The organism is Exiguobacterium sp. SL-9, from assembly GCF_004336985.1.
GTDB lineage: Bacteria > Bacillota > Bacilli > Exiguobacteriales > Exiguobacteriaceae > Exiguobacterium.
Genome location: NZ_SJUO01000004.1, coordinates 169,011 through 284,353, shown reverse-complemented (window position 1 = coordinate 284,353; position 115,343 = coordinate 169,011). Strand labels below are relative to the sequence as shown.

The following is a 115,343-nucleotide window of genomic DNA, read 5'->3' as shown; positions in this document are numbered from 1 at the left end:
CTTCGCCTTCCTCGCGCTGAACATCTATCTGTTGTTCCAGCTCTTGACGGAAACGTGGGCGACCGAGGTCGTGACGAACGACAATACGTCGATCGCGCAAATCTTGGACCAACGGAACGTCGACGCCTCGAAGTTGCCACGGATGGGCCGCGACATCGGTTATTTGACCGGGTCGTCCGAACAGATGTCGGCCTCGATGATTACGCAGAATCGAGAAGCCCAACTGGCGACGACGCTCGACAATTTGCAGCTCGAAGTCGAGCTCAAGCAACCGGTCCCGCTCGACAAAGAAGATTTACGGACGACCGCCTCGACGTTCGTCTCGGAGTACGTCCCCTTCGGTTCGGAGTATGCGTACTGGCGCTATGACGCCGGGACACGTCAAGTCGCCTTCGTGCAGACGTATGAGAATAATAAAATTTTCTCAAATCCTGAAATCGATGGGGAGACCGAGCAGTATATCGGTCCGTCGCTCCTGCTACTTCAATTGAATGAATCACTCGAGGTAACCGACTATAAACAACGTCATTTGACGAACTTATCCTCAAAGTCGCAAGACGATCTCGTCTTGACGGCGAGCGAGGCCATCTCGCAACTCGCGGCCCGGAAGTACTTCCAACCGAACCAAGAGATGCGAGCCATCAACACAGGTTTCTATAGCCTGCCGCTCGACAGTTCCGGCAGCTTGATCATCATGCCGCCGCTCTGGTCGATCACAATCGACGGGGACGTGTACTTCGTCAATGCGATCGACGGGACCGTCGAACGGGTCGAATTTGACTCAGAAGAATGAAAGGAGTGATCGAGTGACTTTACGCTATAGTGTGCTTGCGAGCGGTTCGACCGGGAACGCCCTCTACATTGAGACGGAACGGGCGAAATTGCTCGTCGATGCCGGATTGACCGGGAAGGCGATGCAACAACGCATCACCGAGATCGGCCGGTCGTTTGACGGGATCGATGCACTGCTCGTCACGCATGAGCACTCCGACCATATTAAAGGTGTCGGGATTCTCGCTCGAAAATACAATTTACCGATTTACGCGAACGCGAAGACGTGGGATGCGATGGAATCCTTGATCGGGAAAGTCGATCCGGCCTTGAAGTTTCACTTCGAGGTGGGAGAGATTAAACAGTTCGGTGATATCGAAATCGAATCGTTCAACGTCAGCCATGACGCGGCCGACCCGATGTTTTACCAGTTCGCCCATGACGGCAGACGCCTCGCCCATATCACCGACACGGGCTATGTGTCCGACCGGATGAAAGGCGTCATCCGCGGGGCTGATGATTTTATTTTCGAATCGAACCATGACGTCTCGATGCTTCAAATGGGACGTTATCCGTGGAGCGTCAAGCGTCGTATTCTTGGGGATTACGGCCACGTCTCGAACGAAGACGCGGCCATCGCGATGAGCGAGGTCATCGGAGACCAGACGAAACGCATCTATTTGGCGCACCTCAGTAAAGATAACAACATGAAAGAGCTCGCCCAAATGAGCGTCTCGCAAACACTCGGGATGCGCGATGTCGACCTTGGTCGCATCAAATTGTGCGATACCGACCCATCCACCCCCACTTCGCTCGTTTCTTTATAAGCGAACTTGGGAAAAGACAGATAACACACTGTCTTGAAGGGGGGACGCGTCGTGAACGAAGAGAGACACCATGAGTATGAACCTCAAGACGTCGAACCTTTAGAGCACGAAGCAGATACAATGAACGATGAAAAACCGACGTACCCATCTCGCAGCGAGTGGCGCCCGAAACAAGAAGAACATGTGCGCCACAAGCCGCGAATGAACTTAAAACCGTTGTTACTCGGAGGGGTTGGCGGATTCTTAGGAGCGGCTTTGTTCTTTTTGGCGATGATGCTCTGGGATTCGCCAACCTCTCGTTTTGTGACAAATGAACTCATTCGGACGGAACAAGCCGTCACTGTTACAGAATCCGATATTACGGGCGCTGTAACGGGCGCTAAGACGTCCGTCGTCAGCATTACGAACATCCAGCGGGCCTTCACCTCAGAATCGCAGTGGGAGGCTGGAGCAGGTTCTGGTGTCATCTATAAAGTCGAGGGGGATACGGCGTATATCGTCACGAACTTCCACGTCATCGAAGAAGCGGACGAAATCAACGTGGCGTTTTCAGACGGACAAGTTGCTTCGGCGACGATTCTCGGAGAAGACCCACTCAATGATTTGGCCGTCGCATCGGTCGAACTGCCGGCCAATATTGATGTTGCCCCGATCACGCTCGGGGACTCGACCGTGCTGCAGGCAGGCGAGACCGTCATGGCGATCGGCAATCCGCTCGGCGTCTTTTCAAACTCGGTCACCCGTGGTATCGTCAGTGGTGTCGAACGCACCGTACCGGTCGACACGAACAGTGACGGACTCATGGATTATAACGCTGAGGTCATTCAGACCGATGCTGCCATCAACCCAGGGAACTCGGGTGGGGCACTGATCAACATCCGCGGCGAGCTCGTCGGCATCAATTCGATGAAAATCGCTGAGGCGAGTGTCGAAGGGGTCGGCTTCTCGATTCCCGTCAATGTCGCGCTGCCGGTCATCGACATGCTTGAACGCGATGGGAAAGTGACGCGGCCTCAACTCGGCGTCACGATTCAAGAAGTCATCGCCGTACCAGGTAACGTCCGGGAAGAGTATGGGATTAGTTTTGACAATGAGGACGGCGTATTCGTCGAGGCGATCACCCCCGGCAGTCCAGCCGAAGAGGCGGGTCTTCGTGTCGGTGACGTCATCATCAAAATCGGTGACCGCGACATCAAACGCTACGTCGATTTAAGGGACGCGCTGTACCGAGACGCCACGGTTGGGGATAACATCACGATCGAATATACGCGACGCGGCAAGGCAGGCGAGACCGAAGCCACATTAACTGAAGCAACCTAAAGGAGCGGCGACGCTTCTTTTTTAAGGAGGAAATATTGTGGAAAAAAAAGTATGCAAGGAACATGTTGAAATCGCTTTAGATATCATTGTCGATGAGACCGGAGAATACCCGTTGCTCGAAGAACTATCCACAAGTGGACAAGTGACATGTGAGTTCTGCGATGCCGACGCAACATATGTTGTGTCAAGCAAAAAATGATTATCAACATGTGGATTTGTGGATAACTCTGTGGATAACCCTATGGATAACTCCAAAAAAACTGTGGAAAAAGGAAGAATTGGATGAATATTTCAATTATCACGGTCGGCAAACTAAAAGAGAAGTATTTGAAACTAGGGATTGCCGAGTATACAAAACGCCTGTCGGCCTATGCAAAAGTGCAGGAAATCGAGGTCGCGGACGAGAAAGCGCCCGAGCATTTGAGTGAAGCGGACATGATTCTAGTAAAACAAAAAGAAGGCGAGCGAATTTTGGCGAAAATCAGTCCGGACACGCATGTGATTGCTTTGGCCATCGACGCCAAACAACGGACGAGCGAAGAGTTCGCCCGAGAACTCGATAATTTGGCAACGTACGGCAAGAGCAAAATCGCGTTCGTCATCGGTGGCTCGCTCGGCTTATCGGATGATGTCATGAAGCGTTCGGACGACACGATCTCATTCTCAAAAATGACGTTTCCGCATCAGTTAATGAAGCTCGTCTTGTGTGAGCAGATTTATCGGGCGTATCGGATTAACCGGAATGAACCGTATCATAAGTAACCGCGTATACATTCTTTTAGCGTCAGAGGCAGCTCACTGTCTTTGACGCTTTTTTTTGCAGGTAAATGTTTTTAACTACCGAATGCTAATCATATTGAAAAGATTTTATAGCGTTGAAAATCAAGCACTTATTTTAATTAAAATTCACAGAGATTGAATATTTGAAAGGAGGCTTCACTTTGAAAAAAACAGTTTTAATCAATGCATCTTTTTTGGTGGAAGTAGAGGAAATTGAAGTGCACAAAGATTTTGGAATGATTGATCAAGTCACAAACGAGTTGTGTCAGGACCAAACAATCCAAATTGGTACGAATGCAGTGAATGTGGAATGGGAAAGTTGCTCCACGGTTGTCTTAGACCCAGGTTCAATGAATTGTGGACTATGTTCAACTTGTGGACGATGGACAAAAGACAGAGAAAAAAGGGATCCATTGTTACAGTTGTGTAATGGAGCAACTTTTGAAGGGAAACTGCTGTGTGATGACTGTTTACCAGAAGATCACAGGTGGTCTTTTTAACAACATCATTAGACCCTTGAATATTTATTGGTCCTCAAAAATACGAATGTTTTTGAGTTGTTCAATCAAGTGTTCTTTCGTTACCGCACCATCGAGTTGGAATTGCTTTGGATAATATTCAGGCATGAAGATCGGAGTCCCTTTTGCAATCCATGCTTGGCGATACATGGCGTGGGTCTCTTCTCGTTGCATAAATAAACCTTCTTCAATTTCGACGTCATCATCATCTCCGAATTGGAATCGACAACACGAACAAATTTCAAATGAAGGATCATTAAATTCGTTGTAAGCAGGTTCGTCTAATTCATCAAATCCACAGACAGGGCAGGTATAGGTCATTGACTCATCTCCATCTCCATTTCTATTTCCATTATAATCATACATAGATAAACAACTAACGTCTAAATTACAAAGGAGATCTCTTTAATGCATGCAATGATCCAGCAAAAACTAATAGAAATTGAAGCGAAGTACGGTGTAAAAATTCTATATGCGGTTGAGTCTGGCAGCCGAGCCTGGGGATTCCCTTCAAAAGATAGCGATTATGATGTTAGATTTATCTACATTCATCTTCCTGAGTGGTATTTAGCCATCGATCCCCAAGGCATTGGACAAAAGCGTGATGTAATTGAAGAGCCAATTAACGATTTATTAGACATCAGTGGTTGGGAAGTCACGAAAGCATTGCGTCTATTTAGAAAGAACAATCCCCCTCTCTTGGAATGGCTCAGAAGTGAGATTGTTTACTATCAACAGTATACGCTTATAGATAATATGCGAGCGCTAGAATCAGAGGTGTTTTATCCGAACTCGATGTTACATCATTACTTAAATATGGCTAAAAACAACTACCGTGAATATTTGCAAGGACGAGAAGTCCGCATCAAAAAATATTTTTACGTGCTTCGTCCGATTTTGGCTTGCCAGTGGATTGAAAAATATAATACGGCACCACCGATTAGTTTTCATGTCCTTTTAGAGGATTCATTAAAAGATGGTGAATTAAAGCATTCGATTGATCGATTATTAGAGCGAAAGTTGGCCGGAGATGAGTTTGATTTAGAACCTCGGATTACCGTCATTAACAAATTTGTAGAACGAGAAATTCAACGTTTTGAAGTATATGTGGAATCGCTGGACGTTGAAGTAAATGATCCAACGGCACAACTGAATGATTTATTTCGATATACGTTGAAAGAAGTTTGGGGATGAGTAATCTATTCCATGTAGGACGAGACATGTAAATTATAGGTTAAATCTATTCAGCATGATTCTTCGAATATGAAGGTTTGGATATGTAGATGACTCGAAATCCTAAAATATATGGGTGGATGATATTGCGTAGCCGACTAACATTTACTTGGATCATCAAGCTGGTCTCGACCAACGTGAAAACAGTTCGAGTGCAAGAGCAAGAAAATACATGACACTTGGCCCCTTGGTCCATTGATACTGATCTAGAGAGTTTATATAAAGACTGGCTATCGAATAACGATAGCCGGTTTTTCTCGATGATCTGCGCCAATTATCTGATGCTGTATTGCCGTCAAAAATCCGATGTGATAAAATCACTTAGCAAATGATTATCATTATCAATTATAGGCATATAAACGTTACACATAAAACGGGGGAGAATTTAAACCAATGAACAATATCGAATTATATAAAACCGCATTTATCAACGGACTGGATGTCGAGCCAGACGCGTCATTCGAAGAAATGAAGCTCGGTGTCACGAAAGAATGGGATTCGATCGGCCACATGACGTTGATTGCTGAGCTTGAAGATGCGTTTGACGTCGATCTCGATTCCGATGTGATCACGGACTTCAACACGTATCAATCCGGCATCGACCTGTTGAAGCGATTAGGTGTGGACTTCGGTTAATGAAGCGCTTCGATACGATCGAGCGGTATGGAGAACGTAGCGCCATCTACGCGGATCGCGCGTATTCCTACGACGAGATGATCGAGACGGCCGACGCGATTGGGGATGAGATCGGTCATCGAACACTCGTCTTTATTTTGTGCGCCAACAACAAAGAGTCACTGTTTGGCTACGTCGGATGTCTCCGCGGACGCATCGTGCCGCTCCTGTTGGATGCAGCGATTCATTCGGAACAGCTGCAGCACTTAATTGACCGCTACCGACCGACGCACATTTGGGCGAATCGGGAGCATCATCAATTAGCGCAGGAGATGGACACGACTTATGAATATGGGGACTATGCGTTATTTGAATGTCCTCATGCAATCGAACATGAACTGCATGACGAGCTCGCGCTCTTGTTGACGACGTCCGGCAGCACGGGCAGTCCGAAGCTGGTACGGCTTAGCTATGACAACTTGTTCCGCAACGCGGCATCGATCGTGTCTTATCTAGACATCAGCGAAGACGATCGTCCGATCACGACGCTGCCGATGAACTACTCATATGGCTTATCCATCATCAACAGCCACCTCGTGTCTGGGGCGACGATCGTGATGACGGAGTCATCGATCATGCAGAAGGACTTTTGGCAGTTGTGTCGCGACCAACACGTCACGACGTTCGGTGGCGTCCCATTCATCTACGAGATGCTCAATCGGCTCAAATTCGAGAAGATGGAGCTACCGAGTTTGACGAAACTGACCCAAGCCGGAGGGAAATTGAATCTGGATTTAGCGAGTACGTTTACCGACATCTGCGAACGAAAAGGGATTCAGTTTTTCACGATGTATGGGCAAACGGAAGCGACGGCACGCATGTCGTATTTGCCTCCTGACCAGAGTCGTGAGAAGGCAGGCAGCATCGGTATCGCCATCCCAGGCGGTGAATTGACGTTACGCAATGAAACGGGCGAACTCATCACCGCGCCAAACGTCGTCGGCGAATTGATATATCGTGGCGCAAACGTGTCGCTCGGTTATGCCGAGGCATTGTCCGATCTCGCAAACGGAGATGAGAACGAGGGCGTCCTGCAGACAGGCGATTTGGCGTATATGGACGAAGACGGCTATTTCTTTATCGTCGGCCGCATCAAGCGCATGATCAAGATGCACGGGAACCGGATCAGCCTCGATGAAGTGGAACATCTGTTACGAGCACACGGACATGAGTGTGTCTGTACAGGGACGGATGACGAGCTGTACGTCTACACGTTGCACGACGACCGTGTCGCTATCAAACAAGTCATCAAAGACATGATGCATACGAGAGGGGTTACGATTCTACAAATCGATGCCATTCCCCGGAACGAATCCGGAAAAATTCTGTATGGCGCGTTACCGAAACGAGAGCTCGTCACCAACTGAAAACGTAAACTGGTGCAAGTGAAGCCTTTGTTGAAAGCAATATAAGTTTAGAATAATCAGGTGAAGCTATGACGTTTATTTCAATCGAGTTTTTACTCTTTCTCGCCATTTTAGTGGCGATGTATTATACGGTGCCGCATCGCTTCCGATGGGTGCTGTTACTGACGGCGAGCTATTTGTTTTATGCGACGGTCAGTATCCAATTTATTCCATTGTTGCTCGTGAGCACGGCCTTTACGTTTGTCACGGGGCTCCTCATTGAACGACAAGATGAGAAGCAACAGAAAAAGCGGCTGATGCTTCTTGGTGTCTTCGTCTTGGTGTTGTTCCTCGGCTGGTTCAAATACTTTAACTTCGTGAACGACTCGTTACACACGCTGGCGACATCGATGGGGTGGAACTATGACATCCCATATCGCGACATCGTCTTGCCACTGGCGATTTCGTTTTATACGTTCCAGGCCATCAGCTATCTCGTCGACCTGTATCGCGGGAAACTGAAGGCCGAGCGCCATTATGGATACTTCTCGATTTACTTCGCTTTCTTCCCGCAACTAGTGGCGGGTCCAATCGAGCGGGCCAAGAAGTTGCTGCCTCAATTCAAGGCGGAACAACGGTTCGACTATGAGCATGTCAGCTATGGGATGAAGCGGATTGCTTGGGGCTTCTTTAAGAAGACGCTCATCGCTGACCGATTGGCCCCGATGGTCGCGAGCGTGTTCAGTCAGCCAAACCCGACCGGTTCTGAAATCGTGCTCGGCACGATGTTGTTCTCGATTCAATTGTACGCCGACTTTTCAGCCTGCAGTGACATCGCCATCGGGACAGCGAGACTATTCGGCATCAAGTTGACGGAGAATTTCCGACAGCCTCATTTCGCGGTATCGATCGCCGACTTTTGGAACCGGTGGCACATCTCGCTGTCGACGTGGCTCCGGGATTATATCTTTATCCCGCTCTGCAAAGGGAAAAAGAAGCGGCATCAGATCTATGTCGCTATCGTCATCACATTTTTGGTGAGCGGCATCTGGCATGGGGCCGCCTGGAGTTTCGTCTTGTGGGGTCTGATTCATGGTCTGTACCGTGTGTTCGGGGATGCGACGAAACATCAGCGGGAACAGATGGCGTCCTTCGTTCGACTCGACCGGACGCCCGAGCTTCATAAATGGCTGAAAATCGCCATCACGTTCCAGTTGGTCTGTTTCTCACGTGTCTTCTTCGTTTCCGACTCGGTCGCACAAGCGTTTCACCATGCCCGGTTGTATGTGACACCTTCGTCATGGGCACCGGTCGACATGCTGCAGGCACTTGAATTATTCTCGTTACTCGATTTACTTGTGTTCCTCTTCTTCTTTACGACCGTCCACGTGTTTCAGTACATCGAACGGACGAAAGGTTCGGCCTGGGACTGGTTGGCTGAGCGCTCCGCCTTCACGAACGTGGCGATTCAACTGTTCGTGATCGTATCGGTCTTGGTTTTCGGTGTTTCGAGTGAAGGGTTCATTTATGGTGGGTTCTAAGTGAAAGGAATGGCTATGAGAAGTGTATGGATGAAAATAGCGGTGGTCATCGGGATTGTTGTCATCTTGTTGATTCCGCTCAACAATTTTGTCAAAGAGTCGTGGGCGTACAATAACAACCGCGGTGTGTTAGCGTTTCGAGAAGACCCGGCTCCTTTGGATATTATCAACCTGGGGACATCGCACGCGATGTTCGGCTATGCGTTCAAACCGCTTGGCCTGTCGCATCTCGATTTGGCGTTGCCGAGCCAAACGATTGAGTACGACTTGAAGATGTTGAAGCAGTACGACGAGCATCTGCGTCCGGGAGGCGTCGTCATCGTCTCGCTCTCGCAAATCACGTTCAGTAACGCGGAGATTGGCCGGAAAGAAAACTATTATCAGGTGTTGGACCGGGAAGACATCGAACCGGTCAGTACGTTTGATTACTATACGTACACGTCGATTCCTGCATTGAACAGTGGGAGCGTCTATACGGCGCTATCGCGAGAGATCCGGGATTTCAGATGGGAGTCGCACAAACCGTGGGTGAACAACGGCAAGAATTATTCGGAACGAAAATACGAGATGGTCGAAGCGCAATATAAACAGGCTGTGAAGAATCGTGACATCGAGCAGAATATGGAACGATTGAAAGACATCGTCGAGTATTGTCAGGCAAAAGGTTATCGTGTCGTGTTGGCGATGGAGCCGGTCCATGAATCATACCTGGCCTACTTTAATGAGACAGCGATGGATCGACTTGTCCATCAACATCTGGAACCACTCGATTTAGATGTCCCGTTCCTGGATTATATGGAAGACGAACGGTTCATCCATCAGCGTGAGTACTTTCATAATCCAGACCATTTGAACGGGAAAGGGAGAACGCTCCTATCTTCTCTCGTCTATGAGGATTTGAAACGACTCGGCTATCTATAAGACAAGGAAATCTACAGCGCGTAGATTTCCTTTTTCAGTCTGTCGCCTGCTGGCTTTGCGAAAGTTTTTCTTCCATTTCCGTATGTAATTTGGTCACGATCCCATCCGGATGCGGAGAAATCGCGAGTTGAACATGGACCGGGAACAGGGTCCATAGGTCGGTCGGATAATACGAACCATCACGAGGTGAGCGATGGCCTTGAACGGTACATGATTCATCATCTTCATCAATGTATAATACAAGGGGGACCGACATGCCGGATCCCTGCTCGAAGCGGTCACCTTCTTGCACATACTCTTGAATGAGCGCCCAGACGTACACCTCGTTCTTCGTCGTATTCGTGTCGAGGATTTGATACGTGGTCCATACATCGCCGCCGAAGTTCGGTTCCATCACTTCGGTCGTCAAATAGCGTTCAATCTCCTTGTGATCAACGGAAACGGACTGGCTCATTGAGACGAATGATTCTCCTGTCGCCGTCTGATAGGCGCCTGAGACGAGCGTGATGGTACAAAATGTGGTTAACATGAGTTTTTTCAAAGTAAGTCCCCCGTCTCTGTTCACCGATAAAAGATTTGATTGTATCGTAGCGTATTTATTCCGAATTGTGGGATTGATTGACTAAAATTTTAAGGAGGTCATTGCATGCAGACTGTATATTTAGCGGGAGGTTGCCTCTGGGGCGTTCAAGCGTTCATTAAGACGTTACCAGGCGTCGTCGAGACAGAAGCTGGACGTGCGAACGGGACGACGGATACACTTGACGGAAACTATGACGGCTACACGGAATGCGTCAAAACGACGTTCGATCCGAGCGTCGTCACGATGGAGGATTTGATGGATTACTTGTTCGAAATCATCGATCCGTACAGCGTCAATCGTCAAGGCGAGGACGTCGGCGAAAAGTATCGGACCGGCGTCTATAGTACAGACCCACGCCATTTGGAAACTGCACGCACATTTATCGACAGTCGAAGCGACGCGGACCGGATTGCGGTCGAAGTGCTGCCGCTCACGAACTACGTCCGAAGCGCGGACGAGCATCAAGACCGGCTCGCGCGATGCCCGGACGATTATTGCCATATCCCGAAAGCATTATTAGAGAAATACAAACAATGAGCCGACACGATGCCGTGTCGGCTCATTTGTTACGCCCGCTCGAGGACATTCACGAGCAAGCAGTGCACGACCTCGTGGTCACGCACGTCATGCAGCTTGTAGTCTTTCCCGGGCAATGTATACCACTCGGCCGCCCCGACGTATGTGATGGCGAGCTCGAGCGATCCGTCTTCCTGACACATCGTCCGTAATTCAAGTTCTCCACTGATGACGCCGACTTCCTCGGTCATGACACCATGGGAGGCTTTAAAGATAGAAGATAGCTGACTCATAGCGAACTCCTTTCAAAATCAATAGATGCAGGCGTTGATGGCTGTTTGCAGGGCTGTCTTCTCTGACGATTGGAGGCTGAGTCCCCAACGGCTCTTCGTCTCGACCCACATCTTCGCGTAGGCACAGCGCGCTCCGGTGCGTGGCGGCTGCCATGTCGAGGGATCTTGGTCACCCTTTGAGCGGTTCGAGCTGGCTGAGACGGCGATGAGTTGCGGACCAGTCAAATCATTGGCGAAACTTTGGCGCTTTGTCGTCGTCCAGCTGCTTGCGCCTGAACGCCATGCTTCAGCCAATGGGACGACATGGTCGACATCGAGGCTAGATGGCGACGTGAATGTGACTCCATCATAGTAACTGTACCATGACCCTGATGTGACCGGGCAGTCGCCGACGTATGAGTCCGCGTCGCGTTTCAAGACGATTTGACGTGTGTCACAACCGTTGCCTTGACTGCTCCAATGCGGGAATAAGTCACGGCTATAGCCGGTCATCGTTCCTTCAGTCTTGACCGTTAATGCGTTCAACTTTGTGAGGGCGCTTGACTTCGATGGGATGCCTGGCGGGAGCGCCGAGGCGGTCAGTGTGGTCAAGTGGAGAGACGTGACGATTAAGACGATGGCAAACAACGAACTGATGCATTTTTTGAACATGTTTGTGCCTCCTATTATGTATGACGGTTGAATGATGCACATCGAATATACATGGCCAAAGTGTGGGAAATACGCAAATTTACCAAAAATGAATCGAAAGATTATAAAACTTGAGGTCAGGGACATGATACATGACATCAGACGTCCCGGCTTTAGCACTACTGACATACGCGCAAGCAACAACTATTGGTATAATGAAGGCGGTTTGTAGTAAAGGACGAAGGAGTGGGAATGAATGAATCAAAAAGACATCGCGGCGATCCGCAAGCATTTCAAGTTGAATGCGGAAGCGGTCAAAATCGCTGACATTTATAATATTTATATTCGCCAAGACAGCAACGAGATTTTCCACGAGGAATTGCGCTCGTTCCCGTTCGTCGAGCAGGAACATCAAGAGCTGTTCCTCGCCAACTTCAAGAAAGTGCTAGGCGGCAAGATTGACGAGAAGCTATTCGAAGTGAAGTTTCAACATCCAGAAGCCGGTCAGACCGATCATACACAGACGTTGTTGTATGAGGCACTCCGGACCGATGACATTGAAGAATGGGCCGGCATGATGCAGCGGGTTGCGTTGAAGATGGTTCAGGACGCGCCGTTCGAGAAAGACATGGTGATCACGTTCATCCGCTTCAAATACAATAAGCCGACGCGTCGCCATTCTGAGGAGACAGAAATCGATATGCGCGACGAAGTGTGGACATCACGGTTCATTCTCGGCAGCATCAACCAGACCGAGCTCCCAAAACAGTCGCTCGTGTTCGACTATATCGAGCGAGAGTTCAAATCGAATATCTTTATCAACCCGGTCATCAAGCTTGACGCGCCAATCGGCGGTTTCTTGTTCCCGTGCTTCACGGATAACGCGGCTGACGTCAACCATATCTTGTATGCGGCCCAGAAGGCACATCAACCGGACTTTGGATTTATCGAGAACGTCTTGAACGGGACCGAGATCGTGACGGCGGTCGAGGAGAAGGCGATGTTCGAGGAAGTCGTCAAGACCGTCATCGGCGAAGAAGTGAACGTCGGGACGCTCGCAACCGTCTATGACGAGATCAACCAGATGATCCTCGCCGAAGCGGAGCGTGAGGACGAGGACGAGAGCGTACCGATGATTGATGCCCGCACCGTGGAAATCGTATTGAAGGCGAGTGGGGTCGAGGACGTGACGACGGAGAAGGTGGAGCAGGCGTTCCAACAAGTCGTCGACGACCGTCAATATGAGATGAAGGCGAGCAGTGTCGTCCCAAAATATACATCGAAGTCGATTAAAATCAATACGAAAGTCGCGAATATCTCAATCAGTCCGCAAGACTTGAAGTACGTGAGACAAGTGAATGTGAAAGGAAAGCGGTGCCTGTTGATCGAATTAGAAGAGGATACGGAAATCGAAGGGTTCAAATTGATCTCGGAAGAACTGCTCGACTAATCTATTCCGACTGGAGGACATCGAGTGCATCCGATAGAGCTGATTGAACATTTGCTGGTAGCTGTTGTCGTATTTCTGATGTTTGCTGCGTCTTATGGATTTCGTGGGAAATGGCGCAAGATGATTCGTCTGTTGGCTGTACTCTGCATCATCGCGTATGCGGTGTTCTATGCAATCCGTCCGTCTTTAATCGAGGAACGGGTTGCTGCGGACGTCGTCATCCTCGAAGACGAACTCGAAGAACGATATCCGAATGAAACGTTCACCGTCACGACGATTCCATTTCGGACAGAGGGGTACGAGAGTACGGATCCATACACGATATATGTGACGTTTTCGAGTGAGCCGGACGCGGAGTATTACTATCAGGTGACAGACCAAGGCGAAATCGAGCAACGAGGATTCAGTTCGACGATTGAAGGGAAAATGGACTTTCAACATTTCGGAAAGTGAGCTCAGGCGCAACGCCTGAGCTATTTTTATGACAATCCGGTGAGGAAGGTTGAATTCATGACGTGTTATCGGTATGATGCTCTTGAAAGCGTTCTCTCGGTAAGTCTTATTTTTTTGACGTTTATCGAAAGCGCTTTCGATAATGGCTGAGAAGACAAAAAACCTCAACCCTTCTCCGCATGGAGAGGCATTGAGGTTGGAAGGATGTTTATTTTTTAGCCTTGCTCACTTTCAACTTCTTCCCTTTGATCGGTGTCGATTCCATCGCCTGAAGGACGAGTGAGCCTTTGCCGTTCAAAATGTCGACGTACGTCATCTGGTCGTTGATGGTGATGATGCCGATGTCGTCTGCCGTCACACCAGGGATTTTGGCGATCGTACCGACGAAGTCGACGGCGCGGAGTTTTTTCTTCTTCCCGCCGCTGAAGTGAAGCTTCATGATGTCTTGGTTGATGCGGGCCGTCTTGTTGTTGCGAACGACGCGTCGTCCGCTCAACTTTTCTTCGAATGCGGCTTGGTTGCGCGCGACTTGTGTTTCGGTCGGGGCATCCATCTCCGGGATATCGAACTTGATGAACGCTTCGATGGCGCGAACGAACTTGCCTTCATGAGGCGTCGCGAGCGTGATCGCTTTCCCGGCGTTGCCGGCACGGCCTGTGCGCCCGGTCCGGTGCACGTAGCTCTCTTTTTCCATCGGCACGTCATAGTTGATGACGAGGTTGACGTTATCGACGTCAATCCCACGTGCCGCGACATCGGTCGCGACGAGATAACGGAAGTTACCCATCTTGAAGCCTTCCATGACGGCGAAGCGGTCTTCTTGCTCGAGGCCACCGTGGAGTCGTTCGCACGAGTAACCGGCTTGATCGAGTTCGCTGTACACCGTGTCGACGTGTTCTTTCGTCCGGCAGAAGATGAGACAGCTGTCCGGATTTTCAACGACCGTCACATCTTGAAGCACGGCGAGCTTGTCTTCGCGGCGCACTTCAATCAAGCCGTGTTCGATCGTCGAGGCGGTAACCCCACTCGATTCGATCGCGACACGGACTGGTTCGTTCATGTGCTTTTGACACAAACGCTCGATGTCGTTCGGGAACGTCGCCGAGAATACCATCGTCACGCGGTCGCGCGGCAATTCTTGAAGAATCGCCTCAACGTCAGCGAGGAAGCCGCGGTTCAACATCTCGTCGGCCTCATCGATAATCAAGTAATCGATTTTATCGAGGACGAGCGTCTCCCGTTCGATGTGGTCCATGACGCGTCCCGGTGTCCCGACGACGACGTGCGTCTTCTGTTTCAATTCATCACGTTGCTTCGAGAAAGGCTCTTTACCGTAAACGGCAGTCGCCTTGATACGCTTGAAACGACCGATGTTCGTCATATCCTCACGGACTTGGACGGCGAGTTCGCGCGTCGGTGTGAGAATCAACACTTGTGGCTTGTTCTCTTCCCATTCGATGAGTTCCGTGACAGGGATGCCGAACGCAGCCGTCTTCCCGCTCCCGGTTTGAGCTTTGACGACCAAGTCTTGACGCTCGAGTGCGAGCGGGATGACTTTCTGTTGGACTTCGGTCGGTGATTCGTATTTCATGATGCCGAGTGCGCGTTGGATATCTTCGCTTAGGCGATAGTCTGAAAATCTTGGTTGATTCATAGGTTTACCTCATTTTCGTGTAAGAAACTTCTATTCGAGAAATTTTCATTAGCAATTTGGATTACGCTTCATTATACACGAAACGAAGCGGTTCGTCGTTCATGCCGAAAATCGGTCGAGTGCGAAGCGGGACAAGTCGTACGGACTCTTCGTAGCTAACGTTCGTTCAGCAGGAGCTTGTGCATGTCATGCCTCATGGAGCAACCGTTGCATATACGATTCAAGTTTGAACTGCGGATGGTCTTCCAAACAAGTTGCAAACAATGCGTGAAGTGATTGTTTGGCGCGTCGGATTGACACCGGGTCGACGGAAGCGGGATACGTCTGTAAATAGTCCTCGATGAACGAATGGTTCAACGTATGATACGCCTTGAATTGATGGACCTTTCTTCCTTCTTTCAGCGCCTGAGCCGTCAACGTTAACTCGCGCAACGTCTCGAGCATTTTCAAGGCATAAATAGGATTGTTTCGCTTCAACTCTTTCTCAAGCGCCAGCGAAGCATAGATGAACTCGAAGGGAACGTCGCTAGTCTCGTACCGGATTGAGCTGGCGATGAACCTTTCATGTTCGGTTTTCATGTGTTGGAGAAGTTGCCCGTCCCGATCGACCACCACGTTCCAAAGCGTGGAACGAACCGGGAGTATTTCAAGCGGCGCGATGGAGACGTTAAACTCTAAGCGGTTCTCAAGCAGGACAATCAATAAATAGATATCTGGTCCGAACTGCTTTTCTTTAATGAAAACCGGGGATAACTGTAGAAAGTAGTCGGCCAAACGTCGCTTGATTGATTGGGGGTCAACGTCAGTGCGGGCAGCCACCATTAAATCGATATCGGAATAACGGTCCTGATATCCTGCGACACCGGAGCCGAGCTGAACAACACCTTGAACGCCTGTGTTGGTTTGTAGGTGATTAAGAACGTGCTGGAAGTGTGTATCTCTTTCAACTGTACTGTACATAGAATGACCTCGTTTTCGTAGATGATAAATCCTTATTCTACCAATCGAGGGCAAACCCTTTAATCACATAAGGAGGATGCCGTGATGAAACAAACTTATGCACAACTGGTGAGGCTCTTGAGCCAGTCTCAAAACATGAATCATGAGGACGGTGTCGAAACAATCATCAAACCGATTCCAGACGCTGATGTGACCGGAGACCTCGACCCGCGGGTGTTAGCCGTCATCAAAGGGTATGCCGCATCCGAGCCAGAAATGTCATTCGACTTGGCGTCCGCCCGTGCCAGTATGGGTTGGCCGAACCGTGACGTGACGACGATGGACATCGCGACAGACCACGTTATGATTCCGAGCACTGACGGCGACATCCCGGTGCGCCTGTATCGGCCGCGAACGGAAGAGATGTTACCGGCCATTCTGTTCTTTCACGGGGGTGGCTTCTTCGGAGGGACGCTCGATACGGTCGAGAACCCGTGTAAACTGCTCGCCGAGAAAGTGAACGCCCTCGTCGTCTCGGTTGATTACCGGCTCGCGCCGGAGCATCCGTTTCCAGCCGGACTGAACGACTGTTACCGAGCGCTCGAATGGGTGCACGAGCGTGCCGATGCGCTCGGGGTGTCACGGGATGACATCGCGGTCGCCGGCGACAGTGCCGGCGGCAACTTGGCGACCGCTTGTTGCTTACTCGACCGATCGAACGAGACGAACATGATTCGTTTCCAGGCGCTCATTTATCCGGTCGTCAATCTGGGATCGATTCCGACAGACGATTACGAATGGACGCTCGACCGCTATGAAATCAAACATCATCACGACTTGATCCGTGGCGTCGTGATGGCACTCGGAGATTCAGAAGACCTCTTGAACCAACTCTATCTACAAGGCAAGGCCGAGCTGACCGACCCGCTCGTGTCGCCATTGTTCGCGGATGATGTGAACGGTTTGCCGCCCGCTTTGATCATCACGGCCGAATACGATTACCTTCGTCTCGAAGGCGAGGCGTACGCGCGTAAACTCGCACGCGACGGCGTACCGACGCGACTGATTCAATACCGCGGGATGGACCACGCCTTTATGGACAAGCTCGGGGACTATCCGCAAGCCGAAGACTGTTTGATTGAAATCGCAAATGGAATGAAGGAGATGACACGATGAAGACTTACACATTGAACTGGGATACATATAAACAATTGGCGCGGACAGCCGTCGCCGAAGGGGCCGTCCTCTTGAAGAACGAGGACGCGACGCTTCCGATTCAAGCGGGGACGACCGTTTCCGTGTTCGGGCGCAGTCAATTCAACTACTACAAGAGCGGTACAGGGTCAGGTGGGATGGTCAACGTCTCGCATGTGACGAGTCCGCTCGAGGCGCTTCAGTCGACCGAAGGAATCCAATTGAATACATCGCTTCTTGAGACGTATGAGACGTGGGTCGAGGCGAACCCGTTCGACCAGGGTGTCGGCTGGGCCGGTGAGCCGTGGTCGCAGCCAGAGATGGCCGTGACGAACGAACTCGTCGCGGCAGCGGCCGAAGCTTCAGACATGGCGCTCATCTTCATCGGACGCACGGCCGGTGAGGACCGGGATAACACGGCCGATGCGGGCAGCTATTTGTTGACGGACATCGAGCAGGCGTTGATTGAGAAGGTGTCAAAAACATTCGCGAAGACGGCCGTCGTCTTGAACGTCGGCAATATCATCGACATGGACTGGGCGCATCAACCGAGCGCGATCCTTTACACGTGGCAGGGTGGCATGGAAGGTGGGACCGGACTCGTCGACGTCTTGACGGGTGCTGTCACGCCATCGGGTAAGCTGACCGATACGATCGCTAAATCGATTGAGGACTACCCATCGACGAAAAACTTCGGACACGCGGACAAAGGCATCTATCAAGAAGACATCTACGTCGGGTACCGCTATTTCGAGACGTTCGCCAAGGACTCAGTGCTCTATCCGTTCGGGTTCGGGTTGTCGTATACGACGTTCACGACGGATGTTGTGAGCGCGATCGAACAGGATGGCGTGATCACGGTGACCGTCGATGTGACGAACACAGGCATGGTCGACGGAAAAGAAGTCGTCCAGCTGTACGTCGAGAAGCCACAAGGTGTGCTCGGGAATCCGGCGCGTTCGCTCGTCGCCTTCGGTAAGACGGACACACTCGCGCCGGATGAACGGACGACGCTTACACTCAGTGTCCCGGTCATGGACTTCGCGAGCTATGACGATAACGGCGCGACAGGGCACGCCTCAAGCTTCGTTCTCGAGGCCGGGACATACGAGCTTCACCTTGGGACCGACGTTCGCTCGGCGCAACCGGTGTTCACGTATGAAGTGGCATCTCTTCAAGTCGTCGAGACGCTCAGCGAGAACATGGCCCCGGTCACCCCGTTCGACCGCATCAAACCGGTCGCGGGTGAGAACGGCTATCTCGTCGAATACGTGCCGACGCCGCTCCGTTCGGTCGATGTCGAGGCACGTTACATCGCCGAACGTCCGGTCTCGCGCGACTACGCCGGTGACCACGGTTTGAAGTTGTCGGATGTGTATGCAGGCAAAGCCGAACTCGAAACGTTCCTCAATCAATTGACGGATGAGGATCTCGCCTGCATCGTCCGTGGGCAAGGGATGAACTCGCCGCGCGTGACGCCGGGGACGGCCGCCGCGTTCGGTGGGGTGTCGGACCGCTTGAACGAACTCGGTATCCCAGCGGCATGTTGCGCGGACGGTCCGTCCGGCATCCGGATGGATATCGGAACGAAGGCGTTCGCCCTTCCGAACGGGACGCTGCTCGCCTCGACATTCAACGTCCAATTAGTGGAAGACCTGTTCGAGATGACCGGACTTGAGATGCGGAAAAATCGCGTCGATACGCTCCTCGGACCGGGGATGAATATCCACCGCAACCCGCTGAACGGCCGGAACTTCGAGTACTTCTCGGAAGACCCGCACGTGACCGGCAAGATGGCAATCGCTCAATTGAACGGGATGCATCGCGTCGGTGTGACAGGAACGCTCAAACACTTCAGCGCCAACAACCAGGAGGCGCACCGTCACGATATCGATTCGATCGTCTCGGAGCGGGCGTTACGTGAGATTTACTTGAAAGGGTTCGAGATGGCCGTCAAAGAAGGCAAAGCGACATCGATTATGACGACGTACGGCGCCGTCAACGGGGTGTGGACGGCCGGGCTCTATGATCAGAACACACGTATCCTCCGTGACGAGTGGGGCTTTGACGGCATCGTCATGACCGACTGGTGGGCGAAAGTGAACCATCATGAAGACGAGTCGGCGAACCGTCAGAACACGGCGGCGATGGTCCAGTCGCAAAACGACTTGTATATGGTCGTCGACCGTCCGGACACGAACTCGTTCGATGACAACACGGGCGCGGCGCTCGCTGATGGGACGTTGACGCGCGGGGAACTGCTCCGGAGTGCGGCGAACATCTGCCGCTTCGTCTTGCAGTCTCCGGCGATGGAACGCGAGCTTGGCATTCATGACGGCACGGTCGAGGTGATCGGGCTCGACGAGGAAGCCGGACAAGCGATCGATTTCGATGTGATGTATCGCCACCTTGAAAACGGGGAGAGCGTCAGCTTAAGTGACGCCGACACGTCGACGGGGAACACGCACGTCTTCGCCGTCTCGGTCGATGAGACGGGCACATACGACGTGACGATCACGGCAAAATCGGACGCGGGCGAACTCGCCCAGATGCCGGTCACGCTGTTCGCCAACAACATCCCGGGCCCGACGTTCACGTTCAACGGCACGGACGGAGAATGGGTGACGCAGACGAAGCAAGTGTTCTTCTTGAACCAACACAACTATTTGCAGCTCTACTTTGCACTTGGCGGTCTCGACGTGAAAGACATCACGTTCACGCTCGTCGACTCGTTCAGCATGAAAAATGGATAATGAAAGAGCCGCCTCGTTTTCGAGGCGGCGTTTTAGTATGTCTGAAGCGTTTTGACGGCGTGACGGAGCTGTTCAATCTCCTCGTTTTGCCACCCGTTTCGGTCCACGGCGTTGATTAACTGATGACTGGCTTGGATGAGTGCATGTTTCAGTGCCTCAAGCGATACAGTCCCCATAGACGTCTTTGGATGACCATCTTCTACAAATGTGAGCTCGACGTCTGTGGCGGTCACTTTTTTAGCGGCTATCTGGATTGGGCCGTCCATGAACTGAAACGAGTATGTCTCCTGCAACGGGGCGAATAAGAGGGCACGGCAATTGTCGATCCACCAGTTCAAGACGACGGCGACAAAATCAGACCAATTTTGTCCCGAGAAATAATCATGGAAATCGATGACGAAGGCAAGATTGCCGATGATATGGGTCTCGTAAGTTAAAGAGTCGAGATCTACCTCGATTGAAAGATGATTCTTCATAAAGACTCCTCCCGATGATTAAATCAGAAAAATATAGTGAACTGAATCATAGTTGGGTAAATACTCGTATACAGAGTATCACAACTAAATCGGAGGGATGACGATGAACACGCTCTACATGAAACAAAAGGTTTTAAGCTTACGCGGACGTTTCACGATTAAGGATGCGGATGAGAACGATCAGTATTTCGTCGAAGGGAGCTTCATGAAGCTGCCGAAGTCGTTCACCATCTCAGACAAAGAAGGCCATGAGATTACGACCATCACGAAAAAGACGTTTAGTTTCTTGCCGAAGTTCTATGTCGATGTCGAAGGCCAGGATACAGTCACAATCTCGAAAGAGTTTACGTTGTTCAAACCGCGTTATACGATTGATTCGGCCGGAATCGATGTGCAAGGCAACTGGTGGGACATGGACTTCCAAGTGACGCAGAACGGTCAAGTCATCGGCAGTGTCCAAAAGAAATGGCTGTCATGGGGCGATAGTTACGAGATTCAAGTGGTGGATGAGACGATGGAGCACATGCTCATCTCGATCGTCGTCGCCATCGATTGTGCGAAGGCAGACCAAGCCGCAGGTGCGAGTGCGGCGACATAAAGGGGATGGAACGATGGAGTTTTGGGATGTGTATGATGTGGACCGCAAGAAGACAGGGCGGACGTGGCAACGGGGCAACCGTCTCGAGAACGGCGATTATCATCTCGTCATCCACGTCTGCATTTTCAACAAAGATGGACAGATGTTAATTCAGCAGCGCCAACCGTTCAAAGACGGTTGGTCGAACATGTGGGACATCACGGTCGGTGGCAGCGCAACGGTCGGCGATACGAGCCAACAAGCGGCGATGCGCGAGCTCGAAGAAGAAATTGGGCTGAAACTCGATTTATCGAACACGCGACCGCATTTGACGGTTAACTTTGACGAGGGGTTCGACGACATCTACCTCGTCGAGACAGAGGTAGACCTCGACAGTTTGACGCTCCAAGAATCAGAAGTTCAGGCCGTGCAGTGGGCGGATGAGGCGATGATTCTCAGCTTGATCCGTTCAGGTGAATTCATTCCGTATCACGAACCGATGATTCCATTGTTGTTCGCGATGCGAGGACAGTGGGGAGGAATCAATCATGTGGCAGCAGTACACGTGGATCAATAAACCTAATGAAGTGAGCGCAGGTGAGCACCTGACGTTCCAGACGGCACCAGACACCGACTTTTGGCGGAACACCCATTACGGCTTTAACCGGATGACGGCGCACGCTTTGGTGAAGGACGTGGCGGCCAAGCGGTTTACGTGCCGGGCGACGATCGAGATGGAGCCGAGCCATACATACGATCAGGCCGGCATCCTGCTATACGTTAACGACGAGCATTGGCTCAAGACGTCCGTCGAGTATATCCCAGATGGACCTTCACACCTCGGGGCCGTCGTCACATCCTTTGGTTATTCGGATTGGTCGACGCGGGATTTCCCGAACGACTCCATCCGCGGACGGTTGACGTTCGAACTCGTCTATACCGATGGCGATATTGAGGTGTTCTTCGAATACGAGGATGGTACGCGTGAACAGTTACGGATTGCTCATCTCCATGACGTCTCGACGTTGCGCGTCGGACCGTACGCCTGTAGTCCAGATACGGAGGCGCCTGGATTCAAAGTCACAATTTCAGATTGGACAGTTACGGAAGCATCGGTTACGGAAGCATCGACTTGAGTCATTGGTCGATGCTTTTTATATATCATTTTCATTTCACTTCAAGAAAATGGTTGAATCGAAGCATGGAAAAAATTTATAATGCAATTAACGAAAGCGCTTTCGGAAAGCGTTTTCAATCTGTACGTCACTAGAAAAGGCAAGGTCGATTGCGTCGTCCCTGCCTTCATTCATGCCAAGGGAGGAAATGTAATGAAGAAATGGGTCGCACTTGCACTCGGGACTGGTCTTGTCTTATCTGCCGCACAAGGCGCATCTGCCGAAAAGTCGGAGAAAAAAGACAACACGAAATGGAAGCTCGTCTGGTCGGATGAGTTCAACAAATCAAAGATTGACCAAACGAAATGGAATTTTGACACGGGTAACTGGTTGAAAGACGCCGAAGGCACGCCGGTCACACCGGGGTGGGGAAACAATGAGAAGCAGTTTTACACGGACAAAAACGAAAACGCTTTCGTAAAAAACGGGAACCTCGTCATCCGTGCGAAAAAAGAGCAAGTGACAGACGAACTCGGGTCATACGATTTCACGTCGGCGAAGTTGACGACGAAAGGAAAATTTAGTCAAACATACGGCCGCTATGAGATGCGGGCGAAGCTCCCGACCGGCAAAGGGCTATGGCCGGCGTTCTGGATGTTGCCGGAACAGGACCGCTACGGTGCCTGGGCCGCGTCTGGTGAAATCGACATCATGGAATCATGGGGCAGCCAGCCTGACAAGGTCGCCGGAACAATCCATTACGGCGAGAACTGGCCGAACAATAAATATACCGGCAAAGACTATCACTTCGAAGAAGGCAACGGCATCGACAAATGGCATACATATGCGGTCGAGTGGGAGCCAGGCGAGTTGCGTTGGTACGTTGACGGGAAATTGTATCAGACTCAAAACGATTGGTACTCGAAAGGGTTGAACCAAGCGACGAAATACAGCTATCCAGCACCGTTCGATCAAAATTTCTATTTGATTATGAACTTGGCCGTCGGCGGCTGGTTTGACGGGGACGTCGATGCGACGACGCCATTCCCGGCCGAGATGAAAGTCGATTACGTCCGCGTCTTCGATTTGAAAAACCGCGACTATCGCGAAGCGGTCGAACCGGTCTACACAGATGAAGAAATCGTGCTTCCGGACGGAGCGAAACAACCGTCTGAAGACGGCAACCTCGTCTACGATCAAGGCTACACAGAGCCGATCACGACCGTGACGAACGGTTCGCAGGCGCTCGACCCGGTGAATTGGAACTATGTGGCGCTCCCAGACTTCGGTGGGGCCGGATCGATCGACGTGATTGAACAGGCAGGCTCACGCTTCGCGGATATCTCGATCACGCAAGCCGGCAGCCAGCCTTACTCGCACCAATTGATTCAAAACGTATCACTCGGCAAAGGCGGTCACTACAAAGTGACGTTCGACGCGAGTGCTGACTCTGCCCGTTCGATTGCTGTCAAAGTCGGCGGCGGACCAGATCGCGGTTACGCCAAGTATTCGGATGAAGGCTCGTTCGATTTGACGACCGATGTCCAAACGTATTCGATGACGTTCGACATGACGGAAGACACAGACCTCGCGGCACGCCTCGAGTTCAACGTTGGTCTCAGCACGGCAGGTGTTCAAATCGGGAACGTCCGCGTCGAACAGACACCGCGTGAAGCGCTTGACCCGAACGCGACGAAACCGGCGCTCGGAGACGGGAACCACATCTATAACGGCACGTTCGATCAAGGGTCGATGGACCGCTTGACATACTGGCAGTTCGACCCAGGCGCGACGAAAGGGACAGGCACGGTTGATGAGGAAGCTCGTCATTTCGAGTTCGTGACGAACGCGAAGAAAGGGCAACCGGCAACGCTCGTCCAAAACGGCATTCAATTGACAGAAGGCCGTGAGTACGTGCTTCGCTTCAACGCGAAATCGGAACGCATCAAATCGCTTCAAGTCGGCCTGAACGGATTGGACGGACAAGCGTATCTCCCGCTCCAAGACGTGGCGTTGACGCGCGACTTCCAATCAATTGAAATCCCGTTCACGATGGAGCAAGAGTCGGACTTGTTGAGCCAACTCCAATTCGTGCTTGGTTCGGCCAAAGGCAAAATCACACTCGATGATGTGCAATTATTCGATGTGACACCGGTCGAGGTTGATCCATCGCCACTCAAGAACGGTTCGTTCACTGAAGGATTGACGCATTGGGGCTCATACGTCCACTTTGACGCCCAAGCGGCGGTCGAAGCGGTGAATGAGGCTGCTCAGTTGTCAATCACGCAAGAAGGACAAGAGCCGTGGAGCGTTCTCATGGAACAAGGCGGCCTCGAGTTGCATGCAGGCCAAACGTACGTCGTCCGCTTTGACGCCAAATCGACGGTGGCACGCAACATGGAAGTGACAATCGAGAACGCGGCGTACACGCGTTACTTGAGCGAAATCGTCCAAGTTACTCCTGAGACGAGCACGTATGAATTCGAGTTTGTCATGGGCCAGACAGACATGACAGCGATGAAATTCTTGCTCGGCCGCACGGACGGCTCGCCGCTCGGCGCGCACGATGTGACGATTGATAACGTCAGCGTGACAACGAAATAACGGAACAAAAGGAGCGCCTCGATTATGTGGAGACGCTCCTTTCTTATATCATTGTCCTTTTTTCCGGCTGATCAACCGCGCCGTCCGAAGCAAGGACGGGAGCAGTTTCCGACGCTTGCGGATGGCCAAATATCTAGCTTCCCACGTCGGTGTGAACTTACGTTTGAATTGACGGAGCCCGCTGAACGGATAGATGTAACTGATGTTCTCGAAGATGTCGGCCGCAATCCGTTCCGGCCAGTACGCGAACGTGTGCTCACCGACCGAGGCGAGCGGTGCCATGCCGAGGCCGACATGGGCGTAGTCATTTGACCGTGCCCACTCAATCACGTACAGAATCAGCACCTCGATCGATCCGGGCGGAGCCTCACCATGGGAACGCATCAAATCGATGGAGACGGTATCATTGCCGCGGAGCAACGTGATGAAGGCGACGACTTGTCCGGTCTCGTCACGAAGGAGGGCGACCGGATAGTGGGCCAAAGCCTGCTCAGTGAAAAAGCCGAGCGAGAAGCCTTTCTCGCTTCGATTGCCAAGCCAGTCGTCCGAGATGCCGCGCAGCGACGCCATCAACTCGGATGACGGGTTCATGACGATGTCGGTCGTATAGCCCCGCTTCGTGAATTGGTTATGGAGCGAGCGCATGTTGGCGCGCTTTTTTCCGGTGAGCGAGAACGTGGAGACGTCGACCGTCGCCTCTTCACCGAGCTTGAAGAATGTGAACCCGGCATCGTGCAGGCGCGGCATCCAGTCCGGGGTGACTTGATAAAAGAGCGGGATATAGCCGAGCCGGTCCGTCTCTTCGATAAAGGCGAGCAACAGCTGTGACGCGGCGTCTCTCACTCCTTGCACGTCACCGAGGACGATGGCGTGATTGCCGGATAAGGCGAACAACAGACACGCCTCGTCATCTGCTCCATAATAGATAAATTTGTCGTTCATATAGGCCAAATCGAACGCGCTCGTCGTCGCATGCGTGGCTTGAAACGCCGCGAAGCGGGACGGTTCGAACGACGAGCCGAGCTTCGGACGTTTCAACCGGTTGAACAGCGTGAATATGCCGATCAACAGCAGCCCGGACAAGACGACGGCGGTGAGGCTCAATGCAAAGGCCGCGTCCGGGTCAAAGAAAATCGTGTCGGTCTGACTGAACGACTGCAGCAAGAACGCATGCGTGCCGACGTATAGACTGACATAGGCGACGTTCCGGACGAAGCGGCTGACAGTCACGATCGAGCGATAGCGTTTATGCTGGGTCCGGGTCAACCAGACGAACAAGGCGAACGCGCCGACGACGAACGCTTCAAATAGATTGAAACCGCGCGCGATGACACCGATACTGGCAATGAAAACTGCGACGCCGACGAGCCAGAGTACGCGTTTCGTCCGGATATACATGCCGAACGTGGTCAGTAGCGTCAATAGACCAGCCGTGAACAGCGCGAGTGAGCCGATCCACTGCAACCAAAGGGCAGTCGAATAGAGCGGTGACACGCTCGGTAACAGTGTTTGGAACCAAAGGACGAGACTCGTCATCAACGCGATTAAGCTACCAGCAAGCCGTCCGGTCTTGGCGAGTGTGCGCGACACAATGCGCCAGACGACGGTCCCGATTTCATAGGACGACCCGATAATCGGTTTATATTCGATCTGTTTGACGACCTGGTCCCCGAAGACGAGCGCCGCCAAGAACAGGCCAATCATGAATGGGACGATGAAGTAGACGAAGCGATAGACGATCAAGGAAGACAAGACAATCTCTTGATCGATCCCAATCTGGGTCATCCCGACGAGGTATAATAAATCAAACGAACCGACACCTCCCGGGACGAGCGAGACGACTCCAACGATGGTCGCGACGATGAAGACACCCATCATGGCTGCGAGCGGTGCTTCGCCTCCAAGTAAATGCAGGGCATACAAGGCGACGAGTCCGGCCGTCACCCATTCGGCGAGCGACGTCGCGATATAGCCGAGCAATGTCGGCCAATCCAAGTTCGACCGCTTCCGCGTCACATATATGTAGAGCGGCAAGAGGGCGAGTGTCGCGAAGAGAACCGGCCAAATCCACTGTTTCGTTTCGGTGAGCGCATCGGCCGGGAAGAGCCCGAGCAGCACCCCTGCAGCAAGCAGAGACAAGCCGCTGATGAGCGTCGGGGTCATCCAACCGATGGCTCGGAGCAACCGCTTCGTATCCGTATACGGACGATACAACGATGTCCGGAGCGCGATGCCGATGACGCCGCCGAACCCGATCATGCCGTTCATCGCGTTGGTGATCCATGCCGCGCGAAGCAGCTTCGCGAGCGGGATACGGATGTCGAGCGAGCGCAATAAAAAGTAGTCGTAGCCGGTCATCGTCAACACGGCCACGAGGCCGAGGCTGATCAAGGCGATCTGTTCGAAGCCCGTCAACGCCTCTAACGTTTGAAACGCCGCGGCGAGCGACAAGTTTTGGAGCTCTTGTCCGCTCTGATAAAGAATCAATCCAATCAATAGGAATGGAAGCAACCATTTCAGTTGTTTCCAGGAAAATCGCTTTTGCATCGTATGTGCTCCTTCTGACAAACTATCGAAATCTTGATTAGCTAAAGTGTACTCAATCGAGTCGTGTAATCATAGTACGAGTCAGACGGGAAGACGGATTCAAAATCAATGAGATTCGTGAACCAAGGGAATATAGATTGTAAGCGCAAGAAACAGGACGAGTGAACGAAAATCAATCTGATACAGTAAAACAAAAGGGGGGACTGAGATGCTGACGTTTGAAGAGAAGTGGGAGAAAGTGCTCGCGTGTGACGCGGCGTATGACGGACAATTCTATACCGCGGTCAAGACGACCGGGATTTACTGTCGGCCCTCGTGCCGCTCACGGAAACCGAAACGGGAGAACGTCGATTTTTATGAGACGAAAGCGGAAGCGGAGTCGTTCGGTTTTCGGCCGTGCAAGCGATGTCAGCCCGAGGTTGACCGTAGTCCGGCGAGTGCGCTCGTCCATGACGTGACGGCGTTCGTGCTCACGCATTACAAACGGCCGCTCAAGCTCGAGGAAATTGCCGAGCATGTCAACTTGAGCCCGTTCTACGTCGAGCGGACGTTCACGCAAGCGACGGGCGAGACGCCGCGCCGTCTGCTCGAAAAGGTTCGCATCGACAAGGCGGCCCATTTGTTGCGGACGACGGACATGAGCAATCTCGCCATCTGTTATGAGGTCGGATTTCAAACCCCATCCAACTTTTATCGCGTCTTCCGACAGCTAAAGGGATGTTCACCGAGCCTATATCGAAAGGGGGGAGCCAATGAGTCGCGCATCATTCCAGATTCACGTCACCGCTCCGTTTGACTTTCAACAATGTCTGCAGTTTTTACGACGCTCAAACGACGAAGTGATGCATGTCGCCCGCGAAACGTCCGTCTTAAAGCTGTTCGATGTAGACGGACGATTGCTGCTAGGGGACATCAGGGAGACGTCCCAAGGGCTCGTCATCGTGTTCCCGGAAGACATCATCACGAGCGCGGAACAAGAACATGTGGAGCGATACGTCCGTGACTGGTTCGACCTCGACCAAGACGTCGCCGCGTTCGTGCGAATGGCTGAGACGGATGAACTGTTGCGTCCGCTCGTCCGAGAGTACGAGGGGCTACGCCTGATCGGGTTCCCTGACTTGTTCGAGGCGCTCGCGTGGGCCGTCATTGGCCAACAGATCACACTGTCGTTCGCCTATACGCTGAAACGACGGTTCGTCGAGCAATATGGACCATCCCGTAAGGTGGACGGCGTGACGTACTGGGCTTTCCCCAATCCTGAGACGATTGCGCTCCTCGATCCGAGTGAACTGAGACCACTTCAATTCAGCACCCGGAAAGCAGAATATATCATCGGCATCGCCCAGGAGATGACGGACGGACGATTGTCGAAACAGCAGTTACGGAACAAGTCATCCGACGTGATGCATGAACGGTTGCTGAGCTTGCGCGGTGTCGGGGAGTGGACGGCCGCGTATGTAAGGATGAAGTGTTTTCAAGATCCGACGGCGTTCCCGGCTGCTGACGCTGGTCTGCATCAGGCGTTAAAGCATCATCTCGGGCGAAGCGACAAGTTGACGGCAGACGAAGTGAGGCAGTACGGGGAACGCTTTGCGGGGTGGGAAGCGTACGCCACATTCTATTTATGGAGGTCATTGTATGGAGACGTATAGACTGGACTATGTGAGTCCGATTGGAATTCTGGAGATTGTCGGGACAGAGACGGCCATCCGCTCCATCCTGTTCGTCGAACGTACTGACGTCTGCTTTGAAGCGGAGGAGATGACGCCGGACGTGTTGAATACGTGCTACCGAGAAATCGAGGAGTATTTCAGCGGACGTCGCCGCGCGTTCACATTCCCGTATGAGGTGCAGGGGACGGTGTTTCAACAGGACGTGTGGCAGGCGCTGGTCATGATTCCATACGCCGAGACGACCTCGTATCGCGAACTGGCCGTGACACTCGGACGGGCCCGTGCCGTGCGGGCCGTCGGCAGCGCCAACGGACGCAACCGATTGAGCATCGTCATCCCGTGCCATCGCGTCATCGGATCGAACGGGACGTTGACGGGTTATGCGGGCGGCCTCTGGCGGAAGGAATGGCTGCTTCGACACGAGCAAACAAGCGCATATTCGGGCCTGGCAAAAAAACATCTCCCCCTCCATATCTGATACAATGGAGAAGTCCTATCGTGACGTCTGAATCGACGTAGTGGTCTAGGACGATTCTCGTCACTCAGGGCGATTATTTGGAGGGTACCATGATAAAATTACTAGCAGATTCAACTTGTGATTTATCCGATGACATTTTAGCAAAATATGAGATTGGCGTCGCGCCGCTCATCATCACGATTGACAATAAATCGTATGAGGACCGTGTCGACATCCAACCCGATGAGTTTTACGGAATGTTGGAAGCGCTACCGGAATTCCCGACGACGGGGATGCCGAGCCCGGCGACATTTATGAAGTTGATGGAAGAGGCCGTCGAGAGCGGACATGATGAGATTCTATGTATCTGTATGTCGAGCGGGACGAGCGGGTCGTATCAATCGGCCGTGCTCGGAAAAGAATACTTCGAAGAGGCGCATCCCGATTCGACGGTGAAGATTCATATCGTCGACTCACGTTCGATGAGTCACGGGAGCGGCTGGCTCTTGATGAAGAGCGCCCAGATGCGTGAAGCTGGGGCGACGTTCGAGGAACTTGTCGATTTCAACGAAAAGTACAAAATGAAAGTGAAGCACTTCTTGTCGGTCGACGACTTGGATCACTTGATCAAAAGCGGCCGCATCTCGAACGCGAGCGCAATCATCGGCAAGCTGTTGATGGTCAAACCGATCATGAGCATGAAGAACGGAAAAGGGGCCATCGTCGCCAAAGAACGGGGAACGCGTAAAGTGCTCAAGCACTATACGGACGAGTTCATCAAACGTTGCGACAACGACATTACCAACTTCGTCATCATCGGCTATACGTCAGATCAAAAGATTGCCGAGAACTTGAAGGCGAAGATTCAAGCCGAATCCGACTTCAAAGGCGAGATTTATCTCATGCAGATGGGCGTCTCGGTCGGGACGCACGTCGGCCTCGGAGCCATCTCGATGTTCTTTGTGGAAAAATAAAACGAAAGCCGTCTCATTCACGAGGCGGCTTTTTCTGTGGATAACGTTATCCACAGGCAGGGACAGACCAGACACGATTCACGGACCAAGAGTTATCCACAATCTCGAGGCGATAGACATCAGGATTGCTGAGATTACGCCACGTGTCGAAGTCATAGCGGTTATCCACATGTTGAAGAAGCAACGCGAGCAGGTTGCCGTGCGTCACGAGGACGGTCGCGCCTTTTACGTCGTCGAGTGGATCGATGACGCTCAAGATCCGGTCCGTCGCGTCTTGTCCCGACTCTGCGCCCGGTAAGCTGAACGAGGCGTCGGAGAACGAGTGACGCAACAGCTCGAACCAATCGTCGCGCGGTTCGAGCGAGAGGATGCGCTCGCGCAACTTCGGCTCTGTCTCAATGGTCAGCTGCTTGGATACGGCGAGCGGTGTAATCGAGGCGATGGCTCGCGTATAGTCGCTCGAGATGATGCGATTGACGGGAATGTCTTGAAAAAATTCAGCGAGGGCGAGTGCTTGCTGTTCGCCGGCCACGGTGAGCGGGGCGTCCGGCTCTTGGCCAGTGGCCGAGCAATGACGGATGAGATAGAACGTAGACATGAAGTTCCTCCTTGATCATTTTTATGCAGAAGCTAATAATGAAATATATGTAAAATAAAATCTTAGTATTGGAATTATTTGAATTTAGTATAAATCATGTTGGAGGTACGTATGACCCATTTTATAGAACAACTCAAAAATTCGTTAGAAAAGGGTTTCATTGATAAGCATCATCATCACGTGAGTCCATTTAAACCTGAGTTATTAATGAATGAAAAGCATAAGCGACAAGATGTACTCACTTCGCTTCTAGATGAACTGAAGGGATGCCAATCTTTCTTATTCTCTGTTGCGTTTATTACGGAGGCGGGCTTAGCTACGTTAAAATCTACGCTTTCCGACTTACATAACAAAGGTATCCGGGGAAAAATCATGACTTCGACGTACCAATACTTTAATCAACCTAAAGTCTTCAAAGAACTATTAAAACTGAAAAATGTAGATATTCGCATTTCAGAAGTTGAGGCATTCCACTCTAAGGGATACATTTTTCAACACAAAGAGTATTACTCATTAATTGTTGGAAGTTCTAATTTGACGTCTGGAGCGTTAAAGACAAATTACGAGTGGAATCTGAAGTTGACCTCTCACGAGAATGGCGAAATTGTCGGACACTTCCTCAATCAATTTGAAGAAATGTGGAATGTTGCAGTCCCGTTGACACCTGAATGGATATCAGCTTACGAACGTTCGTATCGTCCTGTCTTCGGAGAACGTGTAGCTGAGTTTCCCGACTCGTACGGAGTAAATCGATTAAAAGAAGCGTTACAAGTAGAACCTAATTCGATGCAATTAGCAGCTTTAAATGGAATTGAGGCCGTTCGTGCAAATGGAAATACAAGAGCGCTCGTCGTGTCAGCGACTGGTACGGGTAAAACATATTTAGCCGCTTTTGATGTTCGTCGCTATCGACCGAAGCGAATGCTATTTATCGTTCATCGGGAGCAAATTCTGCAAAAGGCAAAACAGGATTTTCAGCGAGTAATCGGGGGGAAAGAAGAAGATTTTGGAGTTCTTTCTGGAACGAGTAGAGCTATACATGCTAAATATGTGTTTGCGACCATTCAAACGATTTCTAAACATGAAACCCTAAATCAGTTTGACCGAAACGCATTCGATTATATCCTAATTGATGAAAGTCATCGGGCAGGAGCGACTACGTATCAACGAATTATTGAGCACTTTACGCCAGAATTTTTACTAGGAATGACGGCAACTCCTGAACGCTCAGATGGATATGATTTATTTAAGCTGTTTGATTACAACATTGCATATGAGATTCGATTGCAAGAAGCGCTTGAAGAAGATATGTTATGCCCGTTTCACTACTTTGGGGTGACAGACCTTGAGGTGAGTGGAGATCAAGTAGAGATTGATGTATTCAATCAGCTCGTGTCAGAGGAACGAGTGACAAGAATTATAGACAAGATTGATTACTATGGTTTTTCGGGGGAGCGTTTGTGTGGTTTGATGTTCTGTAGTTCAAAACGAGAAGCGAAACGACTTTCTGAAGAATTGAATCGTCGAGGTTTTAGAACATGTGCTTTAACCGGAGATGATTCGCAAGAAAAAAGACAAGTAGAAGTGACTAACTTGGAAGAAGGTCGCTTAGATTACATTTTAACAGTTGATATATTCAACGAAGGAATTGATATTCCGAGCATCAATCAAGTTGTCATGTTACGTCAGACTGAATCTAGTATTATTTTTATTCAACAACTAGGACGAGGATTACGAAAGCATAGTTCAAAACAATACGTGACAGTTGTTGATTTTATTGCGAACTATAAGAATAACTATTTGATTCCAGTCGCCTTATCTGGAGACCGGTCTCAAAATAAAGATTCGATTCGGAGAAAAGTGATCGATCGTAGCTATATTTCTGGCACGTCAACTATTAATTTTGAAGCCATCGCAAAAGAGCGCATTTACGAATCGATAAATCAAGCAAAACTAACTGACTTAAAAGTGTTAAAAGAGGCTTATCACAATCTGAAAAATCGTTTAGGCAGATCTCCGATGCTAAGCGATTTTGTTGAACATTATTCAATGGATCCAATTGTTATTGGAACAAAGAAGGGTCATTACGGTGCATTTTTGAATATAGTGGAGCATGATCTCCCTGATCTTCCCTCCGTTCACTCTAAAATTCTGTTGATGGTGAGCCAAGAGTTATTATCAGGAAAACGAGTACATGAGACATTGTTAATGCAACTTCTATTGGAGCAGGAGAGCTTGAATAAAGAAGACTTTATTCATCATTTGCGTAAACATGAAATACGGAATGACAAAGCTACCATTCACTCTTTAGAGAACGTATTGTCATTAAACTTTTTTAAAGATGCTGATCGCTTAAAGTATGGTGGAGAAACTCTAATTTCATGGGAGAATGAAATATATAAATTTTCATCTCATATGCAATTTTTATTAAAAAATGAGTGGTTTACTCAGCTGTTTAAAGATGTATTAACCGCCTCCTTAGCTAGAGGTCAACGATACGACCAAACAAAACCATTAACCCGACTTGAAAAGTACACGAGGAAAGATGCTTGCCGCTTGTTGAATTGGGATAAAGAAGAACAATCAACGATTTATGGCTATAAAATAAAACATCAAACTTGTCCAATTTTTGTCACGTACCATAAGGGTGAAGACATTGAAGCTAGCGTCAATTACGGAGACTCCTTTATTAATCCAGAGGTATTTCATTGGTATACGAGAAGTAGAAGAACGACAAAATCGGAAGAAGTACGTAAAATCATTGAGGCACAGGAAAGAGAGATCGATATTCATCTCTTTGTGAAAAAGGATGATGATGAAGGCGGAGATTTCTACTATTTGGGTGAAGTCAAACCGGATCGCGAATCTGTTCAAGATACGACAATGCTGAATCAAGACGGACAAGAGTTATCGGTTGTCACGATGAACCTACTTCTTCAAGAAAGCGTTGACCAACAAATTTATGACTACTTACATGAACAAACGCATTAATAAAAGCCGAGACGTGAGGGGATTACACGTTCTCGGCTTTTGTCGTTTGCTTGATGACGTCGTTGACAGCGGGAATATCTGCCGGGGCCCAAACGAGGGAATGTAAGTTATCGCGTTTTAACCAAATTAACGCATCGTGTTCTGTCGCGGTAGGCGTTCCTGATTTTAACTCAGCACGCAATGAAATCAATTGAATGATGAACGTTTCATATTCATGTACATGTTCATTAATCACTTCGTGCGCAGTGATTTCACAAGCTAACTCTTCAGAAATCTCACGTTCGAGTGCTTCTTGCAAATTCTCACCGTCTTCAACTTTTCCACCAGGGAACTCCCACATATTTGGAATCAACATATTCGTTGAGCGAAGAGCGCAGAGAATTTCTTGATTTTCGTTTTCGATCACTGCTGCAACTACTTTAACTTTCTTTTTCATCATAGCTACCTCATTCTCTTTCATATTCATAGTTTTCATCATAACATCCCTAGTTAAGTAGAGCTGACTATACAAGAATCTCTAAAAAAGTTTTTCCGTACTTAACCCTTATCAAACATCACAAAAGCGTTATAATCAATATAACAATTATAAACGGGGCGAGTCGGCGAATGGGGATTTACCGAATCGTCTCATACACAAATCCAGGGGAGAAGGATGGGGTTTTCATGAGCAGTGTTCAAAAGAAAACAGACGTCATTTTGATTGGGGCAGGGATCATGAGTGCGACGCTCGGGTCGCTCTTTAAAGAGCTCGTACCAGAGTGGGAAGTCAAAGTGTTTGAAAAGCTCGAAAGTGCAGGGGAAGAGAGTTCGAACGAATGGAACAACGCCGGGACGGGGCATGCTGCCCTCTGCGAGTTAAACTATACGACCGAGAAGGCGGATGGCACGCTCGATATCTCGAAAGCGATCAACGTCAATGAGCAGTTCCAAATCTCGCGTCAGTTTTGGGCGCATCTCGTCAATAAAGGTTTGATTCAAAATCCGGAAGCGTTCATCCGTTCGATTCCACATATGAGTATGGTCCAAGGCGAGAACGATGTCCGCTTCTTGAAAAAACGTTTGGAAGCGCTAACAAATAATCCGTTGTTCGAAGGGATGGTTTTATCGGATGACCCGGAACAGCTCCGTGACTGGATGCCGATCGTCATGGAAGGGCGTTCCGTCGATGAGCCGATCGCGGCGACGAAAATCGACTCAGGCACCGACGTCAATTTCGGCGCGCTCACACGGATGCTGTTCGATCATTTGACCGGCCAAGGCGTCGAGGTCAATTACAAGCATAGTGTCGAGGACGTCAAACGGTTGGACAACGGACTATGGGAAGTGAAAGTAAAGGATATTCAGGCGAACACGATTGAAACGCACACAGCACCATTCCTGTTTATCGGTGGCGGTGGCGGCAGCCTGCCGCTCCTTCAGAAGACGGGCATCCCCGAATCGAAGCATATCGGTGGCTTCCCGGTGAGCGGTTTGTTCCTCGTCTGTAAGAACCGTGACGTCATCGAACAACACAACGCGAAAGTATATGGCAAAGCGAAAGTCGGCGCACCGCCGATGTCGGTGCCGCACCTCGACACGCGTTTCATCGAAGGGCGCAAAGAGTTGTTGTTCGGGCCGTTTGCCGGCTTTACGCCGAAGTTCTTGAAGACGGGCTCAAACCTCGACCTCATCCAATCGGTCAAACCATACAACGTCGTGACGATGCTCGCGGCCGGGGCGAAAGAGATGCCGCTCACGAAATATTTGATTGAGCAGGTGCTGTTGTCGCATGACAAACGAATGGACGAGCTCCGTGAGTTCATCCCGACTGCGAAGAACGAGGACTGGGAAATCGTCGTCGCCGGACAACGGGTCCAAGTCATTAAAGACACGCCAGACGGCAAAGGGACGCTCCAGTTCGGAACGGAAGTCGTCAGCGCGGAAGATGGATCGGTCGCCGCACTTCTCGGTGCGTCACCGGGCGCCTCAACGGCCGTGCACGTCATGTTAAAAGTACTCGAGCAGTGCTTCCCAAGCCGGATGCCGGAATGGGAACCGAAAATCAAAGAGATGGTGCCGTCTTATGGCGTCTCGCTCTCGGATCACCCGGAACTATTCAAGACGATTCATGAATCGACAGCGATGGCGCTCGGTCTGAAAGAGAAAGGCGTCGTCCATAATTAAGCGAGTACAGGCGAGGATATGTTTATATTCTCGCTTTTTCTTTGTGATTTTTGCATAAAAAAAGACCTCTTCGCACGGAAGGGGCCAATCAAGTAGTGGCGACAGGTTCTTCGCTCAAATAAGCAACAATTTGTTGATCGATGATTTCTTCCGATAATTCAAGCGCGAGCGAAAGTTCTTTCACGAGGATCGTTTTAGCGTTCTCTAAAATCTTACGGTCCTGTTCATACAACTTCTTATTCAACAAGAGAGCTTCGCTTTGGCGGCGGGCAAGCGTGTTGATGACTTGAGCGATGTCGTGGCGGTTACCCGAGTGCACGACGTTCAAGAATTCGCGATTGCGGTTGTTCGGATGGGGATTCCATTCGACACCTGGCGAGCGGAACGATTCGAGGATCTCTTTTGCTTCTTTCGCTTCGAGGAGCGTCAACATCATCACTTTGTCACTATCGACAGGGATACTGATTTGCAACTTCTGTGCGTTGTTGATGGGATGGAGCGTGTAGTACGACTTCGTCTCACCCGCGACCGTCATGTCGGAAATGTCGTCAATGCGGCAAACTCCGTGGGTCGAATAGATGATTAAATCACCAGTTTTGAACAAATCGATCACCTCTTCCTTTCATCAAGTATAGTAGTTCATGACACGAAATGTCAACTCGGTTGACATTTGAGGTGAGATATGACACAAAAAAATCCCTCCCGATCGTTAGGAGAGATTACAGATTCCAGTCGGCTTTCAACAACATTTTCAACTGTCGGAACGCGTCGTCACCGAGTGAATCGGCTATTTTTTGTTCGAGTTCGGCTTTCAACGCCTCGTTCTGTTCATAACAACGAACACCGAGTTCGGTCAAGGCGATACATTTATCTTTCCGGCTCGTCGGGTGATCGGTCACCGTGACGAGTTCTTTCGCTTTCAAGTTCTTGATGAGCTTATGGATCGCTTGACGGGAGATGTGGACGTTGCGCGTCACTTCGGCAATGGTCGGCTTCGTTTGATAAATCCGGGCGAGCACGTACCATTCGGAGTTGGAGATGTAGATATCGTGTTGCTCGTTCCAAGCCCGTTCACTGATACGGCGGATTTGGTCGTGTCGCTCACTGAGGAGGTCGAGGAGTCGTGTCGTCGGTTCTGTTGGAGTCAAAGTGGTCACTCCTATTCGTTTTTGTCGTTCCTAACTATACAAAAGCGGATGTGTCGCGTCAATGCGCGAGATGAGTTCGTGAAGCTTCGATAAGATCGACCGATTTAGGGAACAGAAAAACAGAGGAGGGACTTGCATGCCGACACGCACCGATTTGTTTCAACGCTATAAACAACATATTCTCGATCTACCCGATTTGGAAGAGGCGACACTGAAGAGTGAACCGTTGCTGCTCGAGGAGGACCAGAACAAGCAACTTACGATTTATTATGCGCCGTTCGAATACATCAACCCGAATGCCAAAGTCGTCATCGCCGGAATCACGCCGGGACTGTACCAAATGCGGCAATCGTTCGAGGCGATTCGTGATTTAGCGGACGCGCCCGACGAGGAGGCGCTCCGAGCCGTCAAACAACGAGGCAGCTTCTCCGGACCGATTCGTAAGAACTTGGTGACGATGCTTGACGACTTGGAGTTGCATCACCACCTCGGTCTCCCGACGACGCTTGACCTGTTCGGCGAGGCGAACCATCTTGTGCAGAACACAGCGGTGTTGCCGTATCCGGTCTTCTATAAAGGGAAGAACTATAACGGATCGAGCCCAGACATGTTGAAGACGAACTTGTTCCGATCTTATGTCGAAGGTAGCTTCGCTGACGAAATGGCTGTCCTCGAGGACGCCCTTATCTTACCGATGGGGATTAACGTACGCCGGGCCGTCGAGACGCTCGTCGACAAGCGGATTATCGCGCCGGAACGTGTCGTGAGCGGATTTCCCCATCCATCCGGAGGGAATGGACATCGGCATCGCATCTTTGCCGAAAATCGTGAATCGATGCGACGCCATATCGCCGAACATTTCAAACAGCACCCGCTGAAGTGAACCGCCCCGTGCGGTTCTTTTTTGTGAAGCACCTCAACTGACAAGTTTGCTTTAGTTCGCTAAAATGGAAAACGGTTATCATCCACTTTTTCATCACGAAAGAAAGGAACCGTCTATGATCACGTTAACGAATGTCAGCAAGCAGTTCGGACGCGACGCAGCCGTCCGTGACGTCTCGCTTCAGATCGAGCGGGGCGAGGTGTATGGCATCATCGGTGCGAGTGGGGCCGGCAAGTCGACGTTGCTCCGGTTGATGAACCTGCTCGAGACACCGGATACCGGGGAAGTCACGGTCGATGGGGACGAATTGACGGGCTTAACGAGTCGACAGTTACGCGAGAAGCGACACGTCATCGGGATGATCTTTCAACAGTTCAATCTCGTCGCGAACAAGACCGTCTATGACAACGTGGCCGCCTCACTGAAGCTGGCCGGCCGCCCGCGCTCGACGCATGAGGCCCGTGTACTCGAGTGCCTACGTTTCGTCGGCCTCGAGTCGTTCAAAGACAAGTATCCGGCGCAACTAAGCGGTGGTCAAAAGCAGCGCGTCGCCATCGCGCGGGCGCTCGCGAACGAACCGCACGTCTTGTTATGCGATGAGCCGACGTCATCGCTCGACCCGAACACGACGGGCGAAGTGCTCGGCGTGTTGAAGTCGATTAACGAGCGGCTCGGCGTCACCATCGTCATCGTGACGCATGAGATGGACGCCATCAAACAAGTATGTGACCGCGTGACCGTCATGACGGACGGTGCGGTGTATGAGACGATTGACGTCATTCCGAGCGGGGTCGCCGACATCGACGACAATCCGGCCTGGTTCGTCAATCAACTGAAGAAGGCGGGTGAACCACATGCCTGAGGTGCTCCTGCAATATCAGACCGAGATTTGGCAATCGATCGGGGAGACGTTCATCATGGTCGGCGTCTCGATTCTCGCGGCCGTCCTCCTCGGTCTGCCGCTCGGGACGTGGCTCTACTTGTCACGAAAAGGACAACTGTTAGAGAATCGGGCCGTCTTCTCCGTGCTCAACTTGATCGTCAATATTGTCCGCTCGTTCCCGTTCCTGTTACTCGTCGTGTTTTTGATTCCATTTACGCGGCTCATCATCGGAACGGCCATCGGGACGGCGGCGGCGACCGTGCCGCTCGCCATCATCGCCATCGCCCATTACTCGCGTCTCGTCGAGCAGTCACTCCTTGACGTACCGCGTGGCGTCGTCGAGGCGGCCGTGTCGATGGGGGCGTCCATCAAAGACGTCATCTTCAAGTTCCTATACGTCGAGGCCCGTTCCGGTCTCGTCCTCGGGCTCACGACGTCAATCATCAGCTTCATCTCGTACTCGACCATCATGGGGGTGGTCGGGGGCGGTGGCATCGGTGACTTTGCCATCCGCTACGGCTATCAACAGTTCAAGACGGAGCTGATGATGTACATGATTTTGATCATGCTCGTCTTCGTCCAGATGATTCAGTTCACCGGTACGACGGTGGCCCGACTCATCGACAAACGCTAATCATCTACAGAAAGAAGGAAACCACATGAAAAAATTAATGACGCTCTTCGCCTCACTCACACTCGTCCTCGCGGCATGCGGGAACGACTCGGAAACATCTACGACGGAAGCCCCGTCAAATGAGCCGCAGACGCTCAAAGTCGCATCGCTCATTCCACCGATGACGGATATGCTTGAAATCGCGAAAGAGCAGCTCGCAGAAGACAACATCGAGCTCGAAATCGTCGTCCTCGGCGATAACGTCCAACCGAACACGGCGCTCGCAGCGAAAGAAGTCGACGCGAACTTCTTCCAACACGTCCCGTACATGGAAGAGTTCAACCGCAGCAATGACGCCAACCTCGTCCCGATCGAACCGATTTACTTCGCCAACTACGGCGTCTACTCGAAAGAGTATGACAATATGGACGACATCCCGGAAGGCGCGACGCTCGCCATCGCCAATGACGTCTCAAACATCGACCGCTCGCTCTCGTTGCTCGCCCAACATGATGTGATTGAGCTCGGTGAGAAGAACGGTTCGTATTACACGCAAGCCGATATCACGGAAAACCCGAAGAACCTCAAGTTCGAGGAAGTCGATTTGCTCATGCTCGCGCGTGCGTATGACGACGTCGATGCGGTCCTCATGACGCCGGCCTACGCGGCTCCACTCGGCTTGACGCCGAAGAGCGATGCTCTCTTGACGGAAGGTGTCGAGAACGACTTCGCGATCACGCTCGTGGCCCGTGAAGACAACAAAGATGAAGAAGCGATCCAGAAACTCGGCGAAGCACTCACAAGTGACGAAGTCCGAGCGTTCTTGGAAGAGAATTACGAAGAAACGGCGATTCCGGCGTTTTAACGAAAAAAGATTGAGCCCAGGTGGCTCAATCTTTTTTTAGTATTCCTCGTATTCTCTCGGGTCTTGGTTGTCGATGCGACCGTCTGGTTTCGTGAGTGCGTTGAGCGTCTCCATCTCGTCCTCGGTCAGTTCGAAGTTGAAGACGTCGAGATTCTCCTTTTGGTGCAACTCGCTCGATGAACGCGGGAGCGGGATGACACCGAGTTGGACGTGCCAACGCAAGATGACTTGGGACACGGTTTTGCCTTTTTGTCGCGCTAACTCGGCGATCGTCTCGTCATGCGTGACGGTCCGAGCACGACTCAACGGGCTCCACGCTTCGGTGATGATCCCGCGCTCTTTGTCGGCCTGACGCTGCTCCACTTGTGAGAAATAGGGGTGAAGCTCGATTTGGTTGATGACCGGTGTCTCACCCGTCTCCTCGATCAAACGGTCGAGGTGCTCGGGCATGAAGTTCGAGACGCCGATGGAACGAATCCATCCGTTCTCTTTCGCTTGGATGAGTGCGCGCCATGCCTCGACATATTTGTCTTGTTTCGGGTTTGGCCAGTGCAACAGGAACAAGTCCCAATAGTCGAGATTCGCCCGATAGAGCGACTCGCGAATCATTTCCAGCGCGGCATCGTAGTCGAAGTATTGCGCGCGGAGCTTCGACGTCAAGAACAGTTGCTCTCGTGGGATGCCGGATTGACGGACAGCCTCGCCGACTGCCCCTTCATTGTCGTAACGAATCGCTGAGTCGATGAGCCGATAGCCGTTTCGAATGGCGCTCGTGATGGCGTCGACGCCCGGTTCGCCTCGTAAATAGACGGTGCCGAGCCCGATGGCGGGAATCTCGTAGCCGTCATGCAGTTTGATGGTTGGGATATTCATAAAATGCCTCCTCATTCAAAATCCGTTCTCTTGTCCGCTATTCCACTTTCCGGGGAAATGAAACGTTTGAAGCGGTTGGTTTGGATTAAAATGAAGTTGCCTATTTTCCTGTTTTTGGGATAATTGAAGTGAGGTGATAGGGATGAAGTGGTGGTGGATGAGTGGGTTGATTGTGGCGATTGCTTTGTTTTATGTGAATGACAGGTGGTACGGACAGGCAGCGACGTTTTGGGTGCCGATTAGTTGGATGGTTTCAATATTGATCTTAGTGAGAATCACGTATCCGAAACGCAAATGGTGGTCTGGTTTTGTTGCGATATTTTTAGTCGGTGCGTCGATTGTCCTTTCAATTCCGACTTACTCAGTCGCTGCAGCGGAACAAGAACTATTTACAACGTATGGGAACGTTACTTATACGGAAAGTGTACGCACAAGCGGAGATGAATGGAATCCGTTTATTCCAAGTGTGGCTTATGTATTTAAAACTGAAACCGGTCAATCGATTTTGTTCATCCCGGACTCCGGAAAAACATTCGAAATCTAAAAAACGCGTCCTCCAATGTGAGGACGCGTTTCTGATTAGTTGCGAATCATATAATCGAAAGCACCGAGTGCGGCAGTCGCACCAGATCCCATCGAGATGATGATTTGTTTGTAGGCGCTGTTCGTGCAGTCGCCTGCTGCGAATACACCTGGAAGGTTCGTCGCGCCGTGACGGTCGACGACGACCTCACCGAAGTTGTTGCGTTCGACCGAGTCGAGCCAGTCCGTGTTCGGGACGAGACCGATCTGGACGAAGACGCCTTCGAGTTCGACGTGATGTGTTTCGTTCGTCTCACGCGACAAGTACGAGATGCCGTTCACTTTGTCCGTACCCGTGATTTCTGTCGTCTGAGCGTTCGTGACGACGGTCACGTTCGGGAGGCTGTGGAGACGGTCTTGAAGCACTTGGTCGGCTTTGAGTTCAGAAGCGAACTCAAGCACCGTCACGTGTTTGACGATCCCAGCGAGGTCGATCGCTGCTTCAATCCCAGAGTTGCCGCCACCGATGACTGCGACGCGCTTGCCTTCGAAGAGAGGGCCATCACAGTGCGGGCAGTAGGCGACACCTTTGTTTTTGAACTCGGCTTCACCTGGTACGTTGACGTTGCGCCAGCGTGCACCAGTCGAGAGGATGACGCTCTTACTCTTCAAGACGGCACCGTTCTCAAGTTCGACTTCGACGAGGTCTTTCTTCTCGAGGCGCTTCGCGCGTTGGAGGTTCATGACGTCGATGCCGTACTCTTTCACGTGCTCTTCCAAGCTCGCGACGAGTTTTGGGCCTTCCGTGTAAGATGTGCCGATGAAGTTCTCAATCCCCATCGTGTCCATCACTTGACCACCGAAGCGTTCTGCGACGATGCCGGTCCGGATGCCTTTACGAGCCGCGTAAACCGCTGCGCTTGAACCGGCCGGGCCACCACCGATGACAAGGACGTCATACGGCTCTTTGTTTTCAAACGCCGAAGCGTCCGGGCCAGTACCGAGTTTCGCCAAAATCTCTTCAAGTGACATGCGTCCGTTGCCGAACGCCTCACCGTTCAAGAAGACGGTCGGAACAGCCATGATTTCTTTCGCTTCGACTTCTGCTTTGAACGCGCCACCGTCGATCATCGTGTGTGAGATGTTCGGGTTGAGAACGCTCATGACGTTGAGTGCTTGGACGACGTCCGGGCAGTTGTGGCAGCTGAGGCTGATATACGATTCGAAGTGGTACGTGCCTTGAATGTTTTGAATCTGTTTGATCGCATCCGCGTCCACTTTCGGCGCCCGGCCGCTCACTTGGAGCAACGCGAGGACGAGTGAGGTGAACTCATGACCGAGCGGAATCCCTGCGAAGACGATCCCAGTTTCTTCAGACGGACGGCTCACGCTGAAGCTCGGTGTGCGTTCGAGCGTGACGTTCTCGACCGAGATGCGTGACGACATGCTCGCGAGTTCGTTCACGAGGTCGAGCATCTCTTTAGAGACCGCGTCGTCTCCAGCGCTGACACGGAGGACGACATCGCCCTCCATGAGCTGGAGATATTGATCCAACTGTTGCTTAATATCTGCTTCTAACATGTAATCCGCTCCTTACAACTTGCCGACGAGGTCGAGGCTCGGGCGAAGTGTTTCAGAACCTTCTTCCCATTTCGCCGGGCAAACTTCGCCTGGGTTGTTGCGGACGTATTGTGCCGCTTTGACTTTGTTGACGAGTGTGCTCGCGTCACGGCCGATGCCGCCTGCGTTGATTTCAACAGTTTGGATGACGCCGTCTGGGTCGATGATGAACGTACCGCGGTCAGCAAGGCCATCTTCTTCGTTCAAGACGTCGAAGTTACGTGAGATTGTGTGTGATGGGTCACCAATCATGATGTACTCGATTTTGCCGATTTTCTCTGATGTTTCGTGCCATGCTTTGTGCGTGAAGTGTGTGTCCGTCGATACAGAGTAGACTTCAACACCGAGATTTTTCAATGTAGCGTATTCGTTTTGAAGGTCTTCAAGTTCAGTCGGGCAGACGAATGTGAAGTCAGCTGGGTAGAAGCAAACGACGCTCCATTGACCTTTGAAGTCGTTGTCTGATACTTCGAGGAATTCACCTGTTTGGAATGCTTGTGCTTTGAAAGGTAAGATTTCTTTGCCGATTAATGACATGGGATATGTCCTCCTTGGTTTTTTACTCTAGTGGACTTTCGTCTCTACTAGAATAATTATAATGTAATACTAACTTCATATAACCCGCCAAAAATGTCAAGGCGTTTGCATGTCTGGTAAAATGTTGATATATCAACGTTAAATGGGTAAATCGCTTGATGAAAGGAAAGAAAACGATTACAAAAAAATGTGTTTTTGTTTTCAATAACCTATGCGAAAAAAATAAAACCTAATTCATCGGCATGGGTTTGATGAAAAAATGAATCTATGATTCTCGTCATAAATCACTAGATTATCAATTACAAATAAAAAAACCTCGATCTGAAGTAGATCAAGGTTGCTGACTTGTATTTATAATGTGTTGATTAAATTCTGCTCGGTCTTTTCCTTTATGAAGGCGAGCGTGGCAGTTTGGACAAACCGCTACAACTTGATCAGGTCGTGACAAACCGTCATCTGATTCTTTATAAAGTGAGTGGAGTTCGAGGTAGGGACCTTCTTCTGTTTCAAAAGGAGCCGGTTGCCCACAGGCTTCACAGCAATCATTGGCACGAGCTAGCACATAATAATGAAGTGCCGCTGTTTGTTCGCGAACTTGTAACTTTCGTGCCGACATACTTAAACCAGTAGCTCGTTTTGGATCACGAGAAGCGATTTCTTCTAAGTCTTCAATCGTTTTATAGCGCATCGTCGATGAGAATTGATGAGCTTCTTCCTGAATCACGTGTAATGGTTCAAAAGCAAAGACGATGACTTCGCGCTGGTTATGATGTTTATCGATTCCAAATTGAATATCGTAGCCAATTAAAATGAGTTGATCGACAAAGCGGTAGGTCCCTCGTCCGAGCGATTCGAATAAATAAACGTCTTCGCCATTCTCTATATGATTGAGGAGTGCTTTATTCCCAAACGAAAACGATTGATTTCCTTCCTGTCCCTCACCACTGTAATAGTAGAGACCGTCATCTTCGTTCCAACCATTTTTATATCCAAACTCTTCATCCATCCCACTATCGAACATAAAAATGAGTTTATGTTTATTTGGGGTACTAATCCCTCGTTGTCGACTTCCGCCGTAACGATCGTGAAGTTCAGATCGTTTATACAACTTATTTTTTTCGAACAGCATACGACACCTCATTCCTAAGAATTTCATCTACATAAATTGTATCACGTCTCTCACTGAATAAATGAAAAAGACAGAGGTCGCCCTCTGCCTTTCCATCATTCCGCCATCAACGCACACACCGCATTCGAATAAGCGACCGGGTCTTCAATCGGTAGCCCTTCGATGAGGAGCGCTTGCTGATAGAGCAAATCGGTATACTGTTTCGCTTTCGCTTCATCTTCCTTATAGGTGCGCTGTAACGTCTGGAAGATGGCGTGATCGGCGTTCACTTCAAGCACTTTCTCGGCTTTCATGCCGCCGCCATTCGGCATAGTGTTCAAAATCTTCTCCATCTCGATCGAGACGTCGCCGGCGACCGTCAAGCAAACCGGATGTGACTTGAGGCGTGTCGACGCGCGCACTTCTTTGACGCGGTCCCCGAGTTCATCCTTCATGAAGGCGAACAAGTCCTTGTTTTCCTCGTTGAGCGACTTGGCCGCCTCGTCATCAAGCCCGAGGTCACCGCTCGCGATCGACTTGAACTCTTTGTCGTCATACGACTGGAGCATCTTGATCGCGAACTCATCGATTTCTTCAGTGAAGTAGAGAATCTCAAATCCTTCTTCTTTCAAGCGCTCCGCCTGTGGCAACAGGTCGATTCGATGAATCGATTCGCCCGTCGCGTAATAGATGTACTTCTGGTCGTCTTTCATGCGCTCGACGTACTCTTTGAGCGTGACGAGCTTGTTCTCGTTCGATGAGTGGAACAAGAGCAAGTCTTTCAACTCGTCCTTGGCGGCGCCGAATTGGTCGTAGACGCCGAACTTGATTTGACGGCCGAATGACTCGAAGAACTTCTCGTAATTCTCACGCTCGTTTTGGAGCATCTTCTCGAGCATGCCTTTAATTTTCGACTTCACGTTCTTCGCGATGACGCGAAGTTGGCGGTCTTGTTGCAACATTTCCCGGGAAATGTTAAGCGATAGGTCTTCCGAGTCGACCATTCCTTTGACGAAACCGAAATAGTCCGGAAGCAGGTCAGGCGACTTCTCCATGATCAAGACGCCGTTCGAATACAGCTCGAGTCCTTTCTCGAACTCTTTCGTGTAATAGTCGAACGGGACCGTTGATGGGATGTAGAGGATCGACTGATACCGGATCGTGCCGTCGACGTTCAAGTGGAGGTGCTTGAGCGGCTCGTCGAAGCCGTAGCGTTTCTCATGATAGAACGCCTTGTAGTCTTCGTCCGAGAGCTCGCTCTTCCGTTTGCGCCAAATCGGCACCATGCTGTTGACCGTCTCTTCTTCGATATAGTCCTCATACTCTTCTGAGTCGTCTTTTTGACGGTGCTTCGTCACGTCGAGCTTGATCGGATAGCGGATGAAATCCGAGTGCTTCTTGATGAGCGAGCGAATCTCGTACTCTTCGAGGAATGATGAGTACGTCTCGTCGTCCGTATCGGCTTTCACGTGCAACGTGATCTCGGTCCCGATGTCGGTCTTGTCCGTCGGCTCGATTGTATAGCCGTCCGTGCCTTCTGATTCCCACAAGTAACCTTGTTCGCTGTCGACCGAGCGGGTACGGACCGTCACGCGGTCGGCGACCATGAACGCCGAGTAGAACCCGACACCGAACTGACCGATGAGGCTGTGATCTTCTTCCATCTTCGTCGCCTGCTTCATCGCGAGCGAGCCACTCTTGGCGATGATCCCAAGGTTCGATTCGAGCTCGTCGGCCGTCATCCCGATTCCAGTGTCGCGGATGGTGATCGTGCGAGCGTCCTTGTCGAGCTCGACTTTGACGAAGTAATCATCTTTGTGGAAGTCAATTGCCTCGTCCGACAGGGCCCGGTAATACATCTTGTCGATGGCGTCACTCGCGTTCGAGATGAGCTCACGGAGGAAGATGTCCTTATGCGTATAGATTGAGTGGACCATCAACTCTAAAATTCGTTTCGATTCGGCTTGAAACTGTTTCTTTGTCATGATCGTTCTCCTTTTTGTTTGTTCATTTTTGGCACTCTGATTATAAGAGTGCTAACACTATTGATTATCCTAATTTTTAGGAAGATGTCAACCCGATTCAAACAAAAGATTGACGCGAGGTCCGGATTCGCCTATAGTTGAATACATGCGATGAGCTGGTCTATGTAAGACGGCGGACATTCCTTCGGGAGCACGTTGTGGAGCGTGGTTCGACGCGGTAGACTTTTCGAGAGCACCTCTAGTGAGAGGTGCTCATTTTTTTGTATATGGGGGATTTTTATGGAATTACATACAATCCATCACGTGGCGATTATCGCCTCGAACTATGACCAGGCAAAGCGGTTCTACATCGACATCCTCGGTTTCGACGTCATCCGCGAGCATCATCGTCCGGACAAGGGCGACCACAAGATCGACCTGCGGCTCGGCGCGTACGAGCTCGAGCTGTTCATCAAACCGGATAGCCCGAAACGGCCGAGCTTCCCGGAGGCGTGCGGATTGCGTCATCTCGCCTTCAAAGTCGACGACATCGAGTCAGTCGTCGCCGAACTGAATACGCATGGTGTCACGACAGAACCGATCCGGATTGATACATTCACGGGCGAGAAGATGACGTTCTTCTTCGACCCGGACGGTCTGCCGCTCGAACTTCATGAATAAATTCACATAAGCGCATTAATGAGGCTATACTATACACAGAGAAAGCTTGAGATGTGAGGTGTAGAAAATGCCGACAATGAAAGATGTGGCCCAAAAAGCAAACGTAGGGGTAGGAACAGTCTCTCGTTATATCAATCAACCCGATTCATTGAAAGAGAGCACTCGTTTGAAAGTTGAAAGGGCCATTCAGGAATTACAATATGAGCCGAACGAAGCGGCCCGCAACTTTAAAAAACGGCAGTCTCAGTCGATTGCATTGATTATACCTACAGTATGGCACCCATTCTATTCAGAGTTCGCTTATCATGTGGAGAGAGAGTTGTTTCGTCGTCAGTTTAAACTGATTTTATGCAACTCCCGAAATGAAGTTGAGCGAGAAATCGAATATATCGACATGCTTAAAAAGAACCAAATCGATGGAATCATTGCGATTACGTATAGCGAGGAAATTGATTCGTATGTGACGAGTAATTTACCTATTGTCAGCATCGATCGTCATTTCCGTGAAGACGTTGTGTATGTGTCCAGCGACCATTTCAAAGGTGGACAGATTGCAATCGAAGAATTATTGAAACGTGGTTGCCAGTCGGTTGCCTATATAGGTAGTAAATCTAAAATTGAGAACGAATCGATGTTACGAAAAGTTGGATTCGAACAATATGCGATTGACCATCAAGTTGAATACAAAATTGTGGAAGAGTCAGAACCGATTGTAGAGAAGCATCGTGTGATTCGAGATTTTCTTATACAACATCCATCTATCGACGGTCTGTTTTGTATGAATGATACATGGGCCATTGCTGCCATCGCTGTTTGTAACGAGCTAGGCAGAGGTATACCGAACGATATTCAAATTATCGGATTTGATGGAGCACGTAAAAGCGCAGAGGATTTCCTGACACACTCTACCATTAAGCAGCCTATTGAGAAACTGGCGTTTAAAGCAGTGGATGCGTTGCTACTACAAATCAACCAAGTCGGAAATGTAAGAAAACACATCCTTCCTGTAGAATTTTATGAAGGGAATACAACGAAACCTGTTGACAAGTGAATGAAAGCGGTTTATTTTTAACTTAACGGATCCGCTTTCTTTTTTATTTAAGACAAAACGGAAACGTTTCCATTTTAAATAATTTTGGAAACGTTTCAATTAATTACTTGTTTGACAGGAGGATATTCACATGAGCAAGAATGTCGAAGTGGTGTCTACAAGGATTTTAAATGCCTTAGGCGGTAAAGATAATATTCAATCAATGACACATTGTGCAACGAGATTAAGAGTAGTTGTAAAAGATAGTGAGAAGGTTGAAACAGAACAGCTTCAAGAAATTGATGGCGTAAGTGGTTATTTCTATCAGTCGGGTCAGCATCAGGTAATTCTTGGTACGGGCTTTGTTAACAAAGTTTATCAGCAGTTGCTTGATACAGGGGTCGATGAAGGGAATTACAAAGAAGCAGCAAATGAAAAATTGTCAAAACCACAGCGGTTTGTCAAAACATTAGCAGATATCTTCATCCCAATCATTCCCGTTTTGATTGCGACCGGTCTATTGATGGGTCTTCGTGGGTTGATTGTAGATGGCTTCGGTGTTGAACTTTCTCCTGAACTGTTGATCCTCTCTCAAGTACTGACAGACACGGCATTTATTTTTATTCCGGTTCTTGTCACTTGGTCCGCCATGAAGAATTTTGGGGGGACGCCAGTCATTGGGGTCGTGCTTGGACTCATGTTGGTCGCCCCGCAGTTACCTGATAAGTGGGCGGTTGCGTTTGGTGAAGCAGAACCTTTAATCATCTCGATTTTTGGTCTGGATTTGTCGATCACTGGTATGCAAAGCTCGATTTTGCCTGCAGTGTTCATTGGATGGTTGGCTGCACGTTTAGAAAAAGCATTTAGAAAAGTTGTGCCAAATGTGCTTGATTTAATTCTCACACCGTTCCTAACATTGCTCACTTCATTGGTGTTAGGTCTTGTATTGGTCGGCCCATTCATTTTGTTGATTGAAAATTTACTCACGGATGCCATCATGTTCTTCTTCGAACTACCATTTGGAATCGGCGGCGTAATCTATGGAGGGTTGATTCAGTTCTTAGCAGTAACCGGCATGCATCACACCATCGTTCCGGTTACCGTGAAGATGGTAGCTGAGACTGGCTATGACATTATCAACCCAATTGGTACAGCGGCGATTGCGGGTCAAGCTGGTGCTGCCTTAGCAATCGTGATGGCCATCAAAGATAAAGTGAAACGTTCGACGATGTTCACGTCTGTCATTCCTGCTTTCTTTGGAATCACGGAACCTGTTATGTTTGCCATTAACCTTCCGAAAGGGTCTCCATTCTTGTTTGGATGTATTGGTGGAGCTGTTGGTGGGGGTCTTGCTTCAGTTCTAGGTCTTGCTGCAGCCGGTACTGGCTCAACGATGATTCCTGGGATGCTACTCTACATCGGGGACGGTCTGTTGTTATACGTTTTGGTGATCCTAGTAGCTTTGGCAACTTCATTTACAATCACAAAGTTTGCTTATAGAGAGAAGGAGACGAAGTCGGAAAAGAAGGTAGCATAAACAATTGGTGAGAGAAGGGATAGGATCCTTTCTTTCACCTTCTGCAGTTAAAGGAGAGTTAACGAATGGTCATTGATTTTTCTAACAGAGAGAACCGATTCATCACATTAGATGACATTTCAGAAGAGTATGTATTAGATATCCGTAATAAATCAAAAAATGATTTATATTATCCGACGTATCATATCGCACCACCACATGGACTGCTAAATGATCCGAACGGATTAGTTTATCATGAAGGAATACATCATATATTCTATCAATGGTTTCCTTTAGGTCCGGTCCATGGATTGAAGCATTGGTATCATTTGTCTACGAAAGATTTTATTCACTATACGGACCATGGGGTGGCATTGAAACCTGACACATTGTACGATCAACACGGTTGTTTTTCGGGTGGTGCCCTTTCACAAGAGGATTACCTTGTTATTTACTACACGGGAAATGTCAAAGATGAGGAAGGGAAATTTGTACAAGTCCAATGTATAGCACAGTGTGATTCACATGGTGTCATTCATAAAAAAGGACCGATTATTTATCCTGACTTTAATTTGACGACTTATAATTTTCGAGATCCGGTCCCGTATCGAAAAGATGATGAGATTTATTTATTTGTAGGTGCGGAAAATGTGGACCATGAAGGAACAATCCTATTATATAAGCAGGAATTAGAAGATGTGTCTTTGGTTCGTCCTTTGCAGCTTGATGTATCAAACTTTGGATACATGTGGGAATGTCCTTCTTATTTTGAGTTGGAAGGTAGAGGCATCCTCTTATTTGCGCCTCAAGGAGCAACCTCGGAAGATCCTAATGAATTTAATAATGTGTTCTCTGTTGTTTACTTGATTGGTGATCATCTTAACTTTGATACAGGTGACTTTAAACATCAACGTTATGTGGAGATGGATAAGGGATTTGATTTTTATGCCCCCCAAGTCTATCAAGATGAACAAGGTCGTCAAATTATGTATGGCTGGTTAGGAAATTCCAAGAGTGCATATCCAACGGACCGAAATATGTGGGCACATATGCTGACAATTCCTCGTGAATTATCTATCAAGGGAAGATATCTTTTACAGTCACCGCTTGCTGAATTAAAAGATCTTCGCCATTCTTCACGGCGACTACAATCAAAGTCAGAAATTCATCGAAGAGGGTTTGAAATCGAAGGTACACTCCAAGAAACATTCCGGTTTAGTATCGTGAATGCTGAAGGAGATGCGATTGAGTTTTATTCAGATCGTGAGATGTATACGTTAGATCGTTCGAATATGACTGAACTATATGCAACCGAATACGGCACAGTACGGCAAGCACATCGGCATTATGACATGGTACAAAGCATTAGAATTTTTGTAGACGCTTCAAGTATTGAGATTTTTGTTGATGAAGGGATGACAGTTTTCACAAGTCGATTTTTTTTAACAGGTGAATGGACAATCGAGACAGAAGGAATCACCGGATTCATCCACGACTTGTCTCCAATCCAAGTAAAGGAAGTAACGGAGTAAATAAGTGAAGCCCCTTCACGCGAAGGGGCTTTCGTTATGGGCGCACATACGACAAGAGCATCTCTCGCAACACCCGTTGTTGGATCAATGGCTCGATATCGTCTTCTAAATAACTGATGTGGGACTTCAAAATGATATTGTTGCCGAACGTCCCGAACGCGTTGATGATGGTGACGACGGTCGTTTTCACGTCGATGTCGCCTCGAAGCGAGCCGTCCGTCTTCCCGGCTTCGATGAGCGGTTCGAGCGTCTCCATGATCTCGCGTTGTAACTCGATGTAATCGTCAATCCCTGGTAGGGGAGTTGGAACGAACGACGCGTAACTCTCGAACGCTTCACGGAAACGAGAATGGCTCGTCCGTTTCATTTGTTGGTCGAGCAAATAGTCTACGATCGCCTTGAGTCGCGAGTAGGCGTCTCCCGACTGACTCGTTAGCTCCTTGAATGCGTCGAGCGTCGGTGTCAAGTTGCGGACAGCCGCGGCGACGATCAATTGGTCTTTTTTCGGGAAATAGCGAAACAGTGTCGCGACACCGATTTCGGCGGCATCAGCGATGTCCTGCATTTGGACGCGCTCGAACCCGTCTTTCAGAAACAGGATTTCAGCTTGGCTGATAATGCGATTTAACCGTTCTTCTTTGTTTTGTTGACGTTTACTCATGTCATCACCTCTTTGTTCTCTTGTCATTATAACGCGTTGAAGCAGTTTCGTTGAGAATCGAATGTGCATCGACTATTATTATGATAGTTAGACTATCATAATATAAGATTGGAGCTGGAACAATGCGGTTAACGGGGAAAGTAGCGGTCATTACGGGGGCAGGCAGTGGTATGGGTGAGGAGACAGCCAAGCTGTTCGCACGCGAAGGGGCGACTGTTGTCGCGACCGACATTAATTTACAGGCCGTGACGAACGTCGTCGAAACGATTCGGTCAAGCGGGGGCGAGGCGCTCGCGCTTCAGCACGACGTCACCTCGCGTGGTGACTGGGAAAGAATTTACGATGAAGTCCGATCGGTGTGCGGCAAACTCGATGTGCTCGTCAACAACGCAGGGATTGCGCTTGCGAAACCATTTTTGGAACAGACTGAGGACGACTGGGCACGGACGTACCGAATCAATATCGATGGCGTCATGCTCGGTACGCAATATGCGATCCCGCTCATGGAACAAAATGGTGGGGGTTCAATCGTCAACATCTCGTCAATCTCGGCATTAACCGGTATGGCAGGTGCCGGTGCCTATACAGCCTCAAAAGGAGCCGTGCGTTCACTTACGAAGGCGGCGGCCGTCGACTATGGGAAACACAACATTCGCGTCAACTCGGTTCATCCGGGCTATATCGTGACGCCGATGAGCGCGCCACACATGGAGCATCCGGACTATAAACAGCATTTTTTGAATCAAATTGCCCTGCCACATCTCGGTCAGGCGGGGGAAGTGGCGGCAGCCGTCCTCTTCCTCGCATCGGACGAGGCGAATCACATCACGGGAATCGAACTCCCCGTCGATGGGGGCGTCACAGCAAAATAAACGTAAATGTACATCTAGGTCAGAGGACGATCCTCTGGCCTTTTTAAATTTTTTTTCAAAAAAAATAGATTAGAGATAGACAAAATACTCATTTCCTAAAATAATGAAATTAAGTGATTTTTTGTAGTTAATTGTTGGAACCTTCAAGCCATTATCACGTATACATGAATTGACGGATCCGTCGGTTGAAGCTTTGGACATATAGAAATGAGGAAAACAGATGAAAGCAACATGGAAACAAATTTTATCGGTTGTCACGGTGCTTATGCTTGTCTTGGCCTTGATTCCACCCCACGTGAGTGCGGACGCCGGAGCGGGCATGCAAGAGGCGAAGACGCTCAGCCCAGGAGTGGAAGTCACGTTTGAAACGGGGACAGACGCCACGAATACATACTGGTTCAAAATGGAACGGGGCGCCCCGTCATCGATGACACATATGGAAATCCAGTTTGAGTCAACAAAACTCGCGAACATCTCGGTCTATCCGAGCGCCGATCTGGCAGCGAAAGATGAGACGTTCGAGCCGTATCGAGCGAGTGCGACACAAGAAGAAGAACAGCAGACGGCGACGATTCGTCTTCCGTATGCATGGGAAGGCCCTTACTACATCAAAGTCGAGTATCTGCCCATGACAGAAGAGGCAGAAGCCGCCGCGTCTGACATCAAGCTCGTCTACAACCCGGTCAAATTGCCGGTTAAATACGAGAACATCGAGACCGAGGCTGGCATGTGCGCGGTTGAGTCAATTTTGAATCCGACGCCGGAGCGCGACTCGATGTTAAAACTCATCCGTCGCATTCAGACGGATGTGTTATCACAGTCTGAGGCTGGGAACGATTTGGCTGCTTTGTACTATCGCACGTCACCATACTTGATCAAAGCGATCGTGAAAGATGGAGCCAAACGCCAACAAGCGTACAATGATTTGAAGACGTTACAGCCGCTTATGAACGCGCTCGTCGACCGTAAGGCGTACACGCTCACGAAAGCAGATGAGGCTGCCATCAAGAGCTTGCAGGCGTTCGTGATGACAAACGTCCCGAAAGCGTTGCAAACAGAAGTAAACAAGGTAGCAGCCACACTCGGCACCGAGGCACTTGCCGATACGCCGCTTCAAGACGTGATGGGTAAGTTCGGGATGTCAATTGAAATCGATGACGCCCCGCGTTATATCGTCAAATATAAGTCGTCACCGAGCAAGTCCATCGGCAAGATCAACGCATTGTCGAACGTCTCGGCGGAGCAGGTAGACCTCGGCCGTCCGGGTGACCACTTCGCGGTCGTCGATGTCGAAGCGGCGAGCACGAAAACGCAGGCGACGGCCAAGTCGACGCTTGAGCGTGATGCGAACGTCGAATTCATTGAGCCGGTCCAAACGTATCAAGCGTTCATGGCCGACACAAGCTACGACTATCAATGGTCACTCAACCCGAAGTCAGTATTGCAGCCGTTCCAAGAGGCTGGAATCGGACTTGATGGATTCGAGTCGCTCAACTTACCGGCTCGATCGGTCAAAGTAGCTGTACTCGACACAGGTGTCGATTATCGCCTCCTTGACTTCAAAGGGCGTGTCGATATCGCCAATGAGAAAAACTTTGTCGACCCGAACGGGGAAGGGAGTGCCCTTGATGACCATGGACACGGGACACACGTGGCCGGTGTCATCGGTGCCATTCAAAACAACGGGACATCGATGCGCGGAATCATGCCGGCTGTCTCGATTCTTCCGGTCAAAGTGCTCGACGCGAGCGGTTCAGGTGATACAGAACAAATCGCGCTTGGGATTAAATATGCCGTCGATGCAGGTGCCAAAGTCATTAACATGAGTCTTGGCGGAAGTCAGAGTCGAACAATCGGTTATATGCTGAAGTACGCCTATGACCGCGGCGTCGTCGTCGTAGCAGCTACTGGAAACGAGGGAGATTCAAACCTCTCGTACCCTGCCTCATCGAAATATACGATTTCAGTCGGCGCAACCAACACGTTCGGTATCGTCTCGGATTACTCGAACTATGGCCGCGGTGTCGATGTCGTAGCGCCAGGAACGAAAGTCGCGAGTCTTATTCCGAACGGGAATGTCGTCTATATGGACGGGACGAGTATGGCGACCCCGCACGTCTCAGCTGTCGTGGGATTATTGTTGTCGACCCGCCCGACGCTCAAAGTGGAAGAAGTACGTCAGTTGCTCCATCGAACAGCGGAACCCCTTGCTTTCTCAGGTGGGGATGCGCCAGGCGGAATCAGTTATGAAGACGGACTGGACTACTTCATGGATGATCCTGAAGAAGAACTTCCGTTCAACTATGACTACATCAGTGGCTACGGTAAGGTCAACGTACATCACGCAGCGTCGATGCTAAGCCTCAATGCTAAGCCTAGTGTGGTTCGTGATAATTCGACAGTGTTTGCTGCTAGTGTGAAGAGTGGAACAAAAGTAACCGTCTATAAAGGTGAGAAACGTCTGGCGACAGGCACGTCGAAACAAGCTCGTGTCGCATTGAAGATTGGGGCTCAAAAACAAGATACGGTGCTCCGTGTTGTGTATAGCAATGGGAAGTTCGTCTCGAGCGAGCGTCTTCTTGTTATGAAAGGTGCCCGTGCGAAACGCCCGACGGTCTCGACCCCTCGAGCGAATGCGAAGCAAGTGACAGGACGTGGGGACGCCGGGATGACGGTCATCGTCCGCGACGCGAAGCGCCGCGTCATCGGAAAAGGGACGACCGGACTTACAGGTACATTCGTCACGAAGACACGCACCCTCAAAAAAGGGGAGCGTCTCTCGGTACACATCGAGGATGCAAAAGGTCACGTGAGTCAAACGAAGTACGTCTTCGTCCGCTAAACCATCATAAACAAGGAGTCCGCCACGGCGAACTCCTTGTTTTGTCTTCTACTCGATGATACCGAGGAGCTCCATGACCAATAAAATGAAGAGTCCGGAGCCGAGCACGGCCGCGAAGAAGACGAGCACGGCATACTCTTTTTGTTTCAAGATGGCCCACCACCCGGTCACGAACGCTCCGAGCCCGAGGACGAAGAACGTGGTCATATAGCTGAGCCGAAGCATGTTCGCGGCGTTGTCGCTCCAAAGCGTCGAATGAAAGGTCGTATCGAAGTTATCGAGCAGGAGGAACGGCACGTACATGGCCAGGAACAAGCCGATGAGGATAATCGACCACTTGCCGATTGAGGTGCGAGGGAACAAGGCGCCATTCATGACGATTCACCTCTTTTCGTTTCAAAATCGTCTGTATAAGTCTATTCCCGTTTTGGTGAAAAGTTGACGGATTTCGTTGAAACGACATGATATAGTCGAAATGAGAGTGGGGGATGGCTATGGTCGAACAGTTCAAGATGAGACGCGTTTGGGAGGATGCGCGCGAGATGAATGTGGCATTGACGTTAAAAGCAAAATGGTGCGAGGTCACGGTGGACGAGTATGTCACCGCATCCGATATCGACGCGCTCGTCTCTATGTTATCCGCGTTCAATGCACGAAATGGGAAGTCGCCCAAGACGTGGACACTCGATGTTCCGCTCGTCCACGTCTCCTTGACGTTCGAACTTGCGAATGCGAGAGGGACCGTTCGGGTCAATGTCGATATTGAACAAATGAAAGGCGATGGCGGGGACATGAAGGCGACGTTCTCGTTCGAGACGACGATGGGTCAGATGGATGAGTTGCAGCGACAATTGTCGGCTTTCTTGGCACGCGAAACCGATCTCGTCGAATCGCTTCGTCCGGAGTAAGCAAAGCGCGTTACACGAGAGGCAGGTATAGAGAATGAAAACCCAATTCGAGATGGAACGAATTTGGATGGATGAGACCGAACTGTTTTATCAGATTAGGCTTTACCTCCATGCATCCGTCTGTTCGAGCACTCAAGATGTATATATGCAGGACGAGACACTGCAAGAACTGATTGACTCGATTGCTGGATTCAATAACACCTGGGGGAAGGAACCCGTGATTTGGCAGTTAGTGGACCCGGATGCGGATTACCAAAAAATCAACCTCACCTTCACGCGGATTGATCGGACAGGCACGATTCAAGTCGACGTCTTCATCCATGACGAGTGGCCACACGATCCGTTCGACCATCTCCATGCAGTCTTCAAGTTCAAGACAACGATGGGGCAACTCGATGATCTGAGCGCCCAGCTCAAACGTTTCATTCTTCGTGAGACCGACCACGTCGCATCACTCTATGAACGATGACAAGCCCAGACAAAAGCGTCTGGGCTTGTTTTAATACCATTCTTTCGGTTCGTAGTTCAATTCGCGGAACAACTGCTCGCGCTCTTTCTTCGAGAGATCGCGCCATTGTCCGGGCGGGAGCTTGCCGAGCGTGATGTTCATGACGCGCACGCGTTGAAGTCGGTATACCTCGTAGCCGAGCGCTTCACACATGCGACGGATTTGGCGGTTGAGCCCTTGCGTCAGCGTGATGTTAAAATCGAACTTCGACAGCTGATGCACTTTACACGGCAACGTCTTCTGGCCGAGAATTTTGACGCCGGCTTCCATCTGTTCGACGAACTCCGGGGTGATCGGCTTATCGACCGAGACGATGTATTCCTTCTCGTGCTCGCCCTCGGCGCGAAGAATCTCGTTGACGATATCGCCATCATTCGTCATCAAGATGAGCCCTTCCGAATCTTTATCGAGGCGACCAATATTGAATATGCGGAGCGGGTGATTGACGAGGTCGACCAAGTTGCCTTTAACTTTCTTCTCGGTCGTGCTCGTGATGCCGACCGGTTTATGGACGGCGATATAAACGTTGTTTCGGGCGACGCGGGCGGCCGAACCGTTGACGAGCACTTCGTCTCCTGGGTTCACTTGGTCGCCGATTTTCGCTTTCTTCCCGTTGATGGTGACCCGTCCCTCTTCGACGAGACGGTCGGCTTGGCGGCGGGACGCCTTGCCGGATTCACTGATGAATTTATTGATACGCATAGATCCACGTCCTTTTTTTGGCTTCGTCCTCTCACTATAACGTATTTTACATGTGCCTGAAAGCGGGAAACGACCGAGTAGAGAGGATGTGGCACGATGGATCAGGCACGTGTGCTATTGCAAGATGCGATTCGATTTCAACAAGCGCTCATGACGTCGTCGTTTCAGACGGAGCTGATTGAGGGGGCATCCCCGGTCTTATGGTACGGGAGGCCGACAGAGAAACAGTGGCTCACTATCGGGACGAATCCGTCACGCGGCGAATTTTTCGAACGGGAAGGGACCGTTCGTAGAGGAGAGTCACAAAAGTTCTATTGGCGTGATGAATCACTCGATGTCTACTTACAAGATGAACGTGCGCTCGAAGCGACGCTTGACTACGCCGCGACTTACTTCGAGGCCGGACGGGCGACGACGAGCTGGTTCGGCAAACCGGGAGGGGCGAAGCTCGAAGCCATGCTTGAAGGGATGGGCCGCTCGTTTTACGACGGGTCTGCGCTCCATGTCGACTTCTTCAAATATGCGACGTGGGGTCAGATGGGTCAATTGCGAACGGGACGTCAATGGATGGAGCACCCGACATCGCTCGATTTGCTCGAACGGACGATACGTCATGTCAATCCGTCCCGTGTGATCGTCCTTGGGCGAGAAAACTGCGCCGTGTTCCCGGGTTTCACAGATCAAGGGGAAGTCGAGGCGTATCCGAGTGCCCGGTTCGAACTCGGCTATCATGCGACGCTCGGTATCCCGATGATCGGGTTACATTTCAAACCGTCCGAAGTGTTCGTCGGTCTCGGGAACGGTCGAAATGCGTTCGGGCTCCACCATGGTTCGTATGCGAAACGGGAGCATCTCATCCGAATCGGAGCGGCAATCGAGGCGAGCGCTCGTCATTATTTCGGCTGAACGTCAAGCTTTGGCGGATGAACGCGCGTGATGCTGCCCCAAAAGTTGAACTCGTTGAAATCGATATAGCGAATATCACGTGACCGGTTATCGAGCACCTCGAGCAAGATGACGTCGGGAAAGCCGGGTTTGCGGAAGATGATGTACCCGATTCCAGTCACAGAATGGTTCTTATAAAAACCGTTCGCCATATTCAAGATGAAGGGACGGTTTGCCGCGAGTTCACGCTCGAACGTCGACCATTTCCATAAATAACGTGAGCTGCTGTGCCCGTTGTAGCCGTAATGGGCCCACAGTTTTGTGACGATTGTACTGATTCGTGTCGGCGGTGTGCCTTTCTCGTCTTTAAATTGATGGGCGAGCGCAATCTCACGCGCATCTCGTTGAATCTCGATCACGTCCTCAGGGATGCGTTCATAGCCAAGGTCATGGTAATAGCGAAAAATGGCCGTCATCGAGGTAAGCGTACAATTGTTCTTGCCGCCGTTGAACGCTTTTTGAAGTAACACCGGAACCCCGCTGATGTGTTTCTCGCTCTTGACCGTCCAATGACCATGATAGCGGTCGTTCACATAAGCGACAGGGTCGACGATGCCGGCATAGCCTTTTTTCGCGAGCTCGAGCTGACCTGCGTAATGATGTTCCATGACGTACCTCCTTTTTCTTTAGTATACAAACAACGCCTCTTCTCAGGAAACGATGAGAAGAGGCGTTGTGACGTCAGAAGACCAAGTGGGCAATCCCGACGATGATTGGTAAGGTGATAAACGTCCGAAGCAAGAAGATGAGGACGAGGTCAAAGAATGAAATCGGCAGTTTCGACCCGAGGAGTAATCCACCGACTTCTGACATGAAGATGAGCTGCGTGACCGATACCGTGGCGATGACGAACCGCGTCAACTCGCTCTCGATCCCGCTTCCGAGCACAGCCGGCAAGAACATGTCGGCGAACCCGACGACCATCGTCTGGGCCGCGGCTTCGGCTTCCGGAACTTGGAGCAACATCAAAATCGGTTCGAACGGTTTACCGAGAATCGTGAAGAGTGGCGTATATTCTGCAATGACGAGCGCGATCGTCCCGACCGCCATGACGACCGGCAAGATGCCGAGCCACATGTCGAGCACGTTTTGGAAACCGTCTTTGAGCGTGGCGACGGCCCCTTTGCTCGATTTAGACTTCAAGAGTGCTTGGCGCAACGCCCATGTGCGCATCTTCACGTTAGCCGGCACCGGTTCTTCTGGTTTTAATTCAGTTTCTTCGTACGGTGTATCCGCCTTTTTCGACAACGGATAAATTCGAGGCATAATCAACGCTGCGACAATCCCGGATAAGACAATCGCGCCGTAGTATTGCAAGAAGTAAGCGTCGAGCTCCATATACGATAAGATGACGATGGTGAACGTGATCGAGACGACGGAGAATGTCGTGGCGATGACGGCGGCTTCTCGTTTTGTATAGTAGCCGTTTTCATATTGTTTCGTCGTTAACAAAATCCCAATCGTCGCATCTCCGACCCAAGATGCGAGCGAGTCGAGCGAGGCCCGTCCTGGAAGTTTGAAGAGCGGACGCATCACTTTAGTGAGCATCGTCCCGACATATTCGAGCAACCCGAAGTTCAACAGGAGCGGGAGCAACATCCCGGCAAATAAAAACGTCGCGAATAAAATCGGAATCAAATCATACAACAAGAGTCCGCCTGTAAATTCGGATGTGATCATCTCCGGTCCAATCACGAGAAGCGTCATCATTCCGGCAATAAAACCGACGACTCGCATCCCGAACCAGAACGGTGTGACGTTGAACAGTGAATTGAAGTGCGGTCGCTCTAAAATGAACGCCGGTTTAGCCAAATACGTCCACAATGACCCAAGCACCGAGATGCCCATCATGATGACGGCAAGCGTCGGAACGGTCCCGCCGATGAGGTCGATCAGCTGATTCGACAAGAGTGCGACCGGAATCGTAAATCCGTCCTCGGTCGGGACAGGCACGATGAAGAATAAAGTACCAATCAGTGATGGAAAGATGAACTTAAAATAATCCCAGGATGTGAACATCGGCCCGCCTTGACCAGGCCTGTTTGGTGTCTGATTCATGTTTTTTACCCCTTTTCCCCGAAAAAAGTAGTTGGCGCGCTTCACTTGCATGTCCCCATCATGCTTGAATGAATCGCTATAAAAGAATAGTTTCTTCTCGTTCATTATAGAGAAGAGGATACGTAGCAGGCAACAACTCGTTGCAATTTTCTGAAAAAAAGAGAACGCTCTCACGAGCGAACTGCTCGTATTCTCGTGCTCACTTTAGTATGATGACGGCGAGTCTTACAAATTCGAGATATTCACCATATATACTTTAAGAACGGAGCGATACAGATGAGATTAAGTGTACTCGATCAAGCGCCAGTGACATCTGGCCATACGTCAGAACACGCGCTGCAAAGTGCGGTCGAACTCGCCCAAGTGGCAGAGGAACTAGGTTATTACCGGATGTGGATGGCCGAACATCACGGCGGTATGTCGTTCGCGAGCTCGGCACCGGAAGTCGTTGCGGCTTATATCGCGGCGAAAACAGAACGGATTCGTCTCGGATCCGGTGGGATCATGATGATGCACTATTCGCCGCTCAAAATGGCGGAAGTGTTCAAGACGCTCAGCGCGCTAGCGCCGGGACGGATCGACTTCGGGGTCGGCCGGGCACCGGGCGGGGATTCTAACGCCATCTACGCGATGTCGCAAGGTCAAAAGCCGATGATGGACGGTCTATATGAGAAACTCGGGACGACGTTGCAACTGATCAACGATGAAGCACCAGACGAACGGTGGTACAAGAATACGCCGGCCGCTCCGACCGGAGTGACGCTTCCAGAGGCGTGGCTCCTCGGGTCGAGCGGGAACAGCGCCATCCAAGCAGGACGGATGGGGCTCGGCTATTCGTTCGCTCAGTTCTTTAATGGGGAGTTAAGCGTCGCTGCGCTCGATGCGTATCGTCATCACTTCACCCCGTCCGCATTCATGGAGAAGCCGGACATCAGCGTGACGTATCTCGTCACGACGGCTGAGACGGAAGAAGAGGCCGAGTATTTGGCCCGCCCGTCGGATTTGTCGCGCCTGTTTTTGATGAAGGGCCAGCTCCGGCAATTGCTTAGCCCGGAGGCAGCGCGCGATTATCCGCTCACCGAGATCGACAAGATTCAAATCGCCAACAACCGGAAGATTCATCTTGTCGGGACACCGAAGCAGATTGCGACACAACTGCAAGAAGAGTCGGCCCATTATGGATTTGATGAGGCGATGATTTGCAGCATCCAACATACACAAGAGAGTCGACTGAACGTCTATCGTCTCCTCGCGAAAGAGCTTCTCTGACCAAAACGCACCTGTCCTAAAATGGATAGGTGCGTTTTTGATTAAAGAAACAGTTGCATGAGGACGAACAAGGCGACAAGCCCGCCAATCGAGACGGTAAAGAAGACGGCGGCCGAGCGTTCGTGGTTGCGGAAGATGGTATAGAGTCCTACGATAAACGCACCAAACGCGGCGGCGATAGCTAAGATCGATACGACGGCAGCCCACCCGTTGTCAAATAGCGTGTCGAGATTGAACGGTTGACCCGATTGGACGATAAGGGCAAAAACGATTAAGAGAGAGAACACAGCGAGCAACAAGAGGACCGACCATTTCCCTGGGCGTGTCTGTGGATAGACGTTTCGACTGAGCATGATGGTTCACCTCGCTTTTGCGACTTTTACCTATCTATACCCGTTTTCCCGTACACCTTAAAAAATGTTTTCCCTTTTTTTGAACGGTTTCGTGAACAACATCGTCTAAAACAACTAAACTAGAAGAAACGGAGATTGGCTGGAGGTACAGTATGCAGCAGATGAAGATTGATCCGCATTACTTGTTTGATGTTTTCGTTCATCTATACCGGATGGTGTTTTTGATGGAAGTGACGCCTGACGGTTATCGTTACGTGCGTGTCAGTGAACAGGGGAAACTGGCGTCCTCGCTTCCGGACGACGTAGGCGGACGTTACTTGCACGACATGTATGCGGCCGAGGTCGCCAACGAGCTGATTATGCATTATGACGAGGTCGTCGCCTCGAACGAACCGGTGTATTTCATATCGAAAATGAATATTGACGTCAATACGGCCCGTTTCGCCTCATCCGTGCTCATGCCACTCGAGGACGAGGCTGGAGAGGTCCGGTACGTCCTCGGATTGACGACCGATTTATCGGAAGAGGCGGAAATGAAACTGTTGAGCAGTATCGAAAATATCGACTACTTGACCGGAATGCCGAACTTGATGAAAGTGAAACTCGAGCTTGAGAAGTTATTCCTTCGGCAAGAAACGGAAGCGACGAGCGTCATGCGCCTACACATCAATCGATTCAAGATTATCTTATCCCTCCAAGGCGTGGAACAGTCATATCGCTTGATCAAAGAGATGACTCGGCACTTGTCGAATCTATTGCCGAAAGGCTCGATCATCGGTCGCGTCGACGGGGAAGATTTTATCGTCGTCTTGCCGTACACATCAATTGAGACGGCGACGATCCATGGGGAGCGATTGCTCGCGGCCATTGCCGACTACACGTACCAAGTTGCCGAGACGGAATTCGCCTTGTCCGGCTGTCTCGGCATCAGCGCGGGGATCGAGGATGCTGACCGGGTCATCATGAACGCATCGACGGCGCTCCTCGAAGCGAGGCAGGCTGGGAAACAAATCATCAAAGTGTACGAGAAAGATGATTACGTGCAGCACTATATCGATGAGATGACGATTGAGATGGAACTCGCCAAAGGATTGAAGGCGGGTGAACTGAGCGTCGTCTATCAGCCGAAAGTCAGGTGTCAGGACGGGATGGTTCATTTTGAGGCGCTCGTACGTTGGCAAAGCGCGGCACTTGGGAACGTCTCGCCGGAAACGTTTATTAAGATTGCTGAAAAGTCACTTTTGATTGAGGACATTACCGAGTTCGTCTTGGACCGGGTCTGTCGTGACATGATCGATCAGCCCGACTTGTTTGAAGGACGGCGTGTCGCAGTCAACGTCTCGCCGATATTGTTCCGCCAAGACTATATGAAGCAGCTACTGCCCATCCTCTCGACATATGGGCTGCTCCCGGAGCAGTTCGAGTTTGAGATCACAGAACATACGCTCATGCAAGAACCGCTCCTCGGCATTCAAACGGTGGATTATTTGAAAGCGGAAGGGTTCCGGATTTTAATTGACGATTTCGGGGTCAGCTATTCATCGCTCAACTACTTGAAGATGTTTGATATCGATGGCATCAAGATTGACCGTTCGTTCATCAATCAATTGGATCAAGACAACGGGTTGAAAGAGTACGAGATCGTCAAACTGATCGTCTCACTCGCCAAGAAATTGAATTTAGAGGTCACGGCTGAAGGTGTGGAGACCGAGGTGCAGTATCGCACGATTGATCAGCTCGGATGTGATGAAGTCCAAGGATACTTCTTCAGTCGCCCCCTTTTGCCATCTGGACTCAAGCAGGCGCTTGAAGCGCTCGTCGCGCAACATGCGGCACTACGTCACGAACAGCCTGACCCAACCTTACTGATGACGTCACTCGATGAGACGGAGGCCGAACGGTTAAAGACGATTCTTCGTCTTGAAATTTTAAACACCCCGCGAGAAGAACGGTACGACCGGATTTCACGGCTTGTTGCCCGCACGTTGGACATGCCGGTCGCACTGATTTCGATTTTGACGACAGATCAACAATGGATTAAATCCTGCCAAGGGGTCGCGCTTGAAAGTCCGAGCGTGGAACGGAAGTGGACGTTGTGCGATCGTGTCGTGACAGGAAAATCAGCGCTCGTCATCGAGGATGTACGAACGTTCGAGGCGATGACAGTCAGCCCGTTATTCGAAGGAGTCGGTTTTTATGCCGGTGTGCCGCTCTTGACGCGAAGCGGTCACGTCATCGGGACGTTATGCGTGACCGACGAACGGTCGCGTCGCTTCGATGCCGAGGCCCTGCAAACACTCGAAGATTTCGCCAGATGGATCATGGCGGAAATCGAATTGACCGAGCAAGCGCGGGCGCAAACCCGGCGTCAACAGACACTCGAGTCACTCTATGAAGTGACGGCCATCCACGAACCGTTCAGCGATAAATTGAAACGGATCCAGACGGTGCTCCGTGAATGGATCGGGTATTCCCACGCGCTTGTTTTCTCGACGGAGTCCACACATCGCATCTTATCAAAGGATGGGGAAAGCAAACTCGATTGGAAGAGAGACGAATTGCAGCAACTGCACGCCTTGACGACGATCGGTCATCAAAAGTTGGACCGGAACGAACTCGTCATTGAAGGTGTCGAGTTTGCCTCGATGGTCAGCCTGCCTCTAGCGAATGAAGGGAAGACGTTCGGATGGATTGTCTTTTTAGCTGAACAAGGGAGCTTGGACGATGTCGCCGATTCGGTGACGATCAACGAGATGACCGATACAATCATGCTCGTGACCCGTTGGATGGAAAACGAGATTCGGCGTGAACGCAAACATCAAGAAGTGATCGAGCTCATTACCCAAGACGGGCTGACGAAGCTGGCGAACCGTCATTCGCTCATGACCGATTTGAGACAGAAAATGAATCGGAAACAGGCGGTCGCCCTCCTGTTTATCGATTTGGATGATTTTAAACAAGTGAATGATTCCTATGGTCACTTGATTGGGGATGAAGTGCTCATCGAGACGGCGAAACGAATTCGCGCATTCAGCCAAACGGTTTCAGGGAAAGCGTATCGATTTGCGGGCGACGAGTTTTTAATCGTCACCGAAGCGGAGCCAGAAGCGCTCGATCCAAACAAGTTTTGTGAGTTGAACCATATCATTTCCCAGGAAATGATGGTCGGGAACGGCTTGAGACTAGGATTGTCTGCCAGTGTCGGTGTCGCCTACTCTAAGATGGACCAAACCTCGCTCGACACGATCATCCACCATTCGGACGCGGCGATGTATGTCGCGAAAAGCTGCGGTGGGGACGGATACTACGTTTACGACTCATATCATGAGGGCTGAAAAGGAGATGGGAAATGAGTAAACTATGGTTGATTGAAAGGTTACCGGGGAGCGGGAAGACGACATTCACCGAACACGCGTCAACGATGGACGGGATGTGTATGAAACGTTGAATGTATGATGGAGAAAGGAGTGAGCAAGGATATGCAGATACTGAAACAACATTCTGACCACTTTTGGTATATGACCCCCGTCGCCGAGACCGATCGTCCGATTTTAGGAGCTGTTGTCGGCGATACGCATACGCTCATGATTGATGCGGGAAACTCCGAGGCACATACGAACTTGTTTTTAGATGCTTTGGCCGGACAAGGAATCAAACGTCCGACGCTCGTCGCATTGACGCATTGGCATTGGGACCATATTTTCGGATTGTCAGCGCTGACGGACACCGTCTCCATCGCGAGCACGGCGACAAAGGCAGGGATCGAGCGACTGCTACCCTATTCGTGGGACGATGTGGCGTTGGCTGAACGGGTCGAGGATGGGCGTGAGATCGCATTTTGCGCGGAGGCGATTCAACTCGAGTACGGTGAGGACCGATCGATGCGAGTCGTCTTACCGACCGTGACGTTCGAAGATACGCTCACGCTCGACCTCGGTGGGGTCCACGTCCTCCTGAAGCATGTCGGTGGAGATCATGCCGCCGATGCAGTCGTGGCCTATGTGCCGGAGGGAAAAGTGTTGTTTTTAGGGGATGCCTTGTATGCGAACCTTTACGCACCGTCTTGGCGGATGACACCGGGACAGACGCTTCGTCTGTTAGACGTACTCGACCAGTTCGATGCCGAGGCGTATGTTTGGTCCCACGGTCAAGTCGTGACTCGTCCCGAATACGAAAAAGATCGCGACGTATTACGGAGTTTGGCCCGGATTACCCTTGATTTCCCAGGAAATAAAGAGTTGATAACCGCTCAGTACGAACATTTGACGGAGCGCAAGGTCGACGAAGAAGAGGAAGAACTGATTTCGTTCTTTGTGAACGGTTCAAACGGTGAAGCATAATGGAGATTAAACGGATTCATGATGAAGACGAGGCGTTTCAACAATTACTGACGAATCGATTGCGGACGTTCAATGACGCTCATTCGCTCCACCACCGCGAGATTCGAAATACGGATGTCCCGGTCGTCCAATTGAAAGTGGAGCAGGACGGGGACATGATCGCGGGGTTGTTCGGGAGCGTCTATTGGGGCTGGTTCGATCTTGACCGATTATGGGTCGCGTCAGAACATGTGGGAGCAGGCCAAGGGAGCCGTCTGCTCGAGGAAGGGGAGCGGTTGGCCCGTGAACTCGGGGCGACGCGCGTCAAGTTGACGACGTTCTCCTTTCAAGCGAAGACGTTTTATGAGCGCTTCGGCTATGAAGTCGCCGGCGTGCTCCATGATTATCCGCCGGGATCGGACTACTATATGATGACGAAGCAGTTATAAAAAGGCGACTCGCGCGAGTCGCCTTTTTTCAATTCAATATACTTTATCCCCGTTAAAGATTGAATTTTTTACCATGACGTAATCGACGGTGCGCAAGGCATCTAGATTGTCCCCACCCGAGTAGGAGATGGCCGATTGGAGGTCTTGTTCCATCTCAGTCAACGTGTCCTGGAGCGCCCCTTTATGCTCGACGAACACTTTCTTGCCTTCGACGTTTTTCCGTTCCCCTTTTTGGAATTCAGAAGCCGAACCGAAGTATTCTTTGAGCAGCTTCCCGTCCTGCTCGAACGTCTCACCTGGAGATTCGTCGTGGCCGGCGAACAACGAGCCGATCATGACCATCGATGCGCCGAATCGAATCGATTTGGCGATGTCCCCATGTGTCCGGATGCCCCCATCCGCGATAATCGGTTTTGTCGCCGCCTTGGCACACCAACGAAGCGCAGCGAGTTGCCAACCGCCCGTGCCGAAGCCTGTCTTGATTTTCGTGATGCACACTTTACCTGGTCCGATCCCGACCTTCGTCGCATCCGCCCCGGCATGTTCAAGTTCCCGGACCGCTTCCGGTGTACCGACGTTGCCGGCGATGACGAACGAGCCTGGAAGGTGGTGTTTGATATGTTGAATCATCCGGATGACTGCATTCGAGTGGCCGTGCGCGATATCAATCGTGATGAATTCTGGCGTATGTCCCGTTTCGGCGAGCATCTCGACGAACCGATACTCATCTTCTTTCACACCGACACTGATCGATGCATACAAACCGCGTGCATGCATGTCTTCGATAAACGTCAGTCGCGTCTCGGGATGGAAGCGATGCATGATGTAGAAGTAACCGTTCTCGGCAAGCGAGAGTGCCACGTTCTCATCGATGATGGTTTGCATATTGGCCGGAACAACCGGAAGGCGGAACGTGAAGCCACCGAGTGTGACGCTTGCATCACATTCAGAACGACTATCGACGACACATTTTGCAGGAATCAATTGAATATCTTCATAATCAAACACTTTATCCATTGTATACACCCCTATTTACGAACATTATTATTGATTTGACTAAAAATACTTCGCCCATTCGGTAATGTAACGTATATTCTGCTGAAAGTCAAAGGGATATAGTAAATAATCGTATTTTTACGATATAATAACCCATTTTTCATTAATAATGTTCGTGTTTAGTCCGAAAATATTAATGTTTCACGTGAAAAAAGACCGCTTGTCAGCGGTCCTGAAAAATGACGTATTGGTTTCGGCCGTTCAATTTTGCTTCATACAAGGCGAGATCGGCTTGTTTGAGTAGGCGTTTTATTGTCACAGCAGATTGATAACACGCGACGCCCACACTCGACGTCGTGGTAAACGTATGCCCTTCGATTTGCCACGGGTGTTGAAGCGAGGCGATTAGTTTTTCGGCGACAAGGTCAGGTGCTGACGGATTGGTATAGCGAATCAGCACAGAGAATTCATCGCCGCCGAAGCGCGCGATGATGTCTTGTTTACGCAGCGTCTGTGTAAGGCGATGTGAGAACTGTCGAAGCAGTTCGTCTCCAATATCATGTCCGAGCGTATCATTGATTTGTTTAAAATGATCGATATCGAGGGAGAGGATAGCCAATTCTTCATCGTCCTCATCGATTCTCGAGAGCGCCTCTTCCAAATACGCCAGGAAGTAACGGCGGTTCGGGAGAACGGTCAACGGATCATGATAGGCTAAGTGCTTTAATTGTTTTTCGAGTACTTTCCGCTGCATGATCTCACGAGTGACCGTCAAATAGTGAAGCAACGTCGCGTCTTTATAGATGGCTTGAATTTTCGTCTCAAGCCAAATCCATCTGCCATCATGGTGAAGGTGACGAAACTCGAGCGTGAGCGGTTCACTACCTTCCGTCATCACTTTGAGCTGCTGTCTCGTGGCCAAGACGTCCTCCGGATGGATGAAATCGAGTGTGTTCTTTCCTTCGTAGAACGTGGGGGCATATCCGAGTACGCTCTGATGGGACGGCGAGGCGTAACGGACACGTCCGTCACGTTCGAGGATACAGACGAGATCACTCATATTTTCGGTAATCAACCGGTATTGCATCTCACTTTGACGTAACGCTCGTTCCATCTCCCGCTTCTCGGTCATATCACGAACCACAGTCATCACCGCGGTCATTCCTTCATAATCGATCAATAAGCTGCCGAGGTCCATATGTAAGTGCTGACCAATAGGCGTGACAAGAACGATTTCTGTATCTTGTACGGAATCGCCAAGTTGCAAGGTGGCAAGGCGTTTTTTTGTCGACTCATGATATTCCACAGCGACATAAGTAAAGATGGATTTACCTTTGACATCTGTCTCTCCAATCGTCTTTAACGCCAAAGCGTTCGCATATAAAACGATTCCGTCTTTATGGACGATAATCCCTTCTGGAATCGTCTCGATGAGCTGACGATAGCGGCGTTCGCTCTCTTGTAGAGCCCGTTCGGCGTTTTTCTCCGGTGTATGGTCGATGATGATGGCAAATAAGCCGGTAATGTTGCCGCCTACCTCAATCGGGATGTTCAAGATGGCAAGGTCGAGCGCAGCACCCGTCTTTTGATGTGCCGTGATCCCGTACTTGTGGGGTTTTCCGGATAAAGCGAACTGCAGTCCTTCGCAGACGAGCGATTGTTCCGAATCCGGTAGCCAGTCGAGGAACGAACGGTTGATGAAATCGGCCTCGCCATAGCCGGTGATAGTTGTGACGGCAGGATTGATCGATTTGACCCGAAGCTCCGGGTCGAGCACAAAAATACCGTGGGGCGAGTAACGGCGCAACGATTCGTGCTGGTCACGTAAAATCGATAGCTCGAGCTCACGCCGTTTCCGCTCCGTCACTTCCCGGACGACCGAGATGATATGGGTGCAGGCACCGGATTCGTTAAATACCGGTGTCACTTCAGATTCGAAATAATGAAGTGGCAACAACATCACATCTTGGTACTCGAGTGTTTCCGAGTAGAACGAATCAGTGAGACGATAGTCTTCATAAACAATACTCTTTCGTGCGCGAATCGCCTCGTCATAATGGTGGATGATGAGTTCGGCCGTTTCGGGAGGAACCATGTCGCCGACAGACTTTCCGACGTCAGCGTCTGTCCAACCGATGGCGTGTTTTCCCGGTTCGTTCACGAATACATAGCGATAGGCGGAATCATCTACTTCCATGAAGAACACAAAATCCGAGATTTTATCGAACGTCTGGAGCAGGATAGAAGAAAGGTGGTGGATTGTCTGATCGGCGCGCATAATGTTCCTCGTTTCTATCTAATTTTGACACGTCATTCTTATAGTACAACATTCTTATAGTACAACATTCTTATAGTACAACATTCTTGAACTACCTCCACCTACGCTTCGCTAAGAGGTGGAGGATTCCTGGGTCATCCGGTCTGACGACCGGAACCTGGCCAGGCTAGCCCCGTCGTCCCGACGGTTGAAGAAGCCACGATTCGTTCAGCTTCTTGTTTAAGATTCAATCCTGCGTTCACATCGCGGTCGTGGTGGGCGCCGCAACCCGGGCATGTCCACTCACGCAGACCAAGATGCTTCACGTCCTTGTGTCGATGGCCGCAACTCGAACAGAGCTGGCTCGAGGCGAACGTCTTCCCGACCTTCACGACGGTCTTGCCGTACCAGTGCGCCTTGTATTCGAGCATGCGGAAGAACGCCGACCAACTGACATCGGAGATGGATTTGCTGAGCTTGCGGTCCTGCTGCATGTGTTTCACCTGCAGGGTCTCGATGCCGATGACGTCGTGGCTTTTGACGATCTCGGTCGATACCTTGTGCAGGAAGTCGGTGCGCTTGTTGGCGATCTTCTCATGGATGCGGGCGACCTTGCGCTTTTGTTTCTGATAGTTCCTCGCCTCGGACAGCTTGACGTTCCGGTTCAGGGCGATGAGCCGACGACGGGACAGCTTGCGCTGCTCGCGCGCCTGCCTCTTCTCGAGCGAACGGAAGTACCGATCGTTTTGGTACACCGTGCCGTCGGACAGGACGGCGAAGTCCTTGAGCCCGACGTCGACGCCGACGGTTGAGCCGGTCTTCGGCAGTTCATCGATCTCCTGCTCGACGAGGAGGGAGACGAAGTGTTTGCCCGAGGCGTTCCGTCGGATCGTGGCGTTCAAGATGCGGCCCTCGACCTGCCTCGATTTGGCGAACCGGACCCACTTCAATTTCGGCAGCTTGAGCCGGTCGCCGACGATCGACACCTCAGGAAGTTGAGACTTGCCTTGGATGTTCGTCTTATAGGATTGGACGGGGTTCCGCTTCGATTTGAACCGTGGCCGTTCGTTCTGCCTCTTGAAGAAGCGGTCATACGCCTCTGCCAGATGTTTGACGCTGGTCTGGACAGATGTGCTATCGACCTCCCTCAGCCAGTCGAACTCTTGCTTGAGTACAGGGATTTCTTTCGAACAAGAGCCGTAGGACAGTCCTTTTCCGGTCACCTTGTAGGTTTCTTCCCATTTCGCCAGGAAGTGGTTGAAGACGAAGCGTGAACAACCGATCGTCTTGGCGATCAGGATCTCCTGTTCCGTTGTCGGATAGATCCGGAATTTATACGCCTTATGCTTCGACATGATGTTCACCTCTTTTAGGTATTTATACCCAAAAGAGAGGTTGGCGATTCATCGCCCACTTTCACGAGGGCTTCACCCTTAACGTTTAGAAGTGGGCGTATTTTCGCCTAATTTTCATAAAAAGATGTGTGAACATTCAAAAAAAGACAGGACTTTGAAAGTCCTGTCAGGCGGCTTGCTTGAGGCGATCTCGCTCTTTGCGGCCGTTCATCACGTAATACAAGAAAATCGTGAACGTGACGACACCGGCGAGCAACAGATAGATGGTCGAGAAACCGGTCAGCGGGATGAGTAGCCCGATGAAATAAGGACCGAAGCCGAGACCGGCGTCGAGGGCGATGAAGAACGTCGACGTCGCCATCCCCATCCGTCCAGGTGAAGCCGCCTTGACGGCGATGGCCTGCGTCCCGGACTGAATATTGCCGAAGCCGAGTCCGATCAATGCGCCGGCGAGCAAAAGGCCCAAAGCGCTCGTCGCTTGGCTAAGGATGAACAGTCCGACTGCAAAGATGAAGATGGCCGGATACATGACGACGTTGGCGCCACGTGCGTCCATGAGCCGTCCCGTGATCGGGCGCGACAACATGACGGAAATCGAATAGACGAGGAAGAAGACGCTTGCCGCCTCGACAAGGTCGAGTTCGGTCGCGTAAAAGTTAATATAAGATAAGACACTTGAAAAACTGAGGGCAGCGATCGCGATGATCAGTGCAATCGGTAACGCCTTCGGTTCGACGAACGCTTTTAATGACAACCCGCGGACAATCTCCGGATTGTCCGCTTCCGGGACGTTGACGAACAAGGCACTTACTAAACTGACGACGCCGACAACGAGACAGGCGATAAAGATGGTCGAGAAACTCGTATACTGGCTCATCAGTAAGCCGACGAACGGACCGATGGCAGTGGCGAGAGTCGAGCTCATGCTGTAATACCCGATGCCTTCGCCCTTACGTGCACTAGGGATGATCTGGGCGACGATTGTCCCGGTCGCTGTACTTGATAGTCCCATACCGAGACCGTGTACGAAACGGGTGAATAGTAAGAAGCCGACACCGAGGTCGACGAAATAGAGCAGGATTGTGGCCGTGAAGAAAGTCAACCCGATGACCAGCGTCTTTCGCCGACCGATCGAGTCAATCAATCGACCGATGAATAGTCGACCAACGAGCGTCCCGATGATAAAGATCCCGGTCACGAGACCGGCCTCACTTGTCGTCGCACCGTATGTCTCAACGGCGTGGACCCCAATCGTTACCATGAGTAGGAAGAAGATGAGCGTCAAAAAGAAGTTGACGAGCGAGATGATGAGGAAGTCTTTCGTCCATAATTTTTGTGCGGTCAGTTGCATCGGCGATGACGCCTCCTTATTTGTTTGAATCTAAATAGTTAGTAAACATAACTAAAGGAGTATAGCAAATTGAGAGAAGCTTGTCAGAGGAGACGCATTTTGCATAAAAAAACCGATGCACGTGAGCGCATCGGTCATCGGTCATAAGGAGAGGTGACGGCGGTACCAAAGGACGAACGGTACGAGAACGAGCGAGATGATTCCACCAAGCAGGGATAGCATCAAATAGCTCGACTGGGATGCGATGATCCCCGAGAGCATGCCACCCGAAGCGCCGGATAAAGCGATCCACACGTCGACCGACCCTTGTGTTTTGGCCCTCGTCTCAGGTGTCGTCGCATCGACCAAGATAGCGGTCCCGCTGATCAGGCCGAAGTTCCAACCGACACCGAGTAGGACGAGTCCGACAATCAATAAGAACAGCGAGTCGGCCGGGGCGAATGCCGCGACGACACCGGCGAAGAATAAGGTCACCCCCGAAGCGATGGCCATGATTTCACGACCGACTTTGTCGACGAGCACTCCGGTCACGAGCGACGGTAAATACATCGCTCCAATGTGGAACCCGATGACGAGCCCGACGGCACCGAGCTCGTGACCATGGTGGCGCATATGAACGGGCGTCATCGTCATGATGGCGACCATCACAATTTGGCTGAGGATCATGACGAATGCACCGACGTAAACACCCCGGCTGTCATGCGTCGATTCAGTCTTATGGACAGACGTGTCGGTGGTTTCTTGCCGTTTCGACTCGATGGCACGGGCGACGAGGAGCGGGTCGGGGTTCAAGAATACGAGCAAGATGAGGCCGGCGAACAAGTAGGCTGCTCCTGCGAGTAAAAAGGGTCCCGATAATGTCGGCAACCCGAGCCCATCGGCGACACGTCCCATCGGCTCGACCAAGTTCGGCCCGGCGACAGCCCCGAACGTCGTCGAGACCATCGCGATGCTGACTGCGGTCGCTCGCTCGGTCGCAAGCGCTAAATCAGTCCCGGCGTAACGGGCTTGGAGGTTTGTCGCTGTCCCAGCCCCGTAAACGAGGAGTGAGAGGAATAAGAGCGTTACGCTCTCGAACGTGGCAGCAATGATGACACCGACAGCTCCGACAGCCCCGGTCAAGAATCCGGTCGCCAGTCCGAAACGGCGTCCGACCCGCTGCGACATCATCCCGATCAAAAAGGCGGCAGCGGCGGAACCGAGCGTGAACAGCGCCGTCGGTACGCCCGCGTATGCGTCGGTTCCGAGTAAATCACGGGCCAGCAAGGCGCCGACTGTGATCCCGGCGGCGAGTCCGGCCCCGCCAAAGATTTGAGACAACACGACGACGAACAACGTCCGTTTATACAGTCGGCGTTGTTGCGCGGTGTCGCTCACATAAGGATCGATCTTATTCCGCATGATAGGATTCCTCCTCGATAGATATATACCCCACCTAGTATATCGCTAGAGCGGAGGGGAAGGGAAGCACATAAAAAGGATTCGACCCGTCGAATTGGGTCGAATCCTTCAATTGTTCAGATTAGGTGCGGTCCCAGAACCGCCCTTGCGCGATGCCATCGATAAATGTATCGAAGCCAGCGAGATTATGTTGTTTGAGCGTATAGACGCCAGGTTGGTCCGTCTTGACGCGGCAACGGTCGAGCACTTCATCGTGATGCAAGTGAAGCGCGAGCGGCTTGAAGTGTTTGTACGTGTTCTCGATGAATTCGAGGACGTCGTCTTCGATCGAAGTCGTGGTGCTGACGAGGAAGGCAGCATCGAACAGGCTCGAATCGACCGTATCATACGTCTCTTTCACTTTAAGGTCGCCGAGCGTGTATGATTTCTTCCCGACGAGACTGTAATTGACTTTGTTGTCGGCGAGCACTTGGACCCACGCCTTCACTTGCACGGCATCGACGTCTCCGGCGAGGAGGACGGCTACGCTCTTCGTGTCCGGTTTCGCGATTGTATTGGCCATGCTGAGCGCAGGTGATTTTTTGTCCGAGACGACTTCATTGTTCTCGGCGGGTAACTCGACACCGAGGTTGTCCGCGACGACCGAGGCGAGGTGACGGTCGATGTGATTCAATAGGTCGACGGCGTTCTCTTTCACCATGTCCGACTCACACTTGCCGAGCTCAAAGCTGTAGGCGGCTTGAATGTGTTGTTTCTCGACGTCGGTCATACTGCTATAAAACATTTTGGCTTGCGAGTAGAAGTCGAGGAAGCTGTCGCTCCGGCCACGGATTTTATGCCCGTCTACCTTCTCTTGATAGTGCTCGAACCCGCCTTGATCGGCTGGAACGGGCTCCGGTTGATTGTTGTTGAGCGCGTTTTTATGGTAGCTTGTCTGTCCTTTATGGACAGCCATCTGATGCATGCCGTCGCGCTGGTTGTTATGGAACGGACAGACCGGCTTATTGATCGGGAGTTGATGGAAGTTCGGTCCGCCGAGACGTGATAACTGGGTATCCGTGTACGAGAACAGGCGCCCTTGGAGGAGCGGGTCGTTCGAGAAGTCGATACCCGGCACAAGGTGGCCCGGGTGGAACGCGACTTGCTCCGTCTCGGCGAAGAAGTTGTCGACGTTGCGGTTGAGCGTCATCTTGCCGACGAGTTTGACCGGCACGTCTTCTTCCGGCCAGAGTTTCGTCGGGTCGAGGAGATCGAAGTCGAACTTGAACTCATCTTCTTCCGCGATGATTTGAAGTCCGAGCTCCCATTCCGGATAATCGCCTTTATCGATGGCCTCGTACAAATCGACACGGTGGAAGTCGGCGTTCTTGCCGAGCGCCTTCTGCGCCTCGTCCCACACTAGTGAATGGACGCCGAGTTTCGGTTTCCAATGGAACTTGACGAAATGCGCCTTGCCATCTTTGTTGACGAGTCGGAACGTATGCACACCGAATCCTTCCATCATACGCAGGCTACGCGGGATGCCCCGGTCGCTCATCGCCCACATGACGTGATGAGCCGTCTCATGGTTTTGACCGACGAAGTCCCAGAACGTGTCGTGGGCACTGCCGCCTTGCGGTACTTCCGTGTGCGGCTCTGGTTTCACGGCATGGACGAGGTCCGGGAATTTAATCGCGTCTTGGATGAAGAAGACGGGCATATTGTTCCCGACGAGGTCGTAGTTGCCTTCATCGGTGTAGAACTTCGTCGCGAATCCGCGAACGTCGCGGACGGTGTCCCCAGAACCGCGCGAACCTTGCACCGTTGAAAAACGGACGAATACAGGCGTCACTTTCGACGGGTCGTTCAAGAAGTCGGCTTTCGTATAGTCGGCGAGCGACTCGTACACTTGGAATTCCCCGTGGGCCCCGACACCGCGCGCATGCACGATCCGCTCCGGAATCCGTTCGTGGTCGAAATGCGTCATCTTCTCACGGAAATGGAAATCCTCGATGAGCGTTGGTCCGCGGCGCCCCGCTTTGAGCGAAAACTCATCCTCCGCAATCTTCAGACCTTGGTTCGTTGTGAGCCCAGCTTTCTGCTCGTTGTCGATCATATGTTGTTTTAACTGTTCTTCTTTCTTGTTCCCCATGTTGTTGCCTCCCCTTTAAGTATGCACACACGCTGTAAACCACGATTTGGCCTACGTAACGAGTTTTCCCTAACGAACTGAGAAAAAACCCCCATTTTTAAAATGGGGGATGAATGTAATACGCAAGGTCAACATTATAAGGCGGCCCAAACGTTCTGCTTTAAAACGATTTGCTGGACGGTTTCCGGATTCAAGTCGTATTTGGTGGAAATGGTGCGGGTCACTTTCGCTTTCAAGTCAGGGTCATCCGATTGCTCCGCTTCATAGACACGATTCCAAGCGTGCCAGACGCGTGCTTCCTTGTCTGAAAGTTGTGTGTCCCACTCCTTCTCTTTCAATTGCCAGCCGAACGTCATGTCCTCATAAGCGCCAGGGTCTACCTGATCAGCCAGACTCCAATCACCTTCAGGGGAAAATACGGCCTCACCGAGCGGGGAGGCTGTACCGACATAGGCTTCGTGGTCATAGAAACGGATGAGGGCGGCTTGGAACGTATCACGCGCGGTCACCTCATCAATGACATCCTGACTGATGGACTGGAGCATCTCGACGTCGGGTTGGCCGTGGACGACGACGTCATACGCATAACGGACGGCCTCGTCTTCTTGCACGGGCTGTCTCGCTTCGATTGTATAGCTCCCTTCGTCATGCGTCTCCTCGGTCTGCGCGAACGCGTCATCGATCCCATCTTTGGCAGGTTCATGTGGCCAGGCGTAAATGGTCAAGGCGATGGCGGGGATAAAGAGCAACCCTCGCCTCAGGCGGTACACCCATTTCGGTTTTCGTTTCGTCGTCATGATGATCACTCCAATTCATATGTATAGAAAAATCCCCTGATGTCAGGGGATCAACGTGTCCGATCTAATCGTACAATGCGAGCATCTGGATTCTCGATTCCGCGCACTAACTCACTCAAAATTTTAGAACCTAGCATGCTGTAGACTGTTCCGTTGCCTCCATACCCGAGTAAATAAAACAGGTTCGGACGGTCCGGATGTTCCCCGATAAAAGGTAGCTGGTCGATCGACTCACCGAACAGGGCCACCCAGGCGTATTCAACTGTCAACTCATACATCGGGAACAAAGTCTCGACTTCTTGTCGCAACCGCTCGGCCCGCTTTTGAATGAGCGCCTCATTATGCGGTGTCTCTGCTTTTTCTTCATCGAGCCCGCCGGCGATGATGCGGCCGTCCACGGTCGTCCGTAAATAGAGATACGGTCGTTTCGTTTCCCAAATGAGCGCTTGTCCGTCCCACTCTTTAAAATCAGGCAGTGGATTCGTGGCGATGGCATAGGAACGATTGAGCTCGATCCGATGCGTGTCGAGGAGCGGGGCCGGACGATAGCCGGTCGCAAAGATGACGTGTCCCGCTTTGAACGTTCCTGCTGGTGTCAGCACGAGCCAGTCGTCTCCGTCGGCGACGACTTCCGTGACGTCAGTCTCTTCAAAGATGGGGACGTTCTGTGTCGACAAGTAACGGACGACCTGACGGCTGAGTGTGAGTGGATTGACCTCAGCATCGCCGTTCGTGATCAAGCCGGCCGGTTTATCGAACGGGTAGCGTTCTTGTAACGCCTCCCGGTCGAGCCATTCGGCCGCGAGTCCGTGTTTCGTCAGCATCTCATACTCCCGTTTCAATTTGGAGACATCTGCCTCGCTGCTGGCGAAGCAAAGACTGTCACGCCGGATATAGACGTCTTTGGCGTCGACAGTCCCGGCGACCTCGTCGAGCGCATCGACCGCCTCGGCACACAGTTTATAGAAGCGGACCGCATCTTCTTCACCAATTTGTTCAGCGAGTTCATGTAACATGATGTCGTTCGAGTATTGAATGAGCCCGGTGTTCGCGGCCGTGCTCCCGGCTCCGACTTTCCCTTGGTCGATGACGGCGAAATCGACACCGTCCTTGTGAAGCGTATAGGCCGTCAGTGTCCCGGACATGCCCGCGCCGATGACGAGTACGTCGTAGCGCTCTTTCTTAATCGGTTTTTGTAAGACAATCTGTTCCGATTCTGTGACCGGCCAATATAAATTCCCATTATGCATCTCCATGACGTCATCCTCCGATAATCAGCATCTTCTACTTAATCCCCGAATTTCACGAATGAAAACGCCAAAAACCGCAGACGACGTGTCTGCGGTCTCATAAATCTTATATGCGTGCGTTACTTCTTAATGACGACCGAGTTAGCGGATGCGCCTTTTGTATAGCTGATTTTCTTCACGTTTTTTGCCCCGCGGATTTCAGCTAAGTTCGTTCCATCTACTACAACTTCTTTGACCGTTGCGCCGTCAAAGTCGATGATGGCGCCGGCGGCTTTCGGTTTCACTTGAACGACGACATTTTTGAGCGGCTCACCTGTCAATTCCGTGTAAGCGCCACGGACGAAGATGCCGTTCTTGAAGTTCGTGCCTTTGCCAATCGTCACGCCGATGAAGTCGTCTTGAAGGACGAGACGAGCGGCACGGTTATTTTCGACCGTGTAGCGCGTCAATTCAACTTCTGGCTCTGGAGTGAGGTCGATTTGAGCGAGGACCGGATCGTGGTCACTCGCGCGGCCCGACATCTCCGTGAAGTCAGCGTTGACGTGAATCATATCGATCTCGGTCGTCGCCGCTAAACGGTTCGATACGAGGATATGGTCGAGCACTTGCGAGTTCCCTTGATAGACGTACGAGTACCGGTCGACGGCAGGCACTTTTTCGACCATGTTCGTCATCAAGTCGCCTTTGAAGATTTGCATCGCATCCGAGAATTCGAAGTCGTTGAAGTCACCGAGGGCGACGACGTTCGCATCCGGGTTGTCCGTCTTCACACCAGCAACGAAATCATGGACGATTTGAGCGATTTGTTTCCGTTGGACCTCACTGCCAAGGACGACCGGTTGTTTCGAGCCGAAGAAACCGGTGTCGCCACCTTTCGAGTTCCAGTGGTTGGCGATGACGACGACGTTCTCGCCTTGGAAATCGAACTGGGCCGCGAGCGGTTTACGTGAGCTATCGAACGCCGGGTTGAGCGGGTCGATGCGACCTGGGTTGTGCGTCAACTTGCCGTTCTCATAACCGACCGCTGTCGTTGCGTCACCGGCAGGGATGCCTTCTGTGAGCGACACGCGTTCTGGGTCATACAAGAAGCCGACGCGGATGTTGGCGTTCGGTGCGCCACCATCTTTATTGTTTTCAGGGTCGATGTTGACGTATTTGTACGACTTGCCGCCGATCGAGACGATATTGTCGATCAAGCGTTGGTAGCTTTGGTCGGCCGCAGAATCGCCAGTGCCTTGGCCATTGTTGTCCTGGACCTCGGTCACACCGATGATGTCCGGGCTGTTCAACTCTTCAACAAACGCCTTGGCGAGTTTGAGTGCCTTCTCATCCGACGTCTCTTTCACGTTGCTTGAGAAGTTCTCGAGGTTATATGAAGCAATTGTCAACTTGTCCTTTTCGGCTTCGATGAACGTCGTCTCACGCTTGGCATCGCCTTTGACGAAGGCTGCTTTCATCTCGTCGAGTGAGGCTTGAATCTTATAGTTTCCAAACGAATATCCGACGATTCCGACGATTGGGCCATTGAAGCGGTCACCCGTCGCGACGTCGAATTCACGCGCTTCCGCGTTCGGCTCGAGACGGAATTGGATCCGTTCCGGGTTGGCATCGTCTTTTTTAAGGAGCACACCACCGTTGAACGTCTCAGTCGGTGTTCCTTCGAGCACGGTCACGAGGTCGCCGTACTGTTGTGGCGATACCGATTTGAGGTTACCCGTCTCGACGCGCATCCCTTCGAGGCTCTCCCAGAAATCGATGGCGTCTTTATCCGGATTGAAGACGGCGAGGGCGTCGCTGTCAATGAACTCGGTCGGTAAGTTCGACGCGTCGATTTTCACTGGCGTCGGCAGTGCGACACCGCTCTTGACGACATTGACACTGCCGTTACGCGTGTCGATTTGCGTCATCTTCATATCCGTCTGTTGACGGTCGCTGTATCCTTCGATGGCGTACTCACTGACGAGACCTTTCACGTTGACGAGGTCACCGACTTGGATGCCGGCGATCGAGCGGCCGCCATACAAGATGATTCCTTCTGACGTACGCGCATCTTGGTCGGCTTCCATGTCAGGCGTTTGGATGTAGTAATACGTCGTACCCATCGACACGAACGAGTACGTGACGACGCCTTCGACGCCTTCAACGGTCTGTCCGTTCATCGGTGACGTGTGGCTCGCGCCTTGGATATCATGGATCCGGATCTTGTCCGTGATCTTGTATTCGAACGTCGTCACGGCGCTGAATACATCACCTGATTTGACGGCCGTTTTAAGCGTCATCGTCTCTTCAATACGGACTGGTGACGTATAAAGCGTGCCGTTCGCTTTCGGGTCCGATCCGTCGAGTGTGTAATAGATGTCCGCGCCCGCTGTCGTCGTCGAGAGCGTCACGTCTTGTGGTCCGACGAACGTGCCCGCGCCTGGCTTCGCTGTTGCCGGACGGAGTACCGATGCGTCGATGACCGTGTCCGACACGTCACGGGGGATGATTTGATAGGTGTTATCGAACTGTTGAACGATACCCGTGATTGACGAGTAGTTGACATCCGTCTGTAAATCGAGAATGCCGCGCTCGTCACGGACGACGAACTCTTTCGTGCCGTCTGTCGCCGTCAAGTTTTGACCACTACCTGAGAGCGTGACGTTGTTCACGGTAACAAGTTCAGACTCGACGTCTTCATTGATCTGTTCGCCTGTGAGAACTTGCGCAGCTGGGACGCTTGTCGCTTGTTTTGAAACGACGACGGCGCTGTTCAATTGAAGAAGTTCACGATACGAACCGATTGCACCCGTGACGACAACTTCATCACCGACGTTGACGGCGAGTGACGTCGGACGGACCGAGAGGCCGCCTGTCGCATCTTGAATCGAAATCGTGTTGGCCAGCTTAGCTGTGACGACACCTTTAATCGTGACCGTTTCGCCTTCGGCTTTCGACCGGGCATCACTAATTGAAATCGGAGTGACCGGCGCCGGTGGTTCGACCGTACCGCCATCGCCGTAGTCGACGCCTTGGAACGTGTGTGATCCGAGGTTCGTGAACGTATCGATCGGTTGTGAGTTCCATTCAGTGGCCGGGTCGAACGCATCCGCGCCGTTCGCATCCCCTGTCGTGACCGTATCTTTCCGAACTAACGACTGGTCAGCGGTTGCAACTGTCGTTCCCCATTTCGTGCCCGGGTCGAACCCGACTTGACCGAAGACGTCGAGCACGGTATCGCCTTTTTTCAAGACGAGCGTGTCATCGCCGTTAAAGTTCGTCACGCCGCTTGTTGTATTGGCTTTCGCTTTCAAGGTTTCGCTCGCGCTACCGTTGACGATGACATACGTGCCACCTGGCTCGAGCGTCCCCGTCAAGTTGAGCGTCGTGCCTGGAGCGGTCCCTCCGTTTGAATACAGTTCGAGCTTATAGGCCGAGAGATCGATGGCCGCGTTCGTCCCGTTGAACAGCTCAATCGCTTTGTTGTTGCTCGATCCTTCCACGTATTCCGAGATGAATAGGTCTGAAGCGTTCAACGTCTCTGCGTGTACGTTTGCCGCAATCGGCGTCATGCTGCTGACGATGAGTCCGGCTGATAAGGCGAGGCCGGTCATTTGTTTGAATGAACGTGCTTGTGGTTTCCCCATGTGTTAGTCTCCCTTTGATTATGTAGATGGCCGATACGATGTCCCAATTCGTGTGGTCCTTTATTTGAACGAATGCCCCCTTAGTCCAAACGAAATGATAGCGCTTACATAACGGTTCTTGTCGCAACGAAAAGTCACTTATACGCCCCATCGTTTGACGAATTTCACTATCATTTACCAACTTTTCAACTACATGTTAAACATAACCAAGCAGACGTCAGAACTCAATCGACTTAATAAGAAGTTCATATTACAGTTTGATGACAAGAAGGAAGAGACGAGAGAGGAGGCCAATCGGGTTGACGGAACGACGCACAACTCTTACAATTCATTAATACTATTAAATGAATCGGTTAACTGTGTATTAAACAGGGAGGAAACGAATGACAACAATTACTTATCCGGTCATCCCGGGAGCGGGTGCGTTTTATTATGAAGGAAATGAAATAGGAATCTTATTGTGTCACGGCTTCAACGGGACGCCCCAAAGTGTGCGCGACGTTGGGATTTCCTTGATGGAGAAAGGGTTCACCGTCTATGCCCCTCGGCTCAAAGGACATGGCACGGACCCGGAAGAGTTTCGACAATCGACCCGCCGCTGCTGGTATGAGTCGATGGAAGCCGGCATCCGTCTATTACGTGAGCGATGTCGACACGTCATCGTCGTCGGGCAGTCAATGGGTGGAACATTGGCGATGAAGGCCGCCTTGTCCGGTCATGCCGATGCAATCGTCACGATCAATGCGGCGCTGTCGGTGCCGGGCTATGCCTGTCACGCCAAGGATGATGTCTGTCGTTTCATCGATGAAGACGAACCGGACATCTGTGCACCGGGTGTGTACGAGATCGTCTACGACAAAGTGCCGACGTCAGCCATTCGTGAACTGCTCGCACTCATCGAGGAGGTGCGACCGAGAGCAGCCGAGGTGACGGTGCCGACGTGCGTCATCCATTCCTCCATCGACAACGTCGTCCCGCCTGAAGATTCGATGTGGCTGTACGATATCATTCAAGCCCCGAAGCAACGAGAGGTACTCGAACGGTCTTATCATGTCGCCACGATGGACCATGACTGGGAGCGGTTGGCCAACGTCATCGGAACATTTTGTGAACAAGTTGCGACTGTCTCTGAAATGTAGTCCTTGGACTGCATTTTTTAATATCTCATTATTTGCAAACGCTTGCACAAGTGCTATTGTAGGATTAGATTCAGCCCAAAACAGGTATTGCTGTTCAAGTATAGTAAATATATATGATGACATATAGGAGGCAAGCAGCGTATGGAGTCGATGGTCAGTAGACAACAAGTAAAGAAGAAAACGGTCACCCGCGCGTGGTGGAAAGAAGCAATCGCCTATCAGATTTACCCGCGCAGTTTCAAAGATTCGAATGGGGATGGCATTGGCGATCTTCGAGGTATCATTGAAAAGTTAGATTACTTAGAAGACCTTGGCATCGACGTGATCTGGCTTTGTCCGATGTACAAATCACCGAACGATGACAATGGTTATGACATCTCAGACTATCATGGAATTATGGAAGAGTTTGGAACGATGGAAGATTTCGATGCGTTGCTCAAAGCCGTCCATGCGCGCGGTATGAAGTTGCTTTTGGACCTCGTCGTCAACCATACGTCCGATGAGCACCCATGGTTCGTCGAATCGAAGCGGTCAAAAGACGACCCGAAACGCGACTGGTATATCTGGCGCGACGGGGCAGAGGGGGGTCCCCCGAACAACTGGGCGAGCATCTTTGGCGGTTCGGCTTGGGAACTGGATGAGGCGACTGAACAGTACTATTTGCATGTCTTCTCGAAAAAGCAGCCAGACTTGAACTGGGAAAATGAAGAAGTGCGTGGCGCCGTCTATGACATGATCAACTGGTGGCTCGACAAAGGCATCGATGGATTCCGGGTCGATGCGATCAGCCACATCAAGAAGATGCCGACTGAGACGATGTTGCCGTCTCCGGACGGGAAGCCGTACGTCACGGCGTTCTCGATGTATTCGAACATTGACGGGATTCACGACTATCTTCAAGAGATGAAACAAGCGACGTTCGCCCATTACGACATTATGACAGTCGGCGAGACGAACGGGATTGAGCCACAAGCGGCTGATTTATGGATGGGACCAGAAAACGGGGCGATGAACATGGCGTTCCATTTTGACCACGTCGATATCATGCGCAAGTCGCGCTTAGCACCGCTCGATGTCGTCGAATTGAAACGAATTTTTGACAAGTGGCAACAAGGACTGCTCGAGACCGGATGGAACGCGCTCTATATCGAGAACCATGACATGGTTCGCGCCGTCTCGCTCGTCGGGGACGAAAACCATTACTGGCGCGAAAGTGCGACTGCCCTTGGTATGATGTATTTCTTCATGCACGGGACACCGTTCATCTATCAAGGACAGGAAATCGGCATGAAGAACGTACCGCTCCCGTCAATCCACGATTATGATGATGTGGCGACGAAAAATGAATATTTCGAACGAATCGCCCACGGGATGAGTGAGACCGATTCGATGCAACACGTATGGGGCACGTCACGCGATAACGTCCGAACTCCAATCCAATGGGATGCGTCACCGTACGCTGGTTTTTCAACAGCGACGCCGTGGATGCCGATCCATGAAGAATATGAGACGCTCAACGTCGACGCCCAATCGAAAGATGCCCATTCGATTTTGTCGTTCTATAAAGCGATGATCCGTCTCCGTCGGACGGAAGACACGTTCACGTACGGCAGTTACCGCGATTTGTTACCGGATCATCTGCAAGTGTTCGCCTATGAGCGCGCGTTTGAAGAACAAACGTTTTATGTCGTCGTCAACTTGACGGCAAACCCTGCCGAGACGACACTGCCTGGTCTCGACAAGGCGACGCTCGTGTTAACGAATGAGATGGACCCCGAGACAATCGAGACGGATACGTTTATGCTGCGGCCGTTCGAAGCGAGACTGTACCGCTTATAATGTGAAGACACCTTCGAAGCGAAGGTGTCTTTTTAGGAGGTAGGAACATGCATCACATCGAGATTGGGAACGATGAGACGATATTCGAGTTTAGTATCATAGAAGCGTCACGCGAGACGTTACGGCTCGCCCACGGTCTAGTCACCGAGATCGTCCGGACCGAGGCGTATGTCCGGTTCGCGCGGGACTTGACCGATGCCTTTCATACGCTGGTAGGAGTTTGTCGACTGTGGAATGAGGAAGGACGAGCGATTTTGACAATCTCGTTCGACCGAGGCCGCGTCGAGGTCGAGACGGCCTGGGGGCAGGTGACGAGACGATTCGTAACCGACCAAAGTTATGTGACGAGGACGGTCGGCCAAGTCGGCATCGTGGAATAGATTGTGACAAACGCGGGAAAAGAGCATATGATAGAGGTTGACTATACGGAAAGGGGTGTCGGGTATGGATGGCACGAAACGCGCGGACATTCGCCCAGGGCTCCACGTCCAGATTGTCCTAAAACAAGATCAGCGGAGTGGGAAGTTGACGCCAGGCATCGTCAAAGACATTTTGACGAACTCGCCGCGTCACCCGCACGGCATTAAAGTACGCTTAAGCGATGGACAGGTCGGTCGGGTGAAAGTGATCGAAGCTGGAGGTGAATGACATGAGTGAAAAGAAATTAAGTTTTCAAGAGGCGATGAAGCAAAAGCTCGCCGAGAAGAAACAGAACGAGACGAAAGTGCCGACAGGACTTCGTGGGACGAAGCAGAAACCGTTGACGAACCAGTTGACGAAGAAGCCGAACAACCAGAAGAAACGGACGGGCATCTAAAAAGCAGCCGCTCATAGGAGCGACTGCTTTTTTATTTCCCATCGTATTAGATATATAGTCTACATAAAATCAATATTTGTTACACAATAAAACCTATTCATAAAGCGAACGATTCGAAAAAGTTGAATGTAGACATCAAAAATCAGTCGGGAAATAAAGATTTATTATTTCATAGGTTTAACATTGTAAGCGCTTTAAATAAAGCTATTACTCACTTTTTGTTATATAACATATGAAATTTGTGTGAACTGACCTATAAAAAAATTATTGCTAATTGTCAGAATCTTTGTATAATTCAAAACAAGACATCATAAAACAATTCAACTTTAGATTCACACAACAGGGAGGAACTTATTCATGGAAGCCGTACAAAGCTTATTGCAAGGAAGCGTCGACTACTTGAACAACATCTTATGGACGTACGTGTTGATCGTCGCGCTCGTCGGGGCAGGGATTTACTTCACGGTCAAAACACGATTTATGCAATTCCGCTACTTAAAAGAGATGTTCCAAGTCGTCACGGAAAAATCAGATGCGACAGACAGTAAGAGCATCAGCTCGGCGAAGTCGTTCTTTATCGGAGCGGCAACGCGAATCGGTACAGGTAACTTGGCCGGTGTCACAGTCGCTATCACACTCGGTGGACCGGGAGCGGTTTTCTGGATGTGGATCGTCGCACTCCTCGGTGGAGCGACCGCAATGATCGAGAGCACGCTCGCTCAAGTATATAAAGTAAAAGATGACGTCGCCTACCGCGGTGGTCCAGCTTACTACATCGAAAAAGGCTTGAACAACCGTTTCCTTGGAATTGTGTTCGCGGTCTTGATTGCATTCACATTCGGTCTCATCTTCAACTCGGTTCAATCAAACACAATCGCAGCAGCATTCGATAACGCGTTTGGCCTCGAAGCCGCAGTCGGTGGCGCAATCCTCGTCGTCTTGACAGGACTTGTCATCTTCGGTGGGGTTCAACGGGTCGCCAACTTCTCGGCAATCGTTGTTCCAATCATGGCAGTCCTTTACTTGGTCGTTGCGCTTTACGTCGTCGTCGTCAACATCACAGAAATGCCAGCTGTTATCGGAATGATCTTCCAGAGCGCGTTCGGTCTCGAGCAAGCGTTCGGCGGATCGGTCGGAGCGGCAATCATGATGGGTGTACGTCGCGGTCTCTTCTCGAACGAAGCAGGTATGGGTTCGGCTCCGAACGCAGCAGCGACGGCAGAAGTATCACACCCAGCAAAACAAGGTTTCATGCAGACACTCGGTGTCTTCTTGGATACATTGATCGTCTGTACGGCAACAGCTGCCATCGTCCTTCTCTCAGACAGCTACGCAGCTGGTAACGGTGAAGGAATCGCACTTCTTCAAAATGCATTAGCTGAGCAAATCGGATCGTGGGCACCTGCCTTCATCGCCATCAGCGTTCTCTTGTTCGCCTTCAGTTCGATCGTCGGTAGCTACTACTACGGTGAAACGAACATCGAGTTCATCAAGAAGAGTAAAGCAGCCGTCTTTGGTTTCCGTTTACTCACAATGGGCTTCGTCTTCATCGGAGCAGTCGCAAGCCTCGGCTTCGTCTGGAGCCTTGCTGACTTGTTCATGGCGGGCATGACGCTCATCAACTTGGCAGCCATCACGTTACTCGGTGGCGTTGCCTTCAAAGTCCTTCGTGACTACGAAGAACAGCGTGCACAAGGCCTCAACCCACGCTTCTCGGCTCGTAAGCTCGGTATCGAGAATACAGAATGCTGGGACGTCGAAGAGGACGAGGTTGCAGAAGGTACAGTCCAAGTGGCTGCTGCAGACTCATCAAAATAATTAGTTAGGCAACAACAGGGACCCTGCTCATCGGGGTCCCTGTCTTTTTATGCTTGTTGACGGATGGATTCGATTTTCGTATCGGCTGGCTTCGCATTCAAATGGACATACGTCCCGGCGACGAACAAGGCGCCCCCGACGATGTTGCCGAGTGTGGCAAACAAGAGGTTATTCAACGCAAGCCCGAGGTTGATCGCCTCAGATGGAGCGTAATAGAGCGCGAGTCCGAAGATGCCCATATTAGCGATCGAGTGCTCGAAGCCGGCGGCGAAAAAGACGACGACTGGTAGCATCGTCAGCATGATTTTGGCGACGTCATTCTTTGTCTTCAATGGCATGAAAATAGCGATGCAGACAAGGATGTTACACAAAATCCCTTTCAAAAAAATCGCTAGCGCCTCGCCGCCCATCTTTTTGGCGGCGACGACCGATAACAGATGGTCGGCACTGACATCACCCATGCTGTGGGCCCCGATGACGAGTCCGACGAGGAGGAGCGCACCGAACAAATTACCGATCCAGCTCACGGCCCAGACAGCAGCGAGGTCACGCCAGTCGACACGGCCACGTTTCGTCCCGGTGTATAAATACATCGTATTGCTCGTGAACAGTTCCCCACCCATCCAGACGATAAAGACGAGCGCAACCGAGAAACTCATCCCCGCGAACAGCATTGTCCCAGGGACGTCGATGAACATGTTTCCGACAGAGAAGGCGAAGACGACTCCGATCCCGATTAGGAAACCAGCGACGATGGAGCGGATTGCGTAGTGACCGAACGCATGACGCAACAGCGTCGCTTTTTTATATGCGGCTTCTTCCATATACTCGACAGCTTGTTTTTCCATTTGAATACAGCCTCCTTTAGACAACTTAAGTCTAGGAGGTCCACAAAAAGTTTGCAATTGTTTTCACAAACTTTTTTTTGAAAGCCGTTCCAACTGTTCACATCGTTGCCACGAGTTCGACTTTCATACGGTCGGGATCCTCGAAATAAAGAGCGATATAGTTCGGACCACCGGCGTAAGGGAATCGGTCGGCATAGAGCTCCGTGAATCCGTGCTGAGGCAATTGCGAGCGCAGTCGCTCGAGTTGCTCCAACGACGCGGCATGAAAGGCGAGGTGGTTCAACCCTGTCTTTTTACGATGATAGGACGGTTCGAGGTGGTCGGCCTCGGTTTGGACGAAGACGAGATACGTGTCACCGAAACGGTAACTCCTCCCTTCATCCCATTGTTGGTAAACGGTATAGCCGAGTTCCGTGAGGAGCCAGCCCCAAGCAGAAAGGCTCTTGTTCAAATCAGAAACGTACAATTCAACATGATGCAACATCGGTCTCATCCTTCCGTCGGACGTTTCAAATCCGTCCGTTTAGTATAATGGTAATTATATAACGAATGCAGGGGGAACCATATGGACAACACGGGGCTTGTCTCGAACATATTGATCGCGGGAAAGACGGGGGTCGGCAAGAGCGCTTTTCTAAATTACATTTATGGGCGTGACGTCGCCGAGTCGCGTGCCGGAAGCCCGGTGACGGCCGAGGGGTTACATGAATATGAATACTACGATCTCGAGCGAGGTATTTTGTTCCGTTTCTTCGATACGTGGGGACTCGAAGCGGACCGCTCCGACGAATGGCACGAAGCGGTCCTGTCGATCGTCAATCAACGGGAAGGTGCGCTCGATATCGCCGACTGGTTCCATACAATCTATTACTTATTGTCCATCAACTCAGGACGCGTCGAGGCGTATGAGTTAGAATCCATTTTAAAACCGCTCTACGCGAAGCGAAGCAATGTCACGATCATCTTGACGAACTATAACCCGGACAGTGCGATGAACGTCGAGAAGGCGGAAGCGATGGAGGACGTGCTCATGCGCGAACTCGGAATTTCACGGGATGCGATGATTCGCGTCAACAGTGTGGAAAAGAAGTTGCTCGGCGGACAAGTCGTACCCCATATCGGCTATGAGGCGGTGTGGCAACGCAATCGGACCAACCTGTGGCGAGACGTCGAACGAAAACTGCCGCACAACTTGACGCATCATTTATTGACCGAGTTGGCGGCATGGCGAGACCGGAGCAATCATTCGGCTGAGACGATTCGTATGATCACCCCGCAAGTGATGATCAGCTGGAAAGCCCGCCAAATCGAAAAAGATTTGGAACGAACGCTCGAGGAGGCCGCCGAGACGACAGAGGCGGCGATGGCTCAAGGCGTCCGTCACTACATCCAACTGATGGAGCGCTATCCGCTCGTCGGTGCCCCGTCCGACCTCGTCTTCAAAACGCGCCGGGTCGAGCTCGGGTTTGATTATTCATTCAATCGCACCGTTCGGAAGATGGTGCTCGGGATGATTCCGGGCGTCCATTTCATCTATTGGGCGTTCAAGCGCAGGACGGCGGAGCGTGGTATCAAAAAAGCCGTCAATCAGCAGTATGAACTGGTCAAGCAGACAATCGAATTGGATGTGCGCCGCGGATTCGAGGAAGAGATGCGACGGCTCGGCCAGACGCTCAATCAATGAGGAGGAATAGATATGGAGAAAAAAGTTCCGTTCAATTTGGATACGTACGATTTGAAAGAAGAACTCGATCGGTTGCGCGGCAAAGTCAAGAAACCGAACATCTTGATTGCGGGAGCGACCGGGTCGGGCAAAAGTTCCGTCGTCAATCATGTGTTCGGGCGTGATTTGACGAAAGTCGCCGCCGGTGAGCCGGTGACGCGTGGGATTCATCAGTTCATGAGTGACGACATCGCCATCGTGCTCTATGACAGTGAAGGGTATGAGATTGGGAGTGCCCGGCAACAAGCGTACGCCGACGAAGTCATCGGCTTCGTCGAAAAGGCCCAGACGAAAGAGGTGGCCGAACAGATTCATCTCGTTTGGTACGCCATCAACGCCTCAATGAAACGAGTCACACCGCTCGACCGGGCGCTCATCAAACAGTTGAACGAAGCGACATCGGTCGCCGTTCTGTTGACACAAATCGACCAAGTCGACCTAGATGAACTGACGGCGCTCCGGAATGAACTGGCGGACGTCGTCCCGGAACAGGCCGTGTTTCAAGTCAGTGTCGCCGAAGAACTGTTACACGACCCAGAACTTCGGGCCCATCTCGATTGGGAGCGTCTCGTGACGTGGTCCGTCGAGCAACTCGACCAATCGCTCCAAGAAGGACTGCTCATGGAGGTCCATGCCGAGAGTGAGGCGATGCTCAAGTTGAAACGGAAGAAAGCGAACCGAATCATCTCGGGTTATGTCGCTAGTGCCGGGACGGCTGCCGCGGTCCCACTTCCGTTCGCTGATGCGATCGCACTCACACCGATTCAAGTGACGATGAGCGTTCACTTGTTCCGCTATTGGGGTGTGAAAGCGAACGACGATATGCTGAAGACACTGATCGGTAGCACCATCATCCCGCAAATCGGACGGGCGCTCTCAAAGACGATTTTACTGAACGTCATGAAGTTCTTCCCGGGTGCGAACGCGGCCGCGAGTGTCATCAATGCGACTGTCGCATCAGGCATCACGTGGGCGATTGGACTTGCCATCAACGAAGTCGCGTACCGGAATGCGATGGATTCATCGAAAACGATCGAGCAATTGCTCAACAGCGACTTTGGCTCACTGTTCGAACAGTTCATGGAGCAAAATCCGGTCACGAAAAAGAAGGCTTGATTCGCACGTTTGATACACTGATCGAGACGAGACAAAGGGGGAAACGGAATGAAGAAACGAATTTATATTACGAGACGTTTACCGGAAGAAGCGGTGGCACCGCTACGGGACAAGTATGAGGTCCGGATGTGGGAAGAAGAGGCGAAGAGCGTCCCACGCGACATCTTGTTAAACGAAGCATCGTCGGCGCATGCGCTCTGGGCGATGCTCAGTGATACGATTGACCGGGAAGTGATTGAGCAGGCGCCGCAACTTGAGGTCATCTCGAATTTGGCGGTCGGCTATAACAATATCGATCTTGGAGCGGCCAAGGAGCGAGGCATCATCGTGACGAACACGCCAGACGTGTTGACGGAGACGACGGCCGATCTCGCGTTCGGATTGATGATGATGACAGCGCGTCGGCTCGGAGAAGCAGAGCGTGATTTACGAGCCGGCGAATGGAAATCATGGACACCGATGGGTTACGTCGGGATGGATTTGTACCGGGCGAAACTCGGGATTATTGGCATGGGCCGTATCGGGGAGGCAGTCGCGCGCCGGGCCCGTGGCTTTGATATGGATGTGTTGTACCACAATCGGACGCGTCGTCATGAATCGGAATCGATGTACGGTTTCGTCTACGCGGAACTCGACGAGTTGCTCGAGCAATCAGATTTCGTCGTCGTCCTCGCCCCCCTCACCGAAGAGACACGTGGGATGTTAGGGGCGGAACAGTTCGCGAAAATGAAAGAGACAGCGGTCTTCATCAACGTCGCCCGTGGTGAGATCATCGATGAGGCTGCGCTCTATGAAGCGTTGAAAGAACAGCGGATTTGGGCGGCAGGGCTCGATGTGTTCGCCAAAGAGCCGGTGGCGATGGACCATCCGCTCTTGACGCTTCCGAACGTGACGACGTTGCCGCATATCGGTAGTGCCTCAATCAAGACCCGACTTGCGATGATGGCGCTCAATCGGGACGCCATCGTGAACGTGCTCGAAGGGGCAGAACCGAAAAATCGGCTGACGTAAAACAAGGACCTGACCGCGTGCGGTCAGGTCCTTGTTTAAATTAGAAACGGCGGATATTATCTGGATCTTCATAATCGTTTCGTAGTGCCCGGTCATCGAGTCCACGTAACTTGTTCTCACGGTCAGTCAACTCTGCTTTTTTATCCAATTTGTCCTGTTCAGGGTCGACGGCCCGATTCGGATTGTCGGCAGTCGATTCGTTGAATGGTTTCGAATCGATTTCTACACCGTCAGACGTGTGACGCTCGTCGGTCCGGCTCGTATCACGGTGTTTCGGATCGTTATATGGTTCCGAATCAATTTCTACACCGTCGGACGTGTGCTGATTTGAATGGGTGGCATCGGGTTTCGATTCATTGTATGGCTTCGAATCGATTTCAAGACCGTCGGCCGTATGGTGACCTTGATGGCTCGTATCATGTTTCGAATCATTATATGGTGTCGAATCGACCGTCAATCCTTCAGTATGGCGCCGCTCGAAGTCTTCATCCACATAGATTAAAATCTTTCCGGCTTCGACGTCACTGTAATGACGTTTCACCTCGTCCTCGCTCAAGCCCATATTGCGAAGTCCGGCATGGACATCCTCGTGTCCGCTCAAGAAAGCCCGGACTTTATCGAACCATCCGGTATGGTGCGCCGCTTCAGTATGGACGTCTGTCTGACGACGTAAAATCGAGACATTGTCCTCGTGTTTCGCGACGACGTAGATATCTGAATCTTTGTAGCCCTTCGCACGCAACTCCTCCACTTTACCGAGTGCCGCGTCTTGCGTGTCATACATGCTGATGAATCGTTTCTCACTCATATCGTTTTCCTCCTTATAGTCGGCGATGGTCTTCTAAGCCAGAGTGTCCGCGGACGATCGGGTCGTCCTTCGTACCATGCGGTTCTTCGTCATGATCATTGAACGGCTTCGCATCGAAGGCGATGCCATCCGCTTCTTCGCCTTTATCGTGGTCGAGTTCACTATCTTTCTTATACATGTTCGGATAGCGCTCATAAGAGTGTTGATCGATGTAAAGCAGTAATTTGCCGTCGTCGATCGACGTATAATATTCTTCAGCCTCCGCATCACTGAGCCCCATGTTCCGCAATTCATCCCGAATGCGGTCACTTCCGTGAAGGAACGCTTTCACACGGTCCAACCAGTTGACATCACGAATCCCCGATTCGGCGTTCACATCGGTATGGTAGCGCAAGGCAGAAATTTCCCCGTCCCGCTTGGCCACGACGTGCATGTTTTTCTCAGCTTCCCCAGCTTGTTTGAGTTCGTTCACCTTATCCATCACTTCTTGCTCGTTATGGAACAACCCAATAATTTTACGATCCGACATGTTGTGCCTCCTTCGATTTCGTTTCATTTTTAATTGACGTCACCCTATTAGTAATTTCCGTTCTCACAAAGGTTCAAACAAAAAACGCCATCTCAAGGCGAGAATGACGTGATCAATAATAAATCATCAATGTTTCGTTTCCGAGATGGCATCGCGTGTTTTTCCAGACGAACTCGACCAACGTCCACATGGCCATGAATCCACTGATTCCGAGAAGGACGAGTGCATACACAGGTGTCAATTGAATCAAGAACGACCACCCGAGTGCGAATAAGATGGGCTGGGTCAACAAGACGAAACCGACGTACACGCCTACGATGAGAAGTGCGAATAAAATCCGCCGTCCTAACGTTTGGAAATGGTGTCGGAATCGCGTCAATAGGCCAAACACGGCTCCGGTCAACAGCACAGGGAGGACGAACGCGAAGTAGTCGAGCGGATAAGACGTGGCGGGTGCCGTGAAGAGGCGCAAGCTGAACACGTCGTCCATCACGAGCAACAAGTTCGCGTAGGCGAACGCCAAAATCATACCGAGCAGCCAACCGAATTGATTCCAGACACGACGTGACGATTTGATGGCCTCGATTTTCGTATAGGCTAAAAAGGAGACATCTCGCATCTCGACATCTTGGAGTTTGACTTGAACTTCATTGAGCCGTTCGATCGCCCAGTCGAACTCCCGATTGGCCTGCACTTTCTCATGAGGCTTCAATTCGTCTGTCGCCTCAATCATCAGATGGTAACGACGTTGATATTCTTCATTTGTCTTCGGCTGTTCAATCAAAAATCGAGCATAATCTTGCGGGTCTTGTTTTGTGAGTCCTTCCAGGGACTGCTCGTTCTTTTCAGATTGTTGAATATAACCGGCCAAACTGTCGAGTAATCGGTCGACTTGCTGCTTGTCATCTAATAGGTCGTTCAAATGCGTGCGGACTTGATCGTAAAACTGTTGAACGACCGGATCGTTCGATACGTGTGGTTTCAGAAAAATTCCTCTCTTCTACTTAATAAGTTATTCATACAGGGGGACTGTCATTATGGGTCAAGGTCAGTGAGTCAAAATCACCTTGCTCGATGCTACGGATGAGAATCTCACTTCCGCCCATATTGGTCGCCAAGGGGATGGAATAGACATCACAGAGGCGCATTAAGGCGCTCACATCGGGCTCGTGCGGTTGAGCTGTCAACGGGTCACGGAAGAAAATAATCATATCCATTTCACCCCGGGCGACGGCGGCGCCGATTTCCTGGTCGCCGCCGAGCGGGCCGGACTGGAAGCAATGGACAGGCAAGCCTGTCGCCTCGGCGATGCGCTTACCGGTCGTGCCGGTCGCGAACAGATGGTGGTTTTCTAAAACGTGGGCGTAAGCTTTCACGAGTACGATTAAATCATCCTTCTTCTTGTCATGGGCAATCAGGGCGATGTTCATCCTACTTCCTCCTCTAAAAGACTTCTTCTTTTAATTCGTATCACATTTGACTTAGAAAAACACGCCTTCTTTCTTTAAGAACGCCTACTAAAGAATTGTTTTCTCATGAATCCGTTATAGGGAGATAGGAAATGGCAAGGTTTAGGTAGATGAAAATGTTGGTATTTATACAAAGAGTCAAATAAATGAAATCAATTCAAAAAGAGATAGGAGGAAGATGTAAATGAACGATACTACGTATAACTTCAACACGTTCATGTCATGGCTGCCTGAGCTTTTGCTCGCATTAGTCATTCTAGTCGTCGGATTCATTTTGGCGAAAGTTCTGGAAAACGTGACGCGCAAAGCGCTTCGCAAAGCACGCCTTGACGACCGTGTTGGTGTCAAACAAGAAGGTGAACCTGGAAAACCAGGCAAAGAAGAGAAACGGTGGACGCCTGAGCGGATCATCGGTAAAGTCGTCTTCTTCGGTGTATTGCTTCTCGCATTCTTAATCATTTTTGAATTCATGAACGTGCCTGCGATTACGCAACCGTTCAGCCAAATCTATGCCGGTTTCTCTGGCTTGATCACAGGCGTCATCAAAGCGGGGCTCATTCTGCTCGTTGCTTGGATTATCGCGACACTATTGAAGAAGGCCATTCAAATGGCGGGTCATCGCCTCAACTTGAACAAGTTGATGGAGAAGACAGGACAAGAGTCGACAAGTGTCAATCAGACAAAATGGGTCGACACGGTCGCCAATATCGTCTTCTATCTTGTTTTATTGTTAGCCCTTCCGGCGGTACTTGACGCGCTTGGTTTACAGGGCATCAGCGGACCGTTCGAAGACTTGTTGAACAGTTTCCTCGCCTTCATTCCGAAACTTGTCGCGGCGGCACTCATCTTCGCGATTGGATATATCGTTGCGAAAATCGTCCGCGATATCTTGACGAAGTTTTTGGAAGCAGCGGGTCTTAACCGTTTTGCTGAAAAACTTCATTTAGCGGATTACGTGAAAGGATCAAGTCTTGCGAAAGCAGTCGGCACGATTGTCTTCATCTTGATTATGATCCCGGTCACCATTTCGGCACTTGAGGCACTCGATATTCGTGGAATCTCGGATCCGGCCATCTCGATGCTTAACGATGTCTTGGCGATGATTCCAAATATCATCGTGGCCATCGTCTTAATTCTCGCCGGTGTGTTCATTGCCAAGTGGTTGAAAGGCGTTGTTGTCTCACTCCTTGAAAACTTAGGCGTCAACTCACTTGCTAGCAAGATGGGTCTCGGTGGTCGCTCGTCATCATCGACATCAATCGCGCAAGTCATCGGAACCATCGTTCAAATCATCATTATTCTGTTGTTCGTCTCAGAAGCCCTTCAAGTCGCGAACCTCGACTTCATGGCTTCGCTTGCGACAGCGATCTTTGCCTACTTGCCAATGGTCATTGCGGCCGTCATCATCTTGGCAGTCGGTTTCTGGCTCGCGAACATGGCAGAACGTCTCGTTGGCAGTGTGCTCGTAGATGGAGCAGGTCAACCTAGCGTCTTGCGTCACGTCGCGAAATATGCGATTCTCGGTATCGCCTTCTTCATGGCAATCAGCCAGCTCGGTATTGCTCCGATGATTGTCAACACGGCATTCTTGCTTATCCTCGGTGCGGTCGCCCTCGCCTTCGGTCTTGCCTTCGGTCTAGGCGGACGTGAGACAGCGGCTCGCTATTTGAAGAAAGCAGAGCAACGGATTGATGAGACAGAAGTATCGAAAGAAGGTCTCGAACAAGAGAAAGCACAAATGAACCAAGAAGCCGAAGTTGCGAAGCAACAGGCAAAACAAGGTATGGAGCAGTCGAAGCGGGAAGCGGATCAAACGAAACAAGAGTTGAAACGTGAAACGAATCGTTCGCAAGCCTCTCAATCTGACGTGACGAACGTGGACGGTCCAGAGCCGAACCCGTTCCATGAAAATGTCACACCAGATCAAGACAACCGTTCACTCGATGACAACGAAGGCCCACTTCGTCCATAATCGTGAATGACGGGTCCCTGCTCAAGGGACCCGTTTTTGTATTGCTGTAAACAGGTGTCACTTTTGTCGATATAATAAAAAACAGATTGGCAAGAAGGCAGGAGTGAAACGAAGATGTTCAAACAGTTTCAAAATACGCTCGTCATGAACTACATATGGGGCTCGGGCATCGCCGTGTTTGGGGTCGGTGGGCTATTTATCTTCCAGACGCTCGACCTATCCAAGACGGAGATGCTCATCCTATTAGTCATCATGGGACTGTCCGGAATGATAATGATTGGGCTCGAACTGCTCCTCTACCGGCGTCATATCCGACCGATCCGTCACGTGTTTCAAACAGAGATACCGACATATGAGGCGCTTCAACAGGCGTTCAATCAAACGAGTCACTTTCCCACGTTGACGGTGAAACGGATTCTCGGTCCGCATTTGTTCGGCTTGTCTGTGCCGGCGATGAGTATGACGGCCCTCGCTATCGAGCGAGGATGGATCGACTTGCCGTATCGGTTGATTGGACTGGCAGCGTTCGGTGCCATTTTAATTGCCATCTTGCACGCCTTGATTGAATTCTTTCTAACCTATCGTTCGGTTGAACCGCTATTGCTTCATTTGCAGGAGACGAGCGAAAGCTCGTATGGGCGCCCGCTCCAAGCGACGTATCGGTCCATCAGCGTCCGGACAAAATTATTAATCAGCATGCTCGTCATCGGTGTGTTTCCGGTCGCCTTGTTCATTCTTGCATCCGGGGTGCAACTGTCGACCGTCAATCAAGTCGATGCGTACTGGCAGTGGGCAGCTCTGATTTTAGTCGTCATCATCGGCGTGGCGACATTCAGTAGCTTTTTGCTTTACGACAATATCAAACGTCCCATTAGCGCGTTAACGGAAGGGGTCGCCGCATTAGATGCCGGAAAATTGAATCCAATCGACAACCCTTACTCGGATGAGTTCGCCCAACTCGTCACAGGCTTCAATCAAATGGTCACGAACGTCACGCATCGGGATGCAGAGAACGAGCAGTTATTGAATAGTCTGTTCGTCTTGTTCGCCGCGACGCTCGATGCCCGGGATTCATATACGGCCGGACATTCCGAGCGGGTTGCCGCTTATTCCGTCGAGCTGGCACAGGCGCTCCAGTTGCCGAATGAACAGATTGAACTGCTCCGCAAATCGGCGCTCCTTCATGATATCGGGAAAATTGGCATCCGTGACGATGTGCTGTTGAAAGAAGGAAGGTTGACGGACCACGAGTTCGCCCAAATTCAAGAACACCCGACCATCGGGATTCATATTTTGAATCAAATTTCCCTACCGGCTACGTTACAGCCGATTTTGGCCGGTGTCCGGTCCCATCATGAACGGATGGATGGGCGCGGGTATCCGGACCGCTTGGTCGGAGAGGCGATTCCACTCTTCGGTCGTATTATGGCAATCGCCGACGCATATGACGCGATGACCTCCAATCGCCCATACCGGGACGGGATGCCAGTCGAGAAGGCACTATCGATTTTGGAGAGCGGACGCGGTACCCAGTGGGACGCGGCGTTCGTTGATGTGTTCGTTCAGTTACGACGCGAGGCTATCTCCGCCTAAGCAAACAGGTCCGTCCAATTTGGGCGGACCTGTTTGTTAGAGGAACGTTTCGACGAGATAGACCCCGGCGATGCCGCCGATGACGACGAGCATCAAATTGACACGGAGGAATGCGAGTGATGTGGCGACCGCCCCACCCACTAAAGCGGACGTGAGACTGGTCGTTGCCTGCAGGATGCCCGGGAAAATGAGACTGGCGAGCACCGCATAAGGCGTGAACAGTAAAAATCGCTTCACGAACGGTGGTAATTTCAAGTCCCGGAGCCAAAGTAGCGGAACGAGCCGTGGGATGTACGTGACGAGCGCCATGGCGAGGACGAGTAAGAACAGACTGATCATGCTTCATCCTCCTTGTATACCATGGCGCCGATCCCGGCTGCGACGATCGTAGCCAAGATGATGCTCAAGCCGGATGACAGCGGGATGAATGGGGAGACGCCGTAGTAGAGGACGGCTTGTGTCAAGACGGCGATCGCAGCCACGACGATGACCGGTTTGCGGGTGAGTGATGGGACAAGTAGCCCGATGAACATGGCGTATAAGGCGATGCCCATACTCGTTTGGACCGATGTAGGCAGGCCAAAGGCGAGAAAGACGCCAATCCATGTCCCGACGTTCCAAGCGAGAAAAGCGATCATGTTTAGCCCGAGCACAAAGTGTCCACGCGTCGACTCATCACGGGTTGACGCGACACTGAACGTCTCATCGGTCACCCCGAACGCGATGGCGGCCAGAAATCGATTCGAAGTCGTCTCGAGACGCTGCGACAATGCCGCCGACATGAGGAAGTGCCGTAAGTTCAAAATGAACGTCGTCAAAATGATTTCCCAATACATCGAACCGGCCATGATCAATTGGACACCGATGAACTGACTGGCGCCCGCAAAGATGAATAATGACATGGCGAGCGTGATGACGTTCGGCATATCGAAAGATTTCGCAAGCAGGCCGAAGGCGATGGCGATCGGGATGTAGCCGACGGCGACGGGAATACCGGCCCGCATGCCAGAACGGAAGGCGTCCTTATTCGAGATCGGTGTCATTTGCGGGACCGGGGTTGCCATGAGACTTCCTCCATTTCATAGATAATTTATTGTTGATTCGAGATTGGATCACCGTTTCCTGCTCGGACTCGAAAAAATAGGGTATAGATAGGCGATAAGGAGTGTGAATGTATGAGTCGAGCTGAAGAATTTATCGCATCGTATCACCGGATTGAGGATTATTTGAGTCGAGAGATGGGAGACGGCCAGCATTTCAGTTTTAGCAACATGGTTAACCGTCTTGCCAAACATAACCCAATCATTGAACGTTACAAAGAAGATTTACATCAAATGAGCCAATTGCGAAACGCCATCGTCCACGAGCGGCGCGAGCCAGATTTCATCATCGCGGAACCGCATGAATCGCTCGTCAATTTGATTCTCGAGGTGGAGAAAGAACTCCTCCATCCGCGTCAAGTCATCCCGCTGTTTCGTAAAATCGTGACGACGTTCGACGCCGACGACTCGTTGGTCGACGTCCTCGGTGAGATTCGGGATAAAAACTATTCGCAGTTCCCGGTCTATAACCATGACGGGTCATGGCGCGGTTTATTGACAAAAAAAGGAGTGACCAGCTGGCTTGCCGAAACGGTCGACGGGCCGCATGTGTCACTCGAAAGCATTCAAGTCAAGCACGTGCTCCATCACGACCCGCACCTGCGACGGTATCGGTTTATCGCGAAAGAGACGTCGGTCATCGAGGCACACCATCATTTCATCAACATGAAAGACGGGGTCCGGCTCGATGCGTTGTTGATCACTGAGACGGGACAAGAAGATGAACCGCTGCTCGGTATTATCCGACCGCAAGATATTTTATACGTTATCGGTTGAGGCGCCGTGCTCGATGGCGACCTCATATTGGGTGACCGTATTGCCAAGGACGATGGGCTTCACTTCAGAAGTGCCGTCGTCCCGTTTTTTATGGGCATGTTTATACGCTCCGCTATCGCGCCAATTCTCAAAGCTCGCCGCATCGCGCCACGTCGTCATGATGACGACTTGATCTTTCATTTCGTCCGACGTATCCGTCAACACTTGCATCCGAACGAACCCATCCATCGACTCGATACCTTTCGTCGTCTGGAAACGGGCCGTGACCGCAGCGACCTTCCCTTTTTCAACGTCTAGCTTGTTCATGACAATCCACATATACATGTCCTCCTCTGCGATTTCGTACGCGTCCATTATACCTTGAACGCATTCATTGATTCGCTCTCGATGCTCGCGTCAACGTTTTGCCCGCCATTCCTCGAACGTCCAGTTTTTTGATAGATGATTGTCGCTGTGAAGGCGAACGTGACGGGGAAGAGGAGCGACAGGACGAAGCGTAAACGGATGAGCTTCACAGGAAAGACCCCTTTTTATGGGCTACTCCTCTTCTCTCGGTTTTCGAAAGGATGAAAAGAAGAGAAATTGGGGAATAATGAACAAGACCGTCTCCGCCTCATGGCCTGCTTCCTGTACTGCGCGAGCCCGATGTTTCGTGCAACTGGAAAGGGTACACTAAATATAAGAGAATGGTTGAGACTAGAAAGGAGTGAGCGTATGGAACTCATTTTTGGTTTACCGTTATTGTTGCTCGTCTTGTTCTTCGCCTTTTTGTACTTCAACATCAAAGGGTTATCGAACATGTGGAAAGATTATAATCGGACAAAATCGCTGATGCCGCTCGGGTTCTTTATCGTCGGAATCATCGGGATCTTCACCGGCGTTTGGACGTGGCTCGTCATTTTGATTTATTATGCCGTCCGTCCGAAAGACTGACCCTGACACCGTGTGCGAAAGCGCATGGTGTTTTTTGCTATACTGAAGACGAGGTGTTGTCATGGAGAAATTGATCAAGGCGTGGTTCATCATCACGCTCATTACGTTTGCATTATTCAAACTCGGCGAGACGATGACCGCTGCTTATACAGAAGCGCCGGATGAAGGAAATCCATACGTGCTCGTCTTGCTCATCGGTTGGCCGTTCGTTCTGTTGTTCATCTGGATCACCGTCCGGCTTGCACGACGTGCGGTCGAATCGGTTCATCGGCTGGTACGGATCGGTCTTTTAGTCGGGAGCCTCGTCATGGCGGGAGTCGGTTTATCAATCAATGCCGGTCAAGCGGCTTCGCTCCGGGCCGGAATCCGCGCGTCTGAGAACGCGGCGTACGCATCTGGATGGAACCAGTTCACGAATATCATCTATGCGAACCAATTGACGTTTTTCGTTTTGACGGTCAGTTGTATGGCGATTGGGGTGGCGCTATCCTTCGTCACCCGCAAACAAAAATGAGGAACGGCTAATTGAGCCGTTCCTCATTCGTTTATTTAGCGGAGTTTACTTTGATACAGTCGGGCATAGCGATCGGCCGCGATAATGGCATCGGCGACTTGTTCAGCGGTCACATCGAATCCACTGTGGATCGTCTCACCTTCTGCCGTTGCCGCTTGACCGACTTTAAGTATATCTTCGCGGGAAGCGTCTTTTAACTTCACGTCTTCGAGTGTGACCGGTAACTCGAGCGCCATATACAAGGCGACGTAGCGATCAAACTCTTCTTGCGTCCGGCCTTCAAGGGCGAGTTGCACGAGTGTGCCGAACGCAACTTTTTCCCCGTGCGTCAAATGATGGATCTCTCCGTGGAGGGCGGTGAAGCCGTTATGGATGGCGTGGGCCGCAGCGAGACCACCGCTCTCGAAACCGAGTCCGCTCAGGAGCGTATTCGCTTCGACGACAGACTCGAGCGCCGGTGTGACGACTTTGGCCTTTACAGATTCATAAGCGGGGATGCCGTAATCGAACAGCACCTCTTCGCAGCGTTTGGCGATGGCTTCCGCCGCAATCGTCGGGACACCACCTGCCATCGTCTTACCGCCGAAGGCGAGGACACTGCGGACCTCGACCCACGTGGCAAGCGCGTCCGCGATCCCTGAGGCGATGAAACGGGCCGGTGCCTCGGCAATCAATTTCGTATCGACGAGGACCAAATCCGGATTCTTTTTATAGAAGCGATAACTCTCAAAGTTTCCTTCATCCGTATAGATGACGGACAGGGCGCTCGTTGGCGCATCCGTCGAGGCGATGGTCGGAACGATGACGATGCGAGCGTCCAGTTCATCGGCAACGGCTTTCGCCGTATCGAGCGTCTTCCCGCCGCCCATTCCGATGACGAAGGCGGTATGGCTCTCTGCTGCCGCTTTGGCGATTCGTTCAATCTCATGACGAGACGCCTCTCCTACGAAATCGGCCTTTTCAGCGTTCACACCACTTGCCTTGAGTGAATCGGTCACCCGTTCCCCAATCAAGCGCCAGACGATGTCATCGGCGATTAAGAGAGCCTGTGACCCGAAATGGTTAACATGGTCCCCGATGCGATCGATTGTATTTTTTCCTTGCACGTACTTGGCCGGACTGATAAATACGCGTTCTGACATATTCAACATCCTTTCTGAAGCAACTGTGACGATGGGACAACAGTAAGTTTGTTCCCGATACCCCCCCTCTTTCAAACAGTCCTACATGTGACATCTCAGTGAAACGGCTTTGCGCTTGTTTCACATCCCACCGAATATCACGCATAACACAATCAAAGCGACGACGGCGAGAAATCCCCAGTCGAGTATATACTTCATCACGGTCGTTCCCTCCTGCCAGCTGATGAGACCAGTATAGTCGGTTGGCCAGTCCTTGCCGTTTCAAAAATAGGACCGGGTCAAAAAAAGAGTACCGTCACGTATTGAAAGGTTTGAATGGAATCATAGCGGGAACAACTCTTTCGTATGCTTAATTTAGAAGGAGGAATTTACAATGTCTAAACATGTACTGATTGTCACGACATCTGCGGATCAATTAGAGAACGGTCACGCAACGGGGCTTTGGCTCGAGGAGTTTGCCTCACCTTACCTTCAATTCGAGAAGCAAGGTTATAAAGTCACGGTAGCGAGCATCGAAGGTGGAGACGTGCCAATCGATGCGAACAGCTTAGAAGGGGAGTTGCCGCAAGAGGTGTTGGATACGAAGCATCTCTTAAAAGATACGGCGCGACTCGATCAAGTGGCAGATGATACGTATGACGCAGTCTTCCTCCCAGGCGGACACGGGACGGTCGTCGACTTCCCGAACAGTGAGACGCTACAGCGTGTCATCCGTGACACGTATGAAGGCGGAAACGTCGTCGCGGCTGTATGTCATGGCCCGATTGGTCTCGTCAACGTCAAGTTGAGCAACGGAGAGCCGCTCGTCAAAGACAAGCGTGTCACTGGTTTCACGGACGCTGAGGAACGGGAGATGCAACTCGACTCAGCGGTACCGTTCTTGCTTGAATCAGCGATGCGCGAGCGTGGCGGGAAGTTCGATCACGCCGACAACTGGGCCGTCAACGTAGCCGTGGACGAACGCCTGGTCACCGGTCAGAACCCGCAATCGTCAGAACAAGTCGGAGCAGAAATCGTCAAATTGCTCGGTTAATCCCACAGACAGCTTAGGTTATTCCTAAGTTGTCTTTTTTTCGGACATATGTCCTTTTCAAAGTCTTTCATCTCACGTACAGTCAGACGAGGAGATAGGAGGAGATTTGTTTGGGTATTTTATTTGCCGTGCTCTCGGGCACGTTCATCGCGTTGCAAGGTATTTTCAACGCCAAACTCGGCTACGCGGTCGGTGCTTGGATGTCGGTCACGGTCGTCCACCTCGTCGGTCTCGTGCTCGCGCTCCTCATTTACGCATTTAAGCGTGACGCCGATCTGACTGCGTTTCGGCGTGTGCCTTGGTACTACAGTTTAGGCGGTCTCTTCGGGGTGTTCGTCGTCTTTGGGGAGTTGACGGCTATCCAACAACTCGGTGTGACATGGGCCATCTGTGTCCTGCTCGTCGCGCAATTGGTTGGAGCGTTTTTGATCGATGTGAACGGATGGTTCGGCGTGAAACAAAAACCGGTCAACCAAGGTCAACTCATGGGACTCGCCTTGATGGTTGTCGGCATCGGGATTTATACGTTCACGTGAGGGGGGAGAATATGGGAGTTGAAGCTGCGTTAACACGCCTGAACTGGCATCATCTTTTCTCGGCACAGACGCTCGCGGCGTCGTCGATCATGACGTTTCCATCCGGTGCGATGTTGTGTGCGAACGACCAAACGATCGAATCGTTGTTCGTTGTGTTAGAAGGACGTGTCAAAATTTATACGTTGAGTGAAGAGGGCAAGTTACGTTTACTGCGTTTAAAGATGGCCCCCACGTTAATCGGAGATATCGAATACGCCAGCGGACGGAATGTACTCCACACGGTCGAGGCGGTCGGGGCGGTGACGTGTCTACGCATCCCGTTTGACGTGCTGCGCACGCATAACCGGACAATCGAGTTCACCGAACATCTTCTGCGCGGCGTATCTGAGAAATTGTTCATCGAGGCGAACGCCTCGTCGAATCATCTCATGTCGACACTCGAAGAACGCCTGGCGGGGTATCTCGTCTCGCTCAGTGAATCAGGGAACGACTTGTTTCAAGATGAGATGAGTCAATTGAAACGGAAAGAAGTGGCGGAATGGCTCGGAACGAGTTATCGTCACTTGAATCGGACACTACAAGCGTTCGCGGACGAGGGGCTCGTTGAGAGAACGCGGACGAAAGTGACGATTTTAGACGCGACACGATTAAAAGAACGTGCCAATGGCATGTTGTACGAATAAGGAGGCCATTCATGATAGTAGGAATTATCTGTTCGGCAGTGGCCGGTGCATTCATCAGTGTACAGGCGGCGGTCAACGCAAAAATGAACGTTTATCTAGGAGCATGGGCGACGACGGTACTCGTCTTTATCGTTGGGTTACTTGGTTCACTCGTTCCACTTGTTCTATTTGGTGGCAATCTGCAAGGACTGTTTGACATCTCACCGATTTACGCGCTCGGAGGGTTGCTTGGCGTCGGTGTCGTCTTCTGTGTCATGCGAAGCATTCAATTGCTCGGACCGACGCTGTCGGTGTCGATCATTCTCGTTTCTCAGTTGATTTGGGCGCTTGGTGTCGACCTAACAGGAGCGTTCGGGATGCCCCAATTGTCCCTGTCACCAGGTCAAGTCATCGGGTTGATGGTGCTGCTCCTCGGCGTCATCGTCTTCAAGCAATCACAGGCGGCCGCCCTGCAACAGGAAACCTCGAACGAAGCCACTTCACGTTGAAGGGGCTTTTTTCTTGAGTGAAACGGGTACAGGTGAGTAACGAATCTCTGATATGATGAGATGGTAGTACGAAATATACGCAGAGGTGATGAAAACGGTGGATTCTTCCATAGTAATCGATTTACTGATTGTTTTATTCTTGATCGTGTTGAACGGGATTTTTGCGATGACGGAAATCGCGCTCATCTCGTCCAAACCGGCCAAACTTGAGGTCGAGGCGAACCGCGGCAAACGCAGCGCTGAGATTGCGCTCAAGTACTCAAAAGACCCGACCGACCTGTTATCAACGGTTCAAGTCGGGATCACGTTGATCGGGATCATCAACGGGGCTTACGGGGGTGCACGTTTCTCGGCACCGCTCGCTGATGTGTTCGCGCAACTCGGTATGAGTGCCCAATACGCGCCAACCGTCGGTTACGTCGTCGTCGTCACGATCATCACGTACTTGTCGCTCATTATCGGTGAACTCGTGCCGAAACGAATCGCGCTCGTGTCGCCGGAGAAAGTCACGATGGCGATCATTCCGGCACTCGACTTGTTTAGCAAAGTGATGCGGCCGTTCATTTGGGTCTTGTCGAAATCGACGCTGTTCCTCTTCAAATTGCTCGGCTTGAAAGCGGAACAATCAAGTGGCGAGACGGAGCTCGAAATCAAGCAGCTCTTGTTCGAAGGTGCCCAACAAGGAGCATTCGCCCATGAAGAAGTGCAACAAGTCGAGCGCGTGTTTGCGTTCCATGACCAGTTGATCTATGAGTTGATGCAACCGCGGACGACGCTTGAATGGGTTGACCTCGAGGATGATATGGACGATATCAAGAAATCGATTTATGAAAGTAAACACAATAAACTCCCGGTCGGTCGCGACACGCTCGACGAATTTGTCGGTTATATCGATGTCCGTGACATCTTAACGTTACCGACGCTTCGGGAGCCGTCACAAATTTTGAAACGGATTAAACAACCGCTCATCGTGCCGAAACAGCGCGAAGCGAGCCAAGTGTTGCAAATGATGCAAAAAAATGGCGTCGAGATCGCCTTCGTGCTCGATGAGTATGGTGGGTTCCTTGGGATGGTCACGTTGTTCGATATTTTGGAAGAAATCGTCGGCGAAGTGATGATCGAAGAAGAGACACCGGAAGTCGTGCGCCGTGAAGACGGAACATACTTGGCCGACGGTCTGCTCGGCATCGAAGATTTGAAACGGACGTTCGGAATTCGAGACAATCGTTTTGACGAAGGACGGAACTCGTACCATACGCTTGCCGGGCTCGTCATTTACTCACTCGGCGACTTTCCGAAGCGAGGAGACGTCGTCGAAGCATACGGCCTTCGATTCGAGGTCGTCGATATGGACGGTAAACGCGTCGACCAAGTGCTCGTGTCGATGTTGCCTGAACAAACAGAAGAAGACTGACGCTGCGGCGTCAGTCTTCTTTTTTGTGCGTGTTCCATGTCTCAAACGCCGCCTGCATGAGGACGCGGGCAGTATGGAGCATCGCCCGTTCATCCACATCGAAGCGAGGATGATGGTGAGGGAAGACGGCCCCGACTTCGGGATTCCCAGCTCCAGTAAAGAAGAAGCTGCCCGGTACGTGTTGCATGTAGTACGCAAAGTCTTCTCCGACCATGAGCGGTGCCATCTCGATGATCCCATCGGCACCAACGACGCGCGCGGCACTTCGACGGACGTGATCCGTCTCGTTGGGATGGTTGATCACGGCGGGATAGCCCCGGATATAGTCGAGTTCGTAGTGCGCTTCGCTCGCCGAACAGATATGGGCGATGGTCCGCTCCATCTCGGCGATGATGCGCGTTTGCGTCTCCGGTGTGAACGTCCGTACCGTGCCGGACAGCTTCGCTTCATCGGCGATGACGTTGAACGCCTGACCGGCAACGAACGTACCGACGGTCAAGACGGCCGGTTCGAGCGGGTCGATGCGACGGCTGATGACTTGTTGTAATTGGCTGACGATGTTCGTCCCGACCATGACGGCATCGACCGTGTGTTGCGGAATGGCGCCGTGGCCGCCTTTGCCTTTGATCGTCAGTTCAAAGCGATCGGCCGCGGCCATGATCGGTCCCGTCTTCACACCAATCGTTCCGTATGGAAGCGGGGTCCAAATATGAGAGCCGTAAATATAATCGACACCGTCGAGGCATCCGTCTTCAATCATTGGTTTGGCCCCACCCGGTGCAAGTTCTTCCGCGAACTGGTGAATCAAGACGACGTCTCCTGGAAGGTCGATCTCACTCAGTACTTTCGCGAGAACGAGCAACGTCGCCGTATGGGCGTCATGACCGCAAGCGTGCATCGAACCGTTCACTTTCGAGCGGTACGGGACGTCTTTTAAATCTTGAATCGGCAAGGCGTCAAAGTCCGCCCGAAACGCGATGGTTGGTCCATTGCCGCCTCGGATGCGCGCGACGACACCGTTACCACCGACATGTTCGCGCACGTCAAGACCGAGGTCACGTAAATAAGCTGCAATCGTCCGAGGTGTCTCTCGTTCTTCGAATGAGAGTTCGGGATGTTGATGAAAGTGGCGACGGAGCGTCACCATCTCGTCGTATAGCTCCGTCAAGCGTGAATTGAGGTCAGTCACAAGCATGATTTGAACTCCTGTCCGTTGTTGATTTTTGGTTGAAGCAAGGCCCATACGTCGTGTGAATCCAAATCGTCGAGAATCGGACGATGTAATACTGTTTTGGCTTCGTCAGCCGTCACCCATCTGGCATCACTATGTTCCACAGACAGGGTGACGTTCGTCGCAATCGGGTGAGCCAAGTACGTCATGATGACGACTTGACGAGTCGGGTCGGTCAAAAACGTCGTAGCGTATAACAATTGCCGGACCGCCACGTGCAAACCGGCCTCTTCGAACACTTCCCGTTCAAGCGCCTGTTCGAGCGTCTCGCCAAAGTCGAGCTTACCGCCGACAAGCTCCCACGTACCGGGATGGACCTCGTCATCATCAGCTCGTTTGATGATAAGGAGGAGGTCATCTTACACAATCACCGCTTTCACAGCAACAACGATGGTAGGAACGGACATGGCGACACTCCTTTTCATGAATTCGTGAGAAAACCTACAGTAGAAATGAATCATTTTCTACATATTCCCTAAGTTATGCTTATGGTATACGACAAAAGGGAATTAATACAGGAGAAAATCATGAAATGAGGTGTCGAAATGGGTTGGATTATCGCAATTGGAATCATCGTTGTCTTGGTGTTCATCTATTTTTCGATGTACAACGGACTCGTCAAATATCGGAACTGGGTCGACGAGGCATGGGCACAGATCGACGTGCAGTTGAAACGTCGATATGACTTGATCCCGAACTTGGTCGAGACGGTGAAGGGTTATGCCAAGCATGAGCAGGAGACGCTCACGAAAGTCGTCGAGTTACGAAATCAGCTCGGTTCGAAGACGAGTCGTCAAGAACAGATGGAAGTGAACGATCAACTGAGCGGCGCTTTGAAGAATTTGTTCGCTCTTCGTGAGGCGTATCCAGATTTGAAAGCGAACGAAAACTTCAAGATGTTACAAGAAGAATTGACACAGACGGAAAACAAAGTTGCTTATTCACGACAGCTTTATAACAATACGGTCATGAAATATAACACGAAAGTCGAATCAGTACCGACGAACATCATCGCCTCCGTCCACAACTTTGAAAAACGCGACATGCTTGAGGCGCGTGAGGAAGAACGCGAGAATGTGCGCGTCTCATTCTAATGGATTGGAGTGGCGACGATGATTCTGTACGAACAGATTCGTAAAAACAAAATCAAGACCGTGTTCATCGTGGCCGGGTTCGTCCTCCTCGTCTTGGCTGTCGGGGTGGTGATCTCGTATTTGAACTATGGTGACCCGCTCCCGGGGCTCATCTTCACTCCGGTATTCTCGCTCTTTTATATCGGGATTGTCATCATGTCGAGTACAAACATTGTCATGAAGATGAATCACGCCCAAGAGATCACGTCAGTCGACCAACACCGTTTCCTTTGGCATACGGTCGAGAACATGGCGATGGTCGCCCGCGTCCCGATGCCGCGAATATTTATCATCAATGACGCGTCACCGAACGCGTTCGCGACCGGGCTAAAACCGGAGAAAGCGGCCGTCGCCGTGACGACCGGACTACTCGACCAGTTGACGCGGGAAGAAGTCGAAGGCGTCATTGCCCACGAAGTCGCCCATATTAAAAATTACGATGTGCGATTGGCGACGGTGACGCTCGCCCTCGTCTCGGTCATCGCCATCATGAGCGATATCGGCTCACGGATGCTGTTCTTCCGGAGCGTCGGCGGCCGCCGCGACAACAACCAAAACCCGATTTTTATGATTGTCGGGTTAGTGTTATTAATTCTCGCACCGCTCATCGCCACGCTCGTCAACTTGGCCATCTCACGGAATCGTGAGTTTTTGGCGGATGCGAGCGGGGCCGAGTTGACGCGTAATCCGGATGCCCTCGCGTCGGCGCTCGAGAAGATCGCGAATATCCAGACACCGGTGAAAGAAGCCTCGCGCTCTTCGGCGTCTCTTTATTTTTCAGACCCGCTTAAGAAAAAGCTGAGTGGTCTGTTCTCCACGCACCCGAACCCGGCTGAACGGATTGCTAGACTGCGAAGTATGTAATGCATAACAATGGCTCTCTTTTTTAGGAAGAGGGCCTTTGTACGTGAATAGGACCAACGCATTTCGTAAATCCCGTTTGTATCAATACTGAATGGAATGATAGTAAAAAGAAAACGGATTGGAGGGGACGTCATGTTTGAGTCGGCACTCGAGTTAGGCATTGTCATCTTTTTATTGATGTATTCCATTACGGTTTCACTCATGTTGATGTCAGTCAAAAAGAAGAGCTAAGTAGGAGCGGTCACACGATTTAAACGGTCAAACGTCTGTATGGGTCGGTCATGAACATGGCCGATTTTTTGTATGATATCATGGAGAAAAATGGAAGAGGAGTGAGTGGCGATTCAAACATTTATCAAGTACATAGGCATCGGACTAGCATTGTTCATCGGACTGTCTGTCCTCGGTTTTTTCGGATTTAACCCGTGGCGATTACTCATCGAGTTATTCATGTGGACGACGACTTACGTGTTGCCATGGATCTTTCTTTACTTTTTTATCCGGTTCTACAAAACATATGAGCAAAGACAGTAAAAAAGCCACCTCGCGCACGAGGTGGCTTTCGTCAGTTACCCGGCGCGGTGGCTCCGGAGTTTTTCAATCTCTTCGAGGACGAATTGGACGTTCGTTCCGACGATGACTTGAATATGGGTCGGGCTGACGACTTTAATGCCTGGAATGCCCGCTTTCTTGATTTGAGTTTGATCGACCGTATCCATGTCTTTCACATCGACGCGGAGGCGCGTGACACACGATTCGATGCCGGTGACGTTTTGATCGCCGCCGAGACCGTCGTAAATCATTGCTGCCATCGCTGAATATTGACCGCCTGCTGCGACGGGAGCTGTCTTCGTTTCTCCTTCAGGAGTCGTTTCCGTTGCGACAGCGTCAACCGCTTCGTCTGACTCGCGGCCAGGTGTCGCCAAGTTAAATTTGACGATCATGAAGCGGAAGACGAAGTAGTAAATGACCGCAAACACAAGACCTTGAACGATTAACATATACGGTTGGTTCGCGAGTGGTAGCCGTGAGCTGAGGAAGAAATCCACGAAACCAGCACTGAAGGCAAAGCCTGCTGTCCATTGGAACGTCGCCGCGATAAAGAGCGACAGTCCTGTCAAGACTGCGTGAACAAGGTAAAGAACTGGTGCGAGGAACATGAACGAGAATTCGAGTGGTTCCGTGACACCTGTGAAGAAGGCTGCAAATCCAGCTGCGAGAAGAAGTGAGGCTGCTTGTTTCTTCCGTTTCGTTTTCGCAGTGTGGTACATCGCGAGTGCCGCGGCCGGAAGACCGAACATCATGATTGGGAAGAACCCAGCTTGATAGCGACCCGTAATCCCTTTCTCCCCTTCACCTGACCAGAAGTTCCCGATATCGTTAATACCGGCCACGTCAAACCAGAATACCGAGTTCAAGGCGTGGTGAAGACCAGTCGGGATTAACAGACGGTTGAAGAAGCCGTAAAGACCGGCCCCGACTGCGCCCATTTTCGAAATGGTTTCCCCGAAGCCGACGAGTCCTGTATACACGACCGGCCAGATAAAGTAAAGGGCGACCGAGACGAGGATCATCGAGAACGCCGTCATGATCGGGACGAGACGTTTACCGCTAAAGAAAGCGAGCGCGTCAGGCAATTGCACATGACTAAAGCGATTATACATTGATGCGGCAACAAGCCCTGATAAAATTCCGATAAATGCATTCTCAATTCGACCAAATGCAGGGTTGACTGCTTCTACATCGATGCTTTGGAAGAGGGCGACTGATCCTGCAGAAAGAAGAGTCGTGATAGTAAGGAACGCGACAAGTCCGCTTAGTGCCGCCGAACCGTCACGATTTTTCGCCATTCCCAATCCGACCCCGACTGCGAAGAGAATTGGAATATTATCGATAATGGCAGCGCCGGCTTTAATGAGGAAGGCGGCGGCCACGTTACCAGACCCCCAACCTGATGGGTCGATCCAATAACCGATTCCCATGAGGATGGCAGCTGCAGGAAGTACCGCGACCGGCAACATGAGGGAACGTCCGAGACGTTGTAAATAGTTCATCATTGTGAATGTCCTCCTTTTTGATGGTGTTGATCTTGTAAGCGTTGAATGTGGAGCGAGATATAACCAAGCTCTGATTCGGGCAAGACGATGCCGTATAAGTCTTCCATTTCGTTGGCGACGTCAGACGCACATGCATAGGCCGACGAAAATTTCGTTTGAATCATCTGAAGCATATCTTCGTCGATCGTATGGTGATCGTAATGGTTGACCCGATCCATGACGAATCGTAAATGAGTTAATAAGCGTTGATAGGATAAGTCATCTTCTTCAATAGATAAGTCGAGTCGTCGTGAAATCGATTGAATCATGTCCCTTACGATCGTCGTCTGCTTGACCGTCTTGCGTAAATCACCTCCTTTCACTTTAAGTGTATGGATATGGAGCGCGATGAAAGCTGCTTCGTCTTTCGGCATTTTCACACCGAGTTTGTCCTCGATGAGTTGAAGCGCCCATAACCCGATCTCGTATTCGTTCCGATATAAAATTTTTATCTCGTTCAACAGCTTGTTTCGAAGCGAGATGCCTTCTTGCTCACGTTCGATGGCGAACGAGATGTGATCGGTGAGGACGATATGGATATGTTCGTTGAACGTCGTCTCGAGTCGTTTTTCCGCATACGTGATGATTTCTTCTGAAATCGTGAAGTGCTCGATTGGAATCCGTGTGAGCAGTTGTTGAAATTTATCATTCTCGGACATGACGAATAACTTTTCCACCTTATGGGGATTGACGATATCGTTGCGTGCCTTCTTGAACGCGACGCCAGGACCGATGGCGATCTTTTCTTCGCCCTCGTCCGAGACAATGACCGCGTTGTTGTTTAAAATCTTTTTAATTTTTAACATGTGTCCTCCTATCGAGGAGTCATTGTTCCGCTTGAGCGACGACAGTCTTTCCAGAAATTGAGGGCCCGCCTACGTGAAACGAGTAGGGGTGAGGCAAGTCGTTTCCATTCGTGACAATCATCGGAGTGACTGTATCTTTACCGGCTCGTTGGATTTGTTCCAAGTCGGCGGTTAAGAGTGACTGCCCGACCGAGACCGTATCGTCGACTTCGACGTGGACTGTGAAGGGGGCGCCATTCAGTTCGACCGTGTCTAACCCGACATGAATCAAAATTTCAGCTCCGTCTTCTGTCCGAATACCGATGGCGTGTTTCGTCGGTGCAACCTGGACGATTGTTCCATTAGCCGGTGCTACGACCGTACCGTTTGTCGGCATGATGGCGATCCCGTCGCCCATCATCTTCTCGCTGAAGACAGGATCGGTCACTTCCTCAAGTGGAATGATGTCTCCTTCCATGGGTGCATAAAGTGTCAGTGTATGTCTCTTCATCCACTTATTCAATAACATATTTGA

At 51.1% G+C, this 115,343-nt stretch carries 114 protein-coding genes (1 of these 114 only partly in view); 66 read left to right on the top strand and 48 right to left on the bottom strand.

Annotation, left to right across the window (positions count from 1 at the left end; all coding sequences use genetic code 11):
- From EVJ34_RS12265 to EVJ34_RS12240, 6 genes are all read left to right on the top strand, one after another.
- Positions 1-793, top strand: the 3' portion of a protein-coding gene (locus EVJ34_RS12265; protein ID WP_131485805.1) for a two-component system regulatory protein YycI. Its footprint begins 32 nt before the window's first position; 793 of the gene's 825 nt are visible here — the last part of the coding sequence; the start codon falls outside the window, past its left edge; the stop codon is at positions 791-793.
- Positions 794-806: 13 nt separating this feature from the next.
- Entirely contained in the window at positions 807-1,598 is a 792-nt protein-coding gene (locus tag EVJ34_RS12260) for an MBL fold metallo-hydrolase (RefSeq protein ID WP_034780331.1), read from the top strand.
- A gap of 51 nt (positions 1,599-1,649) precedes the next feature.
- A complete protein-coding gene (locus tag EVJ34_RS12255; protein WP_131485804.1) occupies positions 1,650-2,918 on the top strand; it encodes a S1C family serine protease in 1,269 nt (422 codons plus the stop codon).
- A gap of 37 nt (positions 2,919-2,955) precedes the next feature.
- Positions 2,956-3,117 carry a CxxH/CxxC protein gene (locus EVJ34_RS12250; RefSeq protein WP_021067873.1) on the top strand — a complete coding sequence of 54 codons (162 nt, stop codon included), beginning with the start codon at positions 2,956-2,958 and terminating at the stop codon, positions 3,115-3,117.
- 83 nt (positions 3,118-3,200) lie between these two features.
- A complete protein-coding gene (rlmH, locus tag EVJ34_RS12245; RefSeq protein WP_058765186.1) occupies positions 3,201-3,680 on the top strand; it encodes a 23S rRNA (pseudouridine(1915)-N(3))-methyltransferase RlmH in 480 nt (159 codons plus the stop codon).
- A 179-nt stretch (positions 3,681-3,859) separates the two neighbouring features.
- On the top strand, positions 3,860-4,198 hold the full coding sequence (locus EVJ34_RS12240; protein ID WP_131434372.1) for a hypothetical protein: 339 nt from the start codon (positions 3,860-3,862) through the stop codon (positions 4,196-4,198).
- Between the two features lie 24 nt (positions 4,199-4,222).
- Here the strand turns inward: EVJ34_RS12240 and EVJ34_RS12235 are convergent, their stop codons facing one another.
- Entirely contained in the window at positions 4,223-4,537 is a 315-nt protein-coding gene (locus EVJ34_RS12235) for a hypothetical protein (protein WP_131434818.1), read from the bottom strand.
- An 87-nt stretch (positions 4,538-4,624) separates the two neighbouring features.
- Here EVJ34_RS12235 and EVJ34_RS12230 point away from each other — a divergent pair, with 87 nt between their 5' ends.
- The 5 genes from EVJ34_RS12230 (at position 4,625) to EVJ34_RS12210 (ending at position 9,932) form a co-directional block, all read left to right on the top strand.
- Positions 4,625-5,410 carry a nucleotidyltransferase domain-containing protein gene (locus EVJ34_RS12230; RefSeq protein WP_131434374.1) on the top strand — a complete coding sequence of 262 codons (786 nt, stop codon included), beginning with the start codon at positions 4,625-4,627 and terminating at the stop codon, positions 5,408-5,410.
- Positions 5,411-5,842: 432 nt separating this feature from the next.
- Positions 5,843-6,085, top strand: a complete 243-nt coding sequence (locus EVJ34_RS12225; RefSeq protein ID WP_021067876.1) for an acyl carrier protein — start codon at positions 5,843-5,845, stop codon at positions 6,083-6,085.
- On the top strand, positions 6,085-7,491 hold the full coding sequence (locus EVJ34_RS12220; protein WP_131485803.1) for an AMP-binding protein: 1,407 nt from the start codon (positions 6,085-6,087) through the stop codon (positions 7,489-7,491). The genes EVJ34_RS12225 and EVJ34_RS12220 overlap by 1 nt, the downstream gene beginning before the upstream one ends.
- 68 nt (positions 7,492-7,559) lie before the next feature.
- On the top strand, positions 7,560-9,011 hold the full coding sequence (locus EVJ34_RS12215) for an MBOAT family O-acyltransferase (protein WP_131485802.1): 1,452 nt from the start codon (positions 7,560-7,562) through the stop codon (positions 9,009-9,011).
- A 30-nt stretch (positions 9,012-9,041) separates the two neighbouring features.
- Positions 9,042-9,932, top strand: coding sequence for a hypothetical protein (locus EVJ34_RS12210; RefSeq protein WP_236634517.1), 891 nt, complete (start codon positions 9,042-9,044; stop codon positions 9,930-9,932).
- Positions 9,933-9,966: 34 nt separating this feature from the next.
- Here the strand turns inward: EVJ34_RS12210 and EVJ34_RS12205 are convergent, their stop codons facing one another.
- The gene (locus EVJ34_RS12205) at positions 9,967-10,473 is read right to left on the bottom strand and encodes a hypothetical protein (RefSeq protein ID WP_236636703.1); all 507 of its coding nucleotides are present in this window, start codon (positions 10,471-10,473) and stop codon (positions 9,967-9,969) included.
- A gap of 105 nt (positions 10,474-10,578) precedes the next feature.
- Here EVJ34_RS12205 and EVJ34_RS12200 point away from each other — a divergent pair, with 105 nt between their 5' ends.
- Complete coding sequence (locus tag EVJ34_RS12200; RefSeq protein ID WP_131485801.1) at positions 10,579-11,052, top strand: peptide-methionine (S)-S-oxide reductase; 474 nt, start codon at positions 10,579-10,581, stop codon at positions 11,050-11,052.
- Between the two features lie 29 nt (positions 11,053-11,081).
- Here the strand turns inward: EVJ34_RS12200 and EVJ34_RS12195 are convergent, their stop codons facing one another.
- Both EVJ34_RS12195 and EVJ34_RS12190 read right to left on the bottom strand, forming a co-directional pair.
- Positions 11,082-11,324 carry a hypothetical protein gene (locus EVJ34_RS12195; protein ID WP_131485800.1) on the bottom strand — a complete coding sequence of 81 codons (243 nt, stop codon included), beginning with the start codon at positions 11,322-11,324 and terminating at the stop codon, positions 11,082-11,084.
- Positions 11,325-11,342: 18 nt separating this feature from the next.
- On the bottom strand, positions 11,343-11,975 hold the full coding sequence (locus EVJ34_RS12190) for an HNH endonuclease family protein (protein ID WP_131485799.1): 633 nt from the start codon (positions 11,973-11,975) through the stop codon (positions 11,343-11,345).
- A gap of 235 nt (positions 11,976-12,210) precedes the next feature.
- Between EVJ34_RS12190 and EVJ34_RS12185 the strand changes: the two genes are divergently transcribed.
- Together EVJ34_RS12185 and EVJ34_RS12180 are read left to right on the top strand one after the other, a co-directional pair.
- Positions 12,211-13,404 (top strand): DUF4317 domain-containing protein, encoded by a 1,194-nt coding sequence (locus EVJ34_RS12185; protein WP_131485798.1) that lies wholly within the window; start codon positions 12,211-12,213, stop codon positions 13,402-13,404.
- A 24-nt stretch (positions 13,405-13,428) separates the two neighbouring features.
- On the top strand, positions 13,429-13,857 hold the full coding sequence (locus tag EVJ34_RS12180) for a hypothetical protein (RefSeq protein WP_131434389.1): 429 nt from the start codon (positions 13,429-13,431) through the stop codon (positions 13,855-13,857).
- Between the two features lie 208 nt (positions 13,858-14,065).
- On the opposite strand, the gene EVJ34_RS12175 is transcribed toward EVJ34_RS12180, so the two are convergent.
- Together EVJ34_RS12175 and EVJ34_RS12170 are read right to left on the bottom strand one after the other, a co-directional pair.
- Positions 14,066-15,511: a DEAD/DEAH box helicase gene (locus EVJ34_RS12175; RefSeq protein WP_131485797.1), complete on the bottom strand. Its 1,446-nt coding sequence runs from the start codon at positions 15,509-15,511 to the stop codon at positions 14,066-14,068.
- 186 nt (positions 15,512-15,697) lie between these two features.
- Positions 15,698-16,471: an aminoglycoside 6-adenylyltransferase gene (locus EVJ34_RS12170; protein WP_131485796.1), complete on the bottom strand. Its 774-nt coding sequence runs from the start codon at positions 16,469-16,471 to the stop codon at positions 15,698-15,700.
- An 84-nt stretch (positions 16,472-16,555) separates the two neighbouring features.
- Here EVJ34_RS12170 and EVJ34_RS12165 point away from each other — a divergent pair, with 84 nt between their 5' ends.
- Both EVJ34_RS12165 and EVJ34_RS12160 read left to right on the top strand, forming a co-directional pair.
- A complete protein-coding gene (locus tag EVJ34_RS12165) occupies positions 16,556-17,626 on the top strand; it encodes an alpha/beta hydrolase (RefSeq protein ID WP_131485795.1) in 1,071 nt (356 codons plus the stop codon).
- Complete coding sequence (locus EVJ34_RS12160) at positions 17,623-20,397, top strand: glycoside hydrolase family 3 C-terminal domain-containing protein (protein WP_131485794.1); 2,775 nt, start codon at positions 17,623-17,625, stop codon at positions 20,395-20,397. The genes EVJ34_RS12165 and EVJ34_RS12160 overlap by 4 nt, the downstream gene beginning before the upstream one ends.
- 32 nt (positions 20,398-20,429) lie before the next feature.
- On the opposite strand, the gene EVJ34_RS12155 is transcribed toward EVJ34_RS12160, so the two are convergent.
- Positions 20,430-20,873 (bottom strand): hypothetical protein, encoded by a 444-nt coding sequence (locus EVJ34_RS12155; protein WP_131485793.1) that lies wholly within the window; start codon positions 20,871-20,873, stop codon positions 20,430-20,432.
- A 103-nt stretch (positions 20,874-20,976) separates the two neighbouring features.
- On the opposite strand from EVJ34_RS12155, the gene EVJ34_RS12150 reads away from it, so the two are divergent.
- From EVJ34_RS12150 to EVJ34_RS12135, 4 genes are all read left to right on the top strand, one after another.
- Positions 20,977-21,471: an LURP-one-related/scramblase family protein gene (locus EVJ34_RS12150; protein ID WP_131434400.1), complete on the top strand. Its 495-nt coding sequence runs from the start codon at positions 20,977-20,979 to the stop codon at positions 21,469-21,471.
- Between the two features lie 13 nt (positions 21,472-21,484).
- Positions 21,485-22,027, top strand: a complete 543-nt coding sequence (locus EVJ34_RS12145) for an NUDIX hydrolase (RefSeq protein WP_131485792.1) — start codon at positions 21,485-21,487, stop codon at positions 22,025-22,027.
- Positions 21,999-22,586, top strand: coding sequence for a DUF1349 domain-containing protein (locus tag EVJ34_RS12140; protein WP_131485791.1), 588 nt, complete (start codon positions 21,999-22,001; stop codon positions 22,584-22,586). Before EVJ34_RS12145 ends, EVJ34_RS12140 begins: the two co-directional genes overlap by 29 nt.
- A 192-nt stretch (positions 22,587-22,778) precedes the next feature.
- Entirely contained in the window at positions 22,779-25,169 is a 2,391-nt protein-coding gene (locus EVJ34_RS12135) for a carbohydrate binding domain-containing protein (RefSeq protein WP_131485790.1), read from the top strand.
- A gap of 48 nt (positions 25,170-25,217) precedes the next feature.
- On the opposite strand, the gene mprF is transcribed toward EVJ34_RS12135, so the two are convergent.
- Positions 25,218-27,716, bottom strand: a complete 2,499-nt coding sequence (gene mprF / locus EVJ34_RS12130; protein WP_131485789.1) for a bifunctional lysylphosphatidylglycerol flippase/synthetase MprF — start codon at positions 27,714-27,716, stop codon at positions 25,218-25,220.
- Positions 27,717-27,924: 208 nt separating this feature from the next.
- Between mprF and EVJ34_RS12125 the strand changes: the two genes are divergently transcribed.
- The 4 genes from EVJ34_RS12125 to EVJ34_RS12110 all read left to right on the top strand — a co-directional run bounded on the left by EVJ34_RS12125 (position 27,925) and on the right by EVJ34_RS12110 (position 30,820).
- Entirely contained in the window at positions 27,925-28,512 is a 588-nt protein-coding gene (locus tag EVJ34_RS12125; RefSeq protein ID WP_131485788.1) for a bifunctional transcriptional activator/DNA repair enzyme AdaA, read from the top strand.
- Complete coding sequence (locus tag EVJ34_RS12120) at positions 28,469-29,368, top strand: DNA-3-methyladenine glycosylase family protein (RefSeq protein ID WP_131485787.1); 900 nt, start codon at positions 28,469-28,471, stop codon at positions 29,366-29,368. Before EVJ34_RS12125 ends, EVJ34_RS12120 begins: the two co-directional genes overlap by 44 nt.
- On the top strand, positions 29,355-29,867 hold the full coding sequence (locus EVJ34_RS12115; protein ID WP_131485786.1) for a methylated-DNA--[protein]-cysteine S-methyltransferase: 513 nt from the start codon (positions 29,355-29,357) through the stop codon (positions 29,865-29,867). The genes EVJ34_RS12120 and EVJ34_RS12115 overlap by 14 nt, the downstream gene beginning before the upstream one ends.
- Before the next feature lie 89 nt (positions 29,868-29,956).
- A complete protein-coding gene (locus tag EVJ34_RS12110; protein WP_131485785.1) occupies positions 29,957-30,820 on the top strand; it encodes a DegV family protein in 864 nt (287 codons plus the stop codon).
- Positions 30,821-30,866: 46 nt separating this feature from the next.
- On the opposite strand, the gene EVJ34_RS12105 is transcribed toward EVJ34_RS12110, so the two are convergent.
- Entirely contained in the window at positions 30,867-31,418 is a 552-nt protein-coding gene (locus EVJ34_RS12105; RefSeq protein WP_131485784.1) for a histidine phosphatase family protein, read from the bottom strand.
- A 111-nt stretch (positions 31,419-31,529) separates the two neighbouring features.
- Here EVJ34_RS12105 and EVJ34_RS12100 point away from each other — a divergent pair, with 111 nt between their 5' ends.
- Complete coding sequence (locus tag EVJ34_RS12100) at positions 31,530-34,409, top strand: DEAD/DEAH box helicase (RefSeq protein WP_131485783.1); 2,880 nt, start codon at positions 31,530-31,532, stop codon at positions 34,407-34,409.
- 22 nt (positions 34,410-34,431) lie between these two features.
- Here EVJ34_RS12100 and EVJ34_RS12095 read toward each other — a convergent pair whose 3' ends face one another.
- Positions 34,432-34,845 (bottom strand): (deoxy)nucleoside triphosphate pyrophosphohydrolase, encoded by a 414-nt coding sequence (locus EVJ34_RS12095; RefSeq protein WP_131434422.1) that lies wholly within the window; start codon positions 34,843-34,845, stop codon positions 34,432-34,434.
- 227 nt (positions 34,846-35,072) lie between these two features.
- On the opposite strand from EVJ34_RS12095, the gene mqo reads away from it, so the two are divergent.
- A complete protein-coding gene (gene mqo / locus EVJ34_RS12090; protein ID WP_131485782.1) occupies positions 35,073-36,572 on the top strand; it encodes a malate dehydrogenase (quinone) in 1,500 nt (499 codons plus the stop codon).
- An 88-nt stretch (positions 36,573-36,660) separates the two neighbouring features.
- Here mqo and EVJ34_RS12085 read toward each other — a convergent pair whose 3' ends face one another.
- Both EVJ34_RS12085 and EVJ34_RS12080 read right to left on the bottom strand, forming a co-directional pair.
- The gene (locus tag EVJ34_RS12085) at positions 36,661-37,185 is read right to left on the bottom strand and encodes a CarD family transcriptional regulator (protein ID WP_131434426.1); all 525 of its coding nucleotides are present in this window, start codon (positions 37,183-37,185) and stop codon (positions 36,661-36,663) included.
- Positions 37,186-37,291: 106 nt separating this feature from the next.
- Positions 37,292-37,720, bottom strand: coding sequence for a MarR family winged helix-turn-helix transcriptional regulator (locus EVJ34_RS12080; protein WP_131434428.1), 429 nt, complete (start codon positions 37,718-37,720; stop codon positions 37,292-37,294).
- A gap of 136 nt (positions 37,721-37,856) precedes the next feature.
- Here EVJ34_RS12080 and EVJ34_RS12075 point away from each other — a divergent pair, with 136 nt between their 5' ends.
- The 4 genes from EVJ34_RS12075 (at position 37,857) to EVJ34_RS12060 (ending at position 40,964) form a co-directional block, all read left to right on the top strand.
- A complete protein-coding gene (locus tag EVJ34_RS12075; protein ID WP_131485781.1) occupies positions 37,857-38,603 on the top strand; it encodes a hypothetical protein in 747 nt (248 codons plus the stop codon).
- Positions 38,604-38,718: 115 nt separating this feature from the next.
- Positions 38,719-39,465, top strand: coding sequence for a methionine ABC transporter ATP-binding protein (locus tag EVJ34_RS12070; RefSeq protein ID WP_131485780.1), 747 nt, complete (start codon positions 38,719-38,721; stop codon positions 39,463-39,465).
- Complete coding sequence (locus EVJ34_RS12065; protein ID WP_029596402.1) at positions 39,458-40,120, top strand: methionine ABC transporter permease; 663 nt, start codon at positions 39,458-39,460, stop codon at positions 40,118-40,120. The genes EVJ34_RS12070 and EVJ34_RS12065 overlap by 8 nt, the downstream gene beginning before the upstream one ends.
- 25 nt (positions 40,121-40,145) lie before the next feature.
- A complete protein-coding gene (locus EVJ34_RS12060) occupies positions 40,146-40,964 on the top strand; it encodes a MetQ/NlpA family ABC transporter substrate-binding protein (protein ID WP_131485779.1) in 819 nt (272 codons plus the stop codon).
- Between the two features lie 36 nt (positions 40,965-41,000).
- On the opposite strand, the gene EVJ34_RS12055 is transcribed toward EVJ34_RS12060, so the two are convergent.
- Positions 41,001-41,837: an aldo/keto reductase gene (locus EVJ34_RS12055; RefSeq protein ID WP_131485778.1), complete on the bottom strand. Its 837-nt coding sequence runs from the start codon at positions 41,835-41,837 to the stop codon at positions 41,001-41,003.
- Positions 41,838-41,979: 142 nt separating this feature from the next.
- Here EVJ34_RS12055 and EVJ34_RS12050 point away from each other — a divergent pair, with 142 nt between their 5' ends.
- Complete coding sequence (locus EVJ34_RS12050; protein ID WP_131485777.1) at positions 41,980-42,381, top strand: hypothetical protein; 402 nt, start codon at positions 41,980-41,982, stop codon at positions 42,379-42,381.
- Positions 42,382-42,416: 35 nt separating this feature from the next.
- On the opposite strand, the gene ahpF is transcribed toward EVJ34_RS12050, so the two are convergent.
- The 4 genes from ahpF to htpG form a co-directional block, all read right to left on the bottom strand.
- Positions 42,417-43,940, bottom strand: coding sequence for an alkyl hydroperoxide reductase subunit F (ahpF, locus tag EVJ34_RS12045; protein WP_131485776.1), 1,524 nt, complete (start codon positions 43,938-43,940; stop codon positions 42,417-42,419).
- 12 nt (positions 43,941-43,952) lie between these two features.
- Positions 43,953-44,516 (bottom strand): alkyl hydroperoxide reductase subunit C, encoded by a 564-nt coding sequence (gene ahpC, locus EVJ34_RS12040; RefSeq protein WP_034803599.1) that lies wholly within the window; start codon positions 44,514-44,516, stop codon positions 43,953-43,955.
- Positions 44,517-44,847: 331 nt separating this feature from the next.
- A complete protein-coding gene (locus EVJ34_RS12035; RefSeq protein WP_161568919.1) occupies positions 44,848-45,645 on the bottom strand; it encodes an SRA domain-containing endonuclease in 798 nt (265 codons plus the stop codon).
- 95 nt (positions 45,646-45,740) lie between these two features.
- Positions 45,741-47,609 carry a molecular chaperone HtpG gene (gene htpG, locus EVJ34_RS12030; RefSeq protein ID WP_131485774.1) on the bottom strand — a complete coding sequence of 623 codons (1,869 nt, stop codon included), beginning with the start codon at positions 47,607-47,609 and terminating at the stop codon, positions 45,741-45,743.
- 279 nt (positions 47,610-47,888) lie between these two features.
- Between htpG and gloA2 the strand changes: the two genes are divergently transcribed.
- The 4 genes from gloA2 (at position 47,889) to EVJ34_RS12010 (ending at position 52,347) form a co-directional block, all read left to right on the top strand.
- Complete coding sequence (gene gloA2 / locus EVJ34_RS12025) at positions 47,889-48,269, top strand: SMU1112c/YaeR family gloxylase I-like metalloprotein (protein ID WP_131485773.1); 381 nt, start codon at positions 47,889-47,891, stop codon at positions 48,267-48,269.
- A 67-nt stretch (positions 48,270-48,336) separates the two neighbouring features.
- Complete coding sequence (locus EVJ34_RS12020; protein WP_131485772.1) at positions 48,337-49,320, top strand: LacI family DNA-binding transcriptional regulator; 984 nt, start codon at positions 48,337-48,339, stop codon at positions 49,318-49,320.
- 130 nt (positions 49,321-49,450) lie between these two features.
- The gene (locus EVJ34_RS12015; protein ID WP_131485771.1) at positions 49,451-50,836 is read left to right on the top strand and encodes a PTS transporter subunit EIIC; all 1,386 of its coding nucleotides are present in this window, start codon (positions 49,451-49,453) and stop codon (positions 50,834-50,836) included.
- Positions 50,837-50,901: 65 nt separating this feature from the next.
- Positions 50,902-52,347: a glycoside hydrolase family 32 protein gene (locus EVJ34_RS12010; RefSeq protein ID WP_131485770.1), complete on the top strand. Its 1,446-nt coding sequence runs from the start codon at positions 50,902-50,904 to the stop codon at positions 52,345-52,347.
- Between the two features lie 34 nt (positions 52,348-52,381).
- Here EVJ34_RS12010 and EVJ34_RS12005 read toward each other — a convergent pair whose 3' ends face one another.
- Positions 52,382-53,008: a TetR/AcrR family transcriptional regulator gene (locus EVJ34_RS12005; RefSeq protein WP_131434450.1), complete on the bottom strand. Its 627-nt coding sequence runs from the start codon at positions 53,006-53,008 to the stop codon at positions 52,382-52,384.
- A 122-nt stretch (positions 53,009-53,130) separates the two neighbouring features.
- Here EVJ34_RS12005 and EVJ34_RS12000 point away from each other — a divergent pair, with 122 nt between their 5' ends.
- Both EVJ34_RS12000 and EVJ34_RS11995 read left to right on the top strand, forming a co-directional pair.
- Entirely contained in the window at positions 53,131-53,880 is a 750-nt protein-coding gene (locus EVJ34_RS12000) for an SDR family NAD(P)-dependent oxidoreductase (protein ID WP_131485769.1), read from the top strand.
- A gap of 220 nt (positions 53,881-54,100) precedes the next feature.
- Entirely contained in the window at positions 54,101-56,722 is a 2,622-nt protein-coding gene (locus tag EVJ34_RS11995; protein ID WP_131485768.1) for a S8 family peptidase, read from the top strand.
- 48 nt (positions 56,723-56,770) lie between these two features.
- Here EVJ34_RS11995 and EVJ34_RS11990 read toward each other — a convergent pair whose 3' ends face one another.
- Positions 56,771-57,097, bottom strand: coding sequence for a hypothetical protein (locus EVJ34_RS11990; RefSeq protein WP_131434456.1), 327 nt, complete (start codon positions 57,095-57,097; stop codon positions 56,771-56,773).
- A 113-nt stretch (positions 57,098-57,210) separates the two neighbouring features.
- Between EVJ34_RS11990 and EVJ34_RS11985 the strand changes: the two genes are divergently transcribed.
- Both EVJ34_RS11985 and EVJ34_RS11980 read left to right on the top strand, forming a co-directional pair.
- Complete coding sequence (locus EVJ34_RS11985) at positions 57,211-57,630, top strand: hypothetical protein (protein ID WP_131485767.1); 420 nt, start codon at positions 57,211-57,213, stop codon at positions 57,628-57,630.
- 34 nt (positions 57,631-57,664) lie between these two features.
- The gene (locus EVJ34_RS11980) at positions 57,665-58,099 is read left to right on the top strand and encodes a hypothetical protein (RefSeq protein WP_131485766.1); all 435 of its coding nucleotides are present in this window, start codon (positions 57,665-57,667) and stop codon (positions 58,097-58,099) included.
- Between the two features lie 30 nt (positions 58,100-58,129).
- Here the strand turns inward: EVJ34_RS11980 and rluF are convergent, their stop codons facing one another.
- The gene (gene rluF / locus EVJ34_RS11975; RefSeq protein ID WP_021067926.1) at positions 58,130-58,840 is read right to left on the bottom strand and encodes a 23S rRNA pseudouridine(2604) synthase RluF; all 711 of its coding nucleotides are present in this window, start codon (positions 58,838-58,840) and stop codon (positions 58,130-58,132) included.
- Between the two features lie 96 nt (positions 58,841-58,936).
- On the opposite strand from rluF, the gene EVJ34_RS11970 reads away from it, so the two are divergent.
- Entirely contained in the window at positions 58,937-59,746 is an 810-nt protein-coding gene (locus EVJ34_RS11970) for a hypothetical protein (protein WP_131485765.1), read from the top strand.
- Here the strand turns inward: EVJ34_RS11970 and EVJ34_RS11965 are convergent.
- Together EVJ34_RS11965 and EVJ34_RS11960 are read right to left on the bottom strand one after the other, a co-directional pair.
- Positions 59,734-60,393, bottom strand: coding sequence for a C39 family peptidase (locus EVJ34_RS11965; RefSeq protein ID WP_131485764.1), 660 nt, complete (start codon positions 60,391-60,393; stop codon positions 59,734-59,736). The two genes, EVJ34_RS11970 and EVJ34_RS11965, sit on opposite strands and share 13 nt — an antisense overlap.
- Positions 60,394-60,466: 73 nt before the next feature.
- A complete protein-coding gene (locus EVJ34_RS11960) occupies positions 60,467-61,843 on the bottom strand; it encodes a YjiH family protein (RefSeq protein ID WP_236634519.1) in 1,377 nt (458 codons plus the stop codon).
- A 276-nt stretch (positions 61,844-62,119) separates the two neighbouring features.
- On the opposite strand from EVJ34_RS11960, the gene EVJ34_RS11955 reads away from it, so the two are divergent.
- Positions 62,120-63,112, top strand: coding sequence for an LLM class flavin-dependent oxidoreductase (locus EVJ34_RS11955; RefSeq protein ID WP_131434469.1), 993 nt, complete (start codon positions 62,120-62,122; stop codon positions 63,110-63,112).
- Positions 63,113-63,153: 41 nt separating this feature from the next.
- Here EVJ34_RS11955 and EVJ34_RS11950 read toward each other — a convergent pair whose 3' ends face one another.
- Complete coding sequence (locus EVJ34_RS11950) at positions 63,154-63,465, bottom strand: hypothetical protein (RefSeq protein ID WP_131434471.1); 312 nt, start codon at positions 63,463-63,465, stop codon at positions 63,154-63,156.
- A gap of 152 nt (positions 63,466-63,617) precedes the next feature.
- On the opposite strand from EVJ34_RS11950, the gene EVJ34_RS11945 reads away from it, so the two are divergent.
- The 3 genes from EVJ34_RS11945 to EVJ34_RS11935 all read left to right on the top strand — a co-directional run bounded on the left by EVJ34_RS11945 (position 63,618) and on the right by EVJ34_RS11935 (position 68,233).
- A complete protein-coding gene (locus EVJ34_RS11945; protein ID WP_131485763.1) occupies positions 63,618-66,800 on the top strand; it encodes an EAL domain-containing protein in 3,183 nt (1,060 codons plus the stop codon).
- A gap of 144 nt (positions 66,801-66,944) precedes the next feature.
- Positions 66,945-67,805, top strand: coding sequence for an MBL fold metallo-hydrolase (locus EVJ34_RS11940; RefSeq protein WP_131485762.1), 861 nt, complete (start codon positions 66,945-66,947; stop codon positions 67,803-67,805).
- Complete coding sequence (locus EVJ34_RS11935; RefSeq protein WP_201739945.1) at positions 67,805-68,233, top strand: GNAT family N-acetyltransferase; 429 nt, start codon at positions 67,805-67,807, stop codon at positions 68,231-68,233. Before EVJ34_RS11940 ends, EVJ34_RS11935 begins: the two co-directional genes overlap by 1 nt.
- A 33-nt stretch (positions 68,234-68,266) precedes the next feature.
- Here the strand turns inward: EVJ34_RS11935 and guaC are convergent, their stop codons facing one another.
- The 9 genes from guaC to EVJ34_RS11890 form a co-directional block, all read right to left on the bottom strand.
- Positions 68,267-69,250, bottom strand: a complete 984-nt coding sequence (gene guaC / locus EVJ34_RS11930) for a GMP reductase (protein ID WP_131434477.1) — start codon at positions 69,248-69,250, stop codon at positions 68,267-68,269.
- Between the two features lie 202 nt (positions 69,251-69,452).
- A complete protein-coding gene (locus EVJ34_RS11925; protein ID WP_131485760.1) occupies positions 69,453-71,507 on the bottom strand; it encodes a PAS domain S-box protein in 2,055 nt (684 codons plus the stop codon).
- A 134-nt stretch (positions 71,508-71,641) separates the two neighbouring features.
- The gene (gene tnpB / locus EVJ34_RS11920; RefSeq protein ID WP_131485759.1) at positions 71,642-72,841 is read right to left on the bottom strand and encodes an IS200/IS605 family element RNA-guided endonuclease TnpB; all 1,200 of its coding nucleotides are present in this window, start codon (positions 72,839-72,841) and stop codon (positions 71,642-71,644) included.
- A 166-nt stretch (positions 72,842-73,007) separates the two neighbouring features.
- Complete coding sequence (locus EVJ34_RS11915) at positions 73,008-74,192, bottom strand: MFS transporter (protein ID WP_131485758.1); 1,185 nt, start codon at positions 74,190-74,192, stop codon at positions 73,008-73,010.
- 141 nt (positions 74,193-74,333) lie between these two features.
- Positions 74,334-75,593 carry an MFS transporter gene (locus tag EVJ34_RS11910; RefSeq protein WP_131485757.1) on the bottom strand — a complete coding sequence of 420 codons (1,260 nt, stop codon included), beginning with the start codon at positions 75,591-75,593 and terminating at the stop codon, positions 74,334-74,336.
- A gap of 121 nt (positions 75,594-75,714) precedes the next feature.
- Positions 75,715-77,724: a catalase gene (locus EVJ34_RS11905; RefSeq protein WP_131485756.1), complete on the bottom strand. Its 2,010-nt coding sequence runs from the start codon at positions 77,722-77,724 to the stop codon at positions 75,715-75,717.
- A gap of 134 nt (positions 77,725-77,858) precedes the next feature.
- Complete coding sequence (locus EVJ34_RS11900; RefSeq protein ID WP_131485755.1) at positions 77,859-78,521, bottom strand: hypothetical protein; 663 nt, start codon at positions 78,519-78,521, stop codon at positions 77,859-77,861.
- A gap of 50 nt (positions 78,522-78,571) precedes the next feature.
- Positions 78,572-79,777 (bottom strand): NAD(P)/FAD-dependent oxidoreductase, encoded by a 1,206-nt coding sequence (locus EVJ34_RS11895; RefSeq protein WP_131485754.1) that lies wholly within the window; start codon positions 79,775-79,777, stop codon positions 78,572-78,574.
- A gap of 113 nt (positions 79,778-79,890) precedes the next feature.
- Complete coding sequence (locus tag EVJ34_RS11890; protein WP_131485753.1) at positions 79,891-83,397, bottom strand: chitobiase/beta-hexosaminidase C-terminal domain-containing protein; 3,507 nt, start codon at positions 83,395-83,397, stop codon at positions 79,891-79,893.
- A 383-nt stretch (positions 83,398-83,780) separates the two neighbouring features.
- On the opposite strand from EVJ34_RS11890, the gene EVJ34_RS11885 reads away from it, so the two are divergent.
- The 6 genes from EVJ34_RS11885 (at position 83,781) to EVJ34_RS11865 (ending at position 89,010) form a co-directional block, all read left to right on the top strand.
- Entirely contained in the window at positions 83,781-84,536 is a 756-nt protein-coding gene (locus EVJ34_RS11885; protein ID WP_131485752.1) for an alpha/beta hydrolase, read from the top strand.
- 141 nt (positions 84,537-84,677) lie between these two features.
- Positions 84,678-86,375, top strand: a complete 1,698-nt coding sequence (locus EVJ34_RS11880; protein WP_483297329.1) for a glycoside hydrolase family 13 protein — start codon at positions 84,678-84,680, stop codon at positions 86,373-86,375.
- Positions 86,376-86,422: 47 nt separating this feature from the next.
- Positions 86,423-86,755 (top strand): hypothetical protein, encoded by a 333-nt coding sequence (locus EVJ34_RS11875; protein WP_131485751.1) that lies wholly within the window; start codon positions 86,423-86,425, stop codon positions 86,753-86,755.
- Positions 86,756-86,819: 64 nt separating this feature from the next.
- Positions 86,820-87,023: a YwbE family protein gene (locus tag EVJ34_RS11870; protein ID WP_131434498.1), complete on the top strand. Its 204-nt coding sequence runs from the start codon at positions 86,820-86,822 to the stop codon at positions 87,021-87,023.
- A gap of 1 nt (position 87,024) precedes the next feature.
- On the top strand, positions 87,025-87,192 hold the full coding sequence (locus EVJ34_RS15835) for a hypothetical protein (protein WP_198662215.1): 168 nt from the start codon (positions 87,025-87,027) through the stop codon (positions 87,190-87,192).
- A 357-nt stretch (positions 87,193-87,549) separates the two neighbouring features.
- A complete protein-coding gene (locus tag EVJ34_RS11865; RefSeq protein ID WP_131485750.1) occupies positions 87,550-89,010 on the top strand; it encodes an alanine/glycine:cation symporter family protein in 1,461 nt (486 codons plus the stop codon).
- A 47-nt stretch (positions 89,011-89,057) separates the two neighbouring features.
- On the opposite strand, the gene EVJ34_RS11860 is transcribed toward EVJ34_RS11865, so the two are convergent.
- Complete coding sequence (locus tag EVJ34_RS11860; RefSeq protein ID WP_131485749.1) at positions 89,058-89,858, bottom strand: formate/nitrite transporter family protein; 801 nt, start codon at positions 89,856-89,858, stop codon at positions 89,058-89,060.
- Between the two features lie 97 nt (positions 89,859-89,955).
- Complete coding sequence (locus EVJ34_RS11855) at positions 89,956-90,342, bottom strand: VOC family protein (RefSeq protein WP_131434504.1); 387 nt, start codon at positions 90,340-90,342, stop codon at positions 89,956-89,958.
- Between the two features lie 81 nt (positions 90,343-90,423).
- On the opposite strand from EVJ34_RS11855, the gene EVJ34_RS11850 reads away from it, so the two are divergent.
- From EVJ34_RS11850 to EVJ34_RS11840, 3 genes are read left to right on the top strand one after another with little or no spacing between them, the layout of a single operon-like run.
- Positions 90,424-91,542, top strand: a complete 1,119-nt coding sequence (locus EVJ34_RS11850) for a GTPase (protein WP_131485748.1) — start codon at positions 90,424-90,426, stop codon at positions 91,540-91,542.
- Positions 91,543-91,554: 12 nt separating this feature from the next.
- Complete coding sequence (locus EVJ34_RS11845; RefSeq protein WP_131434508.1) at positions 91,555-92,697, top strand: YcjF family protein; 1,143 nt, start codon at positions 91,555-91,557, stop codon at positions 92,695-92,697.
- A gap of 48 nt (positions 92,698-92,745) precedes the next feature.
- Positions 92,746-93,708 carry a 2-hydroxyacid dehydrogenase gene (locus tag EVJ34_RS11840; RefSeq protein WP_131485747.1) on the top strand — a complete coding sequence of 321 codons (963 nt, stop codon included), beginning with the start codon at positions 92,746-92,748 and terminating at the stop codon, positions 93,706-93,708.
- A gap of 40 nt (positions 93,709-93,748) precedes the next feature.
- Here the strand turns inward: EVJ34_RS11840 and EVJ34_RS11835 are convergent, their stop codons facing one another.
- The 4 genes from EVJ34_RS11835 to mgsA all read right to left on the bottom strand — a co-directional run bounded on the left by EVJ34_RS11835 (position 93,749) and on the right by mgsA (position 96,475).
- The gene (locus EVJ34_RS11835; RefSeq protein ID WP_131485746.1) at positions 93,749-94,516 is read right to left on the bottom strand and encodes a YflT domain-containing protein; all 768 of its coding nucleotides are present in this window, start codon (positions 94,514-94,516) and stop codon (positions 93,749-93,751) included.
- Between the two features lie 13 nt (positions 94,517-94,529).
- Positions 94,530-95,045 (bottom strand): YflT domain-containing protein, encoded by a 516-nt coding sequence (locus tag EVJ34_RS11830; protein WP_131434513.1) that lies wholly within the window; start codon positions 95,043-95,045, stop codon positions 94,530-94,532.
- Positions 95,046-95,157: 112 nt separating this feature from the next.
- Positions 95,158-95,967 (bottom strand): hypothetical protein, encoded by an 810-nt coding sequence (locus tag EVJ34_RS11825; protein WP_236634520.1) that lies wholly within the window; start codon positions 95,965-95,967, stop codon positions 95,158-95,160.
- 94 nt (positions 95,968-96,061) lie between these two features.
- Entirely contained in the window at positions 96,062-96,475 is a 414-nt protein-coding gene (gene mgsA, locus EVJ34_RS11820) for a methylglyoxal synthase (RefSeq protein ID WP_131434515.1), read from the bottom strand.
- Between the two features lie 223 nt (positions 96,476-96,698).
- Here mgsA and EVJ34_RS11815 point away from each other — a divergent pair, with 223 nt between their 5' ends.
- Together EVJ34_RS11815 and EVJ34_RS11810 are read left to right on the top strand one after the other, a co-directional pair.
- Complete coding sequence (locus tag EVJ34_RS11815; RefSeq protein ID WP_131485745.1) at positions 96,699-98,486, top strand: mechanosensitive ion channel; 1,788 nt, start codon at positions 96,699-96,701, stop codon at positions 98,484-98,486.
- A 114-nt stretch (positions 98,487-98,600) separates the two neighbouring features.
- Entirely contained in the window at positions 98,601-100,079 is a 1,479-nt protein-coding gene (locus EVJ34_RS11810) for an HD domain-containing phosphohydrolase (protein ID WP_131485744.1), read from the top strand.
- A 36-nt stretch (positions 100,080-100,115) separates the two neighbouring features.
- Here EVJ34_RS11810 and EVJ34_RS11805 read toward each other — a convergent pair whose 3' ends face one another.
- A complete protein-coding gene (locus EVJ34_RS11805; RefSeq protein WP_131485743.1) occupies positions 100,116-100,418 on the bottom strand; it encodes an AzlD domain-containing protein in 303 nt (100 codons plus the stop codon).
- A complete protein-coding gene (locus tag EVJ34_RS11800; RefSeq protein WP_131485742.1) occupies positions 100,415-101,143 on the bottom strand; it encodes an AzlC family ABC transporter permease in 729 nt (242 codons plus the stop codon). Before EVJ34_RS11800 ends, EVJ34_RS11805 begins: the two co-directional genes overlap by 4 nt.
- A gap of 111 nt (positions 101,144-101,254) precedes the next feature.
- Between EVJ34_RS11800 and EVJ34_RS11795 the strand changes: the two genes are divergently transcribed.
- Complete coding sequence (locus tag EVJ34_RS11795) at positions 101,255-101,956, top strand: CBS domain-containing protein (RefSeq protein ID WP_131434522.1); 702 nt, start codon at positions 101,255-101,257, stop codon at positions 101,954-101,956.
- On the opposite strand, the gene EVJ34_RS11790 is transcribed toward EVJ34_RS11795, so the two are convergent.
- Both EVJ34_RS11790 and EVJ34_RS15755 read right to left on the bottom strand, forming a co-directional pair.
- On the bottom strand, positions 101,939-102,274 hold the full coding sequence (locus tag EVJ34_RS11790) for an antibiotic biosynthesis monooxygenase (RefSeq protein ID WP_131434523.1): 336 nt from the start codon (positions 102,272-102,274) through the stop codon (positions 101,939-101,941). The genes EVJ34_RS11795 and EVJ34_RS11790 overlap by 18 nt on opposite strands.
- A 35-nt stretch (positions 102,275-102,309) precedes the next feature.
- A complete protein-coding gene (locus tag EVJ34_RS15755; protein WP_161568918.1) occupies positions 102,310-102,471 on the bottom strand; it encodes a hypothetical protein in 162 nt (53 codons plus the stop codon).
- A 199-nt stretch (positions 102,472-102,670) separates the two neighbouring features.
- Between EVJ34_RS15755 and EVJ34_RS11785 the strand changes: the two genes are divergently transcribed.
- The gene (locus tag EVJ34_RS11785; RefSeq protein WP_131434524.1) at positions 102,671-102,889 is read left to right on the top strand and encodes a hypothetical protein; all 219 of its coding nucleotides are present in this window, start codon (positions 102,671-102,673) and stop codon (positions 102,887-102,889) included.
- Between the two features lie 61 nt (positions 102,890-102,950).
- Positions 102,951-103,403, top strand: a complete 453-nt coding sequence (locus EVJ34_RS11780) for a hypothetical protein (RefSeq protein ID WP_131485741.1) — start codon at positions 102,951-102,953, stop codon at positions 103,401-103,403.
- A gap of 35 nt (positions 103,404-103,438) precedes the next feature.
- Here the strand turns inward: EVJ34_RS11780 and EVJ34_RS11775 are convergent, their stop codons facing one another.
- Positions 103,439-104,545 carry a glycerol dehydrogenase gene (locus EVJ34_RS11775; protein WP_131434526.1) on the bottom strand — a complete coding sequence of 369 codons (1,107 nt, stop codon included), beginning with the start codon at positions 104,543-104,545 and terminating at the stop codon, positions 103,439-103,441.
- Positions 104,546-104,918: 373 nt separating this feature from the next.
- Between EVJ34_RS11775 and EVJ34_RS11770 the strand changes: the two genes are divergently transcribed.
- From EVJ34_RS11770 to EVJ34_RS11750, 5 genes are all read left to right on the top strand, one after another.
- Positions 104,919-105,578, top strand: coding sequence for a type 1 glutamine amidotransferase domain-containing protein (locus EVJ34_RS11770; protein ID WP_131485740.1), 660 nt, complete (start codon positions 104,919-104,921; stop codon positions 105,576-105,578).
- A gap of 110 nt (positions 105,579-105,688) precedes the next feature.
- The gene (locus tag EVJ34_RS11765; protein WP_131434528.1) at positions 105,689-106,114 is read left to right on the top strand and encodes a DMT family transporter; all 426 of its coding nucleotides are present in this window, start codon (positions 105,689-105,691) and stop codon (positions 106,112-106,114) included.
- An 11-nt stretch (positions 106,115-106,125) separates the two neighbouring features.
- Positions 106,126-106,797: a Crp/Fnr family transcriptional regulator gene (locus tag EVJ34_RS11760; protein ID WP_236636702.1), complete on the top strand. Its 672-nt coding sequence runs from the start codon at positions 106,126-106,128 to the stop codon at positions 106,795-106,797.
- An 11-nt stretch (positions 106,798-106,808) separates the two neighbouring features.
- Positions 106,809-107,285, top strand: coding sequence for a DMT family transporter (locus EVJ34_RS11755; RefSeq protein ID WP_131434530.1), 477 nt, complete (start codon positions 106,809-106,811; stop codon positions 107,283-107,285).
- Between the two features lie 88 nt (positions 107,286-107,373).
- Positions 107,374-108,699 carry a hemolysin family protein gene (locus EVJ34_RS11750; RefSeq protein WP_131434828.1) on the top strand — a complete coding sequence of 442 codons (1,326 nt, stop codon included), beginning with the start codon at positions 107,374-107,376 and terminating at the stop codon, positions 108,697-108,699.
- Positions 108,700-108,709: 10 nt separating this feature from the next.
- Here EVJ34_RS11750 and EVJ34_RS11745 read toward each other — a convergent pair whose 3' ends face one another.
- Positions 108,710-109,894, bottom strand: coding sequence for a M20 metallopeptidase family protein (locus EVJ34_RS11745; RefSeq protein ID WP_201739944.1), 1,185 nt, complete (start codon positions 109,892-109,894; stop codon positions 108,710-108,712).
- Positions 109,885-110,271 (bottom strand): NUDIX domain-containing protein, encoded by a 387-nt coding sequence (locus tag EVJ34_RS11740; RefSeq protein ID WP_368665992.1) that lies wholly within the window; start codon positions 110,269-110,271, stop codon positions 109,885-109,887. Before EVJ34_RS11740 ends, EVJ34_RS11745 begins: the two co-directional genes overlap by 10 nt.
- 204 nt (positions 110,272-110,475) lie before the next feature.
- Between EVJ34_RS11740 and EVJ34_RS11735 the strand changes: the two genes are divergently transcribed.
- From EVJ34_RS11735 to EVJ34_RS11725, 3 genes are all read left to right on the top strand, one after another.
- Entirely contained in the window at positions 110,476-111,024 is a 549-nt protein-coding gene (locus EVJ34_RS11735) for a LemA family protein (protein ID WP_131485738.1), read from the top strand.
- 21 nt (positions 111,025-111,045) lie between these two features.
- Positions 111,046-111,927, top strand: coding sequence for a zinc metalloprotease HtpX (gene htpX / locus EVJ34_RS11730; protein ID WP_236636705.1), 882 nt, complete (start codon positions 111,046-111,048; stop codon positions 111,925-111,927).
- Between the two features lie 336 nt (positions 111,928-112,263).
- Complete coding sequence (locus EVJ34_RS11725) at positions 112,264-112,461, top strand: hypothetical protein (protein WP_131485736.1); 198 nt, start codon at positions 112,264-112,266, stop codon at positions 112,459-112,461.
- Positions 112,462-112,496: 35 nt separating this feature from the next.
- On the opposite strand, the gene nagE is transcribed toward EVJ34_RS11725, so the two are convergent.
- Genes nagE through EVJ34_RS11710 form a run of 3 tightly spaced genes read right to left on the bottom strand, consistent with a single transcriptional unit; the run spans position 112,497 to position 115,337 of the window.
- Positions 112,497-113,984, bottom strand: coding sequence for an N-acetylglucosamine-specific PTS transporter subunit IIBC (gene nagE / locus EVJ34_RS11720; RefSeq protein ID WP_131434540.1), 1,488 nt, complete (start codon positions 113,982-113,984; stop codon positions 112,497-112,499).
- Positions 113,981-114,829, bottom strand: a complete 849-nt coding sequence (locus tag EVJ34_RS11715) for a PRD domain-containing protein (RefSeq protein WP_131485735.1) — start codon at positions 114,827-114,829, stop codon at positions 113,981-113,983. Before EVJ34_RS11715 ends, nagE begins: the two co-directional genes overlap by 4 nt.
- Positions 114,830-114,848: 19 nt before the next feature.
- The gene (locus EVJ34_RS11710) at positions 114,849-115,337 is read right to left on the bottom strand and encodes a PTS sugar transporter subunit IIA (RefSeq protein ID WP_236636701.1); all 489 of its coding nucleotides are present in this window, start codon (positions 115,335-115,337) and stop codon (positions 114,849-114,851) included.
- Between the last annotated feature and the right edge of the window lie 6 nt (positions 115,338-115,343).

Excerpts from the sequence above, each read along its gene's own strand:
- rlmH (WP_058765186.1), top strand. The coding sequence starts at position 3,201 with ATGAATATTTCAATTATCACGGTCGGCAAACTAAAAGAGAAGTATTTG.
- EVJ34_RS12235 (WP_131434818.1), bottom strand. The coding sequence starts at position 4,537 with ATGACCTATACCTGCCCTGTCTGTGGATTTGATGAATTAGACGAACCT.
- EVJ34_RS12230 (WP_131434374.1), top strand. The coding sequence starts at position 4,625 with ATGCATGCAATGATCCAGCAAAAACTAATAGAAATTGAAGCGAAGTAC.
- EVJ34_RS12225 (WP_021067876.1), top strand. The coding sequence starts at position 5,843 with ATGAACAATATCGAATTATATAAAACCGCATTTATCAACGGACTGGAT.
- EVJ34_RS12220 (WP_131485803.1), top strand. The coding sequence starts at position 6,085 with ATGAAGCGCTTCGATACGATCGAGCGGTATGGAGAACGTAGCGCCATC.
- EVJ34_RS12215 (WP_131485802.1), top strand. The coding sequence starts at position 7,560 with ATGACGTTTATTTCAATCGAGTTTTTACTCTTTCTCGCCATTTTAGTG.
- EVJ34_RS12210 (WP_236634517.1), top strand. The coding sequence starts at position 9,042 with ATGAAAATAGCGGTGGTCATCGGGATTGTTGTCATCTTGTTGATTCCG.
- EVJ34_RS12200 (WP_131485801.1), top strand. The coding sequence starts at position 10,579 with ATGCAGACTGTATATTTAGCGGGAGGTTGCCTCTGGGGCGTTCAAGCG.
- EVJ34_RS12195 (WP_131485800.1), bottom strand. The coding sequence starts at position 11,324 with ATGAGTCAGCTATCTTCTATCTTTAAAGCCTCCCATGGTGTCATGACC.
- EVJ34_RS12190 (WP_131485799.1), bottom strand. The coding sequence starts at position 11,975 with ATGTTCAAAAAATGCATCAGTTCGTTGTTTGCCATCGTCTTAATCGTC.
- EVJ34_RS12185 (WP_131485798.1), top strand. The coding sequence starts at position 12,211 with ATGAATCAAAAAGACATCGCGGCGATCCGCAAGCATTTCAAGTTGAAT.
- EVJ34_RS12175 (WP_131485797.1), bottom strand. The coding sequence starts at position 15,511 with ATGAATCAACCAAGATTTTCAGACTATCGCCTAAGCGAAGATATCCAA.
- EVJ34_RS12170 (WP_131485796.1), bottom strand. The coding sequence starts at position 16,471 with ATGTACAGTACAGTTGAAAGAGATACACACTTCCAGCACGTTCTTAAT.
- EVJ34_RS12165 (WP_131485795.1), top strand. The coding sequence starts at position 16,556 with ATGAAACAAACTTATGCACAACTGGTGAGGCTCTTGAGCCAGTCTCAA.
- EVJ34_RS12160 (WP_131485794.1), top strand. The coding sequence starts at position 17,623 with ATGAAGACTTACACATTGAACTGGGATACATATAAACAATTGGCGCGG.
- EVJ34_RS12155 (WP_131485793.1), bottom strand. The coding sequence starts at position 20,873 with ATGAAGAATCATCTTTCAATCGAGGTAGATCTCGACTCTTTAACTTAC.
- EVJ34_RS12150 (WP_131434400.1), top strand. The coding sequence starts at position 20,977 with ATGAACACGCTCTACATGAAACAAAAGGTTTTAAGCTTACGCGGACGT.
- EVJ34_RS12145 (WP_131485792.1), top strand. The coding sequence starts at position 21,485 with ATGGAGTTTTGGGATGTGTATGATGTGGACCGCAAGAAGACAGGGCGG.
- EVJ34_RS12140 (WP_131485791.1), top strand. The coding sequence starts at position 21,999 with ATGTGGCAGCAGTACACGTGGATCAATAAACCTAATGAAGTGAGCGCA.
- EVJ34_RS12135 (WP_131485790.1), top strand. The coding sequence starts at position 22,779 with ATGAAGAAATGGGTCGCACTTGCACTCGGGACTGGTCTTGTCTTATCT.
- mprF (WP_131485789.1), bottom strand. The coding sequence starts at position 27,716 with ATGCAAAAGCGATTTTCCTGGAAACAACTGAAATGGTTGCTTCCATTC.
- EVJ34_RS12125 (WP_131485788.1), top strand. The coding sequence starts at position 27,925 with ATGCTGACGTTTGAAGAGAAGTGGGAGAAAGTGCTCGCGTGTGACGCG.
- EVJ34_RS12120 (WP_131485787.1), top strand. The coding sequence starts at position 28,469 with ATGAGTCGCGCATCATTCCAGATTCACGTCACCGCTCCGTTTGACTTT.
- EVJ34_RS12115 (WP_131485786.1), top strand. The coding sequence starts at position 29,355 with ATGGAGACGTATAGACTGGACTATGTGAGTCCGATTGGAATTCTGGAG.
- EVJ34_RS12110 (WP_131485785.1), top strand. The coding sequence starts at position 29,957 with ATGATAAAATTACTAGCAGATTCAACTTGTGATTTATCCGATGACATT.
- EVJ34_RS12105 (WP_131485784.1), bottom strand. The coding sequence starts at position 31,418 with ATGTCTACGTTCTATCTCATCCGTCATTGCTCGGCCACTGGCCAAGAG.
- EVJ34_RS12100 (WP_131485783.1), top strand. The coding sequence starts at position 31,530 with ATGACCCATTTTATAGAACAACTCAAAAATTCGTTAGAAAAGGGTTTC.
- EVJ34_RS12095 (WP_131434422.1), bottom strand. The coding sequence starts at position 34,845 with ATGAAAAAGAAAGTTAAAGTAGTTGCAGCAGTGATCGAAAACGAAAAT.
- mqo (WP_131485782.1), top strand. The coding sequence starts at position 35,073 with ATGAGCAGTGTTCAAAAGAAAACAGACGTCATTTTGATTGGGGCAGGG.
- EVJ34_RS12075 (WP_131485781.1), top strand. The coding sequence starts at position 37,857 with ATGCCGACACGCACCGATTTGTTTCAACGCTATAAACAACATATTCTC.
- EVJ34_RS12070 (WP_131485780.1), top strand. The coding sequence starts at position 38,719 with ATGATCACGTTAACGAATGTCAGCAAGCAGTTCGGACGCGACGCAGCC.
- EVJ34_RS12065 (WP_029596402.1), top strand. The coding sequence starts at position 39,458 with ATGCCTGAGGTGCTCCTGCAATATCAGACCGAGATTTGGCAATCGATC.
- EVJ34_RS12060 (WP_131485779.1), top strand. The coding sequence starts at position 40,146 with ATGAAAAAATTAATGACGCTCTTCGCCTCACTCACACTCGTCCTCGCG.
- EVJ34_RS12055 (WP_131485778.1), bottom strand. The coding sequence starts at position 41,837 with ATGAATATCCCAACCATCAAACTGCATGACGGCTACGAGATTCCCGCC.
- EVJ34_RS12050 (WP_131485777.1), top strand. The coding sequence starts at position 41,980 with ATGAAGTGGTGGTGGATGAGTGGGTTGATTGTGGCGATTGCTTTGTTT.
- ahpF (WP_131485776.1), bottom strand. The coding sequence starts at position 43,940 with ATGTTAGAAGCAGATATTAAGCAACAGTTGGATCAATATCTCCAGCTC.
- ahpC (WP_034803599.1), bottom strand. The coding sequence starts at position 44,516 with ATGTCATTAATCGGCAAAGAAATCTTACCTTTCAAAGCACAAGCATTC.
- EVJ34_RS12035 (WP_161568919.1), bottom strand. The coding sequence starts at position 45,645 with ATGCTGTTCGAAAAAAATAAGTTGTATAAACGATCTGAACTTCACGAT.
- htpG (WP_131485774.1), bottom strand. The coding sequence starts at position 47,609 with ATGACAAAGAAACAGTTTCAAGCCGAATCGAAACGAATTTTAGAGTTG.
- gloA2 (WP_131485773.1), top strand. The coding sequence starts at position 47,889 with ATGGAATTACATACAATCCATCACGTGGCGATTATCGCCTCGAACTAT.
- EVJ34_RS12020 (WP_131485772.1), top strand. The coding sequence starts at position 48,337 with ATGCCGACAATGAAAGATGTGGCCCAAAAAGCAAACGTAGGGGTAGGA.
- EVJ34_RS12015 (WP_131485771.1), top strand. The coding sequence starts at position 49,451 with ATGAGCAAGAATGTCGAAGTGGTGTCTACAAGGATTTTAAATGCCTTA.
- EVJ34_RS12010 (WP_131485770.1), top strand. The coding sequence starts at position 50,902 with ATGGTCATTGATTTTTCTAACAGAGAGAACCGATTCATCACATTAGAT.
- EVJ34_RS12005 (WP_131434450.1), bottom strand. The coding sequence starts at position 53,008 with ATGAGTAAACGTCAACAAAACAAAGAAGAACGGTTAAATCGCATTATC.
- EVJ34_RS12000 (WP_131485769.1), top strand. The coding sequence starts at position 53,131 with ATGCGGTTAACGGGGAAAGTAGCGGTCATTACGGGGGCAGGCAGTGGT.
- EVJ34_RS11995 (WP_131485768.1), top strand. The coding sequence starts at position 54,101 with ATGAAAGCAACATGGAAACAAATTTTATCGGTTGTCACGGTGCTTATG.
- EVJ34_RS11990 (WP_131434456.1), bottom strand. The coding sequence starts at position 57,097 with ATGAATGGCGCCTTGTTCCCTCGCACCTCAATCGGCAAGTGGTCGATT.
- EVJ34_RS11985 (WP_131485767.1), top strand. The coding sequence starts at position 57,211 with ATGGCTATGGTCGAACAGTTCAAGATGAGACGCGTTTGGGAGGATGCG.
- EVJ34_RS11980 (WP_131485766.1), top strand. The coding sequence starts at position 57,665 with ATGAAAACCCAATTCGAGATGGAACGAATTTGGATGGATGAGACCGAA.
- rluF (WP_021067926.1), bottom strand. The coding sequence starts at position 58,840 with ATGCGTATCAATAAATTCATCAGTGAATCCGGCAAGGCGTCCCGCCGC.
- EVJ34_RS11970 (WP_131485765.1), top strand. The coding sequence starts at position 58,937 with ATGGATCAGGCACGTGTGCTATTGCAAGATGCGATTCGATTTCAACAA.
- EVJ34_RS11965 (WP_131485764.1), bottom strand. The coding sequence starts at position 60,393 with ATGGAACATCATTACGCAGGTCAGCTCGAGCTCGCGAAAAAAGGCTAT.
- EVJ34_RS11960 (WP_236634519.1), bottom strand. The coding sequence starts at position 61,843 with ATGAATCAGACACCAAACAGGCCTGGTCAAGGCGGGCCGATGTTCACA.
- EVJ34_RS11955 (WP_131434469.1), top strand. The coding sequence starts at position 62,120 with ATGAGATTAAGTGTACTCGATCAAGCGCCAGTGACATCTGGCCATACG.
- EVJ34_RS11950 (WP_131434471.1), bottom strand. The coding sequence starts at position 63,465 with ATGCTCAGTCGAAACGTCTATCCACAGACACGCCCAGGGAAATGGTCG.
- EVJ34_RS11945 (WP_131485763.1), top strand. The coding sequence starts at position 63,618 with ATGCAGCAGATGAAGATTGATCCGCATTACTTGTTTGATGTTTTCGTT.
- EVJ34_RS11940 (WP_131485762.1), top strand. The coding sequence starts at position 66,945 with ATGCAGATACTGAAACAACATTCTGACCACTTTTGGTATATGACCCCC.
- EVJ34_RS11935 (WP_201739945.1), top strand. The coding sequence starts at position 67,805 with ATGGAGATTAAACGGATTCATGATGAAGACGAGGCGTTTCAACAATTA.
- guaC (WP_131434477.1), bottom strand. The coding sequence starts at position 69,250 with ATGGATAAAGTGTTTGATTATGAAGATATTCAATTGATTCCTGCAAAA.
- EVJ34_RS11925 (WP_131485760.1), bottom strand. The coding sequence starts at position 71,507 with ATGCGCGCCGATCAGACAATCCACCACCTTTCTTCTATCCTGCTCCAG.
- tnpB (WP_131485759.1), bottom strand. The coding sequence starts at position 72,841 with ATGTCGAAGCATAAGGCGTATAAATTCCGGATCTATCCGACAACGGAA.
- EVJ34_RS11915 (WP_131485758.1), bottom strand. The coding sequence starts at position 74,192 with ATGCAACTGACCGCACAAAAATTATGGACGAAAGACTTCCTCATCATC.
- EVJ34_RS11910 (WP_131485757.1), bottom strand. The coding sequence starts at position 75,593 with ATGCGGAATAAGATCGATCCTTATGTGAGCGACACCGCGCAACAACGC.
- EVJ34_RS11905 (WP_131485756.1), bottom strand. The coding sequence starts at position 77,724 with ATGGGGAACAAGAAAGAAGAACAGTTAAAACAACATATGATCGACAAC.
- EVJ34_RS11900 (WP_131485755.1), bottom strand. The coding sequence starts at position 78,521 with ATGACGACGAAACGAAAACCGAAATGGGTGTACCGCCTGAGGCGAGGG.
- EVJ34_RS11895 (WP_131485754.1), bottom strand. The coding sequence starts at position 79,777 with ATGGAGATGCATAATGGGAATTTATATTGGCCGGTCACAGAATCGGAA.
- EVJ34_RS11890 (WP_131485753.1), bottom strand. The coding sequence starts at position 83,397 with ATGGGGAAACCACAAGCACGTTCATTCAAACAAATGACCGGCCTCGCC.
- EVJ34_RS11885 (WP_131485752.1), top strand. The coding sequence starts at position 83,781 with ATGACAACAATTACTTATCCGGTCATCCCGGGAGCGGGTGCGTTTTAT.
- EVJ34_RS11880 (WP_483297329.1), top strand. The coding sequence starts at position 84,678 with ATGGAGTCGATGGTCAGTAGACAACAAGTAAAGAAGAAAACGGTCACC.
- EVJ34_RS11875 (WP_131485751.1), top strand. The coding sequence starts at position 86,423 with ATGCATCACATCGAGATTGGGAACGATGAGACGATATTCGAGTTTAGT.
- EVJ34_RS11870 (WP_131434498.1), top strand. The coding sequence starts at position 86,820 with ATGGATGGCACGAAACGCGCGGACATTCGCCCAGGGCTCCACGTCCAG.
- EVJ34_RS15835 (WP_198662215.1), top strand. The coding sequence starts at position 87,025 with ATGAGTGAAAAGAAATTAAGTTTTCAAGAGGCGATGAAGCAAAAGCTC.
- EVJ34_RS11865 (WP_131485750.1), top strand. The coding sequence starts at position 87,550 with ATGGAAGCCGTACAAAGCTTATTGCAAGGAAGCGTCGACTACTTGAAC.
- EVJ34_RS11860 (WP_131485749.1), bottom strand. The coding sequence starts at position 89,858 with ATGGAAAAACAAGCTGTCGAGTATATGGAAGAAGCCGCATATAAAAAA.
- EVJ34_RS11855 (WP_131434504.1), bottom strand. The coding sequence starts at position 90,342 with ATGTTGCATCATGTTGAATTGTACGTTTCTGATTTGAACAAGAGCCTT.
- EVJ34_RS11850 (WP_131485748.1), top strand. The coding sequence starts at position 90,424 with ATGGACAACACGGGGCTTGTCTCGAACATATTGATCGCGGGAAAGACG.
- EVJ34_RS11845 (WP_131434508.1), top strand. The coding sequence starts at position 91,555 with ATGGAGAAAAAAGTTCCGTTCAATTTGGATACGTACGATTTGAAAGAA.
- EVJ34_RS11840 (WP_131485747.1), top strand. The coding sequence starts at position 92,746 with ATGAAGAAACGAATTTATATTACGAGACGTTTACCGGAAGAAGCGGTG.
- EVJ34_RS11835 (WP_131485746.1), bottom strand. The coding sequence starts at position 94,516 with ATGAGTGAGAAACGATTCATCAGCATGTATGACACGCAAGACGCGGCA.
- EVJ34_RS11830 (WP_131434513.1), bottom strand. The coding sequence starts at position 95,045 with ATGTCGGATCGTAAAATTATTGGGTTGTTCCATAACGAGCAAGAAGTG.
- mgsA (WP_131434515.1), bottom strand. The coding sequence starts at position 96,475 with ATGAACATCGCCCTGATTGCCCATGACAAGAAGAAGGATGATTTAATC.
- EVJ34_RS11815 (WP_131485745.1), top strand. The coding sequence starts at position 96,699 with ATGAACGATACTACGTATAACTTCAACACGTTCATGTCATGGCTGCCT.
- EVJ34_RS11810 (WP_131485744.1), top strand. The coding sequence starts at position 98,601 with ATGTTCAAACAGTTTCAAAATACGCTCGTCATGAACTACATATGGGGC.
- EVJ34_RS11805 (WP_131485743.1), bottom strand. The coding sequence starts at position 100,418 with ATGATCAGTCTGTTCTTACTCGTCCTCGCCATGGCGCTCGTCACGTAC.
- EVJ34_RS11800 (WP_131485742.1), bottom strand. The coding sequence starts at position 101,143 with ATGGCAACCCCGGTCCCGCAAATGACACCGATCTCGAATAAGGACGCC.
- EVJ34_RS11795 (WP_131434522.1), top strand. The coding sequence starts at position 101,255 with ATGAGTCGAGCTGAAGAATTTATCGCATCGTATCACCGGATTGAGGAT.
- EVJ34_RS11790 (WP_131434523.1), bottom strand. The coding sequence starts at position 102,274 with ATGTGGATTGTCATGAACAAGCTAGACGTTGAAAAAGGGAAGGTCGCT.
- EVJ34_RS11785 (WP_131434524.1), top strand. The coding sequence starts at position 102,671 with ATGGAACTCATTTTTGGTTTACCGTTATTGTTGCTCGTCTTGTTCTTC.
- EVJ34_RS11780 (WP_131485741.1), top strand. The coding sequence starts at position 102,951 with ATGGAGAAATTGATCAAGGCGTGGTTCATCATCACGCTCATTACGTTT.
- EVJ34_RS11775 (WP_131434526.1), bottom strand. The coding sequence starts at position 104,545 with ATGTCAGAACGCGTATTTATCAGTCCGGCCAAGTACGTGCAAGGAAAA.
- EVJ34_RS11770 (WP_131485740.1), top strand. The coding sequence starts at position 104,919 with ATGTCTAAACATGTACTGATTGTCACGACATCTGCGGATCAATTAGAG.
- EVJ34_RS11760 (WP_236636702.1), top strand. The coding sequence starts at position 106,126 with ATGGGAGTTGAAGCTGCGTTAACACGCCTGAACTGGCATCATCTTTTC.
- EVJ34_RS11755 (WP_131434530.1), top strand. The coding sequence starts at position 106,809 with ATGATAGTAGGAATTATCTGTTCGGCAGTGGCCGGTGCATTCATCAGT.
- EVJ34_RS11750 (WP_131434828.1), top strand. The coding sequence starts at position 107,374 with ATGAAAACGGTGGATTCTTCCATAGTAATCGATTTACTGATTGTTTTA.
- EVJ34_RS11745 (WP_201739944.1), bottom strand. The coding sequence starts at position 109,894 with ATGCTTGTGACTGACCTCAATTCACGCTTGACGGAGCTATACGACGAG.
- EVJ34_RS11735 (WP_131485738.1), top strand. The coding sequence starts at position 110,476 with ATGGGTTGGATTATCGCAATTGGAATCATCGTTGTCTTGGTGTTCATC.
- nagE (WP_131434540.1), bottom strand. The coding sequence starts at position 113,984 with ATGATGAACTATTTACAACGTCTCGGACGTTCCCTCATGTTGCCGGTC.
- EVJ34_RS11715 (WP_131485735.1), bottom strand. The coding sequence starts at position 114,829 with ATGTTAAAAATTAAAAAGATTTTAAACAACAACGCGGTCATTGTCTCG.
- EVJ34_RS11710 (WP_236636701.1), bottom strand. The coding sequence starts at position 115,337 with ATGTTATTGAATAAGTGGATGAAGAGACATACACTGACACTTTATGCA.